We start from the raw sequence: 115,343 nt of genomic DNA on the forward strand, positions 1-115,343 counted from the left end.
GCAAATCATAAAGGAACTTGGAGACAACTTCGACAAATCACAACTCATTGATATCTGGATATGGGAGTATTAAATCATAGCATGTCCAGATTCGAATAAAAGTTTTTTCATACTTTTCTATTTATTAGCGAGTTATCAAGATCAACATGTCCATATTGTGTCCATAACAATTCAATAATTAACCGCTAAATTTGTTTTCAGAAAATCAAAAGACAAACAATTATGAGAAACTATGTATGTTATTTATCAATCTGCATGCTCTTTATTATAAGTAGCTTGCCAATGCAGCCAATACAGGCAGAAATCAGAGGTTCTTATACTGAATCAGAGATAATTTTTGGAGGAGAATGGACATTAGTAAGAAGCCTCTCTCCTATCCCCTTCACCGCCTCCGTCAGCGATGACCAACTAACTTTGAAATGCGCCTCCCCTGACTATGACATAAATATCACCATTGTCAACGCTAATGGCCAATCCGTATGGCTGTGTGATATTGCAGCACCCGAAACATCTTTTGTTTCCATTCCTCTCGACAGCTTACCTCAAGGTAGTTACACGATTGAAATCAGCAATGATTACGGTGGTTACTTACAAGGTACATTTCAGCTATAGTTATGGAAAAGGAGAGACAGACTTATGAAGCCTCTCCTTTTTCTTTTCTACCCCTTCTTATTCAATACTAAAAACACACCATTATGAAAAATGTCGACTTACAGAAAATCATTTATATGAATACGCTGATTGCACATCGACGTACAGGTACACCGGAAGTATTTGCTCAAAAGCTGAATCTATCCCGATCCGCCCTCTTCGAATATCTAACCTTCCTGCGCAAAGACTTGATGTTGGAAATACTCTATAGCTGCTATAGCCAGACATACTACTATGGAGAGAAGGATTTCTGCGCCCTGATGGGTGGAGAATGTTGCAACAATTGCCAGCTATTTCAGAATCAATAAAACCAGCCTGCTATGAAATTCCCTTTCTATAAACAACTGGACGGCATGGATTGCGGCCCCTCGTGCCTGCGAATGATAGCCAGATATCACGGAAAGAAATTCTCCGTGCAGCAACTGCGTGAGCAATCATTCATACAACGCACCGGAGTGAATATGCAGGGTATCAGTGAAGCGGCCACCAGCATAGGTATGCGTGCCACAGGCATTCGTACCACCATCGACAAGCTGAAACAGCAGTCCAGGCTACCTTGCATACTGCACTGGAATCAGATACACTTTGTGGTGCTCTACAAAATCGTCCGGAAGAAAGGGAAAACTTACTTTTATATTGCCGATCCGGCTTACGGATTACTGAAATATGAAGAAGAGGAACTGAAGAAATGCTGGATAAGCACCTCGCAGGGAGGCATAGAGAAAGGAATAGCCATGCTGCTTGAGGTAACCCCTCAATTCTATGACACAACTCCCATCAAGTACGAAGGCATATCGCTATGGCATCTGCTGCGCTACGTACACCCTTACCGGAAGATGATAGTCCAGTTGATTATAGGCCTGTTGGCAGGCAGTGTATTGCAACTCGCTTTCCCCTTCCTGACGCAAACCATCGTAGACCAGGGTATCGGGCATCGTAACCTGAACTTTATTCAACTGATATTAGCGGCCCAACTGATGCTGGTATTCAGCCGCACACTGATTGAGGTCATACGACGCTGTATCTTGCTGCACATCAGTACGCGCGTCAATGTAGCCTTGATATCGGACTTCCTCGTCAAGCTGATGCGCCTGCCCATGCGATTCTTTGACAGCAAGCTGGCCGGCGACCTGATTCGCCGCATCGAAGATCATAAACGTATAGAGATGTTCCTCACCCAGTCTGTGCTGAGCATTCTGTTTGCAACTATCACCATCATCATCTTCGGTGGAGTGCTTGCCGTGTACAACCTGAAGATTTTCCTCCTCTTTCTCCTTTTCAGCATCCTCTACGTAGGCTGGGTGAAGCTCTTCATGCGCAAGCGTGCCGACCTCAACCGGAAGAACTTCGAACAGATGTCCGTCAATCAGGACAACCTGATGCAAATGATATACGGTATGCAGGACATCAAATTGCTGGGATGCGAACAGCAGAAAAGATGGGAATGGGAAAACATACAGGCTTCCCTGTTTCATATCAACATCAAATCGCTCAATCTGGGGCAATGGCAGCAAGTGGGCGCCGTGCTCATCAATGAGGTGAAAAATATACTGATTACCGTGCTCTCCGCCACCGCCGTACTGAATGGAGACATCACACTGGGTATCATGTTATCCATACAGTACATCATTGGTCAGATGCAAGGCCCGATAGAACAGTTCGTATCCTTCATGCAGCAAGCGCAGGACGCCCAACTCAGTCTGGAACGGTTGGGAGAGATACACAGCAAGCCCAACGAGGAGGAAGACAAGGGACCGGACAGCGACGAACAGATATCCGGCAACCAGTCCATACAACTGCAAGATGTGTTCTTCACGTACGGTTCGGAAAAATCGAAGAAGATTATCAAAGGGGTATCACTGGACATTCCGGCCGGAAAGACTACCGCCATCGTAGGGCTAAGTGGAAGCGGAAAAACAACGTTGATAAAACTGATGCTGGGTTTCTATCCGCCCACGGAAGGAAAGGTGTGCATAGGCGGGCAGTCGTTGCAAGACCTGAGCTTCAAGCAATGGCGCAAGCACTGCGGGGTCGTCATGCAGGAAGGATTTATCTTCAACGACACCATAGCCAACAACATCGCTCCCGAAGATGACACCGTGGACAAAAAGAAACTGCTTTATGCCGTAGACATGGCGAATATACGCAGCTTCATCGAGACCCTTCCCCTGAAGTACAACACCCGGATAGGCAACACCGGGCAAGGTGTGAGCCAGGGACAGAAGCAGCGGATACTGATAGCCAGAGCCATCTACCGCAACCCCGATTACCTCTTCTTTGACGAAGCTACCAATGCACTGGACACGGACAATGAGAAAACAATCCAGCGGAATCTGGACCAGTTCTTCAAAGACCGTACAGTAGTGATCGTAGCCCACCGCCTCAGCACCGTGCGCAATGCCGACCAGATTGTAGTGCTAAAGGATGGCAACATCACCGAACAGGGTAACCACGACTCGCTGATATCCCAACAGGGAGATTACTACCGCTTAGTGAAAAACCAACTGGAACTGAACGCCTAAAAATGGAGGAGCACGCATGGAAGAAATCTACAAACCGGAAGACAAGGAAGCGGACAAAGTGGAACTGTACAACCGTGAAAATAACGACATACTGGGCGATATGCCCAACTGGCTGATACATACGGGAAGCCATATCATCTACGGGCTTATCGGATTATTAATCATCTTCGCCGCCCTGTTCTCCTATCCGGACACCGTGAAGACAGGCGTTACCATCGACGACTTATCAAAAACAGCATGGATAACGGTGGGACAGTCGGGAATCATAGACCGGTTCTTCGTGGAAGACCGGCAGCGGGTGAAGCGCAACGATACGTTGGGTATTCTGCGTAATGCAGCCTCTATGGAGGATGTGAAGAAATTCAGCCGTGTGCTGGGAGACGTGGAGGCGTATTACCGCACCAACGAGATAAAGTACCTGAGCCGTTTTCCGTTCGACCTCATCATGGGTGAAATGACCGGAGCTTACGGACAATTCACAGATGCCGTGCGTACGTGCATGATTTATGATGAATTCGACATCTTCCGGCAGAAAGAAAAATTCCTGAAAGAGGAATTGGCCATACTGGAGAAACAGCCCGAAAAGAATGAAATGAATATTCTGAGTGTCAGGCGCCAACTCTTCGACCTGAGAATGGAACATAAAAAAGAAATGGCACTAAACCGGAGAACACTGGAACTGGCATACGAGAACATGATTAACAGCCTGAAGATGTGGGAAGCCAGATACCTGATTAAAAGCAGCAGCAACGGAACCGTGATTCTGGGGAAAAGCTGGGGAATAAGCAATGTGATAAATGAAGGTGACACCGTATGCTCCGTAGTATCGGAACAGAAAGGGCAGCCTACAGGACGCGTCAAGCTCTCGCAGGAAGAGGTTGCGGAAATACGGACCGGAGATAAAGTGAACATCGCTTTGAAGAAGTATCCGGTACATACTTACGGATACCTCACCGGCGAAGTGGCTTCCATCGCCTACGTTCCTTACAGCAAAAACTACGCAGTGGAAATCAATTTCCCCTATGGACTGAACACCACAACCAAAGATGAAATAGAGTATGAGATAGGTCTATCCGGGAAAGCCGAAATCATCACATCGGACCGGAGCATACTGAGCCGCATATTCACCCCGCTTTATCAATTAACCTCTAAATAATCAACATCATGAAAACTAAAAATTCCGCTAAAGGTGACAACCAACGTCAGGGAACACCTCAAGATGAGAACTATTCTCAAGAAGAATTGCTGAATATGGACGAATTGTTCGACCTGCAAGGTGGCATAGACGACAAGCAGCAGGAAAGTTGCGGGCTGGGATGCTTCACAGGCGCTACTTTCAATGAAAGCACCGGCGACAAATCCATCAGGGATGAGTGATGTCTATGTGCTCAATCCTGATTACGGGCTGAGAGATGATATACATCGTTTTGTTCTATTTTCCAAAGCAAACCGAAAGGGAAACACCTCACCAAACTGGATGTCATTCATACATCCCGCCCATGCGGCCATGCTCAGCTTCTTCACGCACGAACGAAGCCTGAATGAGAACTGGCCATTGCTGGCCCTTTTCTTTCACTGTGACGCATCGAAAGCGGAAAGGCTGATACGCCCTTTCATGGAAAATCGGGAAGCATTCTTCACGACATGGCACGGAAAGAGAATATGTTTCCCCAGGCAATTGATTATACCAGTGGAAAAGGCAGGAACGGAATATTGTTTTCAGAAATTACCGCCCTGCACTCCTACAGGAATGACCGTCGACACGTGTACCAGACGGTTATATTCCGGTCCGTTGCTATTGACGCTGATGCTGACCAACCGCTGTATGACGCACTGCCGGTATTGCTATGCCGATACCCGCACGCAAGTGCAAAACAGGTTGCCCACCTCCCGCATTTTAGAATTGATACGGGAAGCGGCAGAACTACCTGTGCAACAATTCAACCTGATAGGCGGGGAAATCTTCCTGCATAAGGATTGGGACATTATTCTGGCGGAACTGGTAAGGCACGGCATAGAACCGGAATTTATTTCTACCAAAATACCGTTTACCGCAGAATGTCTGCGAAAGCTAAAACAAACCCATTATAAGAATCTGATACAAGTATCACTGGATGCCATCGATACATCGGTATTGGTACAGTCTTTATCCGTCGACAGTTCCTACGCCTCGGAAATGATGCGTGGACTCCGGATGCTGGATCAAAGCGGGCTGCCTTATCAGGTGTCTTCCGTCCTTACCACCTACAATTGTGCCCCTCGAACCCTGACCGATCTGTTCCGCTTTCTATCCACATTGAAAAACCTGCATGACTGGCGCCTTACACCTGTCAGCAATTCCACAGCAACAAACTATCCGCGTTTTGCGGATTTAAAACCTTCCCGCCAGCAGATCAGTGATATTTTCAGATTTCTTCGAGAATCGGTCGTACCCAATGCGCATTTCCGGATTATCCTGAACCAAAGTGCCATAGAAAAGCAATATTATACAGATGAAGGAGGAAGTATGCACTTCAACGGCGCCGTCTGCTCCGCGCTGAACAGCCATTTATTTATTCTTCCGGACGGAAAGGTTACTATCTGCGAACAACTTTACTGGAATCCCCGTTTCATCATCGGGGATGCTAAGAAATCCGGCTTAATAGAGATCTGGCAGTCTCCGGAAGCATTACATCTCTGCAACCTTTCACGCAAAGACCTCAGCAGACAAAGCAAATGCAGAGCCTGCACCTATTTTGAAGAATGCTTCGGATATGGAAACCGATGTTGGAGTGACATCATCAAGGCATACGGCAAAGAGTGTTGGGACTATCCGGACCCGAGATGCTGCCTTGCTCCGGAAATGGGAACCAGTCTTGATTACTAAAAATATCACAAAAAAGGCCACCCCGTTGAAAGGGCAGCCTTCTATTCATATTCCAAAGAACTGTGGATTATTCAGCCAGCTTGTTGTCTGAGCCAAGCACGTTAAGGATTTTGTGCTTGTACAGTTTCTCCATATTGTCACGAGCCGGACCAAGATATTTACGCGGGTCAAACTCTGCCGGTTTTTCAGCAAATACCTTGCGAACCGCAGCAGTCATAGCCAAACGAGAGTCTGAGTCGATGTTGATCTTGCAAACTGCAGATTTAGCAGCCTTGCGCAATTCATCTTCGGGAATACCGATAGCAGCTTCCAGCTTGCCACCATATTTGTTGATGGTTTCAACTTCTTCCTGAGGAACTGAAGAAGATCCGTGCAGTACGATGGGGAATCCCGGAAGTTTCTCCATTACAGCATCCAATACTTCGAATGCCAAAGGAGGAGGTACCAGACGACCAGTTTTCGGATCTACATGGCACTGTTCGGGTTTGAACTTGTATGCACCGTGAGAAGTACCGATAGAAATAGCCAAAGAGTCACAACCTGTGCGAGTAGCAAAGTCGATAACTTCTTCAGGGTCAGTATAAGTATGGTGTTCAGCAGAAACTTCATCTTCTACACCGGCTAATACGCCAAGTTCGCCTTCTACAGTTACATCAAACTGGTGAGCGTAGTCAACCACCTTCTTCGTCAAAGCAACGTTTTCTTCGTAAGGCAGGTGAGAACCGTCGATCATCACTGAAGAGAAACCTGAGTCGATACAGCTTTTGCAAGTCTCGAAAGTATCTCCATGGTCAAGGTGAAGAACAATTTCAGGATGAGCGCAGCCTAATTCTTTTGCATATTCTACAGCACCCTGAGCCATGTAACGCAACAATGTAGCGTTAGCATACTGACGGGCACCTTTAGATACCTGAAGGATAACCGGAGACTTTGTCTCAACTGCAGCTTTGATGATAGCCTGCATCTGTTCCATATTGTTGAAGTTGAATGCAGGGATTGCATATCCACCCTTGATAGCCTTCGCAAACATTTCTTTTGTATTTACGAGACCCAAATCTTTGTAATTAACCATTTTGTTTAAAGTTTATTGTTAGTGAATAAAAATTCTACGCAAAAGTAGTCATTATCTTCCAAAAGTAAGAACAGGTCGGGAATAAAATATAGCCATCCACCCGTCAAAACAATTCTATTTTAAAGCTATTGGATGATTTTAACAGAATATTGTAATCTCTACGTTACAAACTCTTTTCATCTGTAGCCTTTATCAGCCACTTCTGCATACCTTCTATTATATAACAAAAAGACCGGAAAGCAAGTTTAGCTTCCCGGTCTTCGTTTACACATTATTATATATTACTTTTTCAAATAAATAATAGTAGGCAAATGGTCACTATAGCCATTCAGCCAGACACGTCCGCCGTGTGTGCGCAAGGGAGAACCTTTATACTTGCCATCCTGCTGAAAGAGATATTCACGGATAAAGACTTCATTATGATCGTACTTCAAACCTTTCTTGGCTTTCAGCAAAGGACGGGAGACTACAATCTGGTCGAACAAATTCCACTTGCCACGATAGAGCAATGTTCCCACACCTTTATCTTCAAGGGTTTCCCACCAGGGATTATAGAATTCCCCCTTCTTCACCTGCTTTGCATACTTGCGTGCACCCAGTGTAGCCATGCTTTCGTCCATGGGATCGTCGTTCATATCTCCCATGACTATCAGCTTCAGTTTCTTGTCCGTACGCATCAGGGAATCTGTCAATGCCCGTACTTGCTTGGCCGCATGTACACGTACCGGAGACTTAGCTCCACGGGAAGGCCAGTGATTGACGATGAAACAAACGCGTTCACCTGCCATCTGTCCGTCTACAATAAGGAAACCACGCGTCAGGTGCACAGTGTCCCCCTCAAAAGGGGTGGAAAGCACCAGTTTGGAATTGGTTACAGTGAACTGTTCCGGATCATAAAGCAAAGCGCAATCAATGCCCCGTTTATCCGGACCTTCGTAATGCACGAATTTATAGTTGGATATAGCCGGCTGGCTTACCAAATCTGTCAGTACCCGGTTGTTTTCAGCTTCGGCTACACCGATAACGGCGGGTCCTTCAGGTACGCGGTCGCGCGATACTTCACTCAGGACTTTGGCAAGGTTCTTCAACTTGGCCTCATACTTCTCAGCCGTCCATGCATAACTGCCGGAAGGCAAAAATTCAAGGTCGTTCTTACCTGCATCATGAATCGTATCAAACAGGTTCTCAAGATTATAAAACGCAACACTATACAGATCCCGCTCGTTCTGCTGGGCACCTGCCGTAGTGACGCAGAGCCATAGGGAAATTAAGAAAAGTAGCTTCTTCATGCTGAATATAAATTAAAATACCATGCAAAAATCTGAAATAAAAAGCGATAAACCTATTTTTTGAGGGAACTTTTTTCTAATTCGGAGAAATGTACTGCCTTTAAACTAAGATAGACTGCACCTTAAGCAAAAATAAATCTGAATTTATTTTGTATTATCTGCGACTTGCACTATCTTTGCGCTCTGAAAAATAAGACCATTACACTATTTATTACCAAAATAGTAACCGAATATAATAATTAAAAAAACAAATATTGAAATGAAAAAAGGTATTCATCCTGAAAATTACCGTCCGGTAGTATTCAAAGATATGTCTAATGGTGACATGTTCTTGTCTCGTTCAACCGTAAATACGAAAGAAACCATCGAGTTTGAAGGTGAAACTTATCCATTGGTAAAGATGGAAATCTCTAACACTTCTCACCCGTTCTATACTGGTAAATCTACATTGGTGGATACAGCTGGTCGCGTTGATAAGTTCATGAGCCGCTACGGTGACCGTAAGAAGAAATAAAATTGACTTCTTTTGAAGTTAAAAAAAGGGAAGACTTTCACGAAGTCTTCCCTTTTTTATTATAGGAAATTCCCTATCACTTTGTAGGGAAAAGAGCGGGAAAGAGAGAAAACTCTTTCCTATTTTTGTATCAGCAATTTTGATTGCAAGTCAATTGTACAAACCATAAACGTAATCCATATGAAACGTCTTATCACTTTCGTTATCCTCGCCGTCCTCCTCTCCACGGCAGGATTTGCTGCCAGACAGAAAGACTTGAGCGGCCCGATTGCCATAAAAGGCGAACTACAACAACAGTATGAGAATTTTCCTGCCGGCACTCCCGTAGTGATCCGCAAGGTAGTGAAAATGAAATCGGCAGAACAACCAGGCCCCGATGTTTTCTATGCAACCGAAATCAACGGTATGCAATTCGCAGTACCTTCTTCTGCCCTGAAGACCATTAAACTCTCACCCCCCGAAACCAATCAGGAGTTTTGGCAGCAAACTTATCTGAAACAACATCTGTATGAGTATTTCAGCGAACGCGGATATAACTCTAAGTTGCGCAAGGAAGTGGACGAAGAATGTCGGGATTACCTGTATAAGTTGGAAGAGATCGGCTATGAGGATGATTTCATCACTTCATACGTACAGAATATCTTTGCGAAACTGACTGCCACCGGCATAGATCCTAACCGCAGCGAACGGTTGAATGTACGTGTCATCCAGTCGCCCGAACCGGATGCTTACATGCTGCCCAACGGCACAATGCTGATTAGTACCGGTCTGCTCTGCACACTTGATTCGGAGGATGAACTTGCCGCCATTATTGCCAATGAGATGTCTCATTTCGTACTGGACCATCAGATTAATAACATCTATCGTGCTGAACGCCGTGCCAAGCGGGCAGCTTTTTGGGGAACGGTTCTTGCCGTCACTGCCGAAGTAGCCCTGGAAGTGGCATACTGGGATGACGACGATACAGCTTTAGGTGTAGGCGCTGTTGCCAGCATCGGAAGCGTTGCCGCCCTGCTGAATGTAAATGTAGTGAATCGCCTGGGAATGAATTACAAGAATAACCAGGAATACGCAGCCGACCGGGTTGCACGTGAGTTATTGGAATTCAAGGGGATGAATCCCGATGGATTGGCGTCTGCACTTTCCAAAGTCATCGGGTACTATAATATACAGCAACGCGGTCATAAGCTGCTTCGCTACGGCAGCATCGACAACCTGAAAAAGCGAATAGACAAAGCCGGCCAGGCGGAAAACCAAATCAGCCATCCTTATCTCAAAGCGACATCAGATGTAGTGACTTTCAACGCAGCCATGAATATGGCAGACCAACGGTATGAAGAAGCCGGAAGATTAATACAGAAGAATATCAATAACAATCTGGCCACCGACCATGATTACGTTATCTTAGCAAAATCACGGATGGCACTTTACAACACAGAAGAGGTAAACGAAGAATGTGCCGCCCTGCTTTGGAAAGCCAAAGAATTAGCAGGAGACAGTCCGAATCTTGACATATATAAACAGGAGATTCTATTGCTAATGCGCATGAATAAACAGGCTAAAGCCGCCGGCACATTGAAGGAATATCTGGGATTACTTTCCCGGTATCAGGAACAAGGGATGCAAGGAGAAGAGGAAGAATGGACAAGCAAAGAAATAGCCTGGGCCAATCAATTATTAGATAAGATCAACAGATTATAAAGGAAAGAATATTATAAAGTCTTTTTCACCACAGATTACACGGATTTACACAGATATTTATATTGATAATTATCATTTGCTTTTAATCTGTATAATCTGTGGTGATTTCCAACTCATCTTATTTACGGAATGGCGGACGAACCACTACTGCTTTCAGCTTACGTCCACGCATATCAATACAAATTTCCGTACCTACCTTACTATACTCCGGTTTTACATAGCCCATACCGATACCAATCTTGCGAGTGGGCGACATAGTACCTGAAGTCACTACACCAATGGCCTCACCATCTGTATTGAACAGTTCATATCCATGACGGGGAATTCCACGATCCACCATTTCAAAACCGACCAGCTTACGGACAGTACCTTCCGCTTTCTGCTTTTCAAGCATCGGGCGATTGATAAAGTTCTTACCTTCAGCAAACTTGGTAATCCATCCCAAACCGGCTTCAATAGGTGATGTCGTATCATCCAGATCATTGCCATACAGGCAGAAGCCCATTTCCAGACGAAGCGTATCGCGTGCACCCAAGCCAATCGGTTTGATACCAAATTCTTCTCCTGCCTCAAACACGGCATTCCAAATCTTCATGGCAGCTTCGGGATAGAAGTAAAGCTCAAAACCTCCTGCACCGGTATAACCGGTATTGGAAATAATCACATCTTTCTCACCGGCAAACTCACCATGCGTAAAGGTGTAATACGACAGTTCCGACAAGTTTATGCTCGTCAGTTTCTGCAAAGCAAGAATGGCTTTCGGTCCCTGCACGGCAAGTTGAGCCATGTGGTCGGAAGCATTTTCCAATTCAGCACCTTCGGTATTGTGCGAAACGCACCAGTTCCAGTCTTTTTCTATATTCGAAGCATTCACTACCAACAGGTATTTCTCCGGTTCATAATGATAAACCAGCAAGTCATCTACAATACCGCCTTCTTCGTTGGGAAAACAGGTATATTGCACCTTGCCCGGAGTCAGGGCAGCTACATTATTGGAAGTCACTTTCTGAAGAAAAGCCAATGCATTGGGGCCTTTCACCCAGAATTCTCCCATGTGGGAAACGTCGAATACACCCACAGCATTACAAACTGTGAGGTGTTCATCAATGATACCGGAATATTCTATCGGCATATTATATCCCGCAAACTCATGCATCTTAGCACCCAGCGAGATATGTTTTTCTGTAAACGGAGTGGTTTTCATGTCTTAAGGTATTAAATTATTTTATAGCAACAAGTTCGGCAATCTTCACAATGACCTTCATCGCTTTCTCCATATTCTGGATAGGAACGAATTCATATCGTCCATGGAAGTTCAGACCACCTGCAAAGATATTGGGGCAAGGCAAACCTTTGAAAGAAAGCTGTGCGCCATCCGTACCACCACGGATAGGTTTCACATTCGGTTTCACACCTACAGCCTCCATTGCAGCAAAAGCCGTATCAATGATATGCATTACCGGTTCAATCTTCTCACGCATATTATAGTATTGGTCACGGAGTTCAAGTGTTGCCGTACCTTCACCATATTCGGCATTGATTTCACTGACAAAGCGTTCTATTTTCTTCTTGCGGCTCTCGAAACGTGCACGGTCATGATCACGGATAATATAGGCCACTGTAGTCTGCTCTACATCACCGTTAAAACTGATGAGATGGTAGAAGCCTTCGTAACCTTCGGTATGTTCGGGTGTTTCATGAGCAGGCAGCATCGCACAGAAACGGTTGGCCACACGAATTGAATTAACCATCTTATTCTTGGCATAACCCGGATGCACATTGCGACCTTTGAAGGTGATTTTAGCAGATGCCGCATTGAAGTTTTCAAACTCCAACTCTCCTACTTCACCGCCATCCATTGTGTAAGCCCAGTCGCAACCGAACTTCTCTACATCGAATTTATGTGCGCCCAATCCTATTTCCTCATCCGGATTGAAACCAATACGAATCTTGCCATGCTTGATTTCAGGATGCTCTTTTAGGTACACTATCGCAGAAACGATTTCGGCAATACCTGCTTTATCATCTGCTCCCAACAATGTCTTGCCATTGGTAACGATCAGGTCTTCCCCTTTATGATCCAGCAGTTCGGGGAACTGAGACGGAGAAAGAACTACATTCTCTTCTGCACAGAGCACGATGTCAGAACCGTCATAGTTTTGAACAATACGAGGAGACACATCTTTGCCACTCATATCGGGACTGGTGTCCATGTGGGCGATAAAACCAATAGTAGGTACCGGCTTATCGATATTTGCCGGAAGTGTGGCAAACAAATAGCCATGCTCATCCAGCGTTATGTCTTCCAAACCTATAGACTCTAATTCTTCTTTCAGATATTTGGCAAATACCATTTGCCCCGGAGTACTTGGAGTCACCTCTGTCTCTTCACTGGACTGGGTGTCGAAGCTTACATACTTCAAAAAACGTTCTACTAAAGCCATAATATTTACGATTTAATAATTTTCAATTTACGATTAAGAATATGAACTACCAATTGTCTATCAACAGTAGTCAATAGTTCTGCCGTAAAGGTAGAAAAAGGGGCGTGAACTGCCAAGCAATTCACGCCCCTTTTTACAAAATGTTAGTATTTAGAGTTACTTAAAAGCAACTACTTCCATCAAAACAATGTGTACAAACCTTACATTTCGGCAATCCGATGGACTCGATGAGAGTTTCCAAGGTATTAAACTTCAAAGTTGTAAGTCCAAAGCGCTCAGCAATAATGCTGACCATCTTCTCATATTCCGGAGAACCGGTAGTGGCATATTTCTCCAGATTCTTGTCTGCATCTCCCTCCAGTTCTTCTATAACGCGACGTGTAATCAGTTCCAACGGGCTCTTGGATGCCGTGAAACCTACAAACGGACAAGCATAAATCAACGGCGGACAAGCAATGCGGATATGTACTTCTTTGGCACCATATTCATACAGTACCTTCACATTATCCCGAAGTTGCGTTCCCCTTACTATGGAGTCGTCACAGAACAATAAGCGCTTACCTTCCAGCATGGCACGGTTCGGTATGAGTTTCATCTTCGCCACCAATGAGCGCATCTCCTGCTTACTGGGAGTGAAACTGCGCGGCCATGTCGGTGTATATTTAGAAATGGCACGGTGATAAGGAACTCCTTTTCCTTCGGCATACCCCAGAGCCATACCTACACCGGAATCAGGTATACCGCAAGCACAATCGACTTCAGAATCATCGTTCTGCCCCATCTTCAAGCCACTGGTAAAACGCACTTCCTCTACATTGCGACCTTCATAGCAGGAAGTGGGAAAACCGTAATATACCCACAGGAAAGAACAAATCTGCATCTTTTCCTCCGGCTTCCGCAATTGTTCCACTCCATCGGCAGTCATACGAACGATCTCTCCCGGACCGAGATAGCGGTCTATTTCATAATCCAGATTCGGGAAACTGCTTGACTCACTGGTTGCAGCGTATGCCCCTTCTTTCCAGCCAATTACAATCGGAGTGCGTCCCCACTTGTCACGAGCCGCAATGATACTGCCATCTTCTGATAACAGCAGCATAGAGCAAGAGCCTTTGACACGGCGGTAAACATTTTCTATACCTTCTACAAAAGTTTTTCCTTGTATGATGAGTAGTGAGATAAGCTCGGTTTGATTGGTATTGCCTGAACTCAGTTCGGCGAAGTGCATATTTTTGGAAAGTAGCTCTGCTTCTATTTCTTCCAGATTCACAATTTTGGCTACTGTTACAATGGCAAAGCGTCCGAGATGGGAGTTAATGATGATGGGCTGCGGGTCTGTGTCGCTGATGATTCCTATTCCGACATTTCCTTTAAACTTATCCAGTTCGTCTTCAAACTTGGTTCGGAAATAAGTGCTCTCCAGGTTATGAATGGATCGGGCAAACATGCCCTCTTCTGCATCATACGTGGCAAGCCCGCCCCGCTTTGTTCCTAAATGTGAATTATAATCTGTACCGTAAAATAAATCCGTCACACAGCTCGCTTTGGAGACTGTCCCGAAAAATCCTCCCATAAATCCTATTATTTATTATTGATTTTAGTATTGACGGGCACAAAGGTACAAAGAAGTTTCTTCTCCACATTACTTTCCTACGAGACAATTTCTAAAAAAACTTATTTTTATGCAGGTTTCCGAACAGCAGTTTGAACGTTTTGTTTAATTCGCAGATAAAAGAAATTATATGGTTCAGGATGGAAAATCACAGGAAATAGACGAAACGGACGGGCTGCCATTTCCGCAACGAATATGGGCGGTAGTGGCCATTGGATTCGCTCTCTGCATGTCAGTGCTTGATATCAACATCAGTACTGTAATCCTCCCTACCCTCGCACATGATTTTGGAACTTCGGACTCTGTGATTACCTGGATTGTCAATGGTTATCAATTGGCTATTGTAGTGTCATTACTTTCTTTTTCTGCATTAGGCGAAATCTTCGGATATCGTAAGGTATTTCTCTCCGGAATTGCTTTATTTTGTGTGACATCACTTATATGTGCCTTATCCGATTCCTTCTGGACTCTGACAACTGCCCGTATTTTCCAGGGATTCAGTGCATCAGCCATCACCAGTGTAAATACAGCCCAACTTCGTCTTATCTATCCGAAAAAACAGATAGGACGTGGAATGGGGATTAATGCAATGGTAATTGCCATATCGGCGGCAGCAGGTCCTTCTGTTGCCAGTGGTATTTTGTCAATAGCTTCCTGGCACTGGTTATTTGCGATAAATTTGCCCTTGGGGATCATTGCCCTGATATTGGGAATCAAGTATCTGCCTGAGCAGAAAGAACTGTCCAAACGTAAGTTTGACGTTATCAGTGCGGTGGCCAATGCTATTACCTTCGGATTATTGATTTATACATTGGATGGTTTTGCACATCATGAACGCTATGATTATCTGATACTTCAATTAGTGATATTAATTGTTGTAGGTACTTACTATGTACGTCGCCAATTAGGTCAGGAATCTCCCCTACTTCCTTTGGATTTGCTAAAGATTCCCATCTTCAGGCTTTCGATACTGACATCCATCTGTTCATTCACCGCGCAAATGCTGGCTATGATTTCATTGCCTTTCTTTCTACAGAATACGTTGGGGCATAGCGAGGTGATGACCGGGTTATTATTAACTCCCTGGCCTCTTGCAACTTTATTTGCCGCACCGGTTGCCGGTTATCTGGTGGAGCGTATTCATCCGGGAATATTGGGAAGTATCGGTATGGGGATATTTTGTATCGGGCTTTACTCGCTCTCCATGCTGGATGCAGAGTCATCCATTCTTAGTATCTGCCTTCGGTTAGTCCTTTGCGGCATTGGTTTCGGACTTTTCCAGACACCGAATAATAGTACTATAATCGCATCTGCCCCGACCAAACGTTCAGGAGGAGCCAGCGGAATGATGGGAATGGCACGACTTATGGGACAGACTCTCGGAACTACGCTTGTAGCACTCCTATTCAGTTGGGTGGTAGGAAGCAAAAGTACGGAAGTATGCTTGATAACAGGGAGTGTATTTGCGCTAATTGCGGCGGTGGTGAGTAGTTTGAGGTTGTCACAAGCGTCAGTGTTGAAAGAATAAAAAAAGGCCGAAACTGAGCTTCGACCTTTTCTATATCTTATTTTAAACTACTTTTTCCAAACATAATATGGAATAAACAACCATCTCATAACCTTTATTACTGATTTGATCAATGTACAATACTCCATATAGTCAGAAATATAATCTTGAAATATTCCTTCACCGAACGATGCTCTATATATTTCATATTGTAGCATATTTTATCCGGTAGTATTTGTTCTACATATACCTTGTCCGCATCCTCAGCCTGTCCTAAAATCGTATTTTCATCTACATATTCTATAGATGCATAATCCGTAATTCCCGGGCGAACAGACAACACTCTCCGCTGTTCTTCAGTGTAGTGTTCCACATATTTACGAACCTCCGGACGCGGGCCTACCAGGCTCATATCACCTTTCAGTACATTGAATAACTGAGGTAGTTCATCTAATTTATATTTGCGGATAAAATACCCGATACGGGTAATCCGGGGATCTCGTCCGCCTACAGTTATCAGACCTTGCTTATCAGCTCCTATACGCATTGAGCGGAACTTATAGACATAAAAATCCGCCCCTCCACGTCCCACACGTAACTGTTTATAGAAACCACCACCTTTACTTTCCAGACGGATAGCAATATACAGGAAAAGGAAAACAGGAGATAAGAATAGAATGCCCAGAAAGGAAAATAAAATATCAAAAAAACGAATCATCACCTATCAACAGTCACTTTAAGGTATGCATCTTTTACAGCTTTGATTATAAAGTCCAGCTTTTCTTCATCCAACTGTGGATAAATGGGCAAGGAGATTTCACCTTTAAAATTCTCATAAGCTTGTGGATAGTTCTTTATATCATATCCCAATGAGCTGAAGAAGGAAAGCATCGGCATCGGGATAAAATGAACGTTCACGGCAACCTCGCTTTTCGCGATTTCATCAATCATACGATCACGCTGTTCCTCTGTGAAATCTTTGATACGCAATGCATAGATATGATATGAGCTTTCTTTTTCTCCATCTTCAGAAGGAGGCAAAATAGCCCAATCACAATCAGCAAATGCTTTAGAATAGGTATTGAATACTCTTTTACGTTCTTTCAGTAGTTCAGGATATTCCCGTATCTGAGCCAAACCGATAGCAGCATTTACGTCAGCCATATTTATTTTCATTCCCAGACCGACTATGTCATAACGCCAACCGCCGGCTTTGGATTTGGAAAAAGCATCTTTAGTTTGACAATTCAAACTCATCATACGCAATTCTTTGTAGAGTTCCGCATTATCAAACGGTTCGGGCAAATTCAGGCAGATGGCTCCTCCTTCGGCCGTCGTCACATTCTTTACGGCGTGAAGAGAGAAGATAGCAATATCCGTTTCGCACCCTGTACGCTGATTCTTGCTGTAATAAGCTCCCAAAGAATGGGCCGCATCATTCATAACAAGGATACGTCCCAATTTTTCCTGTACCAATGACGTCGCCTGAAACAGATTGCGTATTTCCGGTTCATTAACGAGTCTCATGATACGGTCGTAATCACAAGGGAAGCCCGCAATATCTACCGGAATAATAGCCTTGGTCCTTGGCGTAATTGCTTTTCGAATAGCATCCACAGAGATATTGAAATCCTCTCCGGAATCTACCATAACAGGCTTTGCACCTGCATGAAGGACTGCTAATGCCGTAGCACTATATGTATACGCCGGCACAATTACTTCATCTTCAGCTGTTACTCCCAACCAGCGAAGCATCATAATGGCTCCCGAAGTCCATGAGTTTACACAAAGCACTTCTTTTGCATTAGAGAATACTTTTATTTCTTCTTCCAATGCTTTTACTTTAGGACCGGAAGTTATCCAGCCGGAACGTAACGAATCAACGACTTCGTTGATAACCGCCTCGTCAATATAAGGGGGCGAAAATGGAATTTTCATGAATAATCTATAATTAAAATGTTAGTATTCCGTTTTGAATAATTAATCATTATCTAAATGCAACGACCAATAACTAATCATATTTTTTTATAAAGCGATACATTCTACGTTTTGGATAAGCAATAAATTCATAAAGCACATTAAAATTCATTGATTTGTAAAAAGCTATAGTTGACTCATTACCATAATAATCGGTAGTCAATGATAGCTGATTAATATTATCAGCCTTTAACATCTCTTCAATTGTTAATAAAAGCCTTTTGCCTAGGCCTCTTCCTTGCCCTTCTCTCTTTACTGCAATGGAATATAATTCCGCATATTCTCCTTTATCAAGCACACGACTATTGGTCTTCGTTAGATTTCTAACCAATCTGATTAGTGCCTTAGGATTGGATAAAGACAACTCTAAAGAAAGTCTAATAAAACGACCAATATTATTTTTTATCAAAGATGCATTAAAGCCTTTACACCGTTTAGTAGCTGCTGCGAAACCTATTATCTTCCCATCTTCTTCTACACAAACAACAAGTCCTTCATTACTTTCAATAAAGCACGAATAATAAAAAGACAAAAAGTTAGAACCAAGATTAGTTAAAAAAAAATCAGTAAAAGCATCACAATGAATAGTAACGATTGTGTTTACATCATTAATTAAGGCCTTTCGTACATTCAACATACTCACGATTTTATAGAACTCAAAATAATATGTACTATTTTATCAAGATTAACCTGCTTAGACAAATAATTCTGAGCATATATTTTACCATTTAGCCCCATTCGAGTTCGCTCACATTCAGGAACTTCAATCATTTTTTTTAGCAAAGCCTGAAAACCCATAAAATCATTAGATTCACAAACATAACCACATCCAGCACTCTCAATAATACTTGCAGCATCACTATCTTTATCTAAGCTAGCAATTACAGGCTTAGATGAGAACATATAAGCAGGAAGTTTAGAGGGACTGGCAGTTCTACCTACACCTGATTTGAGAGTCAATAATAGCACATCTGCCTGAGCTTGTATTTCAGGGACTTTCTCCGGTGCTACTGAAGAAAAACATATATTATTATACCCTTTAGACAATCTCAAACATTCCTCTTTTTCCGATCCATCACCTACTATAAATAGTTTGGCGCGATTAAGATTCAACGATTTAAATACTTCTATTATAAAAGGAACATTTGCTGCAGGACTAATACTTCCTACAAACATAAATATGAAATCTTCGTACTGTTTCTTATATTTTGCATTAAATATGCTATCCTCTTGCCATACTCTCACTGTTTGTACTCTATTAGCAGGCAGTTGCCTTGTCTTCTCCAAAAAAATCTTAGTTAATTCAGAAACAGATATAATTGAAGTTGCCTTTCTAAGATAATATGAATCTATCTTTTTTAAAGGATACTCCAGAATTTTTCCCATTATTCCTAATCTTGAGGTCATTGATTCAGGATAGATATCTGTTATATTAACTATTATTGGGATATTATTTTTCCGCGAAGTCCTAATTGGGATATAAGTTGCACCAAAAGGCCATGTAACCATATATATAATTAAAATATCCTCTCTATGCAATGTGATATATCGACTAACAGCTTTACCAAAACTAAAGCTCTCCTTAAAACGTCCTACAAAATTAGACTTGGGGTATACATAACTATCCAATACTATTCTCTCAATTTTTTCTTCATCAACAATCTTGCCAAACTCATATCCCAAGGGACGTGAAGGGTGTGGACAAATTACCGTAACTCTATTTGATTCCGCCAATTTTCGTGCAATATCAAACGATACTTTTGCAGAAATAACAGGCTCAGGAGGATATACAGAAGAAACCACCAATATTTTCTTCATAGCTTAATAAGCTGAATACAAATTAGAATAACTTTTCATCATTTCAAATTGCTCAACTAACATTTGTCGGTAACTTGGAACTTCATAATCTAGGCGAAGAGACTTTTCAATTGATTTATCAACTTCATTTCCATCATACGGTTTTATCACAGTATCCTTCCCCCATATCTCCTTAAACAAATTCAGCAAATCAAATTTTGATATTCCCACCCCATTGCTCAGATGAATCAAACCGACTATTCCATTATCCAGAGAAAAGTCAATGGCTTTTGCTAATTCCAAAGTGGTCACGCCACCCCATATTGCCGTCCTAAAACCATTTATTTCTCCACATTGATGCATAAACCAATGGAATAACCCTTCACCATTTTCTTTCAATTCCGGGCCAATAATAGAAGTACGAATCGTCAAATCTTTATCATTAATGATTTCGCCCAAAGCTTTACTCCGGCCATACACATCATCAGCATCACGAAAATCATCTTCTGTATAGTTTCCTTTCTTTCCCGAAAAAACACAATCTGTACTTATATGGATTAACTTGGCTCCAACTTCATCTGACAATCTTTTTAATAAATGCGGAAAATAAGCATTTATCAAAATAGCATTATCAGGATGTTCTCTAGACCCTTTGATAAGAATACCGACACAATTGATTATGATTTCCGGATGCACTCTATGAACCACATCAGCGACCGCATCACGATTTGTCACATCAACAATTATACTATCTTCAGTCAAAGGAGTACGATAAACCACATTGGAGATATCATATTTGCCTGTACTCTGAAGATAATAATAGACTACATGTCCGGCCATACCCGTGGCGCCGAACAATAAAACTTTTTTCATCTAATATTCAAATGTAAGTTTAGAATGTTTTATGCCATACCGTACGGTTAACATAATCAGTATAAGAAAGAATGATACGAACTACTTTTTTAGAAACATTGTTTGCCGCATAGTCCGGGATAGAATGAATAGCATCTGCACTCTCTGCATATTGAGACGTAACTACATCTATTGAATCCAAAATGCGATCATTATTTAATCCAGTCATTATCAATGTCCCTTCATCCATACCTTCAGGACGTTCATGAGCTTGACGGATTGTTATCGCTGGAAAATGAAGGATAGAAGATTCTTCTGTAATCGTACCACTATCCGAAATCACACAAAAAGCATTTTGCTGAAGTTTAATATATTCCATAAATCCAAAAGGTTTCATGAACTCAACCATTGGATTTGAATTTACAAAGCCAATGGATTCCAGTTTCTTTCGGGTACGAGGATGAGTAGATACGATCACTTTCTTATGATACTTCTCAACAATAGCATTTAAAGAAACAAGCAAATCAGAGAAATTATCTTCCGAATCTACATTCTCCTCACGATGAGTGCTGACAATAAAATACTCTCCCTTTTTCAAACCTTCATTCTCCAGAACAGTATTTTTTTCAATTTCATCTCTATGATATAAAAGAACTTCTGTCATTGGAGAACCAGTCTTTATTACAGTTTCCGGACGCAACCCTTCAGCCAGAAGATATTTGCGAGCATGTTCAGATAAAGGCATATTGATGTCACTCAGATGATCCACTATTTTTCGGTTGATTTCTTCTGGAACTCTTTGGTCAAAGCAACGATTTCCAGCCTCCATGTGGAAGATCGGAATCTTTTTACGCTTTGCCGAAATTACAGAAATACAGCTATTAGTATCACCATACAACAGTACAGCATCCGGTCTCACTTCCTCCATCAACTCATCAGACTTACGAATTACGTTGGCTATCGTTTCCGCTGCATTTCTACCCGCAGCATTTAGAAAATAATCCGGTTTACGGATATGAAGCTCTTGAAAAAATATCTCATTCAACTCATAGTCATAATTTTGACCAGTGTGGACAATTACATGTTCCGTATATTTGTCCAGTTCGGCCATTACCCGACTCAGCTTTATAATTTCAGGGCGGGTACCAACAATTGTCATAACTTTCAACATAGCTATAGTTATATTTATTATTCACTTCTGATTTCACGAGCCTTAGCCTTTGGCTCAAGTCCCATATCTTCACGAACAAAACGGAGTTTCAGTAAGAGCTCCTTCATACTTTCTACATCTAAGCGATAAGTATTATGACTATGATAATCCTCTACCTTAGAAATCTCTTCATTACCCTTTGTGAAGTACTTATCATAATTCAAATCACGAGTATCACAAGGTATACGGTAATAATCCCCCATATCAATAGCTCTAACCATTTCCTCACGGGTTACCAAAGTTTCATACAATTTCTCACCATGACGGGTACCTATAACTTTCACTTCTGTATCAAGATATTTTCCATCAACCCTAGCATATGTTTCTTTTAATGCTTGCGCCAAAGTTTCCAATGTGGCAGAAGGAGCTTTCTGCACAAACAAATCACCATTATGAGCATGGGTAAAAGCATATATTACCAAATCAACCGCATCGTCCAATGTCATCATAAAGCGTGTCATATTGGGATCAGTAATAGTAATAGACTTACCTTCCATCATCTGTTCTACCCACAAAGGTATCACAGAGCCACGGCTAGCCATCACATTACCATAGCGAGTACAACAAATTGTTGTTTGAGCACCTTCACCCAACTCACGACCTTTGGCTATTGCTACTTTCTCCATTAAAGCTTTACTCATTCCCATTGCATTAATAGGATAGGCAGCCTTATCTGTGGAAAGAACTACCACATTCTGTACACCATGTTCTATGGCTGAATTTAAAACATTTTCAGTACCCATAATATTGGTCCTGACAGCTTCGATAGGAAAAAACTCACAAGAAGGAACTTGTTTTAAAGCAGCAGCACTAAATACATAATCTACGCCATTCATCGCCACATCTACAGACGACTTATCCCGCACATTACCTATGTAATATTTCACCTTAGGATTTTGTAATGCATGGCGCATATCATCCTGTTTTTTTTCATCTCTTGAAAATATACGTATTTCTTTGATATCAGAATCCAGAAAACGACGTAATACTGCATTACCAAAGGAACCTGTTCCACCAGTAATCAACAAAGTTTTATCTGTAAAATTGGACATTTTTATTTAGAATAATCTATATGTTTTATTATTTTTTTCTTCATGAAAAAATACACTATAATTCGATAGGAAAAAAAATAAAAAGATAGAAATAATATGACTAATGGAATTTCTGTAAAAATTTCCAAAATCAGCATTAAAAATAAGAGTGTTAAGTAATACTTAACACGAAATAATGGAATATCATTTCTATCCGCAATTAAATATGATATATAAGGAATATGGAACCTAGATTCAGACGAACGCTCTAACAAATTCAGCACAGGAAATAGAAGCAACAAATAACACATAAAAGATAAAGAAATAGGGAAATATAATATAATTGCCCAATAACGTATAATAACCAATAAAAAATGAAGAAACAAAGTAAATCTATTGCGTACATTATTGTACACTTGATATAAAAGTAATAATAGAATAGACGAACATATAAAATAAGAAACAAAATCCGATAATAAGTATAATAATAAAGACAACAATATGCCCCAAAATATTCGACTACTATAAATCAAAATAAAATGAGATTTATAATATTGCAATTGTATCATTGTAAGTCTCAATGTAGGATTATTTTCCTTCTTTATTGTCTCAGTATCATTCTGAATATATCCAATTTCATAATAATTATACACCAACATGACAGATAAAAAATAGCACAAAAGAAAAGAAAACATCCCTTTCTCATAAAAAGACAAAAAAACTAAAAGAGTTGGAATAATATAAATAGCCACCCATGAGATAAATTGACTAACTTTTGAAAAACGTATAAATAACGTATAACAAAAAGGTAAATAAAATGCCCAATTACGCATTAGAATAAAGGTATTTATAATTAATAATATCACTTTTTTTCAGTAACACATCCCATTTATGACGTTTTTTTTTAGAAACTATTACGAATCTTCTTACTGAAAATTTTAGCAATTCGATGTCTGAAATATCATCAGTAAAAACAGCCTCAAAGGGGGGAGAAATATTTTTTGCTTGTAATGCACTTTTCTTCATACCATACAAGTCAACAAGTATTTTTCCCTTACACTTTGCTTTTAATGTATACAGTAAACGAGATGAAATATGCAATTCAATATGCATTTTATTAGCAATGGCATCTGCTATAAAATCTAAAGTCGCAGAACAAATAACAATTTCAGATTTACAATTTTGCAAATAATGGTTCAATAGATTCCACACTTCTATATTCTTATGATATACTAAATATTGGTCATAAAATAAGCTAGCTGCATTATATAACTCTTCATAAGAATATCCATTCAGCATTTTTATTAAAATAATTTTCTTTATATCTTTTCTCATTAGCTTAAAACAAGCAGCATTTAGCAGATAAATAAAGCTACTATTGAAAATTATTTCCAAAATTCTATATCTTTTAGAATTCACAAAAAAGAAACGACAAAAATCATATGTTGTATTAGAATTAAATAAAGTACCACATATATCAACTATTATTTTACCCATACTTTATCATTTAAACAGCTTAAGCATTTTTAAGATAAATATTTTTACCAAAGAAATATTAAATGGCAGATCTTTGTACATCAGAAACAGTTTGCGTTGTTCAATTACTAATTCATTCATATGCAAAAAACGAGAAAGATAATATTTTTTATTATTTTTTTGATGAGCTCCCGTTACATTACAAGTATGTTGTCTATATAAAATTGTTGGGAAAGATATATAATCTACAATGCCTTTCTTTGAAATTATTAAAATCGTCCATAAATCATGAAATTTCCATTCTGGAAATGGTAATACATATTGCTTCACTTTCGAATTAAACAGCATAGTACAACCATATGCAGGACATCCCCATGCAAGCATTCGATAAAAATCTTTAGAATAAGCAGCTGATATATTAGAATATTTCCACAATGAATCTGATATTAAATTAAGTTTTTCATCAACAACCTTCAAGTCCGTAAAAATAGCTATAGCTTTACCTTTTCCACAAGACTCCAATTCCTCCATTTTTTTCATAGATAGTTCTATCTTATTATTCAACCAAACATCATCTTGATCACAAAACATATAATAATCAGAATCAACACCTTCCAATAGTTTCATAAAAGATTTCCCAGAACCTACATTTTCATCAAAGGAGGGAATCCTAAATATTCTCTCAGGATATTTTATACAATATGCATCAATTATAATATTTGTATCATCCTTCGAACCATCATCTCTAATAAATAACTCCCATGAAGAATAACTTTGATTAAGTATTGAGTTTATCAATTCATTAAGATATAATTCTCCATTATATGTTGAAAGCAATATTGAAACCATAAAATAAATTAATTACAAATCACATTAGTTATCTTTTTGGGATAGAATGCACACCTCAAATACGCATACATAATAAAAGCAAATATGATAGATAAAATTACTCCACTACCAATCACAAATACTCCCATTAACATCAGATTAAGAAAGAAAAAATACAAATACATATCTTCTAAATATATAACTCTTTTAGTTACTCTCTTTTTCAAAAATAGAGGAAATAACAAAGCACACAAAATTGTAAAGAAAGGACCAAAATCAATATATAATGCTCCAACAAATGTAAAAAATCCAGTTCCATAACTTGCTCCCAACACATTTTGTTCTATTGACGTATCTTCCCCAGCTATAGAATATAAATATTTAAACATATACTTTCCATTTGCATAAGTATGCATAGGATAAACACCACTATTAAAAACCAAAAAAGATTGTCCAAAATAATCTACTAACGAAATGTTTTGCGAATATTCTTCAGGTAGTTTATCTGTTTCATCTCCAAATCGAGAAGCAGTAACAGAGAAAGAATATAGTAAAATCAAAAAAAGTAATACTCCAAATAAAAGCTTTATATGTCGTAACAAACTATTAGTGAATTTAGCCTTAAACAAATAAAAACAAACTATAATTGATAATATAAATTCGACCAATAATCCTCTTGAAGACATATAAAGCGCAAGAGAGAATCTTGTTGCTAGAATAGAGAGCCCAAAATAAAACAAAAAAGTTTTACTCACTTTCTGATATGCTAAAAAATAAAAAAATAGCAATATCATAAATGAGCTACTATAATTAGTAAAATTCATCATCAAGAAATCAATAGGAGAATAATATGGAATACTAACTCCTTCTTCATAAAGATTCTCTCTGACTTCATTCCATGCTCCTGATACTATATTCATAAAAACTTGAGGCAGTAATAACATCAAAACAACCACTGAAGACATTATATATATTACAGCAAGTAACTTCAGTTTATTCAAATTTCGTTCTTTTATCCTTAAACAAAGTTCATCAGTTGGCAATAAATAAGCCCTAAAAAAAAGTAGCAGAACTATATATAAATAAAGAAATGGAAAAAAAGTGATATCCCTCTGCCATAAAACATTAAGAAAATAATGACAAGGAATAGCCATTATTGCAACAAAAGAGTAAATCGATAATAATATAAAACCTATATCTATCACTCTACGCTTATAAAAATATATAATAGTAGTACTTAGATATAAAACAGCATTAAATATTACCAAATCCACAATAATAAGACTATAAATTTATAAATGCACCTTATCTAAATTAGTTAGATGTCCTCTTTAGTATTATATTATTCCCAACAACAGTACTATATGGAGGTACATCCTTCGTTATTACAGCGTTTGCTCCTATTATAGAATTACATCCTATTGTCACATTAGCTAAAATGCAAACTCCATCACCAATCCAAACATTATCTTCAATAACAATAGGGCCTTTTGAAAACAACTTTCTGTCAATAGGAGCCTGAAACAGATCTACATCACCTTCGCCATGTGCATGATCTATGATTAAAACTTGACTTCCCAACAATACATTATTACCTATTACAATCTTATTTACAGCTCCAATATGACATCTATAATTACATGACACATTATTACCAATGACTATTTGTGGAAAATAGCTATAACCTGCATATTTATCCCAGCACTCTATCCTAAGTCCAGGACATGCACTAAAATTATGTCCAATACAGATATAACGATGTCCTTTCACATGGAAAGGACATCCTATATTAAAATTATTACCAGATTTAATTTTAAGGGCAAATCTATTTGACAAGAAAATATCTTTTATTCTTTTCAAATAATACATCACTCGATAAGGAAAAATGCACAAAGAAAGAAAAGCTATGATCTTTATTATGAAAAAAGCAAACCTACGCATACTTTTTGATATTATATATTATATTATCCATTTTCAAAAATAATATTGCCTCAAATAAATACATCAGAATCTTTTTCATATTTTGCTTTTTAAAAGGTCGACATATCTTTTCCAAAATAGAGAATCTTATCCAAACTGCATATCCAAAATTTTGCTTCACAAAGCAGATAAACGAATATATATTTTCATCATTAGCGTTCAATAGTAATCGGGAGAAATGAAGTTCCAGCAAACCTAAAAAATTTTTCTTATAAAATCTATTGTGGATAGAAGTATTCAGTATTTTTATAGTCTTATCAAATAGATATAAAGTTGAAATACACTTTTCTTCTGAAACAAAATTTGTACACATATTATTTCTATTAGGTTCTACCCGATAAAAATAATCATAAGAATCATTATCGGCAAATTCATATTTGAGATTAGAAAATAACAAAGGAATTATAAAACTAAAATCAGTATATATTTTAACTTTTTCATCCCATAAGAAAGATAAAACACTTTTTTTTCTAAAAATCAAATTCCATACAGAAAAAGGATAATTAGCTCTTAAAAAATCGGCAATTACATCCCCTTTTTTAACTCCCCAAGACTTATCATTTGAGGAAAAAAGATTTTTATTATCAGGATCAGTAAATGATTTACCTCTAAATATAGCAAAATCAATATCTGCGTGATCTTCCATATATTTAGTTCTATCCTCTAAACATTTTTGGGATATTAAATCATCAGCATCAAAATGTATAACATATTTTCCGCTAGCAAGTTCAAATCCTATATTTCTACACACAACCGAACCTTTAGGTTCTCTATCTCTTACCACTATTTTTATTCTCTCATCTGTAATAATACTCTTTATATACTCCAGTGAACCATCCATAGATTTATCATCTACGATTATCAGTTCCCAATTTTGTAATGTTTGAGTTCTCATACACTCAACCATATCCAATAATTGTTGTCTCGTATTATAAGTTGGAATAATAACAGACACAATAGGCATATCTAATTGCTTTAACTTTTTTAGATCATTCATACACCAATACTAGAATAAGTCAAACCCAAGTTTATCAATTCCGCTTTATCATAAATATTTCGTCCATCAAACACTATTGCTGTTTTCATTGTTTTTATTATAACCTTCCAACTTGGCATTCTAAATTCTTTCCACTCCGTAATCAACATCAATGCATCTGCATCCAACACCGCATCATACATATCCGCAGCATAGGCAACCTTATCCCCTATTCTACGTTTACATTCATCCATCGCTATCGGATCATAAACCCTCACTTTAGCACCAGCCTCTATCAACCTATTAATCAAAACCAGTGCTGGGGCCTCTCTCATATCATCCGTTTCAGGCTTGAAAGCCACCCCCCATAAAGCAATCTGTTTATCTTTCAAATCCCCATTATAATGCTTCAACAACTTTTCAAAAAGAACCCCCTTTTGTCTCTCATTCACCTCTTCCACAGCTTTCAAAACACGCATTGAATAACCATTTTTCTCAGCTGTCTTTATCAAAGCTTTCACATCTTTCGGGAAACAAGAACCGCCATATCCACAACCTGAATACAGAAATTTACTACCAATGCGACTATCCGCCCCGATACCTTTACGAACCATATTCACATCAGCACCAACCAACTCACACAGATTCGCAATATCATTCATAAAACTAATTCGTGTAGCTAACATAGAATTAGCAGCATATTTTATCATCTCAGCACTTGGAATATCTGTAAATATCAAACGATAATTATTCATCATGAAGGGCTTGTAAAGCCGTTCCATTATACCTTTAGCCTTTTCCGATTCCACACCTACCACTACACGGTCAGGTTTCATAAAATCATCCACGGCATCACCTTCTTTCAAAAATTCAGGATTAGAAGCCACATCAAATTCTATCTGAATATTGCGTTCATCAAGTTCTTTTTGAATAGTAGATTTCACTTTTTGTGCAGTACCTACTGGAACTGTACTCTTAGTTACAACAAGTACATACTTATTCATATTACGACCAATAGTACGAGCTACCTCTAACACATATTTCAAATCAGCACTACCATCTTCATCAGGAGGAGTACCAACTGCACTGAACACAACCTCAACATCATCCAGACACTCCTCCAAATCCGTAGTAAATTTCAAACGACCAGCAGTATAATTACGATGTACCATATCTTCTAGACCTGGTTCATAAATAGGAATAACACCTTTCTTCAGATTCTCTATTTTACTTTCTTGTACATCCACACAAGTAACATCTATTCCCATCTCCGAGAAACAAGTACCTGTAACTAAACCAACATACCCAGTACCAACTATTGCTATTTTCATAATAATTTGCTGACTTTTAATTATAAATGATAAAAAGAACGATACCACTCTATCGTTTCCTTAACTCCTTCCTTGATTGCTTTATTAGGTTTAAATCCCAATTCGTTCTGCAAAGCAGTAGTATCTGCATTTGTCTGATAAACATCTCCCGGTTGCATCGGAAGATATATTTTCTCTGCAGGATGTCCGATAGCTTCTTCAATAGCCTGAATAAAGTCCATAAGTTTCACTGGATGAGAATTACCTATATTATATATTTTATATGGAGCAGTGGAAGAACTGGGATCAGGAATTTGACCACTCCAACTCGGATTAGAAGAAGGAATATGATCTATCACCCGAAGGACCCCTTCAACAATGTCGTCAATATAAGTAAAATCACGCAACATATCACCACTATTGAAAACCTTTATCGCCCGCCCGTGCAACATGGCATCGGCAAAAAGGAAAGGCGACATATCCGGACGTCCCCAAGGGCCATAAACAGTAAAAAAGCGCAAACCGGTAGAAGGAATACCATATAAATGACTATACGTATGAGCCATCAATTCATTTGTTTTTTTAGTTGCTGCATAAAGACTTACAGGATGTGCTATACTGTCCTTTTCCGAAAAAGGAACCTTTCCATTCAGCCCATAAACACTACTAGAACTGGCATAAACCAAATGTTTAACCTGATAATGACGGCAACCTTCTAACAGATTTAGAAAACCATCTATATTACTTTCTACATAGGCATACGGATTCTCTATTGAATAACGTACTCCAGCTTGAGCCGCTAAATTTACAACCTTATCAAAATACTCATTGGCAAAAAGCATTTGTAGAGCTTGTTTATCTTCCAAATTCATACGAATAAAATGGAAGTGTTCATATTTATCACTCCGCACAAATTTATACCAATCTATTTTCTCACATCTAATGCCTAAAGTTTTTAGACGCCCATATTTTAAATTAACATCATAATAAGCATTAATATTATCCAAACCTACCACTTCATCACCACGATCAAGCAAATACTTACAAACATAAGACCCTATGAATCCAGAAGCACCAGTAACCAATATTTTCATATACTTAAAAAAACGATATTATATCTCTATATATTTAAACAAAACCACCTATAATAACTAGTTATTAAACCAATCATCATATGAGTTTAAATATGATAAATATTTTAGTAATAAGACAGACACCACTCAATAATAAAAAATAAACATATTTATTTAGAACTCATTATTAAGCCTATTTTTCGATTTTGTGTATAATATAAATACAAAGCAAATAACTCAGTCAAGAGGTTTAATATGACAATTGTATATAAAGAAATAAAATCCAAAATATATATGCAAAATATTAATCCTACAAAAAAGAAACTATTAAATATCACTATTTTTGAATATGTATTTGAATACCCCCAAGCAACCAATCTACACCCTCCTAAAAAAATATTAATTCCTGCAATGATTGTTGAAATTAGCATTATTAATATTACTATAATGCCACTCCTTAAAACATTACCAAGTACAAAATTCATAATAGTAGGAGTAAGCAATATTATTATAGAGCAAAGTATTATATTTATAAAAAAAACAATTATCATCATTTTATTTACAAAAACAAGTTCCCTTTCACGAGAAACTTTAGGAAATATTGTCTGGTAAATGATAGATACAGGCATACGAACCAAAGAAACAATCTTTTCACAAAAATCATATATGGACACATCCTCCATTCCTAAAAAGCCACCAACTAAAAGCTTATTTATATTAGTATATATTTGAATAGATACAGAAGAAATAAATAAAGGGAAACCTTCTTTTACATAAAAAATCATAGCAGAATAAGAAGGAATTATGTATTTAAAACCCAGTTTTACAAAAACTATCCAAAACGATAATAAACCCGCTATTAAAGCCCCAATAGCATTTAACAAAGGGACATAGTAATAATCTATTTTTTCTTTTATTACAAAAAATATCAAGATTATAAATAAAGAGCGAACTAAAACATTTATAATAGTAATATATTTCATTCTCTCTAATCCCTGAAAAAGCCATACAGGAAATAATAGTTCATTAAATGTTATAAAAAAAGAGTAAAAATAGGCCCAATAGTATTGTGAAAAGAATTGTAATTTAGATATCAACAACAACCAACCCAACAAAAGAAAAAACCAAATAATAAATTTATTAGTGTAAATAGTAGAAATAATCCTATTTAACTCAACTTGGTCTTCTTTATACAGTGCAACCTGCCTTACACCATAAATATTAAATCCAAAATTTATTATTAAAGAAAGGTAAGTTGAAATGGACTGTGCAAAAACAACTACTCCATTTAATTCAAGTCCTACAACCCTTATTAGATAAGGATATGTAATCAAAGGAGAAAGCATAATAAATATTTGAAGTATTGCTAAATAAGAAAAATTTGTTAGCAAAATTCTATTATTAAATATTTTATATTTATACCTTTGAAAACATTTATATATATTCATTTGAGGTTAATTCTCTAAATATCGTTCAATACCAAACTAGAGAATCTAGTATATTAAATAAAAGCCTAAGACATGTAACAACAAAATATAATCCAAATTAATTCTCTTACTATTCTCGAAATTCAGCATATGGATTATCCTCTATTCCTTTCAGTTCATCAACAATTTCTTGTTGCTCACTAGTTAATGAAGGCATCCAACTATCTATAATTCTATGTGCTTCTTCCGCCAACTCGTTATCAAATGTCTCACCATAACAGCCCACCAACAATTGACATTTTAACAAAGAATCCGAAAGTTTGCCCAAAACCTCCCAACTACGATTCAACAGTTCCTGAATCTTTTCATCCTTATCTCCATGATTATAAATCGTAGCACTATAAGCTTTCAATAGGGTAATACAAAGAGTTGCTTCTTCCTCATCATTCCCAGTTTTCTCACCGTACAAAGCTTCCGCCTGACTATAAACCTCCGAATTTAGCTGATGAAAACGATCTGCATAGATAGGCTCACCATCCATGCCAAGATAAAGAAGCTCATGCGTGAGTTGACGCAAAGCATCGATTTGGGACTTCATATAATTATGAATTATAAATTAAAAACTATGAATTATTCTTCTGTTATAGGAACAATAAGAGAGGGATGAATAAAAGTTGTAGCAACCGCCATGACTCCCTGAATAGATACCACTACACGACGATCCCCCTTTACCCGGACAAATATACCCTCTACTCCCTCAAAAACACCACCAGTGATACGAACACGATCCCCTCTCTGCATGGAATATTCTGTAGGAGGCAAATAAATTACCTGCTGATCATACGAACCGGCAACAGCTATAAAATGGCGCATCTGAACTTCAGGAACAACGATAGGCTGCCTCGTTTCACGATCCATAATATAGCGAAGAGGAAGATGTATGGCATTTTCCTCCTTTATTTCATCTATCTTTTTTCGGGTAGCATGAATGAAGACCAGATTATGTATTGCAGGAACAAGCTTGCGAATCCGCTGCTCTTTCCGGGTTACATATTCATAGCGCATAGGAATGAAATTTTCAATATTATTCCGGTCCAGAAACTCTTTCAGAGCAAGCTCCCGGCTATAGGTGATACGCAAAGCGTACCAATATGTATCTTCGCTAATTGGCTTGTTCACTTCAGAAGTGTTCAGAAAAGGATATTCCTTGGGGACACCGGGGGAATGAAACCCCTTCCGGTTAAAACGTCAATTCGTGATATTGAATTTGATACGTTCAATGGCCAAAATCTGAATTCCCTATCGCAGGAAATACAAACAGGCGCTTTTGAAGAGTGAAAAATCTGTCCAAGCAGATAACACACAATTTTCAGCTTCTTATTTTACAGTAAACGAACAAATTAGCATAGAAAAGTTTCGTTAATCGTTCGTTCAGCGGGCACAAAGATAAGGGGGATTTTTGGAAGAACAAAATGTTTAATAAAAATAATTCTTACAGTGCCTGCTATTTAACTTTCAGACAGTTTCAAACCATACTGATAATTAGTCACTTACAAGGTCTTAATTTCTTGTCGGCAAGAAGTTAACTTCCTGTCGACAAACTCTTAACTTCTTGTCGACAGGCTATTAATAATAAACGCCCCGCAAGAACTATCTCTCTTGCGGGGCGCGTTACCTAATGCCTAATAAAAACTTCTTCCTACCCTAAATTATGAATATTTCTTAACTTAAGATTTTTCATTTCCACTTTTTCACAGCCTTCTTATCTGCCGGAGTAGCTTCAATCAAACTAAGAGCGAAACCACCACTGCGTGCCAACTTCACAGACATCTTAGTCTTATTGGTTACAAGACCTTTCTTTATCTGATAAGAGGTCGGATTCTCTTTGTAATCAGCATCCTTACCATCTGCATAGAGAGTAGCAACATATTGCTTACCCGGTTCCAGGAAATCCAAAGTAAAGTTGGAAGTACGTGCATTTTCATCAGTGATGCCACCTACAAACCAGTTGCTCGTGCCTTTAGCCTTGCGGGCTGCCGTAATATAATCACCCGGTTCCGCTTCCAAATATTTACTATCATCCCAATCCACAGCTACATCTTTGATGAACTGGAAAGCATCCATATGCTTCTCATAATTCTCAACCAAATCGGCAGCCATCTGCAACGGACTGTATAATGTTACATAAAGAGCCAACTGCTTACAGAGAGTAGTCTGTACCTGTCCATGAGGAAGGTCACCCATGAATTCCAATTTCGTATCAAAGATACCCGGAGTATAATCCATCGGACCGCCAATCAGACGATTAAACGGAAGTAAAGTAGTGTGGAACGGTTTACTGCCACCGAAAGCCTCATATTCCGTACCACGAGCAGACTCGTTACCAATCAGGTTAGGATAAGTACGGCAAAGTCCGGTAGGACGTACAGCTTCATGAGCATTTACACAAATCTTATAATCAGCAGCTTTAGTCACAGCATAGAGATAGTGGTTGTTCATCCACTGACCATAGTGATGTTCACCGCGAGGAATCATATTGCCTACATAGCCACTCTTTACTGCATTGTAACCGTTGTCTACCATAAACTGGTAAGCTTTATCCATATGACGTTCATAATTGCGTACGGAAGCAGAAGTTTCATGATGCATCATCAATTTCACACCTTTACTCTTAGCATATTCATTCAACATCTTCACATCAAAGTCAGGATACGGAGTTACAAAATCAAAAACATAATCTTTAGAGTGACCGAACCAGTCTTCCCATCCTTCGTTCCAACCTTCTACCAGTACTTGATCAAGTCCATTTTCAGCAGCAAAGTCTATATAACGTTTTACGTTCTCATTGGTAGCACCATGACGTCCGTTAGGTTTAGTTTTAGTATAATCCGTTTCACCCAATTTTACTGAAGGTAAATCATCGGTATAAGCCCAAGTGCTCTTACCGGCAATCATCTCCCACCATACACCTACATATTTCACTGGCTTAATCCAGGAAACATCTTCGTAAGCACAAGGCTCATTCAGATTCAGCGTCAGTTTAGAATTCAGGATATCACGAGCATCATCACTTACGATAACCGTACGCCATGGAGATTTGCAGGGAGCTTGCAGATATCCTTTATCCCCTTTTGCATCAGGAGTTAACCAAGATTCGAATACGAAGTTCTTATCATCCAGATTAAGATGCATACAAGAATAATCCACCAAGGCAGCTTCATGCAAATTAATATAAAGACCATCGGCAGTTTTCATCTGCAAGGAAGTTTGTACACCTGTCGGAGAGAAAGTAGTCTGTGAAGAGTTAGGAGTAATGGCACCTTTCATCAAACCACGGATTTCAGAAAGTTTAGATTCTGTATAATCATATTCCTGAGTATCATAATCACCCGGTATCCAGAAAGCAGTGTGGTCGCCTGCCATAGCAAACTGAGTATGCTCATCTTTAATAACAAAGTAATTCAGATTCTTAGATAAAGGAAATTCGTAACGGAAACCCAGCCCATCATCAAAAAGGCGGAAACGGATGATCATATTACGATCCTGAGCCTTCTGATTCAGTGTCACAACCATTTCATTATAATGATTGCGGATTTGCTTCACTTCCCCCCATACCGGCTCCCAAGTTTCATCAAAAGTAGAAGTCTTGGTGTCTGCCAGTGTAAATCCATTCATCAATCCCGGAGCATCTTTCAGTTCCAGACCAAGTTTAGAAGGTTTGATAACTGCTTTTCCTTTGTAGGAAAGTTCATAGATCGGTTCACCTTGTGCATTCACTGAAAAGTTCAGTTGCAGTTGTCCGTTTGGAGAGGTAATGCTCTCAGCCATTGTCCAATTACTCACAAATAAAAAGAGCAGAAGACAGAACAATTTAATTACTTTCATGTTTTTCATGATTTGAATTATTTTTAGAGAATTGTAATCGTGATGCAAATATAAGGATGAAAAGGAATGCGGACGAAGGAATAAAATGAAAATATAGATGAATTCCCGGCAAACGTTTGCATAAGACATTAAAGGACTGAATCTTAAAGAAAAAGCCTCTTTCTGAAAATATAGATGAAATATAAATACTAACTTTGCCGCGATCTTAGAAATAGTCCCATAAATCAATATAGAAAATGACTAAAACATTAATATTTATCTTTTTAGGCGGAGGTCTGGGAAGTGTACTTCGATTCTCTGTACAACAAATGTTGCACGAACGGATTATCCCCTACTCTTTTCCATGGGCGACATTTACAGTCAATATTCTCGGAAGTTTCCTTATCGGATTATTTTATGCGTGGTCGGCACGCTTCAATTTAGCAACAGAATACCGGGTACTGCTGACAACCGGTTTATGTGGAGGTTTCACCACATTCTCTACTTTTTCAAATGATGGAGTAATTCTATTAAAACAAGGATTATACGGATTATTCTTCACTTATTTTATATTAAGTATCACGTTAGGAGTAGCAGCAGCTATAGTTGGAGGAGTTATCGGAGGAAAATAAGAATTCAGTAACCGGTATCACTTACAAAACATGAATCTTTTACTGAACAAAAGCCGATTGTCCCTTGTTCTCTATTTAAAATAATTACAAATAATATCATAGTTATGAAAATAGAAAAGATTATCGGACGTGAAATCCTCGATTCAAGAGGAAACCCTACAGTGGAAGTAGATGTAATGTTGGAATCAGGCTTTATGGGCCGTGCTTCCGTTCCTTCCGGAGCTTCTACCGGAGAACACGAAGCATTGGAACTCCGTGATGGCGACAAAGGACGTTATGGAGGTAAAGGTGTGTTGAAAGCCGTAGAAAATATCAATAACATCATCGCTCCTCAGTTAGTTGGAATGTCTGCCCTCGACCAGATGGGTATCGATCATGCCATGCTGGCACTGGATGGAACCAAAACGAAATCTAACCTGGGTGCCAATGCTATTCTCGGTGTATCCCTTGCCGTAGCCAAAGCAGCAGCTGCCTATCTCGATATACCTCTGTACCGCTACATCGGTGGCACCAATACATACGTAATGCCTGTACCGATGATGAATATCATTAACGGTGGTTCACATAGTGACGCTCCTATTGCTTTTCAGGAATTCATGATACGCCCTGTGGGTGCAACTTCCTTCCGTGAAGGTCTGCGCATGGGTGCTGAAGTATTTCACGCATTGAAGAAAGTATTAAAAGACCGGGGACTGAGTACTGCCGTAGGTGACGAAGGTGGTTTCGCTCCGAATCTGGAAGGTACGGAAGATGCTCTGAACAGCATTATCGCTGCCATTAAAGCAGCCGGATATGAACCGGGCAAAGACGTCATGATCGCCATGGACTGTGCTTCCTCCGAATTCTATAAAGATGGCATCTACGATTATACCAAATTCGAAGGTGCAAAAGGCAAGAAACGTACAGCCGATGAACAGATTGACTATCTGGAACAACTCATCAACCAATTTCCTATCGACTCTATCGAGGACGGTATGAGTGAAAATGACTGGGAAGGCTGGAAGAAACTTACCGACCGTATCGGTAACCGCTGTCAACTCGTAGGTGACGACCTCTTCGTTACTAACGTTGACTTCCTGGCTATGGGTATTGAAAAAGGTTGTGCAAACTCTATCCTGATCAAAGTAAATCAGATCGGCTCCCTGACCGAAACATTGAATGCCATTGAAATGGCTCACCGCCACGGATATACTACTGTAACCTCCCATCGTTCCGGTGAAACGGAAGATGCTACGATTGCCGATATTGCCGTTGCTACCAATAGCGGGCAAATTAAAACCGGTTCGTTAAGCCGTTCAGACCGTATGGCAAAATATAACCAGTTACTCCGCATCGAAGAAGAACTGGGTGCTAATGCTGTTTATGGCTACAAGCGCATCAAATAAATTGCAAGAGGGGCGAACCATCACGGTCTGCCCCTCTTCTTCTTTAACCTTAAAATCACCAATCAATCTACCACCTTAAAGAAAACTTCTTCTCCCGATTGGCTGTCTGTTGCCACCCAAAGTCCAAAATCTCCGGGTTCCACAACTTTCACCATATCGATGTTCCAAAATGCAAGTTCACTAATGGGTAGTTCAAACGAAACATTCTTTTTCTCGCCCGGTTTCAAGGTTACGCGAGTAAAACGTTTCAGTTCTTTCACCGGACGAGTTACAGAACCAACCTTATCTTGTATATACAATTGAGCAACTTCCGTCCCCTTATATTTACCTGTATTTTCCAGATCAAATGTCACAGTCAATACATCATCTTTCTTCAATGATGCTGATGAAAGTTTGACATTACTATACTTGAACGTTGTATATGACAAGCCATAGCCAAATGGGAATAAAGGATCAAAACCGGCATCCATATAGAAAGAAGTACATCCCAATGAAGTTTGTCCAGCCTCAACAGCAATGTCATCCAGCAACACCTCATTCCGTGTAGCCGGCCGCCCGGTATTGTTATGAGCATAATATACCGGAATTTGTCCTACCATCTTCGGGAAAGTAACCGGTGTTTTTCCACTTGGAACCGCTTTCCCCCAAAGCAAATCGGCCAATGCCGGTCCACCCATCGTACCCGGATGGAATGAATAAAGAACGGCTGTTGATTCTTCCACTTCCTGACCGATAGTCAACGGACGACCTGCCATCACAATGGTTACTACAGGTTTACCTGTCTTAGCCAAAGCCGTAATCAAAGCACTTTGATCACCCTGAAGATTCAAATCTGCCAGACAGTGTGCTTCACCCGAGAGAATGGCTTCCTCACCCACAAAAGCAAGAATGACATCTGCACGTGCAGCAGCAGCGGCAGCTTTTGCCACGCCTGCCAGATTTTTCTCACGGCTATAAGCTAATCCGGGTTCATAAATCACCTGTACCTTGTCGCCAACCATTTCCTTAATAGCATTCAATGGTGTCTGAGTATGAGCTTTCTCACCATCAAAGATCCAGGTACCCAATTGTTCATAAGGCGCATTGGCCATAGGCCCTACCACAGCAACGGTTTTCAGAGACTCTTGTAACGGCAGTACTTCTTTATCATTCTTCAACAAGATAGCCGATTCTACAGCCGCCTGCTTAGCTACTTTCAGATGAGAAGGAGTATACATGACAGAGGGTTGCTTTTCATCTACATAAGGAGCATCAAACAATCCCAAACGATACTTGACGCGCAATATATTACGAACGGCTTCATCGATGGTGCTTTCTTTCACCTTTCCTTCTTTTATTAATGCAGGCAATTCTTTTACAAAGGTGTAACTTACCATTTCCATATCCACTCCGGCATTCACTGATTTCATGGCTACTTCTTTAGAATCGGCAGCAAAACCATGACTTATCATTTCGCTGGCAGAAGCCCAGTCTGTCACTACCAAACCATCAAATCCCCACTCGCCACGAAGCACATCCTTCAAAATGAAAGCATTTCCGGTAGAGGGTATCCCATCATTATCATTAAAGGAAGTCATAAACGTAGCTGCACCCGCTTTCGCTGCCGCTTCAAACGGTGGCAAGTAAACATTGCGCAGACGACGTTCAGGAATAAATGTCGAATTATAGTCACGCCCGCCTTCGGCTGCACCATAACCCACAAAATGTTTAGGACAGGCAGCTATGGAAGTGGAACTATTCAAAGAATCTCCCTGAAAACCTTCTACCATGGCAGCTCCCATTACAGAAGTCAGGTAAGTGTCTTCACCACATCCTTCGGCAATGCGCCCCCAGCGAGGATCACGGGCAATGTCGATCATCGGTGCAAAAGTCCAACGGATACCTACGGAAGAAGCCTCAATAGCTGCCACCCGTGCACCGTCTTTTGCAATCTGCGGATTGAACGAAGCCGCTTGTCCCAATGGGATGGGAAAAATGGTTTTAAACCCGTGAATAACATCGCGAGCTATCAACAAAGGGATTCCCAACCGGGACTCCTCCATCGCTACGCGTTGCAACGCATTAATACGTACCGGATCCACCTCATTCAGGATAGACCCGACTTCACCTTTCTTAATTAAACTACTCATATCCTCAATATTCCCATAAGAGGTAATCTGGTTCATCTGACCGATTTTTTCTTCAAGGGTCATCTTAGACAGGAGAGATTCTACTTTTTTCTCGGTTGCCGCATCGCTACCTTTATTTGCCACTTGCGTACAAGAGACAAAAGGCAGAAGGAGCAAGCAAGTGGAAAAAATTCTTCTAGCTTTCATACCTATTCAATTATTTTTTCTGAAATACACGTACATAGTCAATCTCGTAAGTTGCAGGTAAGGCCGACTCATCTATACCCTGAGCACCTCCCCAGTCACCTCCCCATGCAAGATTCAACTTCAAGTAGAAAGCTGCATTAAAGGGCCAGGTGTTTTTATTCCCTTTTTTATCGTTATCAAAAGTAAAGTAGCACTTACCATCCACATACCCTTTGATAAAGTCTTCCGTCCACTCAACGGCATATACATGAAACTCCGTTTGCGCAGTCGGCACTTTTATGGTTCCTGACTTTTGAGTACCTATTGAATGATTATAAGCTTTACAATGAACTGTTGATAAAATCACATTAGGATCATAACCCACTTCTTCCATAATATCAATCTCACCATCATCGGGCCAAGCTGTATAATTCTTCGGCATCATCCAAAATGCAGGCCAGGTCCCTTTTCCTGTCGGTAGTTTAAGGCGAGCTTCAAAATAGCCATACTTCCAACTTTCGACTGTATTCATGCGGATAGAATAAACCTCGCTACCCACCTTCTTAGCGATAATCTTCAGTGTCCCATTACTTACCTGAGCACAAGTTTCTCCATTCTTCGAACCGGGAATGTAGTTTTGTATCTCATTGTTCCCCCAGCCACTGGCACCTGTCTCATACCACCACAATGATTCGTCGGGCGTAGACAGTTTGGAGTCATTAAACTCATCCTGCCATATCAACCGATAGCCCTCAGGAGTGTCGATATCCGGATCTACAATATCAGGTTTTGCTTCTTGTGATATCGGAACAGAAACACGTGTGGTACCAGACTTTACCACTACCGACCCCTCTCGGGGTTGGTAAGTGGTATTAGCTTTGACCGTTACTTCAACTGTCCCCTGCAGAGCATTACTCAATATTTTACAAGTAATCCAGTCTTCATTGCTGAAGGCAGTCCACTCCTGATCGGACTTAACCGAGAGTATTGTGACGGAGCCTTCATAAGTAGCCGTTATTTGAGTTGGCGCTACACTGACTACAGGAGAGAATACTTCCGGCTCGCCGTCGCTACTGCCACAGCTAAAGCAACCGAGCAGGCAAGTAAAGAAAGAAAGTATTGTCATTAGCTTTATATTCTTAATCATGTCAGTCTTTATGCTTTTGTAAGATGATGTCTTTAATAGTTACATCAGTATTGGCAGGATTACCTCCGAAGTCAAATACTAAAGATATAGCATGCATAGCTTCAGGAGCTTTCACAGAAGCTGCCCAAACAGCTTTTTCTGAATCAGCAACTAAATCCACTTTCTTATCAAAGAAGAAGTTACCATCATGCTTGATTTCTTTACCATCTTCACCGATTTCATTGGTCTGCACCAATTTAACAGTTACATTTTTAAGGTCCACTGTTGAATATAAGATAACATGGAGGTCATAGGCAGTCTCTGTGTCAGCTGTAAGATCAGTCTCAAATGAGAATTGATTCTGCCATGCTTCTGCAGTAGCTTCCGGGAAAGACAAAGAGTAAGACCTGCCATCAATGACCAAAGCCGGATTAGGTTTGGGACTCCAGTCACTATTTGCATAAAAGAATTTGTTAACATAGGTCATGCCATTCCAAAGGTTATCCTTACTATCGACAGCAACCCATGTAGGTTCAGGAGTTTCATCGATTACAGGAACTTCAGTGCCGTCGTCATTAGCATGGTCTTTTAACACAATACTTTCAATAGTCATATCCGTGCCAGCTGCATTGCGGCCAAAATCAAAAACAAGCTTCAGATTAGCGATATCAATGCCCGGCATATTACTCTTCCAGAAGCAAAGCGGTTCGTTAGCTTCCAGTTTTATACCTTTTTCTTCAAAATAGAAATTACCATCATCCGTACTATCCACCAATTTTACTGTAACATTGGAGTGTGCTACTGAAGCTGTAAGAATTACTGAAAAGTCATAATTCTTAGTAGCCTCTGTTGAAATATTGGTTGCCATTGCCATTTGCGCTTGCCAAGTATCATCAGTAGCCTCCAACAATTTTACTGTATAAGTACCATTTTCCAATGTATATGCAGGATCTGCAATAGCCGACCATCCCGGAGCATAATAGAAGGTGGGAGCCGCTATCGTAGCCTTCGTCCACATATTAAAATCGCTTTCATACACAAATCCACCGAAACCATTCATTATCGTCTTATTGATGCGGAAGGTTTTGGAAATACTACCATCACTTACACCATTGGCATTAGCAATTTTTACATCCACACTATAATCTCCGGCTTTTCTATAATATTTCTTCATGGAAAATGAAGATGAATAGGTCTTACCGTCAAATATCCAGACAGGAGTAATGCCCGGTTGAGCGTTAAAAGTAAAAGTTACCCAATTGGTTTCCTGATCCACATCTATCTGAATCGTATTTTCATAAGTTGATGCAACCGGAATGCCGGCTTCATTAGGTGATGTAAAGTCATCGGGTGAGCAGGCTGTGATGCAAAAAGCCATAGCCGTCGTCAGCAACATTCCTCCGATATAGCTATATATTTTTTTCATAATCCTTCTTTTTTTAAATGAATTAATAATTGTTTTGAGTTAAAGTACCTTGTGCAGCATCAATTTCGCTCTGCGGAATAGGCAGATGCTTCTTATTTGCTGACCAGGTATTTGTACGGTAACCATATCCATCGGGCACCAACACACTGGTAGCTTTACCTGTACGTATCAAATCCCAATAACGCTTACCTTCACCCACAAACTCAAGATGACGTTCGTCAATGATATTATCAATTGTTGCTTCTTTTTCAGTAGTCAATCCGGCACGTTTACGTACGCGATTCAAGTATTCTTTTGCATCACCCGAGCCAGCACCGCGAGTAATCAATTCAGCCGCATTCAGCAGAGTTTCAGAGAAACGATAGATACGAAGGTTGTTATTCCAGTTCAACTGTGCATCTGCCTTCTGACCGGCATTATCACCTGTATGTGCAGCATACTTTTCGAGAAAATAGCCTGTATCCTGATAACGGTGATTATAAGTGAGCTGGTTCGTAGGATTGGCAGCATTATGAGCATCAATTGCAGCCTGTGCATTCCAGCAAGTAGCATCACGACGGGTATCATTATTGGCATAACGTTCATACGTCTCCAAACGAACCGGACAGAATCCCCATCCTTCATCATGTCCATCTGTTCCGTTAGGCCAGGTATGCGGACTAACCAGTGTAGGTAGTACAGTACCGCCTGCATTCAATGGGCCATCCCATGAACGAATAGCATCATCATCTTTATAGTTCACTTCAAATATAGATTCCTTACCCCATTCATTTGCTTCCTTGAATACATCAGCATAATTTTCAAGTAAACCATACTGAGTACTATTGATGATTTCCTGCATATACTGTAATGCTTTACCATAACGGGATTCATCATTCTGATACATTACAATTTCAGCGTAAAGCATATATGTCATAGCCCTGGTCACACGGCCATAATTATCTGCTGTTTCTTTCATTGGAAGAACCTTACTTGCAATCACACCTTCAAGATCAGTAATGATATTTTCATACACCTGGTCTGCAGATAATTGTTCCGCAAGATAGGGTGATGTCAGGTTTGTATTATAATAAGGTATATTACCCCAGAACTTCCACAGCCAATTGTAGTAGAGTACACGAAGAGTTACAGCTTGAGCTTCGTAATATTTCCGATTCTCTTCAGTTACATTATCTCCTGCCCAACCTAAGTAAGTAATGACATCATTACAACGCTTCACACCACTATAAGAAACAGTCCACAGTCCTTTAATGACATTTGTAGGAATTGCTTCAAAATTCATCATCAAATGCCATGCCTGATTATCCGTTCTGTCCTGACCACCAATCCAAAGATCATCAGCCATGATATCACTCATAAGAGTTACAGGATTATATTCACCCATTGCCCAATCGGACCAATGCAGAGGGTCATAAGCTGCTACTACTGCTTCCTGAATATGCGCATCGGTAGTAAAATAAGAATTAATTGTTTCATCTGTTGGAGAAGAAACCTCCAAAAAGGATTCTGAACATCCTGTAGCCAAGAAAGCGGACGCTATCAAACTTGCTACTATATATTTATATCTTTTCATAACTTTTTATATTTTAAAGATGAGAAATTAGAAAGTGAGGTTAGCACCAATCGTCCATGTTCTGGCCTGAGGATATACACCATAGTCAACACCAAGTGAAGTACCACCCGATGAAATTTCAGGATCAAAACCATGATATTTGGTGAAAGTAAGCAAGTTCTCTGCTGCTACGTAGAAGCGCAGTGAAGAAACAAACACTTTCTGTGTTAATGCCGCCGGCAAAGTATAGCCTATTTGAATGTTTTTCAGACGCAAATAACTGCCATCGTAAACATACAAGTCAGATGATTGCCAGTTTGTATTATCACCCAGCATAAAACGAGGGATACGGTTAGAAGTACCTTCACCGGTCCAACGGTTCAGCATCCATGAAGGAAGATTAGTAGCAGAGATGTCGGTACGGCGAGTTGCATCATAAATGTCATTACCCATAGTACCTTGCCACATCATACTCAAATCGAAGTTCTTCCAACTGACATTCAAATTAAGGCCATAAGTCCAGTCCGGCATACCTTTTCCGATATCGGTACGGTCATCAGCATCAATTGAACCACTTCCATCCACATCCACGAAACGAACATCACCGGGGACTGCGTTCGGCTGTATCAGTTCTCCCTTAGAGTTAGTATAAGCATTCACTTCATCCATATTCTGGAATACACCTGCAGTTTTGTATCCATAGAAGTATGGGAAAGGTTTACCATTCTGAGCACGGCTGATTGTACCTGTACCTTGGAAAGAATCAAGGTTTGCCCAACCGGATTCGTTTCCATATTCAATCAGCTTATTCTTTAAATAGGTCAGATTACCACCAATGCGGAAGTTCCAGTCAGATACGCGGAATCTGTATGCTGCTTCCAATTCAATACCGCTGTTTTCCATCTTACCTACGTTACCAATCGGTTTGGATTCACCCACATATGAAGGGATATTCATTTCCATCAACATACCATTGGTAGTTTTCTTGTAATAGTCAGCTGTAAAAGTCAAAGCGTTATTAAAGAAGCCAAAGTCAATACCAAAGTCCAGCTGTTCTGATTCTTCCCATTTCAAGTCAGGATTAGCGAGTCCACTGGCCTTCACACCGTTGATCACCTTTTCTCCAGCTCCGAAAATATAATTATTACCGGTTGAAGTTAACACAGTATATTTAAAATTACCGATATTTTCATTACCATTCTTACCCCAAGAGAAACGGACTTTTGTAGATGTCAGCCACTCAGGACGCTTCTGCATAAACTTTTCGTTTGTCAAATTCCATCCCAGTGAGAAGGAAGGGAATACAGCATAGTGATTATTAGATCCGAAACGAGAAGAGCCATCACGACGGATTGTAACCTGGAACATATACCGTTCGTCATAGTTATAGCTGGCTCGTGCAAAAAGAGAAGCTAATGTAGCGATCTCAGAAGGAGCACCCGCTGCTGTCTGATCACCATCTGCTGCCTGTCCGGTACTTGCATTGAGATAGGGACGGCTATAATTGATAATATTGTTACGTGTACCTCTAAGATATGAACCAGTATTCTTCTTGGCTGACTGACCTAACAAAACTGAGAATGTATGCTTATCAATCGTCTTATCATACATCAACACATTTTCCAACTGCCAAACAGTCCCGTCATGCTTCTCTGAGTAGGCAGTAGAGCGTGATGAAGCACCACCACTTCTCAAATAGTAAAGAGGAGTATAGCCATCATTGCCCCAGAAAGAGAGGTCGGCACCATAAGAAGTCTTGAATCTCAGATTATCCCATAATTGCAATTCTGCAGAAAAATTAGCCACAAACTTATGGCTCCAGTTCTTTGCGCCGGGCAAAGAAAGATTAGCAATCGGATTGGTCATTTCACCAAATTCCGAACCGGGAATACTAAAGAGCTTACCGTTACGTGGGTCATAAATCGGCGTGTAGTCCGTTGTATTAGCATACTTGTCAAGCTGAGCTTGTGCAGCATCTCCTTCATCATAAACGGTCAACATCGGAGATAAAGCCAAAGCAGAACCTAACGGAGATCCCCAAGTGGAGTTAGCTTCAATGCCAGTACTTTTAATACGGGCATAAGAAAGGTTGGAAGTCACTTTTAAACTATTCAACCAATTACGGTTCTTAGATTCATCGAAGAGATTATATTGTGTATTGCTACGCAAAGTCAGACGCTCATAGTTAGAACGATTAAAGTTACCACCCACAATACCATCTTGGGTATAATAACCAGCTGAGAACAAGTAGTTCACCTTATCACTCGCACCACTCACACTCACCTGATGATTCATTACGGGAGCATTATCATTAAATACTTCATTTTGCCAATCAGTTCCCGTACCATAAGAGTATGGATCGTTGTATTTGGGAGCTATACCTGCATTAATAGCACCCTCATTCATCATGAGCGCATATTCCGTAGCATTCAGCACATCCCGATTCTTCCATGCACTTTGCCAGCCATAAGAAAAGTCATAAGTCACTTTCGTCTTACCAATCTTACCGCTTTTAGTAGTAACAAGAATTACACCATTCGCAGCACGTGCACCATAAACAGCACCCGAAGCAGCATCTTTCAGAACTTCGATAGAAGCAATGTCACTCGGATTCAAATAATCCAGACCACCTTCAATAGGCATACCGTCTACAATATAAAGAGGATCGGCTGCGCCATTTTCCGTACGAATCGTACCTACACCACGTACACGAATCTGAGCTGCAGCACCCGGCTGACCGGAAGAGGAAGTAACTGTAACACCAGCTGCCAAGCCTTTCAAAGCATTATCCATACGAACCGGAGCTGTATTTGCCAAATCCTCAGATGATACTCTGGCAATGGACGCTGTTACCACACTCTTTTTCTGAGTACCGTAACCAATAACTACTACTTCGTCCAATGCTTCAGAATCTTCTTGCAGAACAATTTTAAGTTCACGCTTGCCATTTACCGGAATTTCCAATGATTTGAATCCTATATAAGAAATAGAAAGGATTGCGTCGGAGGGAACCGACAAAGCAAATTCACCGTCTATACCGGTGATTGTTCCCGTAGTGGCATTACCTTTCACCACCACATTTACTCCAGGTAAGGGTTCATTGTCCGCACCACTTATCACTGTACCTTTTACCTGTATATCTTGTGCATATACAGAAGCTAAGGTAAAGCTTAGTAAAAATAAAACTGATAATAACTTCTTCATAAGTTTTACTAAATTAAGATTAACAATTCTCGGTTATGTTCTCAATCGAACACTGCAAACATAGAGTAAAATGCAATAAAAGGACTCTACATAGCCCATTCTTAAATACGTCAATTCAAAATTATAAATACGTTAGCAATACGTCAGCACAACATAAAATACTGAATATCAACAAAAACACAATACATTCAGTCAATACGCCATTACATGTTATAGAGCATAAAACAGCATTTTTCAAAAATACAATAAGATAAAAGCAAAGAAATATACAAAGGGAGTCTATAATAGAAAAAGTGCGTTCTTTATTATTTCAGGAAGTGTACAAAGAAAAAAATTCTCTCATATCATCAGCAGATAGAGAGAATTTCTTTTTATTACTTAATATAGGTATTATTTGGCTTTCTTCTTTGATTTTAGAAAACTATCCGGATATGTCATCTGGTTAATCACCTCTCCGCCACGTAACCGTACCCAAGTATCAAAAGTTCTTTGATTCTCTTTCAGTACGATCACACGCGCACCATTTGGCCTCAGATGATTATAGATGGTATTTCCTCCGGAAAAGCGTCCATAAGCCAACAAAATATCCTTGTGCATCACTGCAAAATCGTTATCATGATCGTGTCCACAGAAAGTAGCAATCACATCCCCTTGCTCCTTTATGGCAGTAAACATACCGGAATTAAGTCTCGGGCAGCTAACATTCTCTCCTTTTGAACCCAACAAGGGATTTTTTCCGTCAGCTTCAGCCTCAGCATATTCGGGCAAAGGAATATGGAAAAAAGCAAGAGATGGAAGAGGAGTTCCACCATTCTGTTCAGTAAAGGCACTACTTTGCTCACGATACCAATTGATTTGATCAAACTTCAACCAATCATATCCGCCAATTCCTTGTAATTTTGGACGAGCATGCGAGTCAAGACAATAAAGTACTGCTGCCGCATGCGATCCATCACTGGACATCACTGGTAAAGCATAATCGGGACTAAAAGCTCCGTTACGATCGGGCTGTATATTATAAGGCATAGCACTAATGATATCGTAGATTTCACTCAATGTACAATCAAATTGTTCATCGTGATTGCCAAATACAACGGCAAATGGAATCTGACGTTCCGAAATACAAGCAAATAATATCGGTAGAATTTTTGCTACTGAAGCAGAATAAACCAAATCTCCCGTTACCATCACAAAATCTGGTTTTTCAGCATCCAACACTTCTTCCATGCATTCTATAGCCGTATTTGAGGCCTTCTTTCCCCACTTGTAATGGAGATCTGTAAACTGCACAATTTTAAACTCTCCATTAGAAGAAAAATGAAGAACAGGTTCTTGTGCATGACTGGCAAGAACCATGCACAGAAACACGATACAAATAACAATATTACGTTTCATTGTCACTTACTAAGATCCAGTACTACTCGTAAGCCTAAGCCCTTTTCACGTGTATCCTGTTCCACTCTGCGACGGAAAGCTACACGAAGGTTATCAGGGGATTCACTATCCCAGGCACCACCACGACGCACACGGTTCTTATCAGCTTTAGATCCGATAGGGTCCGAAACTTCTCCCTTAGGATACTCATTCTTATAGTCCATACAGAATTCCCACACATTACCACTCATATCATAGAATCCCAGTTCATTAGGCTTCTTCGTTTTTACAGCATGCGTCGTATTCTGACTATTCGGATAATACCAACCTACTTCATCGACATTAGCACTTCCACTATATTGTGTAAGCTGAGTTTTGTTTCCACCACGAGCCACATATTCCCATTCTGCTTCGGTCGGCATACGGAAACGTACTCCTGTCAGTTCACTCAATTTTGAAAGGAAAACCTGGCACTCATCCCAAGTTACCATTTCCACGGGTTTATTAGGATCTTTAAAAGTAGAAGGATTACTGTCCATAACATACTCCCACAATGCCTGTGTCACTTCCGTTTCACCCATATAAAAGTCTTTTGTAATCTTTACCCAATGAACAGGCTGTTCATCTTTGTCCGCATTTTGCTGTTCAGGAGTAGCTCCCATTTTGAACATACCGGGTTTTACAAGCAACAAGTCAAAACTTACCGGTTTTTTAGTCTGTACACCAATGATATTAGCCTGTGGCTTCAAGTCCACGGTAATTCTTGGTTTCAGGAAATTCTCACCCGGTTTAGTAACCGTCATAATATAGGTGGATTTCGACTTCACGCTCTCAAAATCGCAACGCAAAGGAGTAAAATCTGAGGTTTTAATAGTAAGCCAACTGGAGCCTCCGATCAAATAGACCCAATATTCTCCATCCTTGTACTCAGACTTTACAATATCCCCCTCAAATTTAGCATCCGGCACAGTCAATCCTACCTTAATTAAGGCACAAGGATCGCCATTCAAATCAGCAACTTGATGCACCTGAGCTGATAAATCTGATGAATCAACATGAAAATCGCTCATGGTCAGCTCTTGTGCATAAAGCGAGCATAACGAGAAACATAGCAAAACTGCTGCAAAAAAAATCTTTTTCATATAAATTGGTTTGTTGTTATTATGGTAATTTGACATCTGAAAATCCGAATACATTTTCTCCCATAGGCTGCCAGGTTCTTACCTGTATTTTGGGCTGCTCTTCATTGGTAAAATCCCAAATCAGGACAACCATACCTTCATCATGGTAGGTCGATGAATACCAGTTCTGTCGTAATGTCACTGCATAGTACTGAGTTTTCCCCGGAGCACCATTACGTTTAATCTCATAATCATTGAACTCTACATTGATATAACCTTTATGTTTTTCACGGTCGAAAACGCGACGAAGACTAGCCAAATACTGTTGTTTGTTCTTTTGGACATATTCTACTTTTGCCGCATCTGCCATCCCAACTTCGCTTTTTTGTCTTTGCATTACCACTTTACCTGTAATAATCAAAGCATCATCACTGAAGATATCTTCCATAAATTTCAGATTCTTATCATTATAGGCTTTTCTGAACTGTTCGCACCAGTGAATAATTTGTAAACGACGGTCCACATCATTCAAACGTACGCCTTCTTTCAGCAGTTGCTGATATTGCCGGGTTTCCATGGCAAAATTAAAATCAACAATTCGCCCTGCGGGACTAAAATCAATGCAAATTTCCTGATACTTAGATTTTTGGGCATCAAACGCAGCATCCAATGGCTTCATTTCTACCCCAATATTTCTTACCTGAAAGCCACGCAAGCTTCCATTATTTCGTTCCAAACGTACACAATGCTCTACGATATCATTATCCATCGTACGAAAATGAACATTATTCCACGTCATTCCAATGCTCTGTGAAGCCAAATTATCAATGTCAATACCACTATAATTGATGTCTGAATTGCTGGATTCCGCAGTATTAATAGCAGTCAGCAAGCCCATCACCTGCTGCTCTATCTTCGTTTTTAAAGCACCATCCGGAATACCATCAGAAAACTCAAAAAGGACCTCGTTTTGTGCTTGTAAAAGCATGCAACAACCCAACATCCAAAAAGCGAATACTAATTTTCTCATATTTCTATAACATTACTATTTATATATACACAAACAGCATAAGCTTCTAAACCAAATCTTATTCTTATTTGGAAAACTCAAACCACACTGCACTCTTTCCCTTACCAAAATAGTTATCCAACGAATCATACTGGCGAGTTCTGAAATTAACCCGGTCATTGGTGCCAGGTCCCAGAATCGTCACTAAACTTTTATCCGTATCATCTTCCAGGATAACCCAAAAACATTCTGCTACATTCTTACATTCATTGTATGTACCAAAACGTTTTACTTTATAATCTACCTTCATGCGATTAAGAACTCCTATCACTCCCTGTAAATTAGGTTTCTGCAACATTTCATTCAAGGCCTCCTGCTGCCATTCCACGGGAAGGGCCATCGAAGCTTCAGAAGAGGTTACAGGTGCCGCTGTAGGTTCAGTTGCCACAACCGGTTCAGAAGTTACAGCCGGAGCTGCTTCAGGTGCTGCAACTGATTCAACAGGTTCAGGTGCTGCAATTGGCTCTACTTTTGATTCGAACGGTGTATCATCCGCCGCTGACTCAAAAGGAACATAATCAGCTTTATTTACGTAGACAAAAACACGCATATTAGTGCCACGCTTTCCTTTTATACATTGCACCTTCGTCAAGCTATGCTCTGTAACCTTGCTTTCAGGAGGTAAGTTTTTGTCATTGATATAATCATTAATATAGTTGGCCAACATCAAAGTGGCAGCTTCACGTGCCTCCTCTTCAGTCTCCATAGTAGATTCGGCATAGAAATATTTTCCGTCACGTTTAATGTCGTTTATCTGCTTCGTTATACCCGAATTTTGTGCAATAGCCCCCGTAACCGAGAGGCAGCCCAACAGCAACATCAGAATTCGTTGTTTCATACCTTTAATTTTCATCTTCCTTAAACAAATTTTTTATTTTAAAAGTGGGAACATAACTAGTCAGACGGGCTGTTATATTTCCTTTCTTATCCAGTAACTGTTCTACATCGCAAGTTACTTTCATCACATGGCAATATCCTTCATTGGCATTGCGCATTAATAATTCACAAACGGCAAGCGTACCCTCAAAGCTAATTACTCCGAAATAAGGGGTACACCCTTGTCTCAAAAAGTAACTAACAAACTGCAACAAAGGCATTTCAAAGTTTTCATCAGGAGCATCATACTTTTTCAGACGGACATTTATCCTAAAATCATTTTTCAGATTAACGGTTGTCAGCAGGTTTGCCAAGCTCTCCAAAGGATGCTTCCGATTGAACAGCAACTGATATTTCCCATCATCCGATTTCTCATAATAACGGGTGGTACTTAGTTCAGCCGTGTAACAAGTATCTCCGGGAAGAACAAAATAATTCGGCTGCCAAGTCTTAACCAAAAACTTAGGGTTAACTTTTGCGGTATCTGCCGGTAACAAAGGAGCACGTTTTATAGCACTAACAATACGTCGCTCGTTTTCTACCATTTCAGTACCATGAAGCAAATCATAACTAATAGGGAAATCAACAGAACAAGTTAGTTTATCACCCCGATACCAGCTAACCTTATAGCGCCTGTCAGACAGATTGTCAATAGTCAGGTTTAAAGTGGTATCACCAACCTGTTTACGCAGATCGGACATTTCTCCAACTGTAAAATTGATATTATCTTCTGCTAATTGTTTCTCTACAGACTTCTCACGTTTCAATGGTAGATCAATGCTCAGCACATATCGCTCTAAGAAATTGTATACAGCAGGAACCTGTAGCAATTGGCGTTGTTCCTCAGAAAACAAAAGATAACCAATATGGCTTACCCTTCCACCATCTACAGTAACACTCAACGGACGTTTTTTATAAAAAAGCTCTGTATTATAACGACCATCTTTCAAAGTACTCAACTGATCTGCCAACTTTAATGAGGTTGCCATATCAGCCAATAAATCGGTCTGATAACTGTTCTGAGCTATCAACGACATGGTATTCACCCCCGAGAGGGCAAATACCATGAATAATGAGTAGAAGATGGTCTTCATAACATTCAATGTTTATCAACCACCAATCTGAATTGTCTTACGCGTTCCATCCTTACGTTGAAGTTCACCTTGCTGTAAGTTACCATCCTTAAACTTAGCGTTCATAATTTTATCGCCCGGCTTTAAGTCCAAAGTTTCTTTATCTCTATTTTTCAAGTCGAGTGAATACCCTTTCGTAACATAAGCAATACCAATACCATTGGGTTTACCACTTCCATTCGTTGGTCCTTCAAAATAACCATAAGGCAGATTTATACGTGCAGGAGCATCCTTTTTCACTGTTTCCGCAACATCGGTAGACTTGGCATCTTCCTGTGTAGAAACTTTAATTGTATCTTCCACCTCAGTCACAAGTTGTTCTGCTTCTTGTTCCACAATTTCTTTACCTTCTAGAGACTCACCAGAAGATACGATAGTATCCTTTTCTACTGTTACTACAGTTTCTGTAGCTGCTTTCTCACCTGAGAATGCAAAATATGCGCCACCTCCACCAAGCACAATTACAGCAGCAGCAATACCACCAATAAGAGTCCAATTAGTAGTACGCGGAGGAGCTACTTTTGTCAAGTTCTCACCACATTCTTCGCAAACAAAATCTTTCCCTGCACGAATCTGCTGAATTGTCTTTTCAGCACACTTTGGACAAGGCTTACCATCACCATTATCACGATTAGTACAGATACCATACATATATCTGTCTCTTGCATTATTACTTCTTGCCATAATTGTTTTCCTTAACGTTTCGTATTAATCATTTCTATTGCTTTTCTTGCGTCCGCACCAAACTGGGTATATTTGGGAGAAGTAGGACTTGAGCATTCTTTTGAGACAAAGTCGCGCATCAGCACTTTCACCTTTTCCACCATAGCATTACGCTCACTAACTTTTAATTCTGTATTTTTCAGAATACTATCAACTTTCTCTTGAATACTATCACGCATTTCAGATGTGAAATCTTCACTAACAGGTATATCAGTAAAGTTGGCAGCTATGAAAGTCGTAGTCGGCGTTCCCCACTCATCTTCTGTGATCATGCACCATCCTTGCTCCTCTCTGGCATCCTGCGTATATTGTATAAGATCGTTAGCGGCAGCCACAAAGAGATAAGGAGTGAATTCTTTCAGAGGAATAATCTTTTCACCCATAATACCCGGCAATTGCGTACCGTCACCTTCACTGTGAAGCAAGATACGAGCCTCTGCAGCTTCGGTAGGATTTGGGTTCTGAACCATATCATTATATTCCCTTTCATAGTTTGTCATCCAAGAAATAGCACGCATAGGGAAACAATACTTCACAGCTGCAATGGTGATTTCATTCATGCGTTGATCTGAAATATTAAACCGGATGGTACTTCCCGGTGTACCGTTTCCAAATGAACTCTTCAAAGCATTCTCCAATTTTACAGCAAAAGCCTTGAGAGAATCATTACCTTCATAACTTGGCAAACTTACCAGAATCGTTTTGCGATTAATGGACTCCGGATGAGATACAGGATTCGGATTGTTATTCAAAGCTTTACTAAGTTGTCCTTCATCAAGTTTTAGGAAAACACCACTCTGATTTACAACATCACTGGCAAAACGTCTGATATCATCATCCGTTAGGAGAACTTTTTGCAATTGCTGCAAAATATTCATGCCGAGTATCTTATCTTGCTGACATTCTTGATCATGAATCTCACGGATTTGTCCGGCCAGTTGCAGGTCAAACAGATCAAAAATAGTATCCTCAGTAGTCTGAGCTGCCAATTCATCGAAATGAGCAAAAGTCCGGTTACCAACAATTGCTTTACGCAAACCTCCCGAAAGAGTTTCCTGGCGATGTTTATCCAAGATGATAGTACGTTCAAACTTAATCATCTTCTCGTCTTCACATACTTCAATAATAGCTTTAGAAAGATCAGCTACCCCTTTACTCTTCTGATTACGATCCGCAATACGCTTTTCTGCCATTTCCATCGAAATGTAAAGTTTACCGGCAAATTCAGTAACCTGTGCATGGAACTCTTCAAAAGCTGCACGCAACTTACCCAATAAGGAAGCCTGAAACTTCTTAGCCAATTTAGTCGTCTTCTCAACATAAAGGTCTGAAAGGATTTCCTGATGATCCGTATAACGACGGGCAGAAGCACCGGCTGCACGTGCTATAAGACTAGCATGCGACCAGTCATATTCATTAGCAGCGGCATCGTCTGAGTACTGCTTGATCTTTTCATCACAAGTCGTAATCTCTGCATCGATGTTGGCTCTGCGTTTCTTAATATAAATCAGGATTTCATCACAAATGTGAAGCAAATCGTCCAGAGAAAGTTGTCCTTCATACCATTTTGTATAAAGATCACGTTCGATACGTTCTACAATATAACTGGCTTGTTCCTTCAAAATACGGTCATCACCCTTATCCTGATAGTACTCCTCTACGCCTTTTTTCAAGCGGAAGTTATTCTTAAACTCACCTTCGCAGAAACTTTCCAGATATTTCAACGGATTCTTATCGGCTGCTTTCGCATCATCATAAGAATAGAAGTTTGTGGTTGATTTCCAATAATCCTGTATTGAATCGAAATTCTTATCCGTATCGTAAATCTTCTCGTTAAGCGTGAGGAATGAGTCGCTCAGTCTCCAGTCACGTAAATGTGCATCATTAATATAGAGTTGCTTATAATCCTTCTTCACACTCTCCTGTACAAAACCAAAGTCATCCTTAAAATTATTATACTGCATTTGACGAAGCACCTGTTGCCCAATAGTATAAGAGATATGTTCGATGATACGCTTCTCAGGATAGATAACACGTTTGATACCAAATGAACTAATAGCTTTCGTACGAGCACGTTCTTTATCGTTGCCCTTAGATTTTACGCTATACTCTACACAAAAATCATTAATATTTTCAGAACTCAGTCCACGAATAAAATCACCGGTGGTATCTGCATTATATTCCAAAAACATACGGAAATAAATCGTATCGGCCAGTAACTGTGGCAATTCAGTGAAAGAGTTTACAGTAACGCCATTTTCATTAATATTGGAATAAAGCATCAAGCCAAACTGCTTGTTGGAATCCAAATCAAGTGAAATGTGTTCATCACCACGAATCACATCACAAGGAAGGAAGCGTCCCACATTCAATGCACTCAACTCACAAAGAGCGGCATATCCATTCTGATGGTAACGTCCAGCCTGACATCCGGCAGGAATCTCCAATTCCGGTACCATAGCATAGACCGTAATAACAGCATCACGGAAAGATGCTTGAGCACGTGCCTGAGCCACAGCATCAATGATAGCTCCCGATCCTGTACCACCTGCCAAACCGGTAAAAATATGAATATTCACAGAGTCTTTGCGGCTGATAGCCCTCACCTTTTCGTATTGTGCTCTCAGAGCAGCGACGTATTTGTTACAATTAGCAGCAAAAAGGATGCGACCTGCACGTCTCTTTTGTCCGGCAGCAGCACCTACTTCGCCTAATGTATTGCGCATTGATGCACCATTACGTACAATGTTTTTCAATCCGGGAAAGTTATCCACATTGTCTAATATCTGACCAAGATTAACTGACTTAATGTCCACAAACTCACTCTCTGTAAAAGAAGCATCTTTACCCATTACTTTGAAAGACGGGTCACCAGGCTGCATCATCTCACGTGTTGAGTCAACGTAGATAAAGCCAATTGATAGTTGAGCGCGATCTGTCTCGTTAGGAAACTCTAAAAACAAACGTTTACGAAGGGCTTTCAACACTTTGCCTCCTGTACCGCCCAAACCTATCAGAATGTGGTTAGGACTCTGAGAATCTAATTTTTCCATCATTTATAATTTATATATTTATTGTTTTTACATAGCCATATTACTTATCATCTTCTGGTCCGATGCCCTCGATTATTACGGTGTATACCGGAAGTACGCCTACGATGATTAGAAACCCGGTTTGCTTCCATCGCTCCTCCACCAATCATCACACCGAATGCAAGAACGATTCCTCCCACAATCCATCCAAAGCGCCGCCAGATGTACCTATTTAGACTATCAATGACCATCGTTTTTATATCCATCACATTTGCAGGGGTGATCTCAGCTTTGCCCAGATAAGATTCCAACAATGAATATTTATCTTTGACAATTGTCCAATCAATATTCTCACCAACAGCCTGTGCTGAAGCAACTACATTTTCTACATATTTTTTTGTTTTATTAGCGCCAATCAACGCTGTAAACTGAAAAGTCATAAAGAAAAGCCAAAAGACCCCTATGAGTCCACTAATCAAATAAGAGATACCACATATTTTATGAGCAAGATACATCACAAAGCCTGAGAGTATTAATCCTATTAATAATCCCCAGAGCAAAGCAGAAATATAATTAAACAAAATATCCATCACTTAAACCCTACTTAGATATTGATTAACTACCAGACTCAATCCCTTCCTATTGATAAGAAACTCCAAGAGATTCTTCAATATTCGTTTAAAAAAAAAGATATTGCAAATATATATATAATATTTAAAAAACAAGCAAAAGCTCAAAAAAATAAGTAAAAAATTAAGCAAGTAACCAGCAAAACAAAAATATAAAGAATTATTTCTTTCCGATTACCTATTAAACAATTCGAACGTAAATTTTACACCCACTTCTTTATAATTCCAATTTTCAAAGCCGGCGAAAAAGCCAAAATCAAAGACATGTGTACCGATACCATAGCCCACTTCAATATAAGGTTTCAGACGAGGAACAAACAAAGCACCAAAATAAAGTCGCTCATTCAGTACATATTGGCTTATTTTATTTAAATGAGGAATTATCAGGAAGGGAGCTTCATAAGTGACATGCCCCCTGAAATATCTGCGCGAGGAATTATACCAATACCTATCAAGCAATTGGAAAACTCCACCAAAATCGTCATTCCAACCTGTCGGAAGATTCGTACGCCGGAAATTCGCAAAATCAATAAAATAAACTCCGGTTTGTTCTGTAAAAGTACCCCAACCCAACCGATAATAAAAATCGCGCATCAATCCCAATGGGATTGTATGTTGTAAGTCTATTTCAAATCGTTCATAATTATTTGAATTAGGCAAGATTCCTTTAAAGCCGCGCTCCCAGTCCAATGATATTGTAGGATATTTGGAATGAAGATTTACTTTTCGATTACCATTCATATAATAATATTGTCCCGGAGTCCATGTCAAGCGTATTCCCGGAGCAAAACTATTATAAACACGGGGTAATTTGTCCAATACCTCCTCATCAATGTCAGGTGGTATGGAAGGCTGCCCGGATTCAGTAGTGGAAGAAGTACCGGAATCTATCACAGTAGCCTTGCCTTTCGCCGTATCCCTACGCCGATGCATGGAAAGATTCAAATCCAAGGTCAAACCATTGACAATCTCCCAACTATGCCTCATAATAAGGTAAAGATCTTTATAGTAATTCAGCCGGAGCCTACTCACGTCGAAAATACTGTCCGGAATATCTTTCAGCTCATCCAATATGGCACTACTATAAACACGGTTACCATCACCAAACTCCACATACAAAGAAGCCCCCTTACGAGGATTATAATCAAAACTCGACCTCACCTGCCAGTAAAATTCTTTCTGTTTAAAGTTATAACCAGCTCCCGGGGAAATCTGCAAACGCCGATCACCTGAGAATAATTGGTTATACCTCAATGTCTGACGATAGGAAAGCCCGTTCAACGCACTATAACCGAACATAAAAGGATTGATAATAGGAGAACCACGAAGCCTTCCGTAATTATTCAGATCCACTGTATAGTAATCTATCATCGCATCTCCCAAGTGTCCCCAAAACACCTTTCGCTTCTTGACAGGCGTAGAGTCGTTAAGTTGAGAATAAGTACGATAAAGTTCCTGTTCATGAGCAGTCAGAGGAATAGGACGTACACGATTGAAATGAGCTGTATCGTAGCGGTACGCATCAGGTACCGCAGTCATTTTATAGATTCCCGATAAATCATATTTGGAACCCGTTTTCCGCGTCAGATGGGCCGGTTTGCGCTGACGGATGTCCCGGTAATTAAGTGTTGCTACATAACTTCCGTCTATCAAATTTCCCAACAAACGGAAAGTACCTGTAACATCATATTTCACAGGCAAGAACTCATCAGGTTCTCCTACTTCCCCCATTTTCAGCAGATTAGTAAAGCGAAACATCTCAGAACGGCCAGAGAAGCGGATTTCACGTATGCTCCATACATCAGTATTCACAATCATATACCCACCCACTAACTGATAGCTTCTGTTTTTGGGCATGAAACGAATTTTATACTGACGATTATGAGAATCTCCCATAATAGAATCCACAAAATAGGTGTAATATTTTCTGGCATCCGAAGCTAAAGGGGAGAGGAGTTTATCATATAGCAACGTGGAAGCATAAATATTTATGTGAAAATGTTCCATCAGGCGCCCATCGGCTTCCCAGAACCCTTTAGTAGTTCCCATGCTTGCCTTCACTTCCTGTTCATAACGATTAGGAGCGGTGAAGTGGAGTTCACTATATGTTTCCATCATATATTCATGCATACCCTTTCTGGTACGGAACATGGTAGGCAAATAATGGATAATGAAATTCCGCTTTTTCACATTCACCTTTCCTTTTATATAGAGTTCCGCATTATAGCTTTCTACTATATTTGCATAAAAGGGTGCGAAATAGAAAACCCGTTCCATTACAGAGTCCGCCAGATGTTGCAGCTGCTTATCCCGCTCATCGACCGCATTTTCTGCATTGGCCTTTTGAAAAACGGAAAATAAAAGTCCGAGCCCTATCCATATATATATTAGATGTTTCAAACGTAAATCCTCAAATTAGTTGGGACAAATATAGAAAAAAAGGTTGTAAAACGAAGGAATAGCTTTTTTTTTAATACATACCAAATACACACCTAATCCAGACCAAGCCCGTACCAACCCCGTGTCAAGACCGTACCAACTCCGTGTCAAGTCCAAATGTATAGACACGGAGTTGGTACGGACCAGACTTGATCCTAATACGGCATTGATACTTCGGAGAGTAGAAACAACAAATATCACAATTTGCATATTTTGCAATACAAGCAATCCTTTTCAGGGGGTACCTGCAAGAAAAATTGCATTATTTTCAAGAATACCCCCTAAAAAATAGGGGTACTTCCAGAAAAAACATATAATTTTGCGTCCAACAATCAACAAAAGGAAGACAAGTATGTCAAAAATGAGATTCTACGCCTTGCAAGAGCTCGCCAACCGGCGCCCTCTTGAAGTTACTACCCCTTCGAACAAATTATCCGATTATTACGGAAGTCATGTGTTTGACCGCAAAAAAATGCAAGAGTACTTACCCCGGGAAGCTTACAAAGCTGTGACAGATGCCATAGAAAAAGGTACCCCTATCAGTCGCGAAATAGCCGACCTGATAGCAAACGGTATGAAGAGTTGGGCAAAATCCCTGAATGTCACTCATTACACTCACTGGTTCCAGCCACTGACGGATGGTACTGCCGAAAAACATGACGGCTTTATCGAATTTGGAGAAAATTCAAATGTAATCGAGCGTTTCTCCGGCAAATTACTGATCCAGCAGGAACCGGACGCTTCTTCTTTCCCTAACGGAGGCATACGTAATACGTTTGAAGCTCGCGGATATACCGCTTGGGATGTCTCTTCACCCGCTTTCGTTGTAGATACCACATTGTGTATTCCCACAATCTTTATCTCTTATACCGGTGAAGCACTGGACTATAAGACTCCATTACTGAAAGCACTAGGTGCTGTGGACAAGGCTGCCACGGAAGTATGCCAGTTATTCGATAAGAATGTAACCCGTGTATTCACGAATCTGGGATGGGAACAAGAATATTTCCTGGTAGATTCCGCCCTATACAATGCCCGTCCCGATCTTTGTCTGACCGGACGCACGCTTATGGGACATTCGTCTGCAAAAGACCAACAGTTGGAAGACCACTATTTCGGTTCTATCCCCCCACGGGTAACAGCTTTCATGAAAGAGCTGGAAATAGAATGCCACAAACTTGGAATTCCGGCAAAAACACGCCATAACGAAGTTGCCCCCAACCAATTTGAATTGGCTCCAATCTTTGAGAACGCCAACCTTGCCAATGATCATAATCAGTTGGTAATGGACCTGATGAAGCGTATTGCCCGTAAACATAACTTTGCCGTGTTGCTACATGAGAAGCCTTACAGCGGTGTTAACGGTTCGGGAAAACATAATAACTGGTCACTCTGTACCGATACCGGAATCAACCTTTTTGCTCCCGGTAAGAATCCAAAAGGAAACATGCTTTTCCTCACTTTCCTGGTGAACGTATTAATGATGGTTTATAAGAACCAGAATTTGCTGCGTGCTTCTATTATGAGTGCAGGTAACAGTCACCGTTTAGGTGCCAATGAAGCGCCGCCCGCTATTTTATCCATATTCTTGGGCAGACAGTTATCTGCCACTCTGGATGATATAGTACGTCAGGTAGGAGACGATAAAATGACTGCCGAAGAAAAAACAACTCTTAAGTTGGGAATCGGACGTATTCCGGAAATTCTCCTCGATACGACAGACCGTAACCGTACTTCTCCGTTTGCTTTCACCGGCAATCGTTTTGAATTCCGTGCAGCCGGTTCTTCATCCAACTGCGCAGCAGCCATGATTGCCATCAATGCTGCTATGGCTAACCAGTTGAATGAATTCAAAGCATCCATCGACAAACTGATGGAAGAAGGAATTGGTAAAGATGAAGCCATTTTCCGCATTCTGAAAGAAACTATCATCGCTTCCGAAGCTATCCGTTTCGAAGGAGACGGCTACTCTGACCAATGGAAAGAAGAAGCCGCCCGCCGCGGACTGACTAATATTTGCCATGTACCCGAAGCTCTGATGCACTATATGGACAACCAATCCCGCTCAGTATTGATCGGCGAACGTATCTTTAATGAAACGGAACTCGCCTGTCGTCTGGAAGTAGAATTGGAGAAATACACCATGAAAGTACAAATTGAGAGCCGCGTATTGGGTGACCTGGCCATCAATCACATTGTTCCCATAGCAGTCAGCTACCAAAACCGCCTGCTGGAGAACCTGCTCGGACTCAAAGAAATCTTCTCTCCTGAAGAATACGAAGTACTAAGTGCCGATCGTAAAGAACTGATACGGGAAATTTCCAAGCGTGTAACTTCTATCAAAGTCCTTGTACGCGAAATGACCGAAGCCCGTAAAGTGGCCAATCATATGGATAGCTACAGAGATAAGGCTTTTGCCTACGAAGAAAATGTACGCCCATATCTGGAAAAGATACGTGATCATATCGATCACCTTGAAATGGAGGTTGACGACGAGATTTGGCCGTTGCCGAAATATAGGGAATTGTTGTTCACAAAATGATAATTTAGCGCGTAGCGCTAAATTAAGTGACGAGCTACAAGCTACCAGTAACAAGTTGCTGCGCTATAGCCCTAAAAACTATTATATAGTAGCTTACGCTTACATGCCCAAAGGTACTTGTAGCTCGTAGCCCGTAGCTTGCCACTTAATTCCATATTTGAAAATTCCTGCCCGATTACTGCATCTTTTCGTGTCTTTTGTGCAATATTTAATTTTTTCTTTTTACATTTGTGCTGTATAACACAGTTTTGCAGCAGTTATGGTAAAAATGAATTTGTCAGACGTGAATGTTCCGGAGCTGATAGCCGATATGTGGGAGCCCCTGAATGAAGAGCAGCGAGAATTTCTCGCGAACCATTTTACGCTCCAGAATTATAAGAAAAATGAGGTCATTCACTGCGAAGGTGAGACTCCGAAATATCTCATGTGCCTCTTGAACGGAAAGGTCAAGATTTACAAGGATGGCGTTGGCGGCAGAAGCCAGATTATCCGCATGATTAAGCCTGTAGAATATTTCGGTTATCGCGCCTATTTTGCCAAAGAAGACTATGTTACTGCTGCTGCTGCTTTCGAACCCTCTCTTATTTGCCTGATACCAATGAGCGCTATCACAACATTGGTTTCACAAAACAATGATCTTGCCATGTTCTTCATCAAGCAATTATCTATCGACCTGGGAATTGCAGACGAGCGTACCGTCAACCTAACACAGAAACACATTCGCGGAAGACTGGCCGAATCACTTCTTTTCCTCAAAGAAAGTTATGGACTGGAAGAAGACGGTTCCACCCTCAGTATTTATCTCTCACGCGAAGATCTGGCAAACCTGTCTAATATGACAACCTCCAATGCTATCCGTACCTTATCACAATTCGCTACCGAACGCCTTATCACGATTGATGGACGGAAAATAAAGGTCATCGATGAGGAAAAACTGAAGAAAATAAGTAAAATAGGATAAAGGATAGTGATTGTCTTCCCCCTAAAGGCAATTACTGTTTTTTCCTCTTTCCTGTTTTACCCTATTTATAAACTTAACACACATAAATGCCATGAAAAAAGGATTAAGTGCTTTGCTATTAGCAAGCCTGCTGTGTGCCTCCTCCGGCTGTCAGCAAAATCAAAAAGAGGTAGTGAACGAGTATAACATCGTTCCGATGCCCAATCAAATGACTCCTCAAGAGGGACGTTTTCAACTGAGTAATAAAGTATCTGTCGCCACTGCCAGTTGCACTCCGGAAGTACAAGCCATTGCAGATAGCTTGATCGCCCGTATCCAATTGACCTCCGGTATCTCTTTGCAAAGTAACCCGCAAGAAAATCCGGAACAACCTGATATACGTTTCGTTACGGAAGATGGAATGCCTAAAGAAGGATACAAGCTTTCTATCACTCCAAATGAAATCACCCTTTCAGCATCCCATCCCAACGGTTTCTTTTATGGAGTACAGACTATGTACCAACTGTTGCCGCCTGCTGTTTATGGAAAAGCAACAGTGAAACGTGCTAACTGGTCTCTACCCGCCGTCGAAATAGAAGATTCTCCCCGTTTTCCTTACCGCGGTTTGATGCTGGATGTTTGCCGCCACTTCTCCACCACCGATTATATTTATAAATTCATCGATATGCTTGCCATGCATAAGATGAATATCTTCCACTTCCACCTGACAGATGACCAGGGCTGGCGAATAGAAATCAAGAAATACCCGAAACTACAGGAAGTAGGTTCAAAACGGAAAGAGACACTGATAGACTACTACTATGTAAACTGGCCGCAAATCTTCGATGGAAAAGAACATGGCGGATACTATACCCAAGAGGAAATTAAAGATATAGTAGCCTATGCAGCAAGTAAGTATATCACTGTCATTCCCGAAATAGAAATGCCGGGACATGCTATTGCAGCACTTGCCTCCTACCCTGAACTGTCTTGCAGACCGGATACGACATACGAAGTAACCGGCACATGGGGTGTGTTCGAAGAAGTCTTCTGTCCCAAAGAAGAAACATTCCAATTCCTGGAAGGTGTATTGGATGAAGTTATAGAATTGTTCCCCAGTTCATATATTCATATTGGCGGTGACGAATGTCCCAAGGATGCCTGGATGAAATGCGCACATTGCCAAGGATTAATCAAAGAGTTAGGTCTGAAAGACGACATCACTCCGAATGCCATTGACGGTAAGAAGCATACGAAAGAAGAAAAGCTGCAAAGTTACTTCATCACCCGTATGGAAAAATACCTCAACAGTAAAGGACGAAATATCATAGGCTGGGATGAAATCCTGGAAGGCGGACTGGCTCCCAATGCAACAGTCATGTCCTGGCGCGGTGTAGAAGGCGGTATCACAGCTGCCAAAGCCGGGCATGATGCAATTATGACTCCGAGTCCGTACGCTTATCTGGACCAGTACCAGGAGGAACCGGAAACTGCACCGACTACTATCGGTGGATATAATACACTTAAGAAAACATATAGTTATAATCCTGTTCCCGATGATGCGGAAGAATTGATAAAGAAACATATTATCGGTGTGCAAGGTAATATCTGGAACGAATATATGCAGAATGACGAACGCCGTGACTACCAAGCATTCCCCCGTGCCGTAGCTTTGGCAGAAACAGGCTGGACGCAGAACAGCAGAAAAAACTGGAACAGTTTCCGGAACCGCATGGTAGAAGATTTCGAACGTATGGATGTTATCAATGTGAAAGCTTGCCGTAATTTCTTTGATGTAAACATCAACACTCATGTATACGACGGAACATTGAAAGCTGTGCTGGAAACATTCTATCCGGATGCTGAAATCAGATACACAACGGATGGAAGTGCGCCGACTGCCAAATCCGAACTTTACACACAACCCTTTATCTGGGAAGGCAATATAGACTTACAGGCGGCGACCTTCAAAGATGGTAAGATGCTTGGGAAAGTAAACGGTAAGAAACTGTATGCAAACCTGATAAGCGGAAAACGATACACTACCACTCCTCATTGGGGCTGGATGAGTGGAGATATCTTCGGAGAAAACGATGTATTGGGCACAGATACCACTACACTGGGATTGACCAATGGAAAACGAGGTAATATCGCTTCTTTCACACCGTGGGTGGCTTTTAAGCTGAACGAGAAAAACAACAATGAACTCGTATTCTCTGTAGATATGGAGAAACCGATCACTATCAGTAAGATTGTTTTCGGTACACTTTATAACCCTGCTTTCCGTGTTCTGCCTGCAAGTGCAGCTCGCGTAGAGGTATCAACTGACGGTAAGGAATTTAAGGAAATAGCTCAGGCATCCTATACTCGAGAATATCCGGAACATGGCAGAAAAATGTTCACCGACGCTCTGGAATGTACGCCTACCAAAGCACGTTACATCAAAGTGACATTGAAGAGTGGTGGAACATTGCGTAATGGCATCGACTGCCGGAAAGATTCACCGGAAGATATAATTCCTTCAGACTTATATGTAGATGAGATAGAAGTATATTAATAAAAAGAAAGCTCCGGATTGTGAATGATAATCCGGAGCTTTCTTTTTATACTATTTTGCTATCCACAAGGGAAGCATTTCTTTACGCTACTTTAGGCAAGACACTTGGATGAAAGATATCTCTCAGCCTCGAGTGCCGCCTTACAACCACTACCTGCTGCCGTAATAGCCTGACGATAATGTGGATCAGCAATATCACCGGCCGCAAACACACCCGGCACTTTCGTACGAGGACTGTCACCTTCTGTAATGATATAACCTGTTTCATCCGTATCCAGATATGCCTTGAAGATATCCGAGTTCGGCTGATGACCGATAGCCAGGAAGAATCCATCGATAGCCAAATCATAACGTTCTTCATCCGGTTCACCCATGCGTTTCACCAGATGAACACCTTCTACACCGTTCTCTCCAAATAAACCTACAGCATTATGTTCAAACAGTACATCAATATTTTCATGCTTCATCACACGCTCCTGCATGATCTTAGAAGCACGTAAGAAGGGTTTTCTCACAATCAGATAAACCTTCTTAGCCAGTCCGGCAAGGTATACAGCCTCTTCACAAGCCGTATCACCGCCACCCACTACTGCCACTACCTTTTTGCGGTAGAAGAAGCCGTCACAAGTAGCACAAGCGCTGACACCCATACCGGCATATTTCTTTTCATCGTCCAGTCCCAGATATTTAGCGGTAGCACCTGTAGCGATAATCAACGTATCTGTTTCAATCACTTTTTCTTCATCAATCGTCACTTTATATGGAGCTGCACTCAGGTCGGAAGCAGTTGCAATACCGAAACGCAGGTCTGCACCGAAACGTTCTGCCTGCTTGCGCAAGTCATCCATCAATTGTTGGCCACTGACACCTTCCGGGTAACCGGGAAAGTTCTCCACATCTGTAGTAGTTGTCAACTGACCACCCGGCTGCAATCCTTCATAAAGCACCGGAGAAAGGTTGGCACGCCCTGCATAAATAGCTGCAGTATAACCGGCTGGACCAGAACCTATAATCAGACATTTTACTTTTTCTGTTTCCATCATTCTATTTACAATTTAACAATTTACAATTTACAATTAAAAAAACTCTTTGTTTACCATCCGTAGCACAATCTTCAGATTGTAAAAGGTGAAGGTATATACCTTTATCTTAAATCAATCACTTCGGCAGTCGGATACGCCTTCTTGTCAAAAATGAAAAGATTATCGTTGTAAGATTCTCCTGTTTTATAAGATGTAATGCGGATAGCTACGCTATTCCCACCCTTCTGAGTCATACTGATGCACAGAGGCTGAAAGGTATCTTTCGTTACGTAGATAATAACACACTGCAAATCCTGTTTCCTGTTAGAAGCTGTCAGTATCACTTCATAAGCAGGTTTACCCCCATAAATATCAGCTTTACCCAACTTTATATGATACCCTTGTCTATAAATGGACAATAAGGCATAAGGGTTAATGCTTTGCAACTCTTCGGGAGTAGGTTCGGAAACATTAACTTCATCATTGTTAGCCAGATAACTCCATTGCGTACGACCGTCGAACCAAGTCTTCACGCCATCGGCATCCAACAGGAACTTTTCTCCTTTCAAACGAATAGCCCCTGTAGAACTTCCTTGCAAGGTACTTTTAGCATACGTCTGAACCGTAAAATCAGCCTGAATACCTCCCGCCTGACGGAAGGCAGTAGCTGTACGGTCCAATATATCTTTGGCATCCATTTTCTGTGCCGAAAGCGGCAATACCAGACCGAACAGGCAGATACAGATTAAAAGAACATTCTTCATCATTAGTTTAACACGATTTACAGTAAATTGTTCAAACGCATTTGCAGGTCATTTTCATCGACACAAAGCACTTCACGCGCTTTACTGCCTTGTGCAGGTCCCACAATTCCAGCCTTTTCCAATTGATCCATCAATCGCCCTGCACGATTATAACCAATGGCAAACTTACGTTGGATCAATGAAGTAGAACCTTGCTGATGAATAACAATCAGACGGGCAGCATCTTCGAACAACGGATCCAGACGTCCCATATCCACATCTCCCAGATCACTTCCGCCATCTTCACTGACATATTCGGGCAAGTAGAATGCAGTAGGATATCCTTGCTGCTTGGCAATAAACTTCGTGATTTCCGCCACTTCCGGTGTATCGATAAAGGCACATTGCACACGCACAGGATCAGCCCCCTGCAGGAACAACATATCACCGCGTCCGATCAGCTGGTTAGCTCCCGGACGGTCGAGAATAGTACGAGAGTCTATCATGGCAGATACACGGAACGCAACACGCGCCGGGAAGTTCGCCTTGATTGTACCGGTAATGATATTTGTTGTCGGACGCTGCGTAGCGATAATCATATGGATACCCACCGCACGCGCCAACTGGGCAATACGGGCAATAGGCAATTCGACCTCTTTACCTGCCGTCATTATCAAGTCACCGAACTCATCGATCACCACTACTACATAAGGCATGAATTTATGCCCCTTTTCCGGATTCAACTGGCGATTGATAAACTTCTCATTATATTCCTTGATATTACGCACATGTGCAGCTTTCAATAAGTCGTAACGCGTATCCATCTCTATACAGATAGAATTCAACGTTTGCACTACCTTGGTTACGTCTGTAATAATAGCATCTTCTCCATCGGGCAGCTTAGCTAGGAAATGATGTTCAATCACCGAATAGATGCTGAATTCTACTTTCTTCGGGTCTACCAACACAAACTTCAGTTCAGCCGGATGCTTTTTATAGAGCAAAGAAGTAATAATGGCATTCAGTCCCACAGACTTACCCTGGCCAGTGGCACCGGCCACCAGCATATGCGGCATCTTGCACAAGTCTACCATGAACACTTCATTGGTAATTGTCTTACCCAAGGCAACCGGCAAGTCATAAGTAGACTCCTGGAACTTTTTACTGCCGATGATACTCTGTCCGGAAACGATTTTCGGATTAGAGTTCGGCACTTCAATACCAATCGTTCCTTTTCCCGGAATCGGTGCAATGATACGAATACCCAATGCTGAAAGGCTAAGGGCGATATCATCTTCCAGACCACGAATTTTAGAGATACGCACGCCTTGTTCGGGAGTGATTTCATACAGCGTTACCGTAGGCCCCACCGTTGCCTTGATCGTACTGATTTCAATACCAAAACTGCGCAACGTATTTATAATCTTATCTTTATTGGCATTCTGTTCCGCCATGTCGATAGTCGGCTCGGCATTATCGTAATGCTTCATCAAGTCGACAGTAGGATAGCGATAATTTTCCAGATCAAGACGAGGATTATAAGGTTCCTTTTCCGGACCTTTATATTCGTCATCATCCTCTGCAGCTTCTATTTCAAAAGTAGGTTCTACCGCTGCAGGTTTCTCATGAAGAGAAGGAGCAGGATCGGAGACTGGAGTTTCAATAATCATAGAAACTTCTTCCCCTGTTGCCTTGACAGGTTGGGGTTCTGTAATACCACCTAAATCCAGTGTTATTTCATTTTCCGGTTCTATTACCGGTTCAGGAACTTCAATGGGAGTTTCTTCTTCTTTCGTATCAGACTCCGCCACATCAGGAACAGAAGCAGGTTTCTTCTTTCCTTTCGCCGTCCAAGAGTCTGTAAACTCTTCCGGCGTTTCACCTTTCTCTTCTTCTTCCTTCTGTTTGCGCTTCAAAAAACTGAGGCTAAATAGCCTCCGTAACCAGATCACGGTACGTGCACTGATATAGATAAGGAAACAGATAGCAGTCACCAACAGAATCATCCAAACGCCCGGCACGCCCACTTGCGACACCAACCAATTGCTAACATTGTATCCATGCATACCGCCCAGATATAAGAAAGAATCTTTGTACTGCTCCACAAAAGCGAATCCAAAGAAGACAGAGAACCAGACGAGCAATAGCGAGCATCCGATAAACCACTTCCAAAGCCGAACCACACGCACACGCATCAACTTCAGTCCCGCCACTGCAAGGAACACAAGAATGAAGAAAGACGAGATGCCGAAGCAGTCGTTAATGAGATAGCTTGCTAACTGTGCACCGCGCGAACCGGCATAGTTTTTCACTCCATTATTGGTAGAAGCCAGTTCCTGCGCACTGCCCGAGTCAATAATACTTTGATCCGCCGCTCCCGTAAAGAAGAACGAAGAAAAGGCTAATAGCAAGTATACAGAAAAGATGACCAGTATCAAGCCAATAACAAAGTGAATGGTTTCGTTTTTAAAGATTGCCCTTATTTTACCAAACAAGGAAAGAGTTTGTTCCGTATCTTTAATTGAATTTTTCTTAGCCATGAATATAATTCCTTAGTAAATGATAGATTGGTGCAAAAGTAATAAAAATATTGCTCTTTTTATAACCTTACCTTCTAAAGATTCTCCGAATTGAGAAGAGGTATCAACCAATCTTTCCGCCAGATGCCTATCAATATCTGTTGATTACCTCTTTGGCTTTGTTTACAGCAGTAACTGCCGGGATTTCTCCCAAACTCCGCTCGTCGAACATTTGCAATATTTTCTCAATATCCTTAATAGCACCTTTATTACCTTTCTTCTTAAATTCTTCTTTCAGAATACGCACTTTTTCAAAAGCTTGCACCCCCTCGGTCAGACGCTCCATGCGGATGGATGAACGAGCACCGGGATAGATCAGATAAGTATCTCCTGCCGCCCACGCAGTAAAACGGCTATCCTGCAACGGATTTTTCACCCAGCTATTCAATGCCCAACGCAGATAACCATCCAGATTTTCTTTAGCGCTATGCCATGCCAGCCATTCGGCTTCGGCAGGTGGGCTGAAAGTAAAGGTGTTCGGACGAGGTTCCGAACAGCAGGTATAAAAAGTGGTTACCTTTCCGGCTTCACGGCGTGAATCAATCGTTTCAGGCGGGAATCTCTCGGCAATCGTAATGCAATAATCATCCAGTTCATCCACCAATTCAGCGTGATAAGTTCCGGCCAGTGAAACCTTAAAATCTTTATCGGCTTTGCGGATTACTTTTAATGTTTCCTGCATGTCTTTCATAGGGCGTTCATCCATAGCAATATGAGTAATCTCAAACCATCCTCTTTCTTTCAGATGTCGGGCAAACGATTTCAGCATCGTTATCCAGAACTCTTCGTAAGCAGCTTCTCCCGGCTTGGCATTAAGATATTTGAATGAATTGCTCGCCTGGTCAAAGTATTGAAAAGAAAGTCGCCAAGGTACCATAGAGAAACAACTGATTTGCTTCCTGACGCCTGTGCTCATCATAAACTCCACCCATTTATCGAACACCGTATAATCAAAATACCAAGTACCGTCGGCTTTCTTCAGCCAGGTGACCATGCTCTCGAAAGCATCATACGTCTGCCCGTTCCAAGGCTTGTGCATGATGGAAGCAGTAATCACTTTCCCGCCTGCATCGGCATACAACTTCATCAACGGGCGCATCAGTTCAAAATGTTTGTCACTGAATGGTTCCACACCATAATAGCGCGCCACAGCATAGGGATTCTGCCATAGATCCAGATGGAAAGCCCATTCGGAAGGAACAGGAAGGATACGGTTCTTTACATTGACAGTCAGCTTCAGTTCAGACAAGGCAGTATCTCCGTTTCGCACGGTAACCGTTCCCGTATATTTTCCGGCTTCAGCATGCTGCGGCACCCGAACACTGATCCAGCCTCCTTGGGCTGAGTTGGCAGGAATCACCAGGGAAGGGGTAAGATGATCAAGTACATCCGCTACCAGAGTAGAGTCAAAGTCGGCACTGTTGCGGTAGCCGCATGCCCCCAGCCCATCCTTGTTCAGTTCGTCGGTCATGACATAGCGTACAAAACTAGTCCGAATATCATCTTTACTAATGGTTTCGGAACCGGAAGTCAGATCACTGACAGTGAAAGTCAGATTGCTTAATGTTTCAGGAGTCCACACTACCAGTTGGGCAGATACTTTTTCACCTTTCCAGGCTGTGAGATTAATACTTTTCTTTATTCCGGAAATAGCGGCAGGTTCTTCCTTCTTATACCGTACATCCGTACTTCCCCAACTGACTTGCGGGGCTTTCACTTCAGACCATAAAGCCGGATTGACGGCTACTGGATTAGCGGCTTCCTGATAAGATTCCATATTTTGGGCATTCAGGCATATTGTAGAGAACAGGAGAGTTCCCAGAAATAAGAGTTTTGTCATAGGTTAACTACAAATTAGAGGTTTGGAAAGCAAAGATAAAGAAAAGGCAATGCGAAAACAAGGAAAGAAAGCCTTTATATATCATGGCTTATCAGAAAACGGCAGATACAACCGATTATAGCAGAAAAATGGAAACCATTGATTTCATACAGTAGAAGCATCAATGCACAGGATAGAAAGACCGTATATCCACAATAGAAGATTGAAGGGATGGAAATATGCGCAAACCAGACGTTTATAGCTGCGTTAGCTTGCGCACTTATCTGCATCGGGTAACGCTTATAGCTGCGTTGGCTTGCACACTTATCTGAATCAGGCAATGCACTTATCTGAACTGTATATTCTACTACTTCCATCTAAAAAATGAAGTTTTTCTATTTTATGTGTTACACACATTTTATATTAATAGGTAGGGACAGCTACCACCTATTAACATAAAATGTGTGTAACACAGCTTAAAGAAAAAGTTAAGGAAATTCGCGCCCGCGATCGCATATGCGCCCGTACATTATTATAAAAACGGTGGCAGTGAAGGCAGCATAAATGTGAATGAAATGTTTAACGAACTATTGTTCAGTAAAATGCAAATAAATTTGCTACTGCACTCCGTTTGCACTATCTTTGCGTTTCAAAATCAAGTAGATTATGAAAAAAGAAAGCCAAGTGATATTCGACCGCAACGTGGTGGAGTTCGTCACCGTAGCTGCCGAGTTCTGTAAATTCCTGGAACAGGCGGAGACGATGAAACGCAATACATTTGTCGATACCTCATTAAAGATACTTCCGCTACTTTACCTCAAGGCTGCCATGCTGCCCGAAACGGAAATAATAGGCGATGAAGCCCCCGAAAGCTATGTGACGGAGGAAACATATGAAGTGCTTCGCATCAACCTTGCCGGTATTCTTGCCGAAAAGGATGATTATCTGGATGTATTCATACAAGATATGGTTTATAGCGACCAACCCATCAAGAAGAATATTTCCGAAGACCTGGCGGATATTTACCAAGCCATCAAAGATTTCATTTTCGTCTTCCAACTGGGATTGAATGAAACAATGAACGACTCCCTCGCCATCTGCCAGGAGCAATTCAAAGAGTACTGGGGACAAACCTTGGTAAACACGCTACGTGCACTACACGACGTGAAATACCGCCAATCCGAAGAAGATGAACCGGAAGATGATGATTTTAAAGATGAAGAAGAATGTGATTGTCATGGCCACGATCATGGTCATTGCGATTGCGACGATGATGATTGCCATTGCCACGGCCATCACCATCACGAATAAAGAATTAAATTATGGTTATTAAAAAAACGATTAAAAAGGAAGATATCAAAGAGATGCCCAAAGTTCTCTTTCCAGGACAAATACATCTGGTACAAACCCCCTGGGAAGCAGAAAAGGCAGTTACTTACCTGAAGCAATATCCTTTGCTGGGAATTGACAGCGAAACCCGCCCGTCATTCACCAAAGGACAATCACACAAGGTTGCGCTGCTACAGGTATCCTCTGAAAAAGATTGCTTCCTCTTCCGCCTGAACCTGACCGGCCTGACGCTTCCGATTATTTCGTTGCTGGAAAGCCCATCGGTCACCAAAGTCGGCCTTTCGTTGCGGGATGACTTTATGATGCTGCACAAACGTGCTCCCTTTGAACAACGCGCCTGCATCGAATTGCAAGAATATGTCCGTATGTTCGGCATACAGGACAAGAGCTTGCAGAAAATCTATGGTATCCTGTTCGGTGAAAAGATTTCCAAATCGCAACGTCTTTCCAACTGGGAAGCCGAACACCTGACCGAACCTCAGAAACAGTATGCGGCTACCGATGCATGGGCATGCCTCAACATCTATAACCGACTGCAAGAATTAAAAATCAGTGGTGACTATGAGTTGGCACCGGACGAAACAGAGGAAATTATAACCCAATAATCAGTGTGATACTACTCACTCATCACTAACAGCTAATCGTTAATCACTATAACAGCATGTACAAAGTATATCTCAAATCTGGCAAAGAAGAGTCATTAAAACGTTTTCATCCCTGGGTGTTTTCGGGTGCTATCGCTCATTTCGACGGTGAACCCGAAGAAGGCGAAGTAGTAGAAATTTATACTTCCAAAAAGGAATTCATTGCCAAAGGACATTTCCAGATTGGCAGCATTGCCGTACGCGTACTCTCTTTCCATCAGGATGAGGCTATCGATTCCGATTTCTGGAAACGTAAACTCAGTATTGCTTATGAGATGCGCCGTAGCATTGGCATTGCCGAGAACCCAACTAATAATACTTACAGACTGGTACATGGAGAAGGTGATAACCTCCCCGGACTAATCATTGATATTTATGCCCGCACCGCCGTGATGCAGGCACACTCTGCCGGTATGCATCTTGACCGTATGGAAATAGCCAATGCTCTCAGTGAAGTAATGGGTGATAAAATAGAGAATATCTATTATAAATCAGAAACGACTCTTCCCTTCAAGGCTGATCTTTACCCTGAAAACGGTTTCTTGAAAGGTGGTAGCACTGATAATGTAGCTATGGAATATGGACTGAAATTCCATATTGACTGGTTGAAAGGACAAAAGACCGGTTTCTTCGTGGATCAACGCGAGAACCGCGCACTGCTGGAACGTTATGCAAATGGACGTTCCATATTAAACATGTTCTGCTATACCGGTGGCTTTTCTGTTTATGGTATGCGTGGAAATGCCAAACTGGTACATTCCGTAGACAGTTCAGCTAAAGCAATTGACCTCACGAATAAGAATATAGAATTGAATTTCCCCGGTGATGCCCGCCATGCAGCTTTTGCCGAAGATGCTTTCAAATATCTGGATCGCATGGGCGACCAATACGACCTGATTGTTCTGGACCCGCCTGCATTTGCCAAACACCGCGATGCTTTGCGCAATGCCCTGCAAGGTTACCGCAAACTGAATGTAAAAGCTTTCGAGAAGATCAAACCGGGCGGTATTCTATTTACTTTTTCCTGCTCGCAAGCAGTCAGCAAAGAAAACTTCCGCACGGCAGTCTTCACAGCAGCTGCAATGTCCGGTCGCAGCGTTCGCATCCTGCATCAACTGACGCAACCCGCCGACCATCCGGTAAGTATATATCATCCCGAGGGGGAATATCTGAAAGGATTAGTGTTGTATGTAGAATAAATAGTGCATGTACTTTGGTCCTTATAAAGGGGGAAAGCACCCTTTATATTCTAAAAGATGTTAAACCAAAGAAGAAAATCACTAAAACACTATGTTGTATAACATAAAACCTCTACATTTGCATTGTGTTTTTCATGGTATTAGATTTAAGGTTAATAAAGATTGGCTGTCTGGGATAGATAGCCTTCTTTTTTTATATACACCTGCCTACTCCACTTTTTACCATCTATTCTTCACCATTCTTCACTTTTATGCGCTTTTTATCAATTAACTTGCTCACGCAATCAACGAAAATATTATATTTGCATCTATTATTTAATGTGAAAAGGAAACACACAAATTAGAAAAGTCATGAGTATAAAAGTTCGTTTGATCATCATGAACTTCCTGCAATTCTTCGTATGGGGGTCATGGTTAATTTCATTAGGTGGTTACATGGGCAGAGAACTACACTTCGAAGGAGGTCAAATCGGTGCAATCTTCGCAACCATGGGTATCGCCTCTCTAATTATGCCTGGCATCATTGGTATCATTGCCGATAAATGGTTTAATGCAGAACGCTTATACGGACTTTGCCACATTGCAGGGGCTGCCTGTCTTTTCTATGCTTCCACGGCTACGGGGTATGACCAGATGTATTGGGCAATGCTGCTCAATTTATTGGTATATATGCCTACTTTATCACTGGCCAATACAGTTTCGTACAATTCGCTTGAACAATATAAGTGTGACCTCATCAAAGATTTCCCACCCATTCGCGTATGGGGCACTATCGGTTTCATTTGTGCAATGTGGGCGGTGGACCTTACCGGATTCAAGAACTCAAGCGCCCAACTCTATGTAGGTGGTGCATCCGCATTAATGCTGGGTCTGTACTCCTTCACCCTGCCGGCATGTAAACCTGCCAAGACCGGAAATAAATCGCTGATTTCTTCTTTAGGACTGGATGCATTCGTACTATTCAAAAGAAAGAAAATGGCTATTTTCTTCTTGTTCTCCATGCTTCTGGGAGCAGCGTTGCAGATTACTAACACGTATGGCGACCTTTTTTTAGGTAGTTTTGCCAGTATTCCGGAATATGCAGAGTCTTTCGGTGTGAAGCATTCGGTTATCCTGCTATCCATCTCGCAGATGTCTGAAACATTATTTATTCTCGCCATACCTTTCTTCCTGAGACATTTCGGAATTAAACAGGTCATGCTGATCAGTATGTTTGCATGGGTATTTCGGTTCGGCTTGTTCGGTTTCGGTGATCCGGGTTCAGGACTGTGGATGTTAATCCTATCCATGATCGTGTATGGCATGGCATTCGATTTCTTCAACATTTCAGGTTCGTTGTTTGTTGAACAAGAAACCAGTTCCAATATCCGCGCCAGTGCCCAGGGATTATTCTTTATGATGACCAACGGCTTGGGTGCCATTATTGGAGGATACGCCAGCGGTGCCGTAGTAGATGCCTTCTCGGTATATGCCGACGGCAGACTGGTGAGCCGAGAGTGGTCCCAAATTTGGTTGATCTTTGCTGCTTATGCACTGGTTATCGGTATTTTGTTTGCCTTGGTATTCAAGTACAAGCACCGGCCGGAAGAAGCAGTAAATAAAAAGCAGTAAGTAGCAAGTGGCTGGTAGCTACCAGCCACTCGGAAAAATATTATGGATAAAAAGAAGAAAATAGAACTAGAAGTACTAAACATTTCCAATAGTCAGGAACAAGCAGGAGCTTACGCTTTGGTATTGGGAGAAGTGGAGGGCACCCGCCAATTACCGGTTATCATTGGTGCGGCGGAAGCTCAGGCAATGCTAATCAACCTGAAAGGGATTGTTCCACCACGCCCCTTGACTCACAACCTTTTCGCTTCGTGCCTGGAAGTATTGGGAGTGAATATGATGCGTGCTCTTATCTACAGGGTAGACAATGGTGTATTCTATTCTTATATCTACCTGAAAGCAGACGATGCAATCATTCGTATGGATGCCCGCACATCCGATGCGGTTGCTATGGCTTTACGGATGAAAGCCCCCATCTTTATTTACGAGGAGATTCTGGAAGCGGAACAACTCAAGACCGGAAAAGAGAACGAAACCGGTAGTGTAGCTCCTATGGGCGAAAACCCTTCCCCACATGATGATGAATTCTTCCAGGGAGATACGATAGAGATGCTGCAAAAGGCATTGCAAGAAGCCATAGCCAACGAGAATTACGAACGAGCAGCCCACATCAGGGACGAAATTACCAAACGAAAAGAACAGAAATAGACTTATGCATGTATTCTATACACCCGACATACAAACCCGTGCCGAACTTCCCGAAGAAGAAGCCCAACACTGCATCCGCGTACTACGCCTCAATATTGGCGATCTGATTACATTGACCGATGGCAAAGGCTATTTCTATCGTGCAGAAATCAGTGCTGCTACCAACAAGCGTTGCATAGTAAACATTCTGGAGACTACTTATCAGGAACCTCTATGGAACGGACATCTGCACATTGCCATGGCCCCGACCAAGAATATGGATCGCACAGAATGGTTTGCTGAAAAAGCCACTGAAATAGGCTTCGATGAACTGACTTTCCTGAACTGCCGCTTCTCGGAACGGAAAGTTATCAAGACCGAACGTATCAGTAAAATACTGGTGTCAGCCATCAAACAATCCCTTAAAGCCCGTTTGCCACAACTGAATGAAATGACGGATTTCAATAAGTTCATCACGCAGCCTTTCAAAGGACAGAAGTTCATAGCTCACTGTTACGAAGGAGAAAAGCCTCTGTTGAAAGATGTATTCCACAAAGGAGAAGATGCACTGGTATTAATCGGTCCGGAAGGAGACTTCAGTGAAGAAGAAGTGCAAAAGGCAATAGAAAACGGCTTTACTCCCATTAGTCTGGGAAAGTCGAGACTGCGTACAGAAACGGCAGCTCTGGTGGCCTGCCATATTCTGAACTTACAAAATCAATGATAATCACACTTAAATAATAGTTATATGAAGAAAAGTTTGTTTCCCCGTTTGGCGTTGATGGCTGTAGTGGTAGCTCTTGTCAGCGCATGTTCCCAGAAGAAGCAAGAATACACCGATGTGATTCCTGCCAATGCCCATACGGTAGTCAGCATCAACCTGAAATCATTGGCTGACAAAGCAGGCCTCAATGACAAGGAGAACAAAGAAGTACAGGAAAAGCTGACGAATGCTTTGAAAAGTGGCATGAATGCTGCAACATTCCAGCAAGTGGAAATGATAATGAAAGATCCGAAGAAATCGGGAATCGATGTATCGGAACCTTTGTATATCTTCACCACGGAAACATTCCCTACTACTATCGTTGCCAAAGTCAGCAGTGAAGACGACCTGCATGCACTGCTGGAAACATTGGAAAAAGAAAAAGTCTGTCAGCCTCTGGCAAGCAGTGACGGTTTTCAGTTCACACAAATGGGAAACCAGGTACTCATAGCATATACTCCTTCAGTGCTTATGCTGACCAATTATAGCGGCACTACCCAGCTTGAGAAAATCAAAGAGAATATTCCTGCTTTGCTGAAACAGACGAATGAAAACAGCATTGTTTCAACTACTGTCTTCAAAAAGATGCAGAAGATGGGAGGAGATATCAGCACTATGTTCTCTCCGGCAAGCCTGCTGGGTCCTTATGCCAATATGATCAAGGCAAGCGATATGCCCTACAACATTGACCTGAAAGATATGAAAATGTTGGGAAGCCTTTCCTTTGATAAAGGTAAGGTAAGCATGAAGTATGAGAGCTTCACAGAAAACCCGGAACTGCAAGCTTTGTTCGACAAGCAAAAAAAGGCAACCTGCCCCATAGAAAACACTTTCTTGAAATACTTCCCGAAATCCACCCTGATGTATCTCAGCATGGGTATCAATGGAGAAGAGTTCTATAACATGTTGTTGGAAAATGAGCAGTTCCAGAAGAATTTCTCCATAGCCAAGGCTAATGAAGTAAAAGAGTTGTTCGGCACATTCCAGAAAGATATTGCAATGGGGCTGATAAACTTCACTATAAATAATGCTCCCACTTTCCTGATGTACGCCAGTGTAAAGAGTGCTGCCCCCGTACAGTTATTGTATGAGAAGAAAAGCGAACTGGGCTTAAAAAGAGGAGACGACATCCTGAAACTGGGAGAAAACGAATATGTATATAAATCAAAGGCACTGAACCTGTTCTTCGGAGTTCGCAACAATAGTTTGTATGCTACGAATGACGAAATGTTGTACAAGAGCATAGATAAAGCCGTTAATCCATCCATTAAGGATACCGAATTTGCATCCAACATCAAAGGTAAAAACAGTGCTTTCGTCATTAATGCTGAAGCAATTCTTGCTTTGCCGATTGTGAAGATGTTATCAGAATATGGCGGCACACAATATGCAACAGCTTTTGCTTTGGTTGACAAGATAGCTTATGTAGAAGCTGTTGGCGACCCCAATAATAATGCAGATATAGTTATTCAACTGAAAGACAAAAACGTAAATGCATTGAAACAGATCGTAAACTTCATCAAAGAGTTTGCAGGCATCTAATCCCGATAAATAATGGAAATCATTCATCTGAGGCAAACACTTCCCCAAGTGTTTGCCGACCGGGATGCCATCACATCCGACGTGTGGCATCAAGACCTTGTGCTACGGAAAGGAGAGCGGTATCTGATAGAAGCAGCTTCCGGCACGGGTAAATCTTCTCTATGCAGCTATATCTACGGATATCGCCGCGATTACCAGGGTATCATCAACTTTGATGAACGCAATATCCGTTCGCTCTCCATTCATGAGTGGGTGGAATTACGAAAACATTCATTGAGCATGCTGTTCCAGGAGCTACGTATCTTCCCTGAACTGACGGCTTTGGAAAACGTCCAGTTGAAGAACCGACTCACCAATTATAAGAAGAAAAAAGAAATCCTTGCACTTTTTGAAACACTCGGTATCGCCGAGAAAGTAAACGAGAAAGCCGGAAAGTTATCTTTCGGACAACAGCAACGTGTAGCCTTCATCCGTGCCCTCTGCCAACCATTCGATTTCATCTTTCTGGATGAACCTATCAGCCACCTGGATGATGATAACGGCACACTTATGGGACGCATGCTGACCGAAGAAGCCGAACGGCAAGGCGCAGGAATAATTGTTACTTCCATTGGAAAACATATAGAATTAGAATATAATAAAGTGATGAAACTATAAATGATAATTTAGCGGGCTGAATTTTAAGCCTGAAAGGCTTGCATTATATAGCGTAGGGCATCGCCCTACGTAATGTGCATCCCCATTTCTAAGCCCTGAAAGGACGATATAAAGGTTGATGCTTAATTGCGCCCTTTCAGGGCTTAAATTAAAGATATACATAATCACGTAGGGCGTCGCCCTACGCTATGTAATATCAGGCTTTCAGCCTGTCTTGATTTCAGGTATTCAGTTCCCTAAATTATCATTTAACAAAAACATATAATTTCAATGAACAAGCTTGTTTGGAAACTTCTCCGTCAGCACATCAGCATCGGACAATTAAGTGGCTTTTTTCTCGCCAACATCTTCGGTATGCTGATTGTACTGTTGAGCGTGCAATTTTATAAGGATGTTCTTCCCGTCTTCACGCAGGGAGACAGCTTCATGAAGAAAGATTATATCATCGCTACCAAAAAGATCAGTACCCTCGGCAGCATTACCGGACAAAGCAATACTTTTTCCAAAGATGAAATCAAGGAGCTGGAAGCACAACCTTTTACACGCAGCGTAGGCGCCTTCACACCTACCCTTTTCAAAGTGTCGGCAGGGCTGGGAATGCAACAAGCCGGTATCCGTATTTCTACGGATATGTTTTTTGAATCTGTTCCCGATGCTTTTGTCGATGTCAGCCTGGACAAGTGGCACTTTGATGAAGGTACACAAACCATACCTATCATCATTCCCCGCAACTACCTGAACCTTTACAACTTTGGTTTTGCGCAAAGCCGCAACTTGCCGAAATTATCGGAAGGTGTAATGGGACTGATACAAATGGATATCAACATGCGTGGCAACGGACGTGTAGAACAATACAAAGGAAATATCGTCGGCTTCTCCAATCGGTTGAATACCATCCTTGTTCCTCAATCCTTCATGGAGTGGGCAAATCAGAATTTCGCCCCCGAACGGGAAGCGCAACCCTCCCGCCTCATCGTGGAAGTAAAGAATCCCACAGATACAGCCATCACCGACTACTTCCAACAAAAGAACTATGAAACCGAAGGAGACAACCTGGATGCCGGAAAAACAACCTATTTCCTCCGCCTCATCACAGGTATTGTTTCAGGAGTAGGACTATTTATCAGTATCTTGTCTTTTTATATCCTGATGCTAAGTGTATTCTTGCTGCTTCAGAAGAATACGGCAAAGTTAGAAAACCTACTATTAATAGGTTACAGTCCTTCTAAAGTCGCATTGCCTTATCATGTATTGACCGTAGGCTTGAATTTACTGGTACTGCTCCTCGCCGTCATTGGTGTAGCCTGGTTAAGATCTTACTACACCGGAGTCCTGCAAATTCTCATTCCACAACTGGAAACAGGCTCTCTTCTGCCCTGTCTCCTTGCCGGAAGTATCTTATTTATAGTGGTATCCGCTTTAAACATCCTCCTGATACGAAAGAAGGTTCTCTCCATCTGGAAAGGGAACAAATGATTCCCGTTTTTAAGCTTAAAGAGTAGCAACTTACATTTTTATCCATACCTTTACGCCCGAAAAGTAAAGAGTATGATAAAACGAAAAATAACCAAAGTAATAGTAGCATGTCTCATGCTGCTATTTCTTTTATCAACAGGTATTTTCATCTTCCGGGGAAGCCTACTGCGCCATATCGCAGATAAACGCATTGTCAGACTGGAACAGCGTTACGGATTGGACATCAGTTACAATAAACTCCACATGAAGGGGTTGAATACGATCTCCGTCGACGGACTGAATGTGGTTCCACAGAAAAGAGATACATTGCTTTCCCTTCAATCTCTCAATATCCGTATCGGCCTTTGGAAACTGCTGTGGGGAGATATCAAGATCAAAGAAGTCTGCCTGGACGGACTTTCACTCAATTTCATAAAAAAAGACTCTACAGCCAATTATGATTTCCTTTTCCTGCCCTCTTCCGAAGTAACTGCCTCCAATGAAAGCAATACCAGTACCGATTACACCCGTCGCATCAATACAACATTAAATCTCCTTTTCGGCCTGTTACCCGGAAACGGTGAACTCACCCATCTTACAATCACTGAGCGGAAAGACCGTAATTTCGTCAGCTTCCGTATTCCCCGCTTTGTGATTGACGACTATCATTTCCAATCAGAAATAACAGTTCTGGAAGACAGCCTGAACCAACAATGGAATACCGAAGGAGAATTTAATCCTTCGGAAAGGCGATTGCATGCAACTTTACATGCTCCACAACTGACTGTTCCTTATATCCACCGCCGATTCGGTGCAGAAGTACAGTTCGACAGTCTGACGTGCAACTTCTCACAAGAAAAAGCAAGCAACGGACTCACATGTCTGGTTGGCCAGTCGGAAGTACGGGGATTGCAGGTATATCATAAGCGGTTGTCGCCCGAGACGATCAACCTGGATCGCGGACAACTGGATTTCCACGTAAATGTCAGTCCGCAAGCCGTAGAACTGGATAGTACCAGCCTTGTACGTTTCAATGCACTGACCTTCCATCCTTATTTAAAGGCAGAACGTGTTGGGAAAAGTACAGGCAAGAAAGAGTGGCATTTTATAGCTTCTGTCCGGAAACCCTGGTTCCCTTCGGAAGAGTTGTTCGGTTCATTGCCCAAAGGACTTTTCGAAAACCTGGAAGGTCTCGGCACTACCGGACAATTAGCTTATCACTTTCTATTGGATGTGGATTTCTCTCAACTGGATAGTTTGAAGTTTGAGTCGGAACTGAAAGAAAAAGATTTCCGTATTCTCCATTATGGAAAGACGGATTTAGGTAAGATGTCCGATGAGTTTATCTATACAGCGTACGAGAACGGACAACCCGTATACACCTTCCCAGTCGGTCCGTCATGGGAGAATTTCACACCCTTGGACAGTATTTCTCCTCTGCTGCAAATGTCTGTCATGCAGAGCGAGGACGGAGCTTTCTTCTATCACCGGGGATTCCTGCCGGATGCCATGCGAGAAGCTCTGATTCATGACCTGGAAGTTCGCAAGTTTGCCCGCGGAGGTAGCACGATCTCCATGCAATTGGTGAAGAATGTTTTCCTGAACCGTAACAAAAACATTGCCCGCAAACTGGAAGAAGCGCTTATCGTCTGGCTCATCGAAACCGAACACCTCACTCCGAAGGCACGCATGTACGAAGTTTACCTGAACATAGCGGAATGGGGGCCTATGGTTTACGGCATCCACGAAGCGGCATCTTTCTACTTTAACAAACGCCCCTCACAGTTAAGTTTAGAAGAAAGTATTTTCCTGGCTTCTATCGTTCCTAAACCGAAACACTTCAAAAACTCATTTACGGCAGATGGGCGGTTGCAAGAAAGCCAGGAAGGCTACTTCCGCCTGATTGCGGAAAGATTAGCCAAGAAAGAAGTGATAACTGATGCACAAGCGGCACAGGTAAATATTAATAATGTGGTACTAAAAGGAATGGCTAAATCAAGGTTTGTAAATGAAGGTTGGCAATAAAGCAAAACGGAAAAGTAATAAATAAATTCCTAAAACTTACCCCTGATGTGCCAACATATACTCCTTAGGTGACATCCCATGCACCTCCTTGAAAGAACTGGAGAAATGTGACAGATTCGTATACCCCGTAGCATACGCCACTTCGGAAACTGTCAGTTTCTTCTCTTTCAGCAGTGCGGCAGCCTGTTGCAAACGGATATTCTTGATAAAATCACGTGCCGAAAGGTTTGTCAGTTCTTTCAGCTTCCGATGTACATGGACGCGACTTAAACCGACATTTGCCGCCAACATCTCTACATTCAGATCCGGATTGGAAAGGTTCTCATTGATAACCTTCATTATCTTGCTCATCAATATCTCATCCGCCGATTTCATGCTCAGCTTCTGCACCTTGTCCTCTTGCTGTTGCGCACCACTGAATTTACTCTTCAGCAGTTTACGGTTAGCAAGCAAGTTGGCAATCGTACTCTTCAGCAGCTCCGTATTGAAAGGCTTCACCATATAAGCATCCGCACCGGTTGCCATTCCCTCCATGGTATCTTCGGGTTTCGACTTGGCAGTCAATAAAATTACAGGCACATGATTGACATTCGTATTCTGCTTAATCTTCCGGCAAAGTGACAGACCATCCATTTCCGGCATCATAATATCGCTGATTACCAAATCAGGAGTATCTGCAAGAATAGTATCATAAGCCTCCCTGCCATTCTTCCGGGTCATTATCCGATAGTCCCCTTCCAATTCTTCTTTCAGATAAGAAAGAATCTCCTCCTCATCTTCCACTATCAATATGCGCATACGGTTCTTTGCCTTACCGGTCTTCTTGCTTTCCTCATCCTCTTCACCCTCTCCTTCTTCAAAGACTTCCTCCAAGTCCGTCTTTTCCGGTTTAACCAGCACGGCATGAGGGGTGATGAGTGCTTCCACATCTTCCAGTTCGTCCGTACGCAGATGTGCTGAACCCAAAGGAATACGGATCACGAAACGACTGCCCGGAGCATCCTCCCTGTTCTCTGCCAAGATAATGCCATGATGCAGTTCCACCAATGAACGGGACAAATGCAAACCGATACCCGTACCGAAATTCGACTTCGTCACATCATTATCTATCTGATAGAAACGCTCGAATATGCGCTCTATCTTCTCCCGGTCGAGTCCGATACCACTATCCGTGACCGTTATTTCAAAATATTCCTTCAGAGGATCGCGACGGGCAGCATCGCGCCCGGTAGAAAGCGAAACCGTAATTTCACCCTGCTCCGGTGTGTACTTGAAGGCATTGGAGAAGATATTCATCAATATCTTGTCGAAGTTATTCATATCCACCCATACCTTCAACTGCGGCATAGCGTGCTCGAAGCTGAAATGTATCTTCTTCTTCCGTGCCATATAATCGAAGGTAAGCATCACATCATCAATGAAACCAACCATATCCGTTTCACGGAACTTCATGAACATCTGCCCCTTATCCAGTTTACGGATGTCCATCAACTGATTTATCAGACGAAGAATACGTTGTGCATTCCGGTAAATCATCAGATAAGTCTTTTGTACTTCCCCTCCCTTCTTTTCGGCCAACAACTTCTCCAGGGGATTAATGATCAGCGTCATCGGAGTACGTATTTCATGCGAGATGTTGATAAAGAACTGTAGCTTCGCCTCATTCAGTTGTTCGGCATGTTCGCGCTTCATGATTTCACGGCGATGGCGCATACGCGACAGGATGTAATTCACAATGCCCAATACAAGCAAGCCGAGCAGAAAAACATAAATGCAATACGCCCACCACATCTCATACCAGGGCGGAGTAATCAGAATCTTAACCGTACGTATCTCCGAAAGATTGCCGTGACTCAGTGCCCGCACATGGAAAGTATATTTGCCCGGCGGAAGATTATTGTAAGTCACCCTGTTCACACCCGGCTCGGTGCTGAGCCACTGGTTGCTCAATTCCTCAATCTTATACTGATAGGATATCTGCTCCGGGTTGTTATACTGCAACGTGGAGAAGATGATACTGAACGTATTATCGTAATGAGCCAGTTGAAACATATTCGCATCCGGCACGGACGTATAGATAACGGTATGCCTTCCCGAACGCGTATTTTTCCGCACAGGCTGGTTGAAGATAAAGAAGTCCGTAATCCAGACCTTGGTGTTTTTCAGCACACTCCCTATGGATAAAGGCTGGAAATAGGTAATACCATTTATACCGCCGAAATAGACTTTTCCCGCCTGATCTTTATAGAATGCGCCGTGCGTGAACTCGTTTCCCTGCAATCCGTCGCCCGCATAATAATTGATGTAACGGTTGTTTTCGACATTATACTTACAGATACCCATATAGGTACTGATCCACATATTATGTTCCTCGTCTTCGCAAATTCCACAGATTACATTATTAGGCAAACCATCCGCCACCGTAAAACAGGTCAGTTCTTCGGTCTTCTTGTTGAAGCGATAGAGTCCGTCCGTCGTACCTGCCCAAATATCTCCGGCATGGTCTTCCTGCAAAACATACCCTACCCGGTCTTCAATCAGAGTATTCACATTGCGGTAGTTAATGAAACTCTCATTCACCGGATTGAAGCAACTGATACCTTTATAATGTCCCAGCCAGATCATTCCCTCACTATCACAAAAGATGTAGTTCACCCAGTCATTTGCCAGTTCATTCCGGGTCAGGTCGCCCGACTCATCTTTAGACGACTCATAATGTTTCAACTCCTTCGTCACCAGATTATAGCGGTAGAAACCCGAACCGAAAGTAGCGATATAAAGGTTCTTATGCCGGTCTTCCGTGATCGAGAAAATCTTCTCATTGTCCACCGGCAACGGATATTCACATTCACCGGTTCTCCGGTTTAGTTTTGCCAGTCCCCGGGTGTACGTACCGAGCCAGAAATCTCCGTTCGTATCCTCGTACATACACATAATAGTATTAGCCATCGAACGCGGGTCATTGCCGGGCTGATAATGCCGCAGCCTCCTCCCTTCCGCATCCAGTTCAAATATTCCCTCATTGTCCGCTCCTACCCACAGGTGACGGTTACTATCCTGATAGATAGACATTACACATCCTTGTCCGATGGGATTATAATAAATGGACTTGTTGCCATAATACTCAAACGGATTCTCCTGCTTGGGCATCAGTACAATGCCTTTCTGAAACAATCCTACCCAGAGGTTCTTGTCGCGGTCTTCCATGATAGCGTGTATCTTTCCTTCCGAAAAATCCAGCGGCGCGGAATTGATGCTATAATCCTCTATCTTCCCGGTCATCCGATTGTAAGTCTTCAGTCCCTGACCGTCGGTGCCTATCAACAGGCAGTCGTCCACCAGCGTCAGACAATAGATGGACAGCTCCTCGCTACCCGTATAGGGAACAGGAATAAAGCGGTTCTGCTCACGATCATAACGGGACAAGCCATGCTTTTGAGTGCCGATGAACAGAGTCCCGTACTTATCTTCACCAATGGCCGACACATAGTTATCATTAATCACCGGATATCTGAACACACGGACTTCTTGCGTAGCGGGCAGATAGCAAATCAATCCATGCCCTTCCGTACCAATCCAGATATTATAATCAGAATCTTCGTATAAATTCGACTGGAAGTTATAATTCACTTGCCTCATGATGGCGTCAATGGACTCCGCCTGCTGCTTCTCTTCGTCCAAGCGGAAAATACCCTGTCCGGTAGTTACCACCCAGATCTCACCATTATGCAATTTCTGCATCTGCGTGATGTGTGGAAAAACCCGCTTACCCGCGCGTATCATTGGAATCTCCCGGAAAGTATCCGTTTCCGAATCATACTTCATCAACCCGTCGATGCAACCTACCAGCAGATTCTGCCGGCTGTCTTCATAAAGTGTACGTACGTAATTGTTTTTAATGGAAGTAGAATCACCGGACATGTGTTTATAGTTAGAAAAGCGAAGCCCGTCGAAACGGTTCAGTCCATACTCAGTAGCTATCCAGATGAATCCGCGCTTATCCTGAAAGATCTGGTTGATAAGACTGCTGGACAATTCGTTGTTAGTGGAATAAAACTTACCGGTCTGTGCTGCCAAAGGCAGAACAACCAAACACAACAATAAGACTATAAGGGGGGCTTTGTTAGGAGCTGTTTTCATTGCATTCTATACTTAAAGGTAAGCAAAGATAAGAAAACTTTCGAAATGGACAGGGAAGCCAGTGAAAGGAATATGGGATTTATCACTTAATTATCTATCTTTCGAGCGTCAACAACCCCGGGACGTAACACCAGCGAATGATTTTGTAACACAGGGAAAAGTCATGTTACATTTAAATGTAACACAGGCTACAATAAAACACCTGCTTCTTCATATTATAGAATACCTTTGTCACAAACGAAAAGGAATGTTTAATCACTTAATCTAATTGAATACAAATATGGAAACTTAAAAATGAAATGCACGTCTTCACATCTTTAATAAAGAAAGAGAATATTATTGTTATCCAACTAAATTAATTTCAGTATGAAATGCACAAATTATTGTTTTAAGCCTCTGGGGCTTCTATTCTTATTATGCCTGATACCTCTATGGGCATTTTCACAGAACATCACTGTGAAAGGTGTGGTGAAAGACGCCACAGGAGAATCGGTTATCGGTGCGAGCGTAGTGCAGAAAGGCACCAGCAACGGTATTATTACCGACATCGACGGTAACTTCACGCTGAATGTTCCATCCAACAGTACCATCGTAATTTCATTTGTGGGCTACAAGACACAAGAAATTCCTGTAGCCGGGAAGACACAAATCAATGTTACGATGAAGGAAGATACTGAGATGCTGGACGAAGTCGTGGTAGTAGGTTACGGACAGATGAAACGTTCGGACCTGACGGGTTCGGTGGTATCGGTAAATGACCAGGCCATCAAGAAGTCGGTTCCGACTTCTATCGACCAGGTATTGCAAGGCCGCGCTGCCGGTGTGCAGATTCAGGCAAACTCCGGTACACCCGGTGCAAGTTCTGCCATCCGCATCCGTGGTATCAACTCACTGAACGCCACAAACCAACCTATCTTCGTGATTGACGGAGTAGTGGTGGACGCCGCCACAGATGACGAGACGAATAACCCGCTGTCCAGCATCAACCCGTCGGACATTGTTTCAATGGACGTATTGAAAGATGCCTCCGCCACCGCCATCTATGGTGCACGTGCCTCAAACGGTGTTATTATGATCACTACCAAACGCGGACAAGCGGGCGAAGCCACCATTACTTATGATGGTTACATCGGCTGGCAGAACATGCCCAAGCACCTGGATATGATGAACCTGCGCGAATATGCTGAGCATCACAATTCCCGTGCCGCAGCGGGTATCGTCACTCAAAGCAGCGCCTTTGTACGCCCCGATATGCTGGGTGAAGGAACCGACTGGCAGGACGAACTTTTCCAGAATGCCATGATGACCAGCCACAACCTCTCGCTGACAGGCGGTAGTGATAAGGCCACTTATGCTATCAGTGCCGGTTATCTGGATCAGGACGGTATAGCTCTGGGCTCAGGCTTCAAACGCCTCTCCCTGCGCGGAAACCTCGATGCACAGGTAAAGAAATGGCTGAAAGCGGGAATCAACTTCTCACTGGCAGACTCTAAACAAAAGGTGGGTTGCGACAACAACATTATCATGAATGCCCTGCAACAGCAACCTTCCGTAGCAGTAACCAACGCCGATGGCGGTTTCGACGGACCGGACGACGTGTGGATGCCGGTGAATCCGGTAGCTTACGCAACCATTCGCGATAATTATAACAAGAAAATAAACTTCCGCTTCAATACTTATCTGGAAGCTACACTGATGGACGGACTGTCATTCAAGACGGAACTCTCTGCCGACTACAACCTGAATAAGTTCTATTACTACGAACCCGACTACAAGTTCGGTGTAATCACCAACGAAACCCGCACCGGACGTTGGACGAAGACGGACACCAAATACTGGTCATGGCGCAATATACTTACTTATAATAAAACCTTCGCACGTGTACACAGCATCAACGTCATGCTGGGACAGGAAATGTCGCAGTCACATTGGGAAACACAGGTGAGCAATGCAACGGGCTACCTGAGCAACTCAACCAAAGACCCCAGTGCAGGTGACGTGTCCAAATCAAGCGGTACCGGATCACAGAGTGATAACTCCATCGCTTCATTCTTCGGACGCGCCTTCTATTCGTATGACGACCGTTATCTGCTTACCGCTACCCTGCGCCGCGACGGTTCTTCTAAATTCGCCCGCGGCAACCGGTGGGGCTGGTTCCCATCCGCCGCATTGGGTTGGAAACTTTCCAATGAATCTTTCCTGAAGGACAACGATGTGATCAATAACCTGAAACTCCGCTTCGGCTGGGGTGCAACGGGTAACCAGAATGTAGAGAACTGGGCTTATATGGCCATGCTTTCATCCAAAACCACCCCGTGGGGCGTAGGTGTGTTGACAGGAAACACGCCCAATCCCGAACTGAAATGGGAAACGACCTACTCCACCAACATCGGTTTGGACCTCAGTCTCTTCCAGAACCGCATCGAGTTCATCGCAGACGTATATTATAAGAAGACCAAAGATCTGCTGCTCCAACTTCCGTTGCCGTCTTACCTCGGTTCGGCAGGTGCCGGTTCGGCCAGCAATCCATGGGCAAACGTCGGATCACTCGAAAATAAAGGTATAGAGTTGACCTTGAACACAGTGAACATTGATAAGAAAGGTTTCCAGTGGCGTTCCAACTTCGTATTCTCACTGAACCGTAACAAAGTGCTGGAACTGGATACGGAAAGCGCTTCTATCGAGAAGACCTACAGTGTAGGCAGCGAGAACAGCATAGTGACACGTACCGTTGTAGGACAGCCTATCGGACAATTCTGGGGCTACAAAGTGATCGGCCGTTTCGACAAAGCCGAAGACTTTTATTACAAAGATAAAGAAGGCAACGTGAAACCCGTCGCTCTGCCTGCCGGTTCTTCCATCGAAGAAGGAAAGACCTGGATCGGTGACTACATCTTTGCCGATCTGAACAATGACGGCGTCATCGACAACAACGACTGTACCTTCATCGGAAATCCCGAACCCAAGTTTACTTACGGCATCGGAAATACGTTCTCCTGGAAAGGTTTCGACCTGACCATCTTCCTCTCCGGCTCTTATGGCAACGACGTACTGAACTACAACCGCCGCTACATAGAGAACCCGCGCGTAAACAGCAACCTGCTGAAGAGTGCAGCCAACTATGCCGTATTGGAAAGAATAAACCCGGACGGTCCGGATGATTTCCGCAACCTGCGTGTGGCTAATACAAGCACCACTCTGCCGCGCATCTCGGCTTCTACCACGAATGCCAACAACCGCGTCAGCGACCTTTACATCGAAGACGGTTCGTACCTGCGCATTCAAAACATCTCATTAGGCTACACACTCCCCAAGAAATGGGTGAACAAGCTGAACCTACAGAATGTGAAAGTATATGCCAACCTGCAAAACGTATACACCTGGACCAACTACTCCGGTTATGACCCCGAAGTGGGCTGTATGTATGGCGATGCTCTGATGAACGGTCTGGACTACGGTCGCTATCCTTCACCGCGTATTTATACATTCGGTTTAAACGTTTCTTTCTAACCTCAAAATGAGAAAACAAATGAAAAGCAAATTAATACTTATAATGGCTTTGACCGGTGGAATGTCACTGGCAAGCTGCGAGGACTTTCTGGATCAAGAAAACACTACGAACCTCAACCAGGAAACTTTCTTCGACAGCGATGCGGCTATCACAGCTGCAACAGCTCCACTTTACAACTATGTATGGTCCAGCTTCAACGAGAAGGCCTACTACTCCATGGGCGACGGTCGTGCCAATAACATCACCGCTCAATATTCGGACTATATCTATCCGTATACCAACCTGAACGAAACTTCACTCGCCGCCGGACTCGACGATGCCTGGGGAGCTTTCTACTCGGTAGTGGCGCAAGCCAACAATACGATCAATAACATCCGGAATCATGCTTCTGCCAACGTAAGTGAGACAGCCAAGACCCAAGGCATAGCCGAAGCACGTTTCATGCGCGGAACAGCCTATTGGTATCTGGCTTCCCTCTGGGGACTGGCCATCATCTACGAGAACACTTCGGACCTGGTGAACAACTACGTGGTTCCCGCCAACAACCGCACCGACGTGATGGAATTTGCCATCCGCGACCTGGAATATGCGGCTGCATATCTCCCGGACACTCCTGCACAGACCGGACGGGTTACCAAGTACAGTGCTTTCGGTATGCTCTCACGTGTATACCTCTCCATGGCCGGACTGACCGACAACGGCGAATACAATGGAAGCAACATAGCTACCGACCCGAACCGGGGCACGCGCAACACGTATTATCTGGATCTGGCCAAGAAAGCAGCCTTGAGAGTTGTGGGTACTTCCAATTATGATCTGATGGATAACTATGGCGACCTCTTCACGTATGCAAACAACAATTGCAAAGAAGCGCTCTTCCAGCTGCAATGGCTCTCCGGTTCCAAAGATGTTCTTCCCTGGGGAAGTATGCAGGCTATCACTACCTTCTTTGGCTGGTCTACCATGGTGACGGACGCCACCAACTGGGGCGGTGCCACTTATTGTTCTTGGGACTTATGGGACGAATATGATCCGAAAGACGTCATCCGCCGCCACTACTCCGTGGCTTCCTATGGCGAACATTATCCGGATATGAATGTCCGTGGCGGTGGCTACACGTATGGTGTGACCGAAAATCGCGGAAGCCAAGGTGCAAACATCAAGAAATATGTGATCGGAACAAATGCCGACAATGGTGTAAGTTATCAACAAAGTAGTGGTCTGAACACGCACATGCTCAGACTGGCGGAAGTTTATCTGAACCTGGCGGAAGCCATCCTGGGTAATAATGCTTCGACTACGGATCCCACAGCCTTATTCTATTATAACAAAGTGCGCGCTCGTGCAGGCATGCCGACAAAAGATAGCAATGAAGCCATCACTTACGAAGACCTGCGCTACGAACGCCGCATCGAACTGGCTTTTGAAGGGCAATACTGGTACGACCTGATCCGCCGCTCCTACTACAAGCAGCAGGAAGTGGTGAACTACATGAACAACCAGAACCGTAACGCCAGCTACGACTATAACGAAACCACCGGAAAGTATGAAATCAGTGAAGATTACGTTGCTCCCGGAAAAGGCGTGGCCACGGCTACGGCAAGCAGCCTGACGCTCCCTGTTTCAGACGTAGACCAAAACAAGAACCACTATCTCAGCGGCACTATTCAAACCGTACCCTATGCTTTCGGCGAGAGAGAAGTGTCCGTAGCAGATTTATACAAATAACTTTAATACCAAACAGATATGAAAAACTTGAAATATATATGGCTCTTATGTCTTGCGCTGACCGCTGTCTGCTTCGTATCCTGCGACGACGATGATAATCAGGACAGTAAACCGATCGTAATCTCAAAGATTTATCTTGAAGACTACAAGTCGGCAGTGCCCGACCGTGAAGTCCAGTTCGCCCGCCTGGGACAGCTGATCCGCATCGAGGGCAACGGTTTCCTGGGGATGAAGCGGGTTTATATCAACGGCTATGAAACCTTCTTCAACGTGGCATACGTGGCCGATAACTCCATGCTGATTACCGTGGACAGCAAAACTCCTGTTGTAAATGCACCGGACGATGTACGCAATAAGATACGTCTGGTAAAATCGGGTGCGGAACTAGAGTACACTTTTGAAATCCGCTCAGCAGCCCCCAGTATCTCACGCATCAGCAACACGCTGCCGCAAGCACAGGAAAAAGTGACTGTATATGGCACCGGACTGCACGAAACAAGCAAAGTGACCTTGCCGGGCGGAACTGAAATCACTGCCGGCATAGAAAGTGATGAAGACGGTGAATGGTATTCATTCACAATGCCTTCGGGCATCACAGCCAGTGGTTCCATCACTTCGGAAGGTGCTAACGGTATTGCCATCACTCCCGCTTACTTCAATGACAGCAATTGCATGATACTCAACTTCGATGGCAAAGGCGCACAAGGTTCGTGGAACTGGAGCGAGACAGGTTCTATGATCAGTGCAGATGATCTTGTAAATGATCCGGATGATTCTGGCCGCGGCAAGTGCCTGCAGATTGTTCCGGACCGCCTACTGACCGGAAATGGAGTAGCCGCCGGTAAACCGCGTGTTACCGAATGTTGGACGGTGGGTGCCGGTGAAGACGAAACGGTGGATTGGTCTTACATGTACTCCCACATCCCGGCCACTACCGCTCTGACGGATGTCGCCTTCCAATTTGACATCAACGTACCCGATGCGTGGATCGGAACCGGACATATTCAGATCTGCCTATTCAATAATTTCAATTATGGAGGAATAGGTTCTGATGACGACGGACAACGCACTGCATTCTATGTGCCTTACATCCAGGATGGCGCAGTAGTTCCTTTTACTACGACCGGCTGGCAGACCGTTACCATTCCTTTCAGCGAATTCGGCTACTACAAGAAGCAATTGGAAGAGGGCACCACAACTCCTACTTTCCAAACAGTTGTCGATGACCGTCTGGCTGCCACATACCAGAACTTTGGTGTAGGTTTCGTGAATACCGATTTCACGTATGGGGGAGTAAGCATTACTTCCACACTCTTCAAAACGAAGATCTATCTGGACAACTTGCGCGTAGTTCCTTGCGCAAGCGTCACGGTTTCGGACTTCGACGATGAGGAATAAGGATAGATCACATTGTGTAACATGAATAAAAGAACATAGATTATGAAACTAAATAAAATCATTCTTCCAGTAATGGCTTGCGCACTGACATTGAGCGGCTGTTACGATGAAAAAATGGAATGGGGCAAACCCGACGGGCACGGTGACGTCAACATCTCCGATATTCCCCTCGCATTGAAAGAGAAGCTGGCAAACTATGATTATATCAAAGCGTATGCCAAACAGTATGCGCCGCATATGACCATCGGTCTCGGTTTAGGTGCCGACCAATACATCAGCGATCCGCAATACAAGCAGGTGGCGGATGAGAACTTCCAGTTGTTCACCACCGGCAATGCCATGAAGCACTCGTCCGTAGTGAAGAACGACGGTACACTGGACTTCACAACGATTGATGCCTTCCTGAATCTTGTACCGTCTGACATCCAGATATACGGACACAACTTCCTGTGGCACACACAGCAGAAACAGACTTATCTGAAATCACTGATTGCTCCGGAAGTTATCATAGACGTTGATGATGATGATGTTTGCGAGAATATCATACCAAACAGTGACTTTGAAAATGGTACCATTGCAGGCTGGGGTGCTTGGGGGAATAATAACCCGACAATAAGTATCACTTCTCCGGGATACGACGGAAGCCAGTATGCAATGCTTATCACGAATCCTGCAGATGGTGGCACCGGCAACGCTTGGAAAGCTCAAACGGCCTACACTTTTGATACTCCGATTGAAGCCGGTACTACTTATGTGGTACAATTCTGGGCTAAGAGCAGTACGGGAGCAGGAAAACTTCAATTCCAGTATCAGAATGGTACGACTTACGGCAGCCAGGGTGGCTACAATACTTTTGATGTCGGAACTTCCTGGATATTGTGCCAGTACGAGTTCACTACAACCTATGAAGATGTGAACCGTATTCTTATCAACAGTGGTGAAATAGCCGGAGAATATACAATTGACAATTTTAAATTCGGCAAGAAGATAGAAGAGAAAATGATCAATATCATAGACGACGGAAAATTCGAAGACGGAACTCTCGGCTCATGGATCGGTTGGGGAAACAATTCGACGCGTTCTATCTCTAACAAGGGAGAAGGCTATAACAGCGATTACTGCATGGTGATGGTCAATCCTTCTGACGGAGACTCCTGGAGTGCCCAGACTGCTCATTCATTCCCGGAAACATTAACCGTGGGAAAGACCTATATGTATTCAGTTATGGTGAAAGCATCCGTTATCAATCCGGATTTCACCTTACAGGTGCAAGATGCCAGTGGTGGCAATGGTGAAGGATACGTGAGTGCTGCAACAGCCGTCGATCAATGGATACCGATTGAAGGTGAATTTGTTTGCAAGAATGAAGGAATGGCACGTCTCTGTATTAACTACGGAAAAGCAGCTGGAACTTACTACATCGATAACTTCAAATTCGGTGAAAAGAAAGCTGCAGCAGAAACTAAAACTTTGCGTGCTGCAACCCGTGCCGGTGGCATCAGCTACAAGTTGAAGACTCCCGAAGAAAAGAAAGCCGCCCTGCTGGGTGCCATGGAATCATGGATTAAAGGCATGTTGGAGCATACGGGCGATCGCATCAAGGAATGGGATGTAATCAACGAACCGATTGCAGACGACGGACAATGGCGCGGTATCAGCGGTAACTTTATGAGCAACGGCGATGAAGCTCCTGACATAGCACCTGTGGAAGACGAAGAAAGCGGTCTGAACCTGAACTGGGCAACCGATCACTTCTATTGGGGATACTACATCGGTAAAGAATATGCCGTGAAAGCATTCGAGTATGCACGCAAATATGCAGCTGCCGACGCCAAACTTTATGTAAATGACTACAACCTCGAATCAAGCCCCAACAAACTGGCTGCTCTGATAGGATTTGTACAGTACATTGAAGATAATGGTCAGAAGGTCGACGGTATCGGTACTCAGATGCACGTATCATCCAGTATAACGAAAGATCAGGTAGACGCTATGTTCAAGACTTTGGCTGCAACAGGCAAACTGATCCGGGTAACGGAATTGGATGTACAGGTAGGCACCACTACTCCATCGGCTGAACAATTGGCCACACAGGCGGAAGTATATCAAATGATCTTCGACTCTTACCGGGTTAACGTACCACAGGCTCAGCAATCAGGTATCACCATCTGGACGCTGACCGACAGCAAAAAAGAACATGAATACTGGTTGTCGGACGATGCACCGAACCTTTTCGATGCAAACTATGGTCGCAAACATGCCTATAAAGGTGTATGCGATGGTATTGCCGGAAAAGACATTAGTGAAGATTTCAGCGGTGACGACTGGAAGAATGCGTATGAAACAGAAGGAGAAGGAACTCCAGCTGAATAAAGTGTGAAGACAGGAAATCTGGTAAGGTTGAAACCTTACCAGATTCCATTTAACAAATCATTCAGCAAATCCGGCAAAAACATCCGTTTTACCCCCTGAAACAGGGAAATGTACGATAAACAAAAAATTATGTAACATCATTGAGGAATGATGTAACCGAAATGAAGTTTTCTGCAACACTGCGAAAAGCTTTCTAAATTATAGCTCACTATCTTTGTTGCAATGAAAAACATCTCAAATCAATACCAGAGACAAACGATGAAGAATTGGATTTTAACTTTAGTTTTGAGTGTAATGACAGTTGGGTATGTAAATGCTCAAAAGAGTACATTACAAAAACAAGGCAGCGCTACTCAATTAGTAGTAGACGGCAAACCATTTCTTATTTTAGGCGGTGAATTAGGGAATTCATCGGCAGCATGCACAGAAGATATCGAACGTATCTTCCCGAAGTTGCAACGGATGGGACTGAATACAGTACTCGTTCCCGCATACTGGGATTTGATAGAACCGCAGGAAGGACAATTCGACTTCACCCTCACAGATAAAGTCATCCGTCAAGCCCGGCAGAACGATCTGAAAGTAATCTTTCTTTGGTTCGGTGCCTGGAAAAACTCCATGAGTTGCTACGCTCCCCTCTGGTTCAAAGAAAACTATAAAAAATACCCGCGTGCTTATACACAAAAAGGAAAACCACTCGAAATAGCCAGCGCATTCTCTGAAAATGTATTCCAAGCCGACAACCGCGCTTTTTCCGGATGGATGGAACACGTTGCAGCCATTGATAAAGAGGAAGGTACCGTCATCATGATACAGATAGAAAATGAAATAGGTATGCTGGAAGATGCAAGAGACTATTCCAAAGAAGCCAACGCATTGTTCAATGCACCGGTGCCCGCTGAATTAATGAGTTACTTGCAGAAAAATAAGAAAACGCTCCACCCCCAGATGCTTGAGAAATGGGAAAGCCAAGGTAGCAAGAAGCAAGGCACCTGGCAAGAAGTATTCGGAGCCGATATTTACACCGATGAATTATTTATGGCCTGGCACTACGCCCGCTATGTGGAGAGAATGGCACAAAGCGCCCGGTCCATCTACAATATTCCACTATACGTGAACGCTGCCATGAACAGCCGCAACCGGAAGCCGGGAGAATATCCTTCTGCCGGTCCGCTGGCACACCTTATTGATATATGGCATTGCGGAGCGCCCGACATCGACCTTCTTGCTCCCGACCTGTACGACAATGGCTTTACAGAGTGGGTAGCTAAATATAAATTGCACAACAACCCGTTGTTTATTCCCGAAATCAAACTGACAGACAATAATGGCGTAAGAGCTTTCTATATCTTTGGTGAGCATGATGCCATCGGTATCAGCCCGTTCTCCATCGAAGGTGGTTCCGACTCTCCCGACTCTCCGTTGGTGAAAAGTTATCGTACGCTGAAAGAGTTCATGCCTCTGCTCGCTAAGTATCAGGGTAAAGGCGCAATGAAAGGATTACTCTTCGATCAGGAAAATAAAGAACGTATCATTTATCAGGATGATCTGAAGATAACCTGTCGCCATTTCTTTACTCTTCCCTGGGATGCGCGTGCCACCGATGGCAGTGTATGGCCCGAAGGTGGAGGTGCATTATTAAGACTGGCACCCAATGAGTATATCGTGGCAGGTAGCGGTATCGTTATCGAGTTTGAGAAAGCTACAGAAAATCAGGCCAAAGTTCGGGCGTTGGGCGAAGACGGATTTGTCCAGGCAGGAGGAAAGGGTGATGGAGTGATAAGTGATAAGGTGATGTGGAAAGGGGCACGATGCGGCATCGGTTCCGTAGATGAAGTGAAGGTAAACGAGGACGGTACGCTCTCTTACATCCGCCGTCTGAATGGTGATCAAGACCATCAGGGGCGCCATGTGCGTATCTCAGTGGGAGATTTCCAGATACTTCATGTGAAGTTGTATGAGTATAAGTAGGTAGTAGCTAAGTAGTGAATAAAAAGATAAATTAGATATGAATCAGGTTAGTTTTAATAAAGTTAGGTTGAGTCTGGCAGTGCTGCTTTGCCTTTGCGCTACTTCCATGGTAGATGCAAAGGTGAAGTTGCCTGCCTTGATTTCTGACGGAATGGTACTGCAACGGGAACAACCCATTAAAGTATGGGGCATGGCAGATGCCGGAGAAAGCATACAGGTAAAGTTCCTGAAAAATGCCGTTCCTACAGGTGTAAAAGGAGGAAAACTGAAAGCCACTTACACAGCTACAGCAGATGAAAACGGTCAATGGACCCTTACCCTGCCTGCCATGAAACCGGGCGGACCTTACCTCCTTCAAGTAAATGACATCGAACTGAAAGATATTCTGGTGGGAGATGTATGGCTATGCTCCGGTCAATCCAATATGGAACTGCCCGTCAGCCGGGTTACGGATATGTTCCGTGATGAAATCTCCGCTTATGAGAACACGAATATACGGCAACTGAAAGTGCCCAATATCTTCAACTTCCATGCACCGCAAACGGACCTGCCGAACTACGTTGCCTGGAAACCACTGACGCAGGAAAACGTAATGAACTTCTCTGCTCTGGGCTATTTCTTTGCCAAAGCCATGTATGAAAAGAATGGCATACCCGTCGGACTGATAAACTCCAGTTGGGGCGGAACTCCCGTTGAGGCGTGGATAAGCGAGGAAGGACTGGAAGAATTTCCGAAGTATATTAATGATAAACGGCAATATGAAGATGATGCTTATCTGAAAAGCATTAAACAGACAGAAGGTTTGAACTTCTATCGCTGGAACACTTCCCTATACCAGGGAGATGCAGGACTGCACGAAGCAACACCTTGGTATGCAGCCAACTACAATGATAAAGACTGGAAGACCGTTGATTTATTCTCTACCGACTGGGGAACCAACGGTTTGAATCCGATAAACGGTTCGCACTGGTTCCGCAAGGAAGTGGAAGTACCGCAAGACTGGAACGGAAAAGAAGCGACCCTGCGTTTAGGTTGCATTGTAGATGCAGACTCCGTCTATGTGAACGGTACATTCGTAGGTACCATTTCCTACCAGTATCCTCCACGCATCTATACCATTCCGGCAGGTGTGTTGAAAGCAGGAAAGAATACAGTAACCATACGCCTCATCAGCAATAACGGTTATCCGCACTTTGTAAAGGAGAAGCCTTATAAAATTATTTGCGGAAATGAAGAAGTAAGCCTGCAAGGAGAATGGAAATACAGATTAGGTGCTTCCATGCCTCCGGCTCCGGGAATGATGTTCTTCTGTTACAAACCGGTATGCCTGTACAATGCCATGATTGCTCCGTTACAAAACTATGGCATCCGTGGTGTACTCTGGTATCAGGGAGAGTCCAATGTGGACCGCCGCAATGAATACGCCGCACTACTGACAGCTCTGATTGCTGATTGGCGCAACACATTCGGCAACCCGGAATTACCTTTCTGCATTGTAGAGCTGGCAGACTTCCTGTCCCGAGATGACGCCAGCGGTCGGCAGGCCTGGGCTGAGATGCGCAAAGAACAGGCCAAAGTAGCCGAAACCAACCGGAACACCCGCCTCATCCGCAACAGTGACCTGGGCGAATGGAACGATATACACCCATTGGATAAGAAAACCCTGGGACAACGCGCAGCAGAAAGTGCGTTGGAGAATAATAAATGACGGACAACCGGGAACGGATAACAGCAAACGAACAACTGATTACTGACAATTAATAACTGAATAATACAGCACTATGAACGCACTAAGTCAAAAAGTGTCTATGGCCGAGAAGATTGGCTATAGTTTAGGAGATTGCTCTGCGAACCTCGTGTTCCAGATGATGATGATTTATCAAACCAAGTTTTATACCGATGTCTTCGGTCTGGAAGGCGCCATTGCCGGGTCAGTAATGCTGATTGCCCGCATTGTGGACGCTTTTGTAGACCCTACCGTAGGTATATTGTCCGACCGGACACAAACCAAATGGGGTAAATACCGCCCATGGGTACTCTGGACCGCATTGCCGTTCATGGTGTTCTATGTGCTGGCATTCTACAATCCCGGCATCGAGGATAAGGGTTTGGTAGCGGTGTACGCTACAATCTCTTATACCTTGTTGATGACGCTTTACTCGTTCAACAATACACCGTATGCATCATTGGGTGGTGTAATGTCAAGTGACATCAAGGAACGTACAAGCATTACGTCTATCCGTTTCGTTGCCGCTACCATTGCGCAGTTTGTAGTACAGGGCTTGACGCTCCCGCTGGTAAGCAAGTTCGCAGGTGAAAGTGGTGATAAGGGGCACGGCTGGCTGTGCACTATTTCCTTATTTGCAGTCATCGGTTTCGTGTTCCTGGTTATTACCTTCTTCTCCAGCCGCGAACGTATCACACCGCCGGCAAATCAGAAAACTGATACCCGGAAAGATATCAGGGATGTATTCAAGAATATTCCCTGGCGGGCGATGTTCATCCTGACGCTCTTCCTTTTCACTACCCTTGCCATGTGGGGAAGCGCTATGAACTACTACTTTGAGAATTATGTGGATTCGGGCGCATTATTTGCCTTCCTCGATAAACTGGGGTTGGTGGCTACACAGGCCAGTGATTCGGTGGGCTATACGATACTGAATGCTTTCGGCCTTATTGTCAGCAGTCCTGAAAAGGCTTATGAAGTGGGCTTCGGTGTGTTTAATATGCTGGGAGCAGTGGTACAGTTCTTCGGCGTTATTTTCCTGTCCGGCTTCCTGGCCAACCGTTTCGGAAAGAAATCGGTGTTTATCGTTTGTTTGGCTCTGACGGCAGTGTTCACCGCCTTCTTCTATTTCCCAAATGAGACAGATGTAGAGACGATGTTCGTCCTGAACTTCCTCAAGAGTTTGGCATACGCTCCCACCGTTCCATTGCTTTGGGCCATGATTGCTGACGTGGCGGATCATTCGGAATATGTCAATCACCGCCGTGCAACGGGTTTCGTGTTTGCAGGTGTGGTGTTTGCCCTGAAGGCCGGATTGGGTATTGGCGGCGCTATTCTGGGGTTCCTGCTCTCCGGTTTCGGTTATGTATCGGGTGCAGGGATCGCACAAAGCGAATCGGCTATTCATGGTATCGTGCTTTCATCCAGTATTATTCCGGCTGTTACGTTCTTCATCGGTGTCATAGCGCTGTACTTCTATCCTATTACAAAGAAGTATAATGAAGAGATGCAGGCTGAACTGACGGAACGCAGAAGTAAAGAAGATTATTAAGTGTAAAGGCTGATGGGATTTATTCATAATGGTACAGAAAGGAATAAAAGTGATTAGGGTTTAGTGATAAGTGATAAGCACCATTCGGTATATTATTTTTTAGACGCGGATGACGCGGATAACGCGGATTTAAAAAGCTGCGCTATAAAAGTGGATAAAAAAGATCCGCGTCATCCGCGTCTAAAAGATTATTTATCATTTAACTCATAACCCGTACATTAAGAGTAAATCCCTTCAGCAACCAAATCATACCAATTACAGCATGAAATTAAAGTATTTAGCATTATCAGTTTGTGCTGCCGCATTAATGTCTTGTAATAGTGACAAACCTGTTGCGGCAGACCCGACTCTAACAAACATTCTCGGTGATAAATTCCTTGTCGGTGTCGCCATTAATTCCGAACAGGCTGCGGGTCGCGACACCAGCGCAGTCGATGTAGTTCGCCGCCACTTCAACTCCATTGTGGCCGAAAACTGCATGAAGAGTGAAGTGATACACCCGGAAGAAGACAGATATGACTTTAGCCTGGCAGACGAATTCGTTAAGTTCGGAGAGGATAACGGAATGTTCATCATCGGACATTGCCTGGTGTGGCATTCCCAACTCTCACCTTGGTTCTGCGTAGATGCCGAAGGAAAGAATGTTTCACCCGAAGTCCTGAAAAAACGGTTGAAAAGCCATATCCATACCATCGTGGGCCGATACAAAGGTCGCATTAAAGGCTGGGACGTAGTAAACGAAGCCATCGAAGGAGACGGAAGCTACCGCAAAAGTAAGTTCTACGAGATACTGGGAGAAGAATATATCCCGCTGGCTTTCCAATATGCACATGAGGCAGACCCGGAAGCAGAACTCTACTATAACGACTACGGCATGCACGAACCGGGACGCCGCGACGCAGTGGTGCACATGGTCAATTCACTCAAAGAAAAAGGATTGCGCATAGATGCCATAGGTATGCAGGGACACATGGGATTGGATTACCCAAGCATAGGTGAATATGAAACCAGCCTTCTCGCTTTTGCCTCCACAGGTGCTAAAGTGATGATAACGGAATGGGACATGAGTGCTTTGCCAACCGTAAACCGCGGAGCAAATATTGCCGACAAAGTAGCCTTTGAAAAAGCCTTAAATCCTTATCCCGAAGTTCTGCCGGATAGTGTTTCCAATCTGTGGAATGCCCGCATGAAATCGTTCATGGAACTTTTCATAAAGCACTCGGACGTCATTACACGCGTAACTGCCTGGGGGGTATCGGACGGCGACTCCTGGAAGAATGACTGGCCCGTACCGGGAAGACGGGAATATCCCCTACTCTTCGACCGCAACTATCAGCCCAAGCCCTTTCTGAAAGAAATTCTGGAACCGAAAAAGGCTGTGTTCGATGAGTTCACGTATACGGTAGCTCCCAAGGATGCCGATAAAGCAACTGATCAGGTTACCACACCGGGCACATTGAATCCCGTGTTACCGGGTTGTTATCCCGACCCGAGCATCTGCCGCGTAGGAAACGACTATTATATGGTCAACTCCTCTTTCGCCTTCTACCCCGGCGTACCCATCTGGCACAGCACAGATCTGACGAACTGGGAACAACTGGGCTACGTCCTCAACCGCCCCTCACAGTTGCCTATGTACGACGGCCTGCGCATCAGCGGTGGTATCTATGCTCCAGACATCAAATACAATCCTCACAACGGACTGTTCTATCTGATCACCACAGCCGTAGACGGTGGCGGCAACTTCTTCGTCACCACGGATGATCCGAAGAAAGGAAATTGGAGTGATCCCATTTTCCTGCCCGAAGTGGGCGGCATCGACCCCGGATTTCTCTTCGACGAAGACGGAAAAGCATACATTGTGAACAATGACGGTCCGGCAGGAAAACCCGAATATGACGGTCACCGCGCTATCTGGATACGCGAATTCGACTGGAAGAACGGTTGTACCGTAGGAAAACAGAAGATGATTATTGACGGAGGCGTAGACAAAGCCCAGCATCCCAGTTGGATAGAAGGTCCACACCTCTACCACATCAACGGCACATACTACCTGATGGCTGCCGAAGGTGGAACAGGCCCCAACCACTCGGAAGTGATCTTCACCTCTGCATCTCCGTTCGGCCCTTTCAAGCCTTGTGCCATCAATCCGATATTGACGCAACGCGGCTTGCCGGGCGACCGCTCCAATCCGGTTACCTGCGTCGGTCATGCCGATCTGGTGGAAACTCCCGATGGCGACTGGTACGCCGTCTTCCTCGGCGTCCGCCCCTACCGCAACGGTCACGACGTGATGGGACGCGAGACTTTCATGCTCCCGGTGACCTGGAAAGAGAATCAACCCATTATTCTTCCTGAGGGTGACGTCATCACTTATACCGCCGACCGCTCCCACGGTCCTGCCCCACTATGGACAGCAAACGGACTGGCTAAAGAAGCATTTTTCATCCGCACTCCACTGGTGCCCTGCTATAATATAAACAGCAAAGGGCAGTTGGAAATGACCGCCAGCAGCACTGATCTTAACCAAAAGCGTCAACCTGCCGCCATCGGTCGCTGGATTAACAATTGGACATTCACAGCTCAGACTGGCTTGGACTTCGTGCCACAACAGCCGAAGGATTTCGCAGGCATCATCTGTTTCCATGATGATAATTGCTATATTCGCTTCGGAAAGACATTGGACCAAGACGGCAAACCCGTCATGCTTCTGGAAACATACAGCCATGGCAGACTGTGCAGCCAGGCAAACAGCCCGCTAACCCGGACAGATGGAAAAGTATATCTGAAAGTAGAAGGAGATAATGCAGTAAACTATACCTTCAGCTACTCCACCAGTCCTAAAGGTAACTGGACGCAAGTAGGCGAACCCGTATCCGCCGACCTGATAAGCACGCAGACAGCCGGAGGTTTTACCGGAACCATGGTCGGCATTTATGCCACAGGAAACTATCAGAATTAACCACATTAAAATCATAAAATCATGAAGAAAGAAAAAAGATACTTAGTACCCGGAGATTATATGGCAGACCCTGCCGTGCACGTGTTCAACGACCGCCTCTACATCTACCCTTCCCACGACTGGGAAAGCGGCATCGCCGAAAATGACAACGGTGACCATTTCAATATGAAAGACTACCACGTCTTCTCTACCGATGACCCCGTGAAAGGTGAAATCGTAGACCATGGCCTGGTGCTCACCACCGAAGATATTCCCTGGGCAGGACGCCAGCTCTGGGATTGCGACGTAGCAGAGAAAGACGGCAAATATTATATGTATTTCCCCCTGAAAGACCAGAACGATATCTTCCGTATCGGTGTTGCCATCAGCGACCGTCCCGAAGGTCCGTACATTCCCCAACCCGATCCGATGCGCGGAAGTTACAGCATAGACCCTGCCGTTCTGAATGATGGAGACGGTAACTACTACATGTACTTCGGTGGTCTGTGGGGCGGACAGTTGCAACGCTATCGCGATAACAAAGCCCTGGAAAGTGGAGCTACCTTCCCCGCAGACAACGAGCCGTCCATCCCCGGACGCGTTGCCAAACTCAGCGCGGACATGTTGCAATTTGCCGAAGAACCTAAAGCCGTAGTAATCCTGGACGAAAACGAGCAACCACTGACAGCCGGAGACAACGAACGTCGTTTCTTCGAAGCAAGCTGGATGCACAAGTATAACGGAAAATATTACTTCTCCTACTCTACCGGTGATACCCACCGCCTGTGCTACGCCATCGGCGACAATCCTTATGGTCCTTTCACATATCAAGGAGTAATCCTGACTCCGGTAGTAGGCTGGACTACCCACCACTCCATCGTGGAATACCGGGGCAAATGGTATCTGTTCCATCACGACAGTGTGCCTTCCGGCGGACGTACCTGGTTGCGCAGCCTGAAAGTATGCGAACTGGAATATGACGCCGACGGAAAGATCGTCACCATTGAAGGAGTGGATTAACCGTTGCCCGATAGAGTATGAATACTGTCAAAATAGGTATTATAGGTACCGGGTGGATTGCCGAAAAGATGGCAATCACCCTCAAAGGAATGAAGGGAGTAGAAGCTTATGCAGTCGCTTCCCGCCAGTTGCAGACTGCCCGTAACTTTGCCGACCGGTGGGGTTTCACCCGTGCCTACGGTTCTTATGAAGAAATGCTGGATGATGAAGAGGTGGAGTTGGCATATATTGCCACTCCCCATTCTCACCATTTCGAACATGCACGTATGAGTCTGCTGAAAGGCAAAGCGGTTTTATGCGAAAAGGCATTCACCGCCAATGCCCGCCAGGCGGAAGAACTGCTGAATCTTGCCAAAGAAAAGGAGCTCTTCATCACCGAAGCTATCTGGACACGCTACATGCCTCTATCGCAAACCATCAATGACCTTGTAAACGGTGGAATCATCGGACGCCCCGTGACGCTGTCTGCCAATCTGGGTTACCCAATCGGCAACCGTGAGCGCCTCCGCCAACCGGCACTGGCAGGCGGGGCTTTGCTCGATCTGGGAGTGTATGCACTGAACTTTGCTTCCATGGTTTTCGGGACGGACGTAGAGCGTGTCACCTCTACCTGCGTAAAGACCGATACCGGAGTCGATGCACAGAATAGCATAACTCTCACATTCAAGGATGGGAAAATCGCTGTGCTGCACAGCAGTATACTGAGTATGACCGACCGCCAAGGCATCATTTCCGGTGACAAAGGCCACCTGATCATTGAAAATATCAACAATCCGCAACGAATCAAGGTGGTAACAGAAGATTATAAGACGGCAGTTGTCTACAACTGTCCGCCACAAATCACCGGATACGAATACCAGGTATATGCATCCATGGAAGCTCTGAGGAACGGGTGGCTCGAATCTCCCTATATGCCTCACGCCGAAACCCTGCGCATCATGCGCATGATGGATGACTTACGCCGCGAATGGGGAGTACGCTACCCCGCCGATGAATAAACCAACCAATACTTTTTGTTTATGAAAAAACTGCTCTCTTTATTCTTATTATTATCTTGTTTACTCGGACCCGTATCCGCGGAAGACGGCAGCCGCTTGTGGCTCCGGCAATCGACAGATGCCCACGCACAGATCACAGCGCCTCGCCAGTCTCCTACACTAAACATAGCCGTCCGTGAACTGAAGCAGGCATGGAAAGGGCTCCCCGTTACGCTTGTACTGAAGAAAGACAAACAACTATCTTCTGAAGGCTTCCGTATACGACAGGTAAATGGAAAACTCACCGTCACTTCTCCCAGCGAAACGGGTTTGCTTTATGCTGCCTATCACCTGATCCGTCTGCAAGAAATGCAGAACTTTGGAAAGCCTTCGGAAACAGACCAGGAAATAACGGAGAATCCTGCCTATGACCTGCGTATCCTCAATCATTGGGACAACCTCGACCGCAGCATCGAGCGCGGTTATGCCGGCAAATCTCTCTGGAACTGGGAAGAACTGCCCGGCACACTCTCCGACAGATACGAAGCATACGCCCGTGCCAATGCCTCCATCGGAATCAATGCAACGGTACTGAACAATGTAAATGCTTCTTCTAAAATCCTTTCCGCCGAATATCTGGAAAAGGTAAAGACTCTGGCAAACATATTCCGTCCTTATGGCATCAAGGTATATCTCTCTATCAACTTTGCCTCCCCCATGCAACTGGGCGGGCTTTCCACAGCCGATCCTTTGGACAAAGATGTCATCGCCTGGTGGAAGCAGAAAGCCAAAGAGATCTATCGCACCATCCCCGACTTCGGTGGCTTCCTGGTGAAAGCCAATTCCGAAGGACAGCCCGGCCCGTGCGACTTCAATCGTACACATGCCGAAGGTGCCAATATGCTGGCAGATGCATTGAAGCCCTATAAAGGTATCGTCATGTGGCGCGCTTTCGTCTACAGCCCAACGGATGCAGACCGCGCCAAGCAAGCCTATCTGGAATTCCAGCCTTTGGATGGACAATTCCGCGACAATGTCATCGTACAGATAAAGAACGGTCCGGTCGACTTCCAGCCTCGCGAACCGTATAGTCCTTTATTCGGCGCTATGCCCCGGACTCCGCAGATGGTCGAATTCCAGATTACACAAGAATATCTGGGCTTCTCCAATCACCTTGCCTATCTTGCCCCGATGTGGGAAGAGTTCTTCGACTTTGTGAAGCCGTCTTCACTGAAAGCCATAGCAGGCGTCGCCAATATAGGTACAGATACAAACTGGTGCGGTCATCCTTTCGCCCAAGCCAACTGGTACGCTTTCGGGCGCATGGCCTGGAATCCTTCCCTGACATCGAGAACAATCGCAGAAGAATGGCTGAAACAGACTTTCTTCGATGCAAGTAATCCCAAACATGCACCCATTGCCTATGAAATACATAACATGATGATGGAAAGCCGCGAGGCTGTAGTAGACTATATGATGCCACTCGGGCTGCATCACCTCTTTGCATGGGGACACCATTACGGCCCGGAACCTTGGTGCGACGTGCCCGGTGCACGCCCCGACTGGATGCCGTCTTACTATCATAAAGCAGACAAACAGGGGATAGGTTTCGACCGCAGTCATACGGGTAGCAACGCTACAGCCCAATATCCCGATTCACTCTGCCGCCTTTACGATGACATCCGTACTTGTCCGGATGAGTATCTCTTGTGGTTCCATCATGCCCCTTGGCAACACACCATGCAAAGCGGAAGTATTTTATGGGACGAGCTCTGCTATCGCTACGATCATGGCGTACAGCAGGTAAGAAGCTTTCAGAGAATATGGGATCTGACTGAGAATTACATCGATGCGGAACGTTTCAAGGATGTACAGTCACGCCTGAAGATACAGGCACGTGATGCCGTATGGTGGAAAGACGCCTGTCTGCTATACTTCCAGGAATTTTCGGGTATGCGCCCTCCTTACGAAGTGGAAAGGCCGATACATGAATTGGATGATTTGAAACAAGTGAAGCTTCCTATCGACAACCATGAATGTCCGACACCGAAAATGCTGAATGAAAGAAGATAAGCAATAGCCCTGTTTCAAATAGAAAATACTAAAAAGAACAGTTCAATGTATCATTTGAACTGTTCTTTTTGTATTTTTGTGCATTATAGAATATTATAAAGGATATGAAATATGAATAAAGTAGCATTATTATCTATAAAATGGATACGGTTATCACTCTGTCTGATTACTCTCTCTTTCTTTGTACTATCCTGTGAAAAAGAAGATATTGAGCCTGTTGAAAATCAAAAAACTTTATTCATGTACCTGCCTTGGTCCACCAATCTGACCAGTAATTTCTACACGAATATCTCGGATATGGAAAAGGCAATCAGCCAGCACGGACTGAATGGTGAACGGGTAATCGTATTTATGTCTACTACTTCGGAAAAAGCAACTCTATTTGAAATAACCTGCAAGAAAGGTAAATGTGAACAGGTTACTCTAAAAGAATATAACAACCCGCCTTTCACCACCGCCGAAGGAATTACTTCCATTCTCAATGATGTAAAAAGTTTCGCCCCTGCACCCACTTACGCAATGACTATCGGATGTCACGGCATGGGATGGCTTCCTGTTCATAGTACAAAAGGACGGGCAAGGACTTCAATAAGAATGCACTGGGAAAACGAAGGCGTTCCACAAACCCGTTACTTCGGCGGTACGACAAGTCAATATCAGACAGATATCACTACCCTTGCAGAAGGTATAGCAAATGCCGGAATAAAAATGGAATATATCCTATTCGATGATTGCTATATGTCAACCATAGAAGTAGCCTATGACCTGAGAAACGTTACAGACTACCTTATTAGTTCCACCTGTGAAATCATGGCTTATGGTATGCCCTATTCTATCATTGGAAAAGATTTGATGGGCGAACCAAATTATCAAGCCATCTGTGACGGCTTCTATTCATTTTATTCCACCTATGAAGAAATGCCTTGTGGAACATTAGGCATAACTAATTGTACAGAATTGGATCATCTGGCCGCTATCATGAAAGAAATAAATAACCGGTATACATTTGACATTTCAAAACGGAACCAGTTACAACCTTTAGACGGTTACTATCCGGTAATCTTCTACGATTATGGTGACTACGTAGCACATCTGTGTGATGACCCATCATTATTAAAAGAGTTTAAAGAACAGTTAGAACGAGCCGTACCTTATAAAACGCATACTGAAAATTATTATTCCATGAATACGGGAGCTACCACACCAATTAAAACCTTCTCTGGCATTACCGCATCTGATCCGAGCGTAAATTCTTTAGCAGCAGATAAGACAGAGACAAATTGGTATAAAGCAACACACTAAATAGTTTGTATATTGGCTTGGACAGCTCCACCACATTATCATTGATTATCAACCACTTACAAGAAGTTAAATTCCTGCCAACAAGGACTTAATTTCTTGTTAACAGACTCTTAACTTCTTGTTGACAAGGTATACCATGAGTCAACTGTTTATTCACCACTCAATAAGGTCTAATTAGTTCACCTTTTAAAAGAATATATAGAGGATATTAAGTATATTTGTAGAGTCAAATTTAATACATATGAAAACTATATCTATACTCTATTTATTATGCATGTGTTTATACCTTCCATGCCATAGTCAAGAAGGAAAAATGTTCACAGTCGATAGAGAATTATCAAGCAGCATGCTCAATAAAATCTATCAGGATCATGACGGAATCATCTGGATTGCGACAGAAGATGGTCTGAATCGATACGATGGAGCAAAATTTACAGTTTATAGAAATGAAAAAGATAATCCAAATTCCTTATTAAGTGACTATGTACGTACACTGTTCGAAGACAGTCAAGGTCGCCTCTTTATAGGTTCTCTAAACGGATTGCAAATATACGACCGCGCAAAAGATAGTTTTACAACGATTCCAATGTACCTCTCCAGTGGAGCCTCGATAGCTCCTAATGTAGGAGTTATACTTGAACAAAATAACGGAGAAATATTAATAGGAACTTCCGGTCACAGTATATTTTTACTGGAAATACAAGGAGATAGTATAAAAGCACAACAAATAGATCAATTTATTGCCAGCAACTTGATTACATATTCATATCGGGATAGAAAAGGAAATCTATGGATAGCAACAGGCGATAATGGAATATTTCGTCTCGATAGCAACAACCAATTCAAGCACTATTCCGGTGAAACAAGCATAGCTTTGAATACAGTTTCCAGCATGTGCGAAGATAAACAAGGAAATCTTTATATGGGTAGCTTAAAGAAAGGATTATTCAGATATAATGATAAAACCGATACATTTGTACCAATTACATACACTCCTAATCCCAACTTACCTATCAAAATCCTATACCCTGAGAAGGAGAATCAAATTCTTATTGGTACAGATGGTTCGGGAATGAAAGTCTATGATATCCAAGAACAAAAGATTAAAGAAGCCAATTTCAATATCACAACATTTGACCTTGCAAAATCAAAGATACATTCTATTTTGAAAGACAGAATAGGGAATATATGGTTAGGTTTCTTTCAGAAAGGAGTCATGATCATACCTGCCATTACCAATGAGTTCAAGTATCTAGGTTACAAATCTTCCAGACACAATGTGATTGGTTCCAACTGCGTCATGTCTGCATACAAAGACCATACGGGAACTCTTTGGGTGGGGACTGACAATGACGGAATTTATGCAGTGACCCCAGACAAGACACCTAAAGTGCACTTTGCACCTACTGACAATGCTCATTCCGTTCCTGCAACCATTATGAGTATTTTTGAAGATTCCAACCACAATATGTGGATAGGTTCTTATCTGAATGGCATGGCCAAATTAGATACAAAAACCGGTCGTTGCGAGTATCTGAAGTTAGTGGACGAGACATCTAATCTAATGGAAAATGTATATTGTTTTGCAGAAGATAACAATAAAACTTTATGGATAGGAACTATGGGAGGAGGATTATATCAGATGAATATAAATACTAAGAAAATAGTCCGTTGTCCAACCACAACTTCCAGTAATACCGATTGGACCAGAGTAAATATGCTACATAACTCATGGATAAATTGCCTGTTACATACCGCCGAAAACAAACTGTACATAGGTACTTACGATGGTTTGGGCTGTCTGGATATAAAAACAATGGATTTCGTTTCTCCCATGAAAAACAGAAGAATATTATATGGCGATGTAATCTATGCCTTACATGAAGGTAAGGATGGTAATATCTGGATAGGAACATCGAAAGGATTAAAACGACTAAACCCACAAACCGTTGAGGTACAAGAATATACAACAAAAGAAGGTTTACCCAGTAATTATATCTGTGCAATCAAAGAAGATGCGAATGGCTATCTTTGGATCAGTACGAATTATGGAATCAGCCGATTCAATCCTCAAAATCAAAGTTTCATCAATTTTTATGCAAGTGATGGATTACAAAGCAACGAGTTTAGTAAAGGAGCCGCTTTTGCCGACAAACAAGGTGAACTTATCTTTGGAGGTACGAATGGTATCACTTATTTTAATCCCACAGAAATAACCACTCCTGATAAGAAACCGGAAATTCGGATTACAGACTTCTATATTCATGATAAAAAGGTTAAAAAGGGTATGAAGTCAGGGAATAGGGATATCGTTACCACTGCAGTTATGGATGCCGATCATTTTCAACTATCATACAAAGATAATTCTTTTAGCATTGAATTTTCAGCTATGGAGTTCTTTAGTCCGGAACGAATTACTTATGCATATAGCATTAATAATTCCAATTGGATTAGCTTACAACAGGGAATTAATCGGGTTTCATTCAGCAATTTGAATCCAGGCACCTATACATTCCAGGTAAAAGCAAAAGATAACGATTCTTATTCAGACATCAAAGAATTCAGTATCACAATCCATCCTGCATGGTATGCCTCCGGATGGGCTAAATTTATATATGGAGTACTGTTGATAGTTATTATCTATGGTATAGTCATTCAGATACGTCATCGTTACCGTGCTCGTCAGGAGATATTGGAACATATACATGCAGAACAGATCAATGAAGCCAAACTACAATTCTTCATTAATATTTCTCACGAAATACGCACTCCAATGTCTCTCATCATAAGCCCATTACAGAAGTTAATCGCTACTGATAAAGATAACGAGCGGCAGAAAAACTATCATACCATTTATCGAAATGCGGAACGTATACTTCGCTTGGTCAATCAGTTGATGGATATTCGCAAAATAGATAAGGGGCAAATGTCTCTGAAATTCCAGGAAGTTGATATCGTAGGATTTATCCGTGACTTGTACTATACCTTCGAATATCAAGCAAATGCCAGGCATATCACGTTGAGCTTCCAACCGGAAACTGAAAAGTTAAAAGCATGGATTGATCCAAAAAATTTCGATAAAATTATCCTGAATATAATTTCCAATGCATTCAAGTTTACGCCAGAAAACGGAGAAATCAATATATACTTGCGTGTAGGTGAGGATATGAATGCTTCTCAATCTCTAAAACACTATTTTGAAATAATAGTGGAAGACAGTGGCATTGGCATTAACCCGGAAGAAATGGGACGGATTTTTGAGCGTTTCTATCAAATCCATAATAGCCATAATAATTCGAATGTAGGTACCGGTATAGGATTACATCTAAGCCGTTCGTTAGTAGAATTACACCACGGTACCATAAAGGCTGAAAACAATGGGAACAAGCCAGGGTCCCGGTTTATCATACGGCTACCTTTGGGCAAAGAGCATCTGGGTATAGAAGAAATTGATGATAATCCAGTTGGGAATAATGCTCCTGTACATATCACGACTGTTCTGCCTACCCCCTCGCCAACTGACGAAGAAGATGAAAAAATACGTTCTAAAACCAAGTGTCATGTTCTGATAGTAGAAGATAATGAAGAAATACGCAAATATATCTGTCGTGAATTAGCCAGCGATTTCCACATGCATGAGTGTGCAAATGGAAAAGAAGCTCTCACCCTTATCCTAAAAAAGGAACCGGATCTGATTATCAGTGATATTATGATGCCTGAAATGGATGGATTGACACTTTGCAAAAAAATAAAGCAGAATGTAACCATTAACCATATACCGATTATCCTCTTGACAGCTAAATCCAGAGAAGAAGATAATCTGGAAGGTTTAAACATGGGAGCAGATGCGTATATAGTGAAACCATTCAGTATTGAAATATTGAGAAAAACGGCAGTCAATCTTATTAAGAGTAGGGAAATACTACGTAACAGTTTCAGTGGCAGCCAGATGCAGGAACAGAAATTGAAGAAACTAAAAGTCCAATCACCTGACGACAGGTTGCTTGATAAAGTGATGAAAGTGATTAATGACAATCTCGGTAATCCTGACCTGAATGTTGAAATGATAGCAACTGAAGTAGGTATCAGTCGTGTACATTTGCACCGTAAGCTAAAAGAGCTGACTAACCAGTCAACCCGCGACTTAATACGCAATGTTCGCTTGAAACAGGCTGCATCACTATTGGCAAACCAATATCATAACATTACTGAAGTTGCTACTCTTACAGGTTTTACTAATATTGCATATTTTTCTACCGCTTTTAAAGAATTATACGGGGTACCACCCACCACCTATATGGAAGAACAACAAAAGTCTTCTTCTGACAATGAAGTTGACCAACAGAACTAGACAAAACAAAAAGAAAGCCGGCTAAAATCAGCCGGCTTTCTCTATTATAATATCAGTATAATTCAACTCTTTATCCGCATAGACTAATATCATTACATGCTACGCTCGAGCAAATAGTCTTCTCCCGGCTGAGTAACAATGTCATATTCGTATGTACGATAAAGAACCGGTATTTGAGGATTTATCAGTTTCGAAACGACCGGTTTTTTTATAA

General features: G+C 42.3%; 82 protein-coding genes (2 of these 82 running past the window's edge). 38 read left to right on the forward strand and 44 right to left on the reverse strand.

Features of this window, described 5'->3' with window-relative positions; genetic code table 11:
* The 7 genes from DW036_RS03720 to DW036_RS03750 all read left to right on the forward strand — a co-directional run.
* Nucleotides 1-73, forward strand: the final stretch of a protein-coding gene (locus DW036_RS03720) for a tetratricopeptide repeat protein (RefSeq protein WP_187374544.1). Its footprint begins 1,808 nt before the window's first position; the window shows 73 of its 1,881 coding nt (coding positions 1,809-1,881); its start codon lies off the left edge, out of view; it ends in the stop codon at nt 71-73.
* 209 nt (nt 74-282) lie between these two features.
* The gene (locus tag DW036_RS03725; RefSeq protein WP_233560284.1) at nt 283-612 is read left to right on the forward strand and encodes a DUF3244 domain-containing protein; all 330 of its coding nucleotides are present in this window, start codon (nt 283-285) and stop codon (nt 610-612) included.
* 83 nt (nt 613-695) lie between these two features.
* Nucleotides 696-959: a hypothetical protein gene (locus DW036_RS03730; RefSeq protein ID WP_118461392.1), complete on the forward strand. Its 264-nt coding sequence runs from the start codon at nt 696-698 to the stop codon at nt 957-959.
* 12 nt (nt 960-971) lie between these two features.
* Nucleotides 972-3,173, forward strand: coding sequence for a peptidase domain-containing ABC transporter (locus DW036_RS03735; RefSeq protein WP_118461394.1), 2,202 nt, complete (start codon nt 972-974; stop codon nt 3,171-3,173).
* 16 nt (nt 3,174-3,189) lie between these two features.
* Nucleotides 3,190-4,329 carry an HlyD family secretion protein gene (locus tag DW036_RS03740; protein ID WP_118461396.1) on the forward strand — a complete coding sequence of 380 codons (1,140 nt, stop codon included), beginning with the start codon at nt 3,190-3,192 and terminating at the stop codon, nt 4,327-4,329.
* Between the two features lie 8 nt (nt 4,330-4,337).
* On the forward strand, nt 4,338-4,550 hold the full coding sequence (locus DW036_RS03745) for a hypothetical protein (protein ID WP_118461398.1): 213 nt from the start codon (nt 4,338-4,340) through the stop codon (nt 4,548-4,550).
* Nucleotides 4,543-6,039: a radical SAM protein gene (locus DW036_RS03750; protein ID WP_118461400.1), complete on the forward strand. Its 1,497-nt coding sequence runs from the start codon at nt 4,543-4,545 to the stop codon at nt 6,037-6,039. The genes DW036_RS03745 and DW036_RS03750 overlap by 8 nt, the downstream gene beginning before the upstream one ends.
* 67 nt (nt 6,040-6,106) lie before the next feature.
* Here DW036_RS03750 and DW036_RS03755 read toward each other — a convergent pair whose 3' ends face one another.
* Both DW036_RS03755 and DW036_RS03760 read right to left on the reverse strand, forming a co-directional pair.
* Nucleotides 6,107-7,111 (reverse strand): class II fructose-bisphosphate aldolase, encoded by a 1,005-nt coding sequence (locus DW036_RS03755; RefSeq protein ID WP_118461402.1) that lies wholly within the window; start codon nt 7,109-7,111, stop codon nt 6,107-6,109.
* 281 nt (nt 7,112-7,392) lie between these two features.
* A complete protein-coding gene (locus DW036_RS03760; RefSeq protein ID WP_007212862.1) occupies nt 7,393-8,400 on the reverse strand; it encodes an endonuclease in 1,008 nt (335 codons plus the stop codon).
* 259 nt (nt 8,401-8,659) lie between these two features.
* Between DW036_RS03760 and DW036_RS03765 the strand changes: the two genes are divergently transcribed.
* A complete protein-coding gene (locus tag DW036_RS03765) occupies nt 8,660-8,914 on the forward strand; it encodes a type B 50S ribosomal protein L31 (protein WP_007212861.1) in 255 nt (84 codons plus the stop codon).
* A gap of 180 nt (nt 8,915-9,094) precedes the next feature.
* Nucleotides 9,095-10,615, forward strand: coding sequence for a M48 family metallopeptidase (locus DW036_RS03770; RefSeq protein WP_118461404.1), 1,521 nt, complete (start codon nt 9,095-9,097; stop codon nt 10,613-10,615).
* Between the two features lie 118 nt (nt 10,616-10,733).
* Here DW036_RS03770 and gcvT read toward each other — a convergent pair whose 3' ends face one another.
* The 3 genes from gcvT to DW036_RS03785 all read right to left on the reverse strand — a co-directional run bounded on the left by gcvT (nt 10,734) and on the right by DW036_RS03785 (nt 14,632).
* Nucleotides 10,734-11,819, reverse strand: coding sequence for a glycine cleavage system aminomethyltransferase GcvT (gene gcvT, locus DW036_RS03775; RefSeq protein WP_118461406.1), 1,086 nt, complete (start codon nt 11,817-11,819; stop codon nt 10,734-10,736).
* A 16-nt stretch (nt 11,820-11,835) separates the two neighbouring features.
* Nucleotides 11,836-13,059, reverse strand: a complete 1,224-nt coding sequence (gene pepT, locus DW036_RS03780; protein ID WP_118461408.1) for a peptidase T — start codon at nt 13,057-13,059, stop codon at nt 11,836-11,838.
* Between the two features lie 160 nt (nt 13,060-13,219).
* Nucleotides 13,220-14,632 (reverse strand): amidophosphoribosyltransferase, encoded by a 1,413-nt coding sequence (locus tag DW036_RS03785; RefSeq protein WP_118461410.1) that lies wholly within the window; start codon nt 14,630-14,632, stop codon nt 13,220-13,222.
* A gap of 169 nt (nt 14,633-14,801) precedes the next feature.
* On the opposite strand from DW036_RS03785, the gene DW036_RS03790 reads away from it, so the two are divergent.
* Nucleotides 14,802-16,199: an MFS transporter gene (locus DW036_RS03790; protein ID WP_118461412.1), complete on the forward strand. Its 1,398-nt coding sequence runs from the start codon at nt 14,802-14,804 to the stop codon at nt 16,197-16,199.
* 109 nt (nt 16,200-16,308) lie between these two features.
* On the opposite strand, the gene DW036_RS03795 is transcribed toward DW036_RS03790, so the two are convergent.
* The 18 genes from DW036_RS03795 to DW036_RS03880 all read right to left on the reverse strand — a co-directional run bounded on the left by DW036_RS03795 (nt 16,309) and on the right by DW036_RS03880 (nt 36,009).
* Nucleotides 16,309-16,896 (reverse strand): sugar transferase, encoded by a 588-nt coding sequence (locus DW036_RS03795; protein WP_118461414.1) that lies wholly within the window; start codon nt 16,894-16,896, stop codon nt 16,309-16,311.
* Nucleotides 16,896-18,116: a DegT/DnrJ/EryC1/StrS aminotransferase family protein gene (locus tag DW036_RS03800; RefSeq protein WP_118461416.1), complete on the reverse strand. Its 1,221-nt coding sequence runs from the start codon at nt 18,114-18,116 to the stop codon at nt 16,896-16,898. Before DW036_RS03800 ends, DW036_RS03795 begins: the two co-directional genes overlap by 1 nt.
* Nucleotides 18,117-18,189: 73 nt before the next feature.
* Entirely contained in the window at nt 18,190-18,792 is a 603-nt protein-coding gene (locus tag DW036_RS03805) for an N-acetyltransferase (RefSeq protein WP_117693319.1), read from the reverse strand.
* 2 nt (nt 18,793-18,794) lie between these two features.
* Nucleotides 18,795-19,973, reverse strand: coding sequence for a glycosyltransferase family 4 protein (locus DW036_RS03810; RefSeq protein WP_118461418.1), 1,179 nt, complete (start codon nt 19,971-19,973; stop codon nt 18,795-18,797).
* A gap of 3 nt (nt 19,974-19,976) precedes the next feature.
* Nucleotides 19,977-20,825, reverse strand: coding sequence for an SDR family oxidoreductase (locus tag DW036_RS03815; RefSeq protein ID WP_060408596.1), 849 nt, complete (start codon nt 20,823-20,825; stop codon nt 19,977-19,979).
* Nucleotides 20,826-20,844: 19 nt separating this feature from the next.
* Nucleotides 20,845-21,975, reverse strand: coding sequence for a non-hydrolyzing UDP-N-acetylglucosamine 2-epimerase (gene wecB, locus DW036_RS03820; protein WP_118461420.1), 1,131 nt, complete (start codon nt 21,973-21,975; stop codon nt 20,845-20,847).
* 17 nt (nt 21,976-21,992) lie between these two features.
* Nucleotides 21,993-23,066 (reverse strand): polysaccharide biosynthesis protein, encoded by a 1,074-nt coding sequence (locus tag DW036_RS03825; RefSeq protein WP_060408598.1) that lies wholly within the window; start codon nt 23,064-23,066, stop codon nt 21,993-21,995.
* 804 nt (nt 23,067-23,870) lie between these two features.
* Complete coding sequence (locus DW036_RS03830; protein WP_118461422.1) at nt 23,871-24,542, reverse strand: haloacid dehalogenase-like hydrolase; 672 nt, start codon at nt 24,540-24,542, stop codon at nt 23,871-23,873.
* A gap of 6 nt (nt 24,543-24,548) precedes the next feature.
* Complete coding sequence (locus DW036_RS03835) at nt 24,549-25,370, reverse strand: glycosyltransferase family 2 protein (RefSeq protein ID WP_118461424.1); 822 nt, start codon at nt 25,368-25,370, stop codon at nt 24,549-24,551.
* An 8-nt stretch (nt 25,371-25,378) separates the two neighbouring features.
* Nucleotides 25,379-26,623 (reverse strand): O-antigen polymerase, encoded by a 1,245-nt coding sequence (locus tag DW036_RS03840; RefSeq protein WP_158585939.1) that lies wholly within the window; start codon nt 26,621-26,623, stop codon nt 25,379-25,381.
* Between the two features lie 40 nt (nt 26,624-26,663).
* Complete coding sequence (locus DW036_RS03845) at nt 26,664-27,218, reverse strand: acyltransferase (protein ID WP_118462017.1); 555 nt, start codon at nt 27,216-27,218, stop codon at nt 26,664-26,666.
* Nucleotides 27,219-27,282: 64 nt separating this feature from the next.
* Nucleotides 27,283-28,326: a glycosyltransferase family 2 protein gene (locus tag DW036_RS03850; RefSeq protein ID WP_118461427.1), complete on the reverse strand. Its 1,044-nt coding sequence runs from the start codon at nt 28,324-28,326 to the stop codon at nt 27,283-27,285.
* Nucleotides 28,323-29,636 carry a UDP-glucose/GDP-mannose dehydrogenase family protein gene (locus DW036_RS03855; RefSeq protein ID WP_118461429.1) on the reverse strand — a complete coding sequence of 438 codons (1,314 nt, stop codon included), beginning with the start codon at nt 29,634-29,636 and terminating at the stop codon, nt 28,323-28,325. Before DW036_RS03855 ends, DW036_RS03850 begins: the two co-directional genes overlap by 4 nt.
* Nucleotides 29,637-29,656: 20 nt before the next feature.
* Entirely contained in the window at nt 29,657-30,709 is a 1,053-nt protein-coding gene (locus DW036_RS03860) for an NAD-dependent epimerase (RefSeq protein WP_118461431.1), read from the reverse strand.
* Between the two features lie 149 nt (nt 30,710-30,858).
* Nucleotides 30,859-32,136 (reverse strand): oligosaccharide flippase family protein, encoded by a 1,278-nt coding sequence (locus DW036_RS03865; RefSeq protein ID WP_118461433.1) that lies wholly within the window; start codon nt 32,134-32,136, stop codon nt 30,859-30,861.
* Between the two features lie 109 nt (nt 32,137-32,245).
* Nucleotides 32,246-32,713, reverse strand: coding sequence for a UpxZ family transcription anti-terminator antagonist (locus tag DW036_RS03870; RefSeq protein WP_118461435.1), 468 nt, complete (start codon nt 32,711-32,713; stop codon nt 32,246-32,248).
* Nucleotides 32,714-32,745: 32 nt separating this feature from the next.
* On the reverse strand, nt 32,746-33,294 hold the full coding sequence (locus tag DW036_RS03875) for a UpxY family transcription antiterminator (RefSeq protein WP_115502495.1): 549 nt from the start codon (nt 33,292-33,294) through the stop codon (nt 32,746-32,748).
* A 558-nt stretch (nt 33,295-33,852) separates the two neighbouring features.
* A complete protein-coding gene (locus DW036_RS03880) occupies nt 33,853-36,009 on the reverse strand; it encodes a glycoside hydrolase family 97 protein (protein ID WP_118461437.1) in 2,157 nt (718 codons plus the stop codon).
* Between the two features lie 227 nt (nt 36,010-36,236).
* On the opposite strand from DW036_RS03880, the gene crcB reads away from it, so the two are divergent.
* Together crcB and eno are read left to right on the forward strand one after the other, a co-directional pair.
* Nucleotides 36,237-36,611, forward strand: coding sequence for a fluoride efflux transporter CrcB (crcB, locus tag DW036_RS03885; protein WP_118461439.1), 375 nt, complete (start codon nt 36,237-36,239; stop codon nt 36,609-36,611).
* Between the two features lie 104 nt (nt 36,612-36,715).
* Nucleotides 36,716-37,996, forward strand: coding sequence for a phosphopyruvate hydratase (eno, locus tag DW036_RS03890; RefSeq protein WP_007666300.1), 1,281 nt, complete (start codon nt 36,716-36,718; stop codon nt 37,994-37,996).
* 62 nt (nt 37,997-38,058) lie between these two features.
* Here eno and bglX read toward each other — a convergent pair whose 3' ends face one another.
* The 14 genes from bglX to DW036_RS03960 all read right to left on the reverse strand — a co-directional run bounded on the left by bglX (nt 38,059) and on the right by DW036_RS03960 (nt 59,832).
* A complete protein-coding gene (gene bglX / locus DW036_RS03895; RefSeq protein WP_118461441.1) occupies nt 38,059-40,311 on the reverse strand; it encodes a beta-glucosidase BglX in 2,253 nt (750 codons plus the stop codon).
* 10 nt (nt 40,312-40,321) lie between these two features.
* The gene (locus tag DW036_RS03900) at nt 40,322-41,437 is read right to left on the reverse strand and encodes a family 16 glycosylhydrolase (RefSeq protein WP_118461443.1); all 1,116 of its coding nucleotides are present in this window, start codon (nt 41,435-41,437) and stop codon (nt 40,322-40,324) included.
* 1 nt (nt 41,438) lies between these two features.
* Entirely contained in the window at nt 41,439-42,842 is a 1,404-nt protein-coding gene (locus DW036_RS03905) for a hypothetical protein (RefSeq protein ID WP_118461445.1), read from the reverse strand.
* A 22-nt stretch (nt 42,843-42,864) separates the two neighbouring features.
* Complete coding sequence (locus tag DW036_RS03910; protein WP_118461447.1) at nt 42,865-44,415, reverse strand: RagB/SusD family nutrient uptake outer membrane protein; 1,551 nt, start codon at nt 44,413-44,415, stop codon at nt 42,865-42,867.
* 27 nt (nt 44,416-44,442) lie between these two features.
* A complete protein-coding gene (locus DW036_RS03915; RefSeq protein WP_118461448.1) occupies nt 44,443-47,598 on the reverse strand; it encodes a TonB-dependent receptor in 3,156 nt (1,051 codons plus the stop codon).
* A 390-nt stretch (nt 47,599-47,988) separates the two neighbouring features.
* Nucleotides 47,989-48,993, reverse strand: a complete 1,005-nt coding sequence (locus DW036_RS03920) for a metallophosphoesterase family protein (protein ID WP_118461450.1) — start codon at nt 48,991-48,993, stop codon at nt 47,989-47,991.
* Nucleotides 48,994-48,995: 2 nt separating this feature from the next.
* Nucleotides 48,996-50,114, reverse strand: a complete 1,119-nt coding sequence (locus tag DW036_RS03925) for a formylglycine-generating enzyme family protein (RefSeq protein ID WP_158585940.1) — start codon at nt 50,112-50,114, stop codon at nt 48,996-48,998.
* A 19-nt stretch (nt 50,115-50,133) separates the two neighbouring features.
* Nucleotides 50,134-51,123 carry a nuclear transport factor 2 family protein gene (locus tag DW036_RS03930; protein ID WP_147401428.1) on the reverse strand — a complete coding sequence of 330 codons (990 nt, stop codon included), beginning with the start codon at nt 51,121-51,123 and terminating at the stop codon, nt 50,134-50,136.
* A gap of 64 nt (nt 51,124-51,187) precedes the next feature.
* The gene (locus tag DW036_RS03935) at nt 51,188-52,000 is read right to left on the reverse strand and encodes a hypothetical protein (protein WP_147401429.1); all 813 of its coding nucleotides are present in this window, start codon (nt 51,998-52,000) and stop codon (nt 51,188-51,190) included.
* 4 nt (nt 52,001-52,004) lie between these two features.
* Nucleotides 52,005-53,132: a hypothetical protein gene (locus DW036_RS03940; protein ID WP_022394377.1), complete on the reverse strand. Its 1,128-nt coding sequence runs from the start codon at nt 53,130-53,132 to the stop codon at nt 52,005-52,007.
* A gap of 15 nt (nt 53,133-53,147) precedes the next feature.
* Nucleotides 53,148-53,855: a hypothetical protein gene (locus tag DW036_RS03945; RefSeq protein ID WP_147401430.1), complete on the reverse strand. Its 708-nt coding sequence runs from the start codon at nt 53,853-53,855 to the stop codon at nt 53,148-53,150.
* Nucleotides 53,856-53,866: 11 nt separating this feature from the next.
* A complete protein-coding gene (locus tag DW036_RS03950; RefSeq protein WP_233560286.1) occupies nt 53,867-56,950 on the reverse strand; it encodes a tubulin-like doman-containing protein in 3,084 nt (1,027 codons plus the stop codon).
* A gap of 44 nt (nt 56,951-56,994) precedes the next feature.
* A complete protein-coding gene (locus tag DW036_RS03955) occupies nt 56,995-57,519 on the reverse strand; it encodes a hypothetical protein (RefSeq protein WP_147401431.1) in 525 nt (174 codons plus the stop codon).
* Nucleotides 57,520-57,729: 210 nt separating this feature from the next.
* On the reverse strand, nt 57,730-59,832 hold the full coding sequence (locus DW036_RS03960) for a DUF5686 family protein (protein ID WP_233560322.1): 2,103 nt from the start codon (nt 59,830-59,832) through the stop codon (nt 57,730-57,732).
* A 514-nt stretch (nt 59,833-60,346) separates the two neighbouring features.
* Between DW036_RS03960 and DW036_RS03970 the strand changes: the two genes are divergently transcribed.
* From DW036_RS03970 to DW036_RS03980, 3 genes are all read left to right on the forward strand, one after another.
* Nucleotides 60,347-62,536, forward strand: a complete 2,190-nt coding sequence (locus DW036_RS03970) for a glutamine synthetase III (protein WP_118461465.1) — start codon at nt 60,347-60,349, stop codon at nt 62,534-62,536.
* A gap of 259 nt (nt 62,537-62,795) precedes the next feature.
* Complete coding sequence (locus DW036_RS03975) at nt 62,796-63,497, forward strand: Crp/Fnr family transcriptional regulator (RefSeq protein WP_118461467.1); 702 nt, start codon at nt 62,796-62,798, stop codon at nt 63,495-63,497.
* A 91-nt stretch (nt 63,498-63,588) separates the two neighbouring features.
* On the forward strand, nt 63,589-66,033 hold the full coding sequence (locus DW036_RS03980; protein WP_118461468.1) for a glycoside hydrolase family 20 protein: 2,445 nt from the start codon (nt 63,589-63,591) through the stop codon (nt 66,031-66,033).
* 92 nt (nt 66,034-66,125) lie between these two features.
* On the opposite strand, the gene trxB is transcribed toward DW036_RS03980, so the two are convergent.
* The 5 genes from trxB to DW036_RS04005 form a co-directional block, all read right to left on the reverse strand.
* Nucleotides 66,126-67,076 (reverse strand): thioredoxin-disulfide reductase, encoded by a 951-nt coding sequence (trxB, locus tag DW036_RS03985; RefSeq protein WP_187374546.1) that lies wholly within the window; start codon nt 67,074-67,076, stop codon nt 66,126-66,128.
* A gap of 101 nt (nt 67,077-67,177) precedes the next feature.
* A complete protein-coding gene (locus tag DW036_RS03990) occupies nt 67,178-67,822 on the reverse strand; it encodes a LolA-like putative outer membrane lipoprotein chaperone (RefSeq protein WP_118461470.1) in 645 nt (214 codons plus the stop codon).
* A gap of 14 nt (nt 67,823-67,836) precedes the next feature.
* A complete protein-coding gene (locus DW036_RS03995; protein ID WP_118461472.1) occupies nt 67,837-70,338 on the reverse strand; it encodes a DNA translocase FtsK in 2,502 nt (833 codons plus the stop codon).
* A gap of 130 nt (nt 70,339-70,468) precedes the next feature.
* Complete coding sequence (locus tag DW036_RS04000) at nt 70,469-72,217, reverse strand: DUF4091 domain-containing protein (protein ID WP_118461474.1); 1,749 nt, start codon at nt 72,215-72,217, stop codon at nt 70,469-70,471.
* Between the two features lie 74 nt (nt 72,218-72,291).
* On the reverse strand, nt 72,292-72,573 hold the full coding sequence (locus DW036_RS04005; protein ID WP_118461476.1) for a hypothetical protein: 282 nt from the start codon (nt 72,571-72,573) through the stop codon (nt 72,292-72,294).
* A gap of 289 nt (nt 72,574-72,862) precedes the next feature.
* Between DW036_RS04005 and DW036_RS04010 the strand changes: the two genes are divergently transcribed.
* From DW036_RS04010 to DW036_RS04060, 10 genes are all read left to right on the forward strand, one after another.
* The gene (locus DW036_RS04010; RefSeq protein ID WP_118461478.1) at nt 72,863-73,507 is read left to right on the forward strand and encodes a DUF5063 domain-containing protein; all 645 of its coding nucleotides are present in this window, start codon (nt 72,863-72,865) and stop codon (nt 73,505-73,507) included.
* 11 nt (nt 73,508-73,518) lie between these two features.
* Nucleotides 73,519-74,151 (forward strand): 3'-5' exonuclease, encoded by a 633-nt coding sequence (locus tag DW036_RS04015; protein WP_118461480.1) that lies wholly within the window; start codon nt 73,519-73,521, stop codon nt 74,149-74,151.
* Nucleotides 74,152-74,207: 56 nt separating this feature from the next.
* Entirely contained in the window at nt 74,208-75,389 is a 1,182-nt protein-coding gene (locus DW036_RS04020) for a class I SAM-dependent rRNA methyltransferase (RefSeq protein WP_118461481.1), read from the forward strand.
* Nucleotides 75,390-75,740: 351 nt separating this feature from the next.
* The gene (locus DW036_RS04030) at nt 75,741-77,000 is read left to right on the forward strand and encodes a nucleoside permease (protein ID WP_118461485.1); all 1,260 of its coding nucleotides are present in this window, start codon (nt 75,741-75,743) and stop codon (nt 76,998-77,000) included.
* Between the two features lie 42 nt (nt 77,001-77,042).
* On the forward strand, nt 77,043-77,645 hold the full coding sequence (locus DW036_RS04035; RefSeq protein WP_118461486.1) for a bifunctional nuclease family protein: 603 nt from the start codon (nt 77,043-77,045) through the stop codon (nt 77,643-77,645).
* A gap of 4 nt (nt 77,646-77,649) precedes the next feature.
* The gene (locus DW036_RS04040) at nt 77,650-78,348 is read left to right on the forward strand and encodes a 16S rRNA (uracil(1498)-N(3))-methyltransferase (RefSeq protein WP_118461488.1); all 699 of its coding nucleotides are present in this window, start codon (nt 77,650-77,652) and stop codon (nt 78,346-78,348) included.
* Between the two features lie 24 nt (nt 78,349-78,372).
* On the forward strand, nt 78,373-79,929 hold the full coding sequence (locus tag DW036_RS04045; RefSeq protein ID WP_118461490.1) for a DUF4836 family protein: 1,557 nt from the start codon (nt 78,373-78,375) through the stop codon (nt 79,927-79,929).
* Nucleotides 79,930-79,941: 12 nt separating this feature from the next.
* Nucleotides 79,942-80,586, forward strand: coding sequence for an ATP-binding cassette domain-containing protein (locus tag DW036_RS04050; protein WP_007215518.1), 645 nt, complete (start codon nt 79,942-79,944; stop codon nt 80,584-80,586).
* A gap of 270 nt (nt 80,587-80,856) precedes the next feature.
* Nucleotides 80,857-82,062, forward strand: a complete 1,206-nt coding sequence (locus tag DW036_RS04055; protein ID WP_118461492.1) for an ABC transporter permease — start codon at nt 80,857-80,859, stop codon at nt 82,060-82,062.
* A 72-nt stretch (nt 82,063-82,134) separates the two neighbouring features.
* Nucleotides 82,135-84,066, forward strand: coding sequence for a biosynthetic peptidoglycan transglycosylase (locus tag DW036_RS04060; RefSeq protein ID WP_118461494.1), 1,932 nt, complete (start codon nt 82,135-82,137; stop codon nt 84,064-84,066).
* A gap of 36 nt (nt 84,067-84,102) precedes the next feature.
* Here DW036_RS04060 and DW036_RS04065 read toward each other — a convergent pair whose 3' ends face one another.
* Nucleotides 84,103-88,206: a hybrid sensor histidine kinase/response regulator transcription factor gene (locus DW036_RS04065; protein WP_118461496.1), complete on the reverse strand. Its 4,104-nt coding sequence runs from the start codon at nt 88,204-88,206 to the stop codon at nt 84,103-84,105.
* A gap of 366 nt (nt 88,207-88,572) precedes the next feature.
* Between DW036_RS04065 and DW036_RS04070 the strand changes: the two genes are divergently transcribed.
* The 13 genes from DW036_RS04070 (at nt 88,573) to DW036_RS04130 (ending at nt 115,129) form a co-directional block, all read left to right on the forward strand.
* Nucleotides 88,573-91,716, forward strand: a complete 3,144-nt coding sequence (locus tag DW036_RS04070) for a TonB-dependent receptor (RefSeq protein ID WP_118461498.1) — start codon at nt 88,573-88,575, stop codon at nt 91,714-91,716.
* 19 nt (nt 91,717-91,735) lie between these two features.
* A complete protein-coding gene (locus DW036_RS04075) occupies nt 91,736-93,445 on the forward strand; it encodes a RagB/SusD family nutrient uptake outer membrane protein (protein ID WP_118461500.1) in 1,710 nt (569 codons plus the stop codon).
* 18 nt (nt 93,446-93,463) lie between these two features.
* Nucleotides 93,464-94,843 (forward strand): glycan-binding surface protein, encoded by a 1,380-nt coding sequence (locus DW036_RS04080; protein WP_118461502.1) that lies wholly within the window; start codon nt 93,464-93,466, stop codon nt 94,841-94,843.
* A 42-nt stretch (nt 94,844-94,885) separates the two neighbouring features.
* Nucleotides 94,886-97,216, forward strand: a complete 2,331-nt coding sequence (locus DW036_RS04085) for an endo-1,4-beta-xylanase (protein WP_118461504.1) — start codon at nt 94,886-94,888, stop codon at nt 97,214-97,216.
* A 258-nt stretch (nt 97,217-97,474) separates the two neighbouring features.
* Nucleotides 97,475-99,187 carry a DUF5597 domain-containing protein gene (locus tag DW036_RS04090; protein WP_187374558.1) on the forward strand — a complete coding sequence of 571 codons (1,713 nt, stop codon included), beginning with the start codon at nt 97,475-97,477 and terminating at the stop codon, nt 99,185-99,187.
* A 37-nt stretch (nt 99,188-99,224) separates the two neighbouring features.
* Complete coding sequence (locus DW036_RS04095; protein ID WP_118461507.1) at nt 99,225-100,895, forward strand: sialate O-acetylesterase; 1,671 nt, start codon at nt 99,225-99,227, stop codon at nt 100,893-100,895.
* A 73-nt stretch (nt 100,896-100,968) separates the two neighbouring features.
* The gene (locus tag DW036_RS04100) at nt 100,969-102,465 is read left to right on the forward strand and encodes an MFS transporter (protein WP_118461509.1); all 1,497 of its coding nucleotides are present in this window, start codon (nt 100,969-100,971) and stop codon (nt 102,463-102,465) included.
* 262 nt (nt 102,466-102,727) lie between these two features.
* Complete coding sequence (locus tag DW036_RS04105) at nt 102,728-105,427, forward strand: endo-1,4-beta-xylanase (RefSeq protein WP_118461511.1); 2,700 nt, start codon at nt 102,728-102,730, stop codon at nt 105,425-105,427.
* 21 nt (nt 105,428-105,448) lie between these two features.
* Complete coding sequence (locus DW036_RS04110) at nt 105,449-106,426, forward strand: glycoside hydrolase family 43 protein (RefSeq protein ID WP_118461513.1); 978 nt, start codon at nt 105,449-105,451, stop codon at nt 106,424-106,426.
* Between the two features lie 17 nt (nt 106,427-106,443).
* The gene (locus tag DW036_RS04115; RefSeq protein ID WP_118461515.1) at nt 106,444-107,424 is read left to right on the forward strand and encodes a Gfo/Idh/MocA family protein; all 981 of its coding nucleotides are present in this window, start codon (nt 106,444-106,446) and stop codon (nt 107,422-107,424) included.
* Nucleotides 107,425-107,445: 21 nt separating this feature from the next.
* Nucleotides 107,446-109,476, forward strand: a complete 2,031-nt coding sequence (locus DW036_RS04120; RefSeq protein ID WP_118461517.1) for an alpha-glucuronidase — start codon at nt 107,446-107,448, stop codon at nt 109,474-109,476.
* A 111-nt stretch (nt 109,477-109,587) separates the two neighbouring features.
* The gene (locus DW036_RS04125; RefSeq protein WP_187374547.1) at nt 109,588-110,778 is read left to right on the forward strand and encodes a clostripain-related cysteine peptidase; all 1,191 of its coding nucleotides are present in this window, start codon (nt 109,588-109,590) and stop codon (nt 110,776-110,778) included.
* A gap of 241 nt (nt 110,779-111,019) precedes the next feature.
* The gene (locus tag DW036_RS04130; protein WP_118461521.1) at nt 111,020-115,129 is read left to right on the forward strand and encodes a two-component regulator propeller domain-containing protein; all 4,110 of its coding nucleotides are present in this window, start codon (nt 111,020-111,022) and stop codon (nt 115,127-115,129) included.
* 92 nt (nt 115,130-115,221) lie between these two features.
* Here DW036_RS04130 and DW036_RS04135 read toward each other — a convergent pair whose 3' ends face one another.
* A protein-coding gene (locus DW036_RS04135) for a glycoside hydrolase N-terminal domain-containing protein (RefSeq protein WP_187374548.1) crosses the window boundary here: on the reverse strand, nt 115,222-115,343 show its end. Its footprint extends 3,103 nt past the window's final position; only the last 122 of its 3,225 coding nucleotides appear in the window; its start codon lies off the right edge, out of view — the gene reads right to left on this strand; it ends in the stop codon at nt 115,222-115,224.

This window comes from Bacteroides sp. AF39-11AC, from assembly GCF_003474285.1.
Classification (GTDB): Bacteria; Bacteroidota; Bacteroidia; order Bacteroidales; family Bacteroidaceae; genus Bacteroides.

Coding starts and splice junctions, on each gene's coding strand:
- crcB (WP_118461439.1), top strand. CDS start 36,237: ATGACTAAAACATTAATATTTATCTTTTTAGGCGGAGGTCTGGGAAGT.
- DW036_RS03910 (WP_118461447.1), bottom strand. CDS start 44,415: ATGAAAAGATATAAATATATAGTAGCAAGTTTGATAGCGTCCGCTTTC.
- DW036_RS03825 (WP_060408598.1), bottom strand. CDS start 23,066: ATGTCCAATTTTACAGATAAAACTTTGTTGATTACTGGTGGAACAGGT.
- DW036_RS04105 (WP_118461511.1), top strand. CDS start 102,728: ATGAAATTAAAGTATTTAGCATTATCAGTTTGTGCTGCCGCATTAATG.
- DW036_RS04000 (WP_118461474.1), bottom strand. CDS start 72,217: ATGACAAAACTCTTATTTCTGGGAACTCTCCTGTTCTCTACAATATGC.
- DW036_RS04085 (WP_118461504.1), top strand. CDS start 94,886: ATGAAACTAAATAAAATCATTCTTCCAGTAATGGCTTGCGCACTGACA.
- DW036_RS04005 (WP_118461476.1), bottom strand. CDS start 72,573: ATGGAAGTAGTAGAATATACAGTTCAGATAAGTGCATTGCCTGATTCA.
- DW036_RS03815 (WP_060408596.1), bottom strand. CDS start 20,825: ATGAAAAAAGTTTTATTGTTCGGCGCCACGGGTATGGCCGGACATGTA.
- DW036_RS04020 (WP_118461481.1), top strand. CDS start 74,208: ATGTACAAAGTATATCTCAAATCTGGCAAAGAAGAGTCATTAAAACGT.
- DW036_RS04060 (WP_118461494.1), top strand. CDS start 82,135: ATGATAAAACGAAAAATAACCAAAGTAATAGTAGCATGTCTCATGCTG.
- DW036_RS03930 (WP_147401428.1), bottom strand. CDS start 51,123: ATGAGAAAATTAGTATTCGCTTTTTGGATGTTGGGTTGTTGCATGCTT.
- DW036_RS03810 (WP_118461418.1), bottom strand. CDS start 19,973: ATGAAGAAAATATTGGTGGTTTCTTCTGTATATCCTCCTGAGCCTGTT.
- DW036_RS03950 (WP_233560286.1), bottom strand. CDS start 56,950: ATGATGGAAAAATTAGATTCTCAGAGTCCTAACCACATTCTGATAGGT.
- DW036_RS03980 (WP_118461468.1), top strand. CDS start 63,589: ATGAAAAAAGGATTAAGTGCTTTGCTATTAGCAAGCCTGCTGTGTGCC.
- DW036_RS03735 (WP_118461394.1), top strand. CDS start 972: ATGAAATTCCCTTTCTATAAACAACTGGACGGCATGGATTGCGGCCCC.
- DW036_RS04015 (WP_118461480.1), top strand. CDS start 73,519: ATGGTTATTAAAAAAACGATTAAAAAGGAAGATATCAAAGAGATGCCC.
- DW036_RS04100 (WP_118461509.1), top strand. CDS start 100,969: ATGAACGCACTAAGTCAAAAAGTGTCTATGGCCGAGAAGATTGGCTAT.
- DW036_RS04050 (WP_007215518.1), top strand. CDS start 79,942: ATGGAAATCATTCATCTGAGGCAAACACTTCCCCAAGTGTTTGCCGAC.
- DW036_RS04070 (WP_118461498.1), top strand. CDS start 88,573: ATGAAATGCACAAATTATTGTTTTAAGCCTCTGGGGCTTCTATTCTTA.
- DW036_RS03995 (WP_118461472.1), bottom strand. CDS start 70,338: ATGGCTAAGAAAAATTCAATTAAAGATACGGAACAAACTCTTTCCTTG.
- DW036_RS04045 (WP_118461490.1), top strand. CDS start 78,373: ATGAAGAAAAGTTTGTTTCCCCGTTTGGCGTTGATGGCTGTAGTGGTA.
- DW036_RS03920 (WP_118461450.1), bottom strand. CDS start 48,993: ATGAAACGTAATATTGTTATTTGTATCGTGTTTCTGTGCATGGTTCTT.
- DW036_RS03835 (WP_118461424.1), bottom strand. CDS start 25,370: ATGGTTTCAATATTGCTTTCAACATATAATGGAGAATTATATCTTAAT.
- DW036_RS03865 (WP_118461433.1), bottom strand. CDS start 32,136: ATGAATATATATAAATGTTTTCAAAGGTATAAATATAAAATATTTAAT.
- bglX (WP_118461441.1), bottom strand. CDS start 40,311: ATGAAAGCTAGAAGAATTTTTTCCACTTGCTTGCTCCTTCTGCCTTTT.
- DW036_RS03970 (WP_118461465.1), top strand. CDS start 60,347: ATGTCAAAAATGAGATTCTACGCCTTGCAAGAGCTCGCCAACCGGCGC.
- DW036_RS03765 (WP_007212861.1), top strand. CDS start 8,660: ATGAAAAAAGGTATTCATCCTGAAAATTACCGTCCGGTAGTATTCAAA.
- DW036_RS03870 (WP_118461435.1), bottom strand. CDS start 32,713: ATGAAGTCCCAAATCGATGCTTTGCGTCAACTCACGCATGAGCTTCTT.
- DW036_RS03725 (WP_233560284.1), top strand. CDS start 283: ATGCAGCCAATACAGGCAGAAATCAGAGGTTCTTATACTGAATCAGAG.
- DW036_RS04040 (WP_118461488.1), top strand. CDS start 77,650: ATGCATGTATTCTATACACCCGACATACAAACCCGTGCCGAACTTCCC.
- DW036_RS04115 (WP_118461515.1), top strand. CDS start 106,444: ATGAATACTGTCAAAATAGGTATTATAGGTACCGGGTGGATTGCCGAA.
- DW036_RS04035 (WP_118461486.1), top strand. CDS start 77,043: ATGGATAAAAAGAAGAAAATAGAACTAGAAGTACTAAACATTTCCAAT.
- DW036_RS04095 (WP_118461507.1), top strand. CDS start 99,225: ATGAATCAGGTTAGTTTTAATAAAGTTAGGTTGAGTCTGGCAGTGCTG.
- DW036_RS04090 (WP_187374558.1), top strand. CDS start 97,475: ATGAAGAATTGGATTTTAACTTTAGTTTTGAGTGTAATGACAGTTGGG.
- DW036_RS03760 (WP_007212862.1), bottom strand. CDS start 8,400: ATGAAGAAGCTACTTTTCTTAATTTCCCTATGGCTCTGCGTCACTACG.
- gcvT (WP_118461406.1), bottom strand. CDS start 11,819: ATGAAAACCACTCCGTTTACAGAAAAACATATCTCGCTGGGTGCTAAG.
- pepT (WP_118461408.1), bottom strand. CDS start 13,059: ATGGCTTTAGTAGAACGTTTTTTGAAGTATGTAAGCTTCGACACCCAG.
- DW036_RS04080 (WP_118461502.1), top strand. CDS start 93,464: ATGAAAAACTTGAAATATATATGGCTCTTATGTCTTGCGCTGACCGCT.
- DW036_RS03960 (WP_233560322.1), bottom strand. CDS start 59,832: ATGGAACGGGTTTTCTATTTCGCACCCTTTTATGCAAATATAGTAGAA.
- DW036_RS03755 (WP_118461402.1), bottom strand. CDS start 7,111: ATGGTTAATTACAAAGATTTGGGTCTCGTAAATACAAAAGAAATGTTT.
- DW036_RS04130 (WP_118461521.1), top strand. CDS start 111,020: ATGAAAACTATATCTATACTCTATTTATTATGCATGTGTTTATACCTT.
- DW036_RS03795 (WP_118461414.1), bottom strand. CDS start 16,896: ATGATTCGTTTTTTTGATATTTTATTTTCCTTTCTGGGCATTCTATTC.
- DW036_RS03990 (WP_118461470.1), bottom strand. CDS start 67,822: ATGATGAAGAATGTTCTTTTAATCTGTATCTGCCTGTTCGGTCTGGTA.
- DW036_RS04055 (WP_118461492.1), top strand. CDS start 80,857: ATGAACAAGCTTGTTTGGAAACTTCTCCGTCAGCACATCAGCATCGGA.
- DW036_RS03730 (WP_118461392.1), top strand. CDS start 696: ATGAAAAATGTCGACTTACAGAAAATCATTTATATGAATACGCTGATT.
- DW036_RS03975 (WP_118461467.1), top strand. CDS start 62,796: ATGGTAAAAATGAATTTGTCAGACGTGAATGTTCCGGAGCTGATAGCC.
- wecB (WP_118461420.1), bottom strand. CDS start 21,975: ATGTTGAAAGTTATGACAATTGTTGGTACCCGCCCTGAAATTATAAAG.
- DW036_RS03750 (WP_118461400.1), top strand. CDS start 4,543: ATGAGTGATGTCTATGTGCTCAATCCTGATTACGGGCTGAGAGATGAT.
- DW036_RS04110 (WP_118461513.1), top strand. CDS start 105,449: ATGAAGAAAGAAAAAAGATACTTAGTACCCGGAGATTATATGGCAGAC.
- DW036_RS03925 (WP_158585940.1), bottom strand. CDS start 50,114: ATGAAAAAGATTTTTTTTGCAGCAGTTTTGCTATGTTTCTCGTTATGC.
- DW036_RS04030 (WP_118461485.1), top strand. CDS start 75,741: ATGAGTATAAAAGTTCGTTTGATCATCATGAACTTCCTGCAATTCTTC.
- DW036_RS03745 (WP_118461398.1), top strand. CDS start 4,338: ATGAAAACTAAAAATTCCGCTAAAGGTGACAACCAACGTCAGGGAACA.
- DW036_RS04120 (WP_118461517.1), top strand. CDS start 107,446: ATGAAAAAACTGCTCTCTTTATTCTTATTATTATCTTGTTTACTCGGA.
- DW036_RS03900 (WP_118461443.1), bottom strand. CDS start 41,437: ATGATTAAGAATATAAAGCTAATGACAATACTTTCTTTCTTTACTTGC.
- DW036_RS03830 (WP_118461422.1), bottom strand. CDS start 24,542: ATGGGTAAAATAATAGTTGATATATGTGGTACTTTATTTAATTCTAAT.
- DW036_RS03740 (WP_118461396.1), top strand. CDS start 3,190: ATGGAAGAAATCTACAAACCGGAAGACAAGGAAGCGGACAAAGTGGAA.
- DW036_RS04010 (WP_118461478.1), top strand. CDS start 72,863: ATGAAAAAAGAAAGCCAAGTGATATTCGACCGCAACGTGGTGGAGTTC.
- DW036_RS03850 (WP_118461427.1), bottom strand. CDS start 28,326: ATGAATGATCTAAAAAAGTTAAAGCAATTAGATATGCCTATTGTGTCT.
- trxB (WP_187374546.1), bottom strand. CDS start 67,076: ATGATGGAAACAGAAAAAGTAAAATGTCTGATTATAGGTTCTGGTCCA.
- DW036_RS04125 (WP_187374547.1), top strand. CDS start 109,588: ATGAATAAAGTAGCATTATTATCTATAAAATGGATACGGTTATCACTC.
- DW036_RS03905 (WP_118461445.1), bottom strand. CDS start 42,842: ATGAAAAAAATATATAGCTATATCGGAGGAATGTTGCTGACGACGGCT.
- DW036_RS03880 (WP_118461437.1), bottom strand. CDS start 36,009: ATGAAAAACATGAAAGTAATTAAATTGTTCTGTCTTCTGCTCTTTTTA.
- DW036_RS03915 (WP_118461448.1), bottom strand. CDS start 47,598: ATGAAGAAGTTATTATCAGTTTTATTTTTACTAAGCTTTACCTTAGCT.
- DW036_RS03800 (WP_118461416.1), bottom strand. CDS start 18,116: ATGAAAATTCCATTTTCGCCCCCTTATATTGACGAGGCGGTTATCAAC.
- DW036_RS03845 (WP_118462017.1), bottom strand. CDS start 27,218: ATGTATTATTTGAAAAGAATAAAAGATATTTTCTTGTCAAATAGATTT.
- DW036_RS03785 (WP_118461410.1), bottom strand. CDS start 14,632: ATGGGAGGATTTTTCGGGACAGTCTCCAAAGCGAGCTGTGTGACGGAT.
- DW036_RS03790 (WP_118461412.1), top strand. CDS start 14,802: ATGGTTCAGGATGGAAAATCACAGGAAATAGACGAAACGGACGGGCTG.
- DW036_RS03805 (WP_117693319.1), bottom strand. CDS start 18,792: ATGTTGAATGTACGAAAGGCCTTAATTAATGATGTAAACACAATCGTT.
- DW036_RS03860 (WP_118461431.1), bottom strand. CDS start 30,709: ATGAAAATATTGGTTACTGGTGCTTCTGGATTCATAGGGTCTTATGTT.
- DW036_RS03945 (WP_147401430.1), bottom strand. CDS start 53,855: ATGGCAAGAAGTAATAATGCAAGAGACAGATATATGTATGGTATCTGT.
- DW036_RS03770 (WP_118461404.1), top strand. CDS start 9,095: ATGAAACGTCTTATCACTTTCGTTATCCTCGCCGTCCTCCTCTCCACG.
- DW036_RS03940 (WP_022394377.1), bottom strand. CDS start 53,132: ATGAAGACCATCTTCTACTCATTATTCATGGTATTTGCCCTCTCGGGG.
- DW036_RS03935 (WP_147401429.1), bottom strand. CDS start 52,000: ATGAAACAACGAATTCTGATGTTGCTGTTGGGCTGCCTCTCGGTTACG.
- DW036_RS03855 (WP_118461429.1), bottom strand. CDS start 29,636: ATGAAAATAGCAATAGTTGGTACTGGGTATGTTGGTTTAGTTACAGGT.
- eno (WP_007666300.1), top strand. CDS start 36,716: ATGAAAATAGAAAAGATTATCGGACGTGAAATCCTCGATTCAAGAGGA.
- DW036_RS04075 (WP_118461500.1), top strand. CDS start 91,736: ATGAAAAGCAAATTAATACTTATAATGGCTTTGACCGGTGGAATGTCA.
- DW036_RS04065 (WP_118461496.1), bottom strand. CDS start 88,206: ATGAAAACAGCTCCTAACAAAGCCCCCCTTATAGTCTTATTGTTGTGT.